Here is a 111,587-nt window from a genome sequence, read left to right on the forward strand (position 1 = left end):
GGCCACGCAGAGGATGCCGCGCTCGCGGCAGGTGCGGGCGATGGCGGCCAGGTCGGTCAGGCGCAGCAGCGGGTTGCTCGGGGTTTCCACCCAGACCATGCGCGTCTTGTCGGTGATTGCCGCCTCCAGCGCGCCGGGCTGGGACAGGTCGGCGAAGTGGAAATCGTGCCCGGCGCTGCGCCGCCGTACCCGCTCGAACAGGCGGAAAGTGCCGCCGTAGAGGTCGTTGCCGGAGACGATGTGCGAGCCGGCGTCGAGCAACTCCAGCACCGCCGAGATGGCCGCCAGACCCGAGGCGAAGGCGAACGCCTTGCTGCCCCCTTCCAGGTCCGCCACGCAGCGCTCCAGCGCCCAGCGCGTGGGGTTGTGCGAGCGGCCATAGTCGAGGCCCTTGTGCACGCCGGGGCTGTCCTGGCGGTAGGTGGAGTTGGCGTAGATCGGCGGCATGATCGCCCCGGTGGAAGGGTCCGGCTCCTGCCCGGCGTGGATCACGCGGGTGGCGAAACCGAGGCGGTCGTCGTGCTGGCTCATGCGAGGGTCCTCCGTAGATGGTTGAGCAGGTCGAATCGGGTGATCAGGCCGTGGAAACCCGAGGCGTCGGCGATGATCGCCACCAGCCCGCGCGCGAGCACGGCTTCGAGTTCCTTGAGGCTGGCGCCGGGCGCGAGGGTTTCCGGGGCGGTGCTCATGGCGCTGGCGACATCGCTGCGGAAATGCGCCGGGTCGTCATGCACACCCAGCAGGATGTCGGACTCGTCGATGACACCGACCAGCCGCAGGCCGTCGAGCACGGGGAGCTGTGAGATATCCGCCAGGCGCATGCGCTGGAAGGCGGTAAGCAGGGTGTCGCCCGGGCCGACGGCGACCACCCTGCCCTCCTCGAACCGCCGCGCGACGATGTCGCGCAGGTCGCCGTAGCGCTTGCGCTGCAACAGGCCCTGGTCGGTCATCCACTGGTCGTTGTAGACCTTCGACAGGTAACGCGTGCCGGTGTCGCAGACCAGGCTGACCACGCGCTTGGGTTCCTTCTGCTCGCGGCAGAAGCGCAGCGCGGCGGCCAGCAGGGTGCCGGTGGACGAACCGGCGGCAATACCCTCATTGCGCAGCAGCTCGCGGGCGGTGCTGAAGCTTTCCTCGTCGCTGATGGAGTAGGCGTGGCGCACGCTGGAGAGGTCGGCGATCGAGGGCACGAAGTCTTCGCCTATGCCTTCCACCGCCCAGGAACCGGGCGTGCCGATGGCCCCGGAGCGCGAGTACTCGGCCATGATCGAGCCCACCGGGTCGGCCAGGACCATTTCCAGTTCCGGCTGGACCTTCCGGAAGAAGCGCGTGAGGCCGGTCAGGGTGCCGGCGGAGCCGACGCCGACCACCACAGCGTCGAGGTCATGGCCGGTCTGTGCCCATATTTCAGGGCCGGTGCCGGTCTCGTGGGCCAGCGGGTTGGCGGGGTTGTTGAACTGGTCGGCGAAGAAGGCGTTCGGCAGGTCTTTCGCCAGGCGCGCGGCAACGTCCTGGTAGTACTCGGGGTGGCCCTTGCCGACGTCGGAGCGAGTGATGTGCACCTCGGCGCCCATGGCGCGCAGGTGCAGGACCTTCTCGGTGGACATCTTGTCCGGCACCACCAGCACTACCCGGTAGCCCTTGGCGCGGCCCACCAGTGCCAGGCCCAGGCCGGTGTTGCCGGCGGTGGCTTCGACTATCACGCCACCGGGCTTGAGCCGGCCATCGCGTTCGGCGGCCTCGATCATGGCGACGCCGATGCGGTCCTTGATGGAGCCGCCGGGATTCTGCGATTCGAGCTTGAGGAACAGGGTGCAGGGTCCGGTATCGAAGCGCGTGACGCGGACCATGGGGGTGTTGCCGATCAGATCGAGTACGGCGGGGCGGGATTCGTTGCTCATGGCAGCCACTCCTTCTGGGCGCCACGGGGATCGCCCGGCAGCGCCTGCTACTGTCCTCCTGACCTTAGGCGGAGGGCAAAGCTCGCGCCAGGCGGCGCGACGAAAGAGAGCGGCATTGGCTTTTCGTAGGAGCGAGGGGAACGCCCAGTCCTTGCTCGCGAACATCCCGAGCGCCGAGGCTGGGGCGGTTCGCGGGCAAGCTCGCTCCTACATAAAAGAAGGATCAGATGCGCTGCGGCCCGTTGCGCTCGGAAATCTGGCTGTTCAGCGTCCAGAAGTCGTACAGCACGCCGACCAGGAACAGGCCGCCGGTGAACAGGTAGATGATCCCGGTGATCCACTTGCCCATGTACATGCGGTGCACGCCGAACACGCCGAGGAAGGTCAGCAGGATCCAGGCGACGTTGTAGTCGATGCCGCCAGCGCGGTAGCGCTGGTCCGCCGCATCATCCATGGAGGGGATGAGGAACAGGTCGATGATCCAGCCGATGAAGAACAGGCCGAGAGTGAAGAACCAGATGGTGCCGGTAATCGGCCGGCCATAGTAGAAGCGGTGCGAGCCGGTGAAGCCGAAAATCCACAGCAGGTAGCCGATGACCTTGCTGTGAGTATCAGGGTTGGCGGACATGCCTTTCTCCCGTTGCGTTGCGTGACAGCCAGAATAAACGAAAAGCCCGCACTAGGCGGGCTCTTCAGGTCAGCGGAAGCGGCGATTGGGATCGTCGTCGCTCATCTCCAGGGTCAGGCCCTGAGTCATGGTGGTCAAGTGGTCGGCGTCGGTTTCCGAACCCAGCTTGATCATCAGGCGCAGGTCGTTCGCCGAGTCGGCATAGGCCAGCGCATCTTCGTAGGTGATCTCGCCCTGGGTGTAGAGCTGGTACAGCGCCTGGTCGAAGGTCTGCATGCCCTGCTCGGTGGAGCGCTTCATCAGCGGCTTGAGCTCGTGGACTTCGCCCTTGCGGATCAGGTCGGCGGCCAGCGGGGTGTTCAGCAGCACCTCGATCACCGCGCGGCGGCCCTTGCCGTCCGGGGTCGGTACCAGCTGCTGGGCGACGATGGCCTTGAGGTTGAGCGACAGGTCCATCCACACCTGGCCGTGACGGTCTGCGGGGAAGAAATGGATGATCCGCTCCAGCGCCTGGTTGGCATTGTTGGCGTGCAGGGTCGCCAGGCACAGGTGGCCGGTTTCGGCGAAGGCCACGGCGTGGTCCATGGTCTCGCGCGAGCGCACCTCGCCGATCATGATCACGTCCGGCGCCTGGCGCAGGGTGTTCTTCAGGGCGACTTCGAAGGTATCGGTATCCAGGCCCACTTCGCGCTGGGTGACGATGCAGCCCTGGTGCTGGTGGATGTACTCGATGGGATCTTCGATGGAGATGATGTGGCCGGTGGAGTTCTTGTTGCGGTAGCCGATCATGGCCGCCAGCGAGGTCGACTTGCCGGTACCGGTGGCGCCGACGAAGATCACCAGGCCGCGCTTGGTCATCGCCAGCTTCTTGAGGATTTCCGGCAGTTTCAGGTCATCGATGGTCGGGATGTTGGTCTCGATGCGACGCAGCACCATGCCACCAGGTTGCGCTGGTAGAAGGCGCTGACGCGGAAACGGCCGACGCCGCGGGCGCTGATGGCGAAGTTGCACTCGTGGTTCTCGGCGAAGTCGCGACGCTGCTGCTCGTTCATCACCGACAGCACGGTTTCGCGGGTCTGCTCCGGCGACAGCGCGGTCTTGGTCACCGGCAACACCTTGCCGTTGACCTTCATCGACGGTGGTACGCCCGCTGTGATGAACAGGTCGGAGGCTCCCTTTTCCACCATCAGGCGCAACAGCTTCTCGAATTCCATGATCTTTCTCGCCAGGTTCACGCTGACTACGACGGGGCTGTCGGATCACGAAGCGGGTGCGTGTGGCGCGCTCCGTGCGCCGGGCCGGGAACGGCCCGGTGGGATTAGAAGTTTTCCGGGATCTTGGCTTTTTCTTTCGCCGAATCGCGGGTGACCAGGCCCTTGGCGACCAGGCCTTTCAGGCACATGTCCAGGGTCTGCATGCCGAGCGCGCCGCCGGTCTGGATGGCGGAGTACATCTGCGCGACCTTGTCCTCACGGATCAGGTTACGGATCGCCGGGGTGCCGATCATGATCTCGTGGGCCGCGACACGGCCTCCGCCGATCTTCTTCAGCAGGGTCTGGGAGATCACCGCCTGCAGGGACTCGGAGAGCATGGAGCGGACCATGGACTTCTCCTCGGCGGGGAACACGTCGACGATACGGTCGATGGTCTTGGCCGCGGAGGTGGTGTGCAGCGTGCCGAAGACCAGGTGGCCGGTTTCCGCGGCGGTCAGCGCCAGGCGGATGGTCTCCAGGTCACGCATCTCGCCCACCAGGATGATGTCCGGGTCCTCACGCAGGGCCGAGCGCAGTGCCTCGTTGAAGCCCAGGGTGTCGCGGTGCACCTCACGCTGGTTGACCAGGCACTTCTTCGACTCGTGGACGAATTCGATCGGGTCTTCGACGGTGAGAATATGGCTGTACTTGGTGTTGTTCAGGTAGTCGAGCATCGCCGCCAGCGAGGTGGACTTGCCCGAACCGGTCGGGCCGGTGACCAGCACCAGGCCGCGCGGCACGTCTGAAACACGTTTGAACACTTCTCCCATTCCCAGGTCCTCCATCGTGAGTACCTTGGAGGGAATGGTCCGGAACACGGCGCCGGCGCCGCGGTTCTGGTTGAAGGCGTTGACCCGGAAGCGCGCCACGCCCGGCACTTCGAAGGAAAAGTCGGTTTCCAGGAACTCTTCGTAATCCTTGCGCTGCTTGTCGTTCATGATGTCGTAGATCAGCGCGTGAACCTGCTTGTGCTCGAGCGGCGGCAGGTTGATGCGGCGCACATCGCCGTCGACGCGGATCATCGGCGGCAGGCCGGCCGAGAGGTGCAGGTCCGAAGCGCCCTGCTTGGCGCTGAAGGCGAGCAGCTCGGTAATATCCATGGGACTCCCCAATCAAGAGCAAGCAGGTAGAATGCCGCAGAACTCGCAGCAGCCGGGCGGAAAAGCGACGGTAATGTCCACGATAGCAGAGAATATTGCAAAGGTTCGCGTACGAATCCGTGAGGCGGAACAAGCGAAAAATCGCACGCCTGGCTCGGTGCAGTTGCTCGCCGTGAGCAAGACCAAACCCGCCGCCGCCATCCGCGAAGCGTATGCCGAAGGCCTGGCCGATTTCGGCGAAAACTACCTGCAGGAAGCACTGCTCAAGCAGGTCGAGCTGGCCGACCTGCCGCTGACCTGGCACTTCATCGGCCCTATCCAGTCGAACAAGACCCGGCCCATCGCCGAGCACTTCAACTGGGTGCATTCGGTGGACCGCCTGAAGATCGCCCAGCGCCTTTCCGAACAGCGCCCGGCGAACCTGCCGCCGCTGAACGTGCTGCTGCAGGTGAATGTCAGCGGCGAAGACAGCAAATCCGGCTGTTCCCCCGAAGAACTGCCTGCCCTTGCCCAGGCAATTTCGCAACTGCCCCACTTGAAACTGCGCGGTCTGATGGCCATACCTGAGCCAACCGAAGACGTTGCCGCGCAGCACGCTGCATTTGCCCGCCTGCGCGAGCTGATGCACGCCCTGAACCTCGGCCTGGACACCCTGTCCATGGGCATGAGCCACGACCTCGAGGCCGCCATCGGCGAAGGCGCCACCTGGGTACGGATCGGTACCGCCCTGTTCGGCGCCCGCGACTACGGCGCCTCGCACTGAATAAAGGAAGAGACGTAATGAGCACCCGCATTGCCTTCATCGGCGCCGGCAACATGGCCGCCAGTCTCATCGGCGGCCTGCGCGCCAAGGGCGTCGAAGCCAGCCGCATCCGCGCCAGCGACCCGGGTGCTGAGCAGCGCGCGAAGATCGCTGCCGAGCACGGCATCGACGTGGTCGGCGACAACGCCAGCGCCGTGGCTGGCGCCGACGTGGTGGTCCTGGCGGTCAAGCCGCAGGTCATGAAGGACGTCTGCCTGGCGCTGGCGCCGTCCCTGTCCGATAGCGCACTGATCGTCTCCATCGCCGCCGGCATCCCCTGCGCCAGCCTCGAACGCTGGCTGGGCGCCGTGAACGGCCAGCCGCGCGCCATCGTCCGCTGCATGCCCAACACCCCGGCCCTGGTCGGCCTGGGCGCCAGCGGCCTGTACCCCAATTCGAGCGTCAGTGCCACCCAGCGCGAGCAGGCGCAGCAACTGCTGAGCGCCGTGGGCATCGCCCTGTGGCTGGACGAGGAGCGGCAGATCGACGCGGTCACCGCCGTCTCCGGCAGCGGCCCGGCCTACTTCTTCCTGCTGATGGAAGCCATGACCGCCGCCGGCGAGAAGCTCGGCCTGTCCCGCGAAGTCGCCGGCCAGCTGGCCCGCCAGACCGCCCTGGGCGCCGCGCAGATGGCCACCACCAGCGATGTCGATCCCGCCGAACTGCGCCGCCGCGTGACCTCGCCCAAGGGCACCACCGAAGCGGCCATCACCACTTTCCAGGCCAACGGTTTCGAGGCGCTGGTGGAGAAGGCGGTAGGCGCTGCCGACCACCGTTCCGCCGAGCTGGCCGAACAACTGGGTCAATGACGAGGAGCCCTCAATGACCGGAATTTCCACCGCTGCCATTTACGTCATCCAGACGCTGGGCAGCCTGTACCTGCTGATCGTCCTGCTGCGCTTCATCCTGCAACTGGTCCGCGCCGACTTCTACAACCCGCTCAGCCAGTTCATCGTGCGCGCCACCAAGCCGCTGCTGAACCCGCTGCGCCGCGTCATCCCCGGCTTCGGCGGTATCGACTTCGCCTCGCTGGTACTGGCCATCCTGGTCCAGCTGCTGCTGATGGTCATCACCCTGACCCTGATGGGCTATGGCGTCGGCGGCTACATCCTGCAGCTGCTGGTGTGGTCGATCATCGCGGTGACCTCGCTGTTCCTGAAGATCTTCTTCTTTGCCCTGATCATCAGCGTGATTCTCTCCTGGGTCGCCCCGGGCAGCTACAACCCCGGCGCCCAGCTGGTGAACCAGATCTGCGAACCGTTCCTGGCGCCCTTCCGCAAGCTCCTGCCGAACCTCGGCGGCCTGGATATCTCGCCGATCTTCGCCTTCATCGCGCTGAAGCTGATCGACATGCTGGTGATCGGCAACCTGGCCGCGATGACCGGGATGCCGCAGATCCTCAGCCCCTTCATGTAACTGACCAGGGAGCTCGCCCGCGCGGCGAGCTCCGACAGTCCGCAAGACGAATGAGCTTCTATTTCTGGGACGGCGAGGACCTGATCCTCGACTGCCACCTGCAACCCAAGGCGAGCCGCGACGAGTTCGCCGGGCTGCACGGCGAACGCCTGAAGATCCGCCTGACCGCGCCGCCGGTGGAAGGCAAGGCCAATGCCCATCTGCTGGCATTCCTCGGCAAGGCCTTCGGCGTGCCGAAAAGCGCGGTGAAGCTGGAAAGCGGCGAACTGAATCGCCAGAAGCGCGTGCGTATTCCCCGCCCGACGAAATTTCCGGCAGAACTCGGGATAGCCGCTCGGTAACCTTGGCCGACCTTACGTGTAGGAATGTGCTGTAGGCCAATTGCTATTCCTACACTCCGTCGCATAATCCACGCCATCCATTCCCCGCGCAGGACGCGCCAGCCCAAGGAACGCCCGGATGAGCATGGAACGTCTCAGTCAGCAGATCGATGCCTATGTCACCTGGAAGCGCGAGCTGGTCCGTGAGATCACCCGCTATCGCAGCTGGCTGGAGCGCGCCCGGCTGAATACCCCGGAAATCGAGAACCGCCTCGAACGCACCCTGCGCCTGCTGCGCGTCGACCACATCACCCTGGCCTTCGTCGGCGAGTACTCGCGCGGCAAGACCGAGCTGATCAACAGCCTGTTCTTCGCCGGATTCGGCCGCCGCATGCTGCCATCCCAGGCCGGCCGCACCACCATGTGCCCGACCGAGCTGTTCTTCGACCCGCGCTCGGAGCGTCCCTACATCCGCCTGCTGCCCATCGAGACCCGCGTCGCCGATGCCAGCGTGGCGCAGTTCAAGCGTATCCCGCGGCACTGGGTGAACATTCCGCTGGATACCTCGGACCCGGCGAACATGGCCGAGGCCTTCGCCCAGGTCGCCAAGACCAAGCCGCTGCCGGTGGAGCAGGCGATCCAGCTGGGCTTCCACCCGGACATGCTCGAAGCCACGGACAAGCCCGGCATCGTCCTGGTGCCGGCGTGGCGCCATGCGCTGGTCAACTTCGACCACCCGCTGCTGCGCCAGGGCCTGCGCATTCTCGACACGCCCGGCCTGAACGCCCTGGGCAGCGAGCCGGAACTGACCCTGTCGATGCTGCCCAGCGCACAATCGATCCTCTTCCTGCTGGCGGCTGATACCGGCGTGACCGCCTCCGACATGGCCATCTGGCGGGACCACGTGCGCCAGCTCGGCGAGGACGGCCACACCAGCCTCTACGCGGTGCTGAACAAGATCGACGTGCTCTGGGACGACCTGGCCGGCGAAGCCTTCGTGCAGAACGCCATCCACCATATCCAGGACACCACCGCGCGCCAGCTGGGCATCGCCCGCGAAGACGTGCTGCCGCTATCGGCCAAGCAGGCGCTGCTGGCCAAGGTGCGCGGCGACCGCGACCTGCTCGTGCGCAGCCAGATGGAATCCCTGGAGGAGCTGCTCTGCGAGCGCATCGTCGCGCAGAAGGAGCGCCTGCTGGAGGACGCCGTGGTCGGCCAGGTGCTGGCGCTGGTCAACAACAGCCAGCACAGCCTGCGCGTGCGCCTGGACAAGGTGAAGGAGCAGCAGGCGCTGCTCAACGACCAGCAACAGGACAGCGGCCAGCTGCTGTTCGAGCTGACTGCGCGGACCAAGGACGACCACAACCTGCACCACAAGCGCCTGCTCAGCCTGAAGACCAACCAGCGGCTGCTGCGCCACCAGGGCGAACAGCTGCGCGACGCGGTGCGTCCGGAAAGGCTCGAGCAGCATCTGAAGAAGGTCCACGAGAAGCTGCGCGGCAGCTGGACCACGGTCGGCATCCACCAGGCCATCCTCCAGTTCTTCCGCACCGTGGAGACCGACCTGGTCGGCCTGATGCACGAGGCGGAGACGGCCAACCGCATGGTCGCGGCCATCTACCAGCGGCATAACCAGGAAAACCCGCTCAACGCCCTGGATGCCCCGCAACTCCGCGTCCAGCGCTACCTGCGCGATCTCGCCAAGCTGCAGGAGAAAGCCGACCGCTTCCGCCTGCACCTCAAGACCCTGCTCACCGAGCAGCGCCTGCTGACCCGGCGCTTCTTCGCCACCGTCGCCCAGGAAGTCATCGGCCTGCACCAGCGCCTGCGCGAAGAGGCCGAGCAATGGGCCGCCGACGCCCTGATGCCGCTGATGCAGTACAGCCTGGAACACAAGCAGATGCTGGAAACCCACATGCTGCGCCTCAAGGCCCTGGCCCAGGAAACCCAGCAGGCGCGTCAGCGCTCGCTGCTGCTGGGGCGCTATACCGAGGAGTTGGAGCAGCAACTGGTCGAGGCCACCGACATTCTTCGCCAGCTGCGCCGCCCGGCTCCGCTGCAGCGCCAGGCCAAGGTCGTCACCCTGCCCACCTCCCAGCGCGCCTGAAACCCGCGCCACACCCGCGCGATGCCCGCTCCCGGCGCTTGCCGCAGGGTGCGGTGCTCTTTAGACTGGCCGTCCTTTTTATGCATGAGCTGGGTCGATGCCAACAGTCTTCCCCGAAGATTCCGTCGGTCTGGTCACCCCCCAGACACTGCAGTTCAATGAACCGCTGCCCCTGGCCTGCGGCAAGACGCTGCCCGAATACCAACTGGTGATCGAGACCTACGGCGAGCTGAACGCCACGGCGAGCAACGCCGTGCTGATCTGCCACGCGCTCTCCGGCCATCACCACGCCGCCGGCTACCACAGCGAGGACGAGCGCAAGCCAGGCTGGTGGGACAGCTGCATCGGCCCGGGCAAGCCCATCGACACCCGCAAGTTCTTCGTCGTCGCGCTGAACAATCTGGGCGGCTGCAACGGCTCCACCGGGCCAACCAGCCTCAACCCCGCCACCGGCAGGACCTACGGCGCGGACTTCCCGGTCGTCACCGTGGAAGACTGGGTGCACAGCCAGGCCCGACTGGCCGATCGCCTCGGCATCCAGAGCTGGGCCGCCATCGTCGGCGGAAGCCTGGGCGGCATGCAGGCGCTGCAGTGGACCATCAGCTATCCCGAGCGCGTGCGCCATTGCCTGTGCATCGCCAGTGCGCCGAAGCTGTCGGCGCAGAACATCGCCTTCAACGAAGTGGCGCGCCAGGCGATCCTCTCGGACCCGGAGTTCTTCGGCGGCCACTTCCAGGAACACGACGTGATACCCAAGCGCGGCCTGCGCCTGGCGCGGATGGTCGGCCACATCACCTACCTCTCCGATGACGCCATGGGCGCCAAGTTCGGCCGCGACATGAAGTCGGAGAAGCTCAACTACGACCTGCACAGCGTCGAGTTCCAGGTGGAAAGCTACCTGCGCTACCAGGGCGAGGAGTTCTCCACCCGCTTCGACGCCAATACCTACCTGCTGATGACCAAGGCGCTGGACTACTTCGACCCGGCCGCCGCCTACGGCGACGACCTGGCGCGTACCCTCGCCGGGGTGAAAGCGGACTTCTGCCTGATGTCCTTCACCACCGACTGGCGCTTCTCCCCGGCGCGTTCGCGGGAGATCGTCGACGCCCTGCTGGCGGCGAAGAAGAACGTCAGCTACCTGGAAATCGACGCCCCGCAAGGCCATGACGCCTTCCTGATGCCGATTCCGCGCTACCTGCAAGCTTTCAGCGGTTACATGCACCGCATCAGCGTATAAAAGGACACCCATGCGCGCCGACCTGGAAATCATCCAAGACTGGATCCCCGCCGGCAGCCGCGTGCTCGACCTGGGCTGCGGCGACGGCGAGCTGCTCGCCTGGCTGCGCGACCACAAGCAGGTGGGCGGCTACGGCCTGGAGATCGACCCCGACAAGATCGCCAAATGCATCGAACGCGGCGTCAACGTCATCGAACAGGACCTCGACAAGGGCCTGGGCAACTTTGCCAGCAACAGTTTCGACGTGGTCGTGATGACCCAGTCGCTGCAGGCCCTGCGCTACCCGGACAAGGTGCTGGCGGAGATGCTGCGCGTGGGCAGAACCTGCATCATCACCTTCCCCAACTTCGGCCACTGGCGCTGCCGCTGGTACCTCGCGCGCAATGGCCGCATGCCGGTGTCGGACTTCCTTCCGTACACTTGGTACAACACGCCGAACATCCACTTCTGCACCTTCCGCGATTTCGAGGCGCTCTGCCACGAGCAACACGCAAGGGTGCTGGACCGTCTGGCGGTGGACCACGAGCACCAGCATGGCTGGGCCTCGCGAATCTGGCCTAATCTGTTGGGTGAGATCGGCATCTACCGGATCAGCGGCGCTGGCGTGCAAGACCACCGCATCGCCGTCTGATCGCGGCTATCTGATAGAGCCCGGGAGAAACATCATGCGCCGCCTGCTTACCTTCCTCGCCTGCCTGGTCCTCGCCGTCCCCGCCCTCGCCGAACAGGTGAAGCGCCTGGGTGACCTGCAGGTGCACTACAGCGTGTTCAACTCCAGCTTCCTCCAGCCCAACGTCGCGCAAGCCGTGGGCGTGGTGCGCAGCAAGGCCCAGGGCGTGATCAACATCGTGCCGCTGGACGCCAGCGGCAAACCGGCCAACGCCACCGTCGCCGGCTCCGCCAAGAACCTGATGGGCCAGACCATTCCCCTGACCTTCAAGCGCGTGGTCGAGGAAGGCGCCGTGTACAACCTGGCACAGTTCCCCATCGAAGGCCGCGAGACCCTGACCTTCTCCATCCAGGTCCAGTCCGGAAGCGAAGCGCCGCAAAGCTTCGACTTCATGCAGGAAATCTTCCCCGACGAATGATCAAGCTCGAACAACTGGTGCTGGCCAGTCACAACGCCGGCAAGCTCAAGGAACTCCAGGCCATGCTCGGAGCCCACGTGAAGGTGCGTTCCATCGGCGAGTTCAGCGACGTGGAGCCGGAAGAGACCGGCCTGTCCTTCGTCGAGAACGCCATCCTCAAGGCCCGCAATGCCGCGCGCATCTCCGGCCTGCCGGCGCTGGCCGACGACTCCGGCCTGGCGGTGGACTTCCTCGGCGGAGCGCCGGGCATCTATTCCGCGCGCTACGCCGACGGCAAGGGTGACGCGGCGAACAACGCCAAGCTGCTCGATGCCATGAAGGACGTGCCGGACGAGGCGCGTGGCGCCCAGTTCGTCAGCGTGCTGGCCCTGGTCCGCCACGCTGACGACCCGCTGCCGATCCTCTGCGAGGGCCTCTGGCACGGTAGCATCCTGCGCGAAGCCCGCGGCGAGCACGGCTTCGGCTACGACCCGCTGTTCTGGGTGCCGGAAGCCAACTGCTCCAGCGCCGAACTGCCGCCCGAGCAGAAGAACCAGCTCAGCCACCGCGCCCGCGCCATGGCCTTGCTGAAGCAACGGCTGGGACTCTAGTTGGGGAGGCGCCTAATCTTCAGCGAGAAAAAACTTCGCGGAGTGACGCGCCGCTTGCGCGCCCTTAAAAAGTGGTCCGATAGCTTCCAAGGCCATTTCCCGGCAGACATACCGCCCTCCGAGCGTTATTGGAACTGGAAGATTCCAGTTGCATGCAGCCTTGTGCAGGGTCGCTATACAACGCCGGAAATTCAGGCTCAGTGTGCGCAAGCCCTGATCGACGCCTGCCAACATCTGATACACAGCAAGCCCGAGCTCGCAAAGGATTGGCGAGTCACTGCCGTCATTTGCATTCCGGACTTTTTCACCAGCGAAGTTTGCATCTACAAGGAGGAAGGTTATTTCCTCAGCCATACGCGAGAAAGCGACGGTCCAGATAGCACATGCCGCCACTTGACCTCCAGCCTCGCCGAAGAGTGGAAGCTTCAGTTGGTATCAGGAAGTTCCGAACTCGGCGTTTACATTGACTACGCAGATCCCGACCAGCCCGATGGACGCTTCATCTGCCAGCGCTGGTACTTTGGCGAAGTCATGCCACGATAGTCTCCCCCAAAGATTCAAGCCATTCACCGTGCCCAACGATTCAGTCTTTCAACTTCCCGTGCTGTCCGCGTACGTCCACATCCCCTGGTGCGTGCGCAAATGCCCCTATTGCGACTTCAACTCCCATGCCGCCGGGCCGGAGCTGCCGGAAGACGCCTACGTCGAGGCGCTGCTGGCTGACCTGGTCGCCGACCGCGGATACGTCCACGGCCGCAAGTTGACCTCGATCTTCTTCGGCGGCGGCACGCCCAGCCTGTTTTCCGCCAAGGCGCTGGGCCGCATCCTCGAAGGGCTGGAAAGGCAGGTCGGTTTCGAAAGCGATATCGAGATCACCCTGGAAGCCAACCCGGGCACCTTCGAGCAGGCCAAGTTCGCCGACTACCGCCAGCTGGGGATCAATCGGCTGTCCATCGGCATCCAGAGCTTCCAGGCCGAAAAGCTCAAGGCGCTGGGTCGCATCCATGACGGCGACGAAGCCGTGCGCGCGGCCGAGATGGCCCGCCGCGCCGGCTTCGACAACTTCAATCTGGACCTGATGCACGGCCTGCCGGAGCAGAGCGTCGCCGACGCGCTGAGCGACCTGCAGCAGGCCATTGCCCTCGCGCCGACGCACCTGTCCTGGTACCAGCTGACCATGGAGCCGAACACGGTGTTCTGGAGCCAGCCGCCGGAGCTGCCCGAGGACGACCAGCTGTGGGAAATCCAGGAGGCCGGCCAGGCGCTGCTCGCCCAGGCGGGCTACCTGCAGTACGAAACCTCCGCCTATGCCCGTGACGGCAAGCGCGCGCGGCACAACCTGAACTACTGGACCTTCGGCGATTTCCTCGGCATCGGCGCCGGCGCCCACGCCAAGCTGAGCACCCCGGCAGGGCGCATCCTGCGCACCTGGAAGACCCGCCTGCCGAAGGACTACCTGAATCCGGAGAAGCCCTTCCAGGCCGGCGAACGCGACCTGGAAGCGGATGACCTGCCCTTCGAGTTCATGATGAACGCCCTGCGCCTGACCGAAGGTGTACCGGCGGCAACCTTCGCCGAGCGCACTGGCCTGCCGCTGGCCGCCATCGAGGAAGCCTGCCGGCAGGCGCGCAAGGACGGCCTATTGCTGGACGATCCGAACCGGCTGGCCCCCACCGAACGTGGCCAGCTGTTCCTCAACGACCTGCTGCAGCGCTTCTTGCCCGAATGATGCCGATGACGAAGATGCGGGCGACCATCGTTCTGGTGATCTACAAGCAATCCCTGGCCGACTCCGAGAGCTTTCGCAGCCTGCAGGACAACCTGGCGTGGCTGGCCAACCAGGACGTCGAGCTGATCCTCCACGACAACAGCCCGGCCCCCCAGCCATGGCCGTCGTTGGGTGAGGGCCTTGCAGTTCGCTACCACCACGATGCCAGCAACCCGGGGCTTGCCACCGCCTATAACCTCGCGCTGCACTCGGCCTGCGAACGCGGCAGCGACTGGCTGCTGCTTCTGGATCAGGATACCCGCCTGGAGGCGAACTACTTTGCCGAGCTGACGCAAGCGACAACGGACCTGGATGCCTCCTGCGTCTGCCTGGTGCCACGGGTCAGCGATGGGCAGCGGCAGATCTCCCCCATGGACTGCAGCAAGGTCAGGGCCCAGGCGTACAACCGCTCCGGCAGCACCAGCGATCCGATCACGGCGATCAATTCCGGCGCCTGCTGGCGAGTTTCCTGGCTGGCCGCCTCTGGCGGATTCAATCCGGAGTTCCCCCTGGATTATCTGGATCACTGGGCTTTCCACCATGCGAGAAACCAGGGCCGGCAGCTCTACGTAATGGCCAGCGAAGTCCACCAGAACCTCTCGATCAGCGAGCGCAACCGGGTGTCCAGGTCGCGCTACGAGAGCATCTACGAGTCGGAGTACCGCTACTACAGCCGTTATCATACCGACCTTTTCCCCAGCTACCGGCGACACTTGCCGCTTCGCCTGATCAAGCAGTTGCTGCTGTTCCGCGACAAGGCGATTGCCCTGACGACCTTGAGGCTCATGCTGCGCAAGCCCGACTGACCCAAGGCGGCGCACTCAAGTACACTCCCCCGCGACACTCGATCCCAAGGAGCCCCAATGGACTTCGCGCTCGACCTGATTGCCAACGTCTCCCGCTGGTGCCGCGGCCACCTGTCCGACATCGCCCTGGCGATCATGGCCACCGTACTGGTGCTGTTCGGCCCGGCGATCAACGCCTGGGTACAGCAGCGCATCGGCAGCCTGAACTTCGTCTTCCGCACCCTGCTGTTCGTACTGATCTGCGCCGTGGGCTACGGCCTGGCGATGGTCTTCGTCACCCCGTGGCTGGCCAAGGGTCTGGGTTATTTCAACAACTACACCCTGGCGCCCGTGCTGCTGCTAGTGTTCTTCGTGATTGGCATGATCGCCGACCGCAGCTGACCTGCGGGCCTCCGGCGGTTGGCCACCACTGCCGGAGGACACATGAAGCCGATCAAGCATCTCTACCTGCACTTCTCCGATGGCCAGCGCCTGGCGCTGCGCTTCCCGCAACAGAGCGACGACCCCGCCGAAGTGGCGCGCGGCATCCGCAAGCAGATGGAGTCGCCGGTCATCAGCATCGAGGTGGACGGCGACCTGCTGATCATCCCGCGCACCAGCATCAAGTACCTGCAGATCAGCCCGGCGCCCATGCGCATGCCGGAGACCACGGTGCTGGGTGCCGAGCTGATCGAGTAACGCAGCAGCTTTTTGTAGGAGCGAGCTTGCTCGCGAACCACCCCAACGTCGGCGTTGTGGGAGAGCACCTTCGCGAGCAAGCTCGCTCCTACAGGTCCATTTGCGCAGATAGACAAAGGCCGCCTCGCGACGGCCTCTGCTGGACTCAGTTACCCTCGCGGCGCAAGGCCTGCGGGGTGAAGTCGCGCGGCCCGAGCGGGACCTTGAAGTCGTACATCGGCTCGTTGTTGTCCAGGCCGTCGACGAAATAGCGCTTGCCTTCGAAGTCGTACAGCGCCTCCAGGGTGCTGAGTACCATGGGCACGTCGTAGTAGTTGATCGGGTGCACTTCCTGGGCGCGGATCAGCTTGCCGTCGGCGTTGTAGATGTCCGAGGCGAGGATCTGCCAGCTGTCCTCATCCAGGTAGAAGCGGCGCTTGGCGAACGGATGGCCCATACCTTTGCGCAGGGTCGCCTCGACCACCCAGACGCGGTGCGGCTCGTAGCGCAGCAGCTCGGGGTTGAGGGTCTTGGTCTTGAGGATGTCGGCGTAGGGAATGCCCTTCTGGTGCACGGCATAGCTGTTGTATGGCACCAGCATCTCGCGCTTGCCCAGCAGTTGCCACTCGTAGTGATCCGGCGCGCCGTTGTAGACGTCCACGGTGTCGGCAGTAGCCAGGCCGTTGGTGTCCGGCTGCAAGGTATCGTAGGCCAGGCTCGGCAGGCGGCGCACGCGGCGCTCGCCGCTGTTGAAGCGCCAGGCCTTGCGGATCGACAGCACCTGGTCGATGGTCTCCTGCACCACCAGCGCGGAACCCGCCAGCTTGGCCGGGGCGACGATGTTGTACTTGTAGTAGAACAGCGTGTTGTTCAGGTCCTGCGGGGTCATGCCCTCGCGGCCGTAGTTGAAGTACACGTAGCGGTCGAGCTTGAGCAGGTTGTAGCTGCCGCTGGCGAGCACGGCGGCCTGATTGGTCACCATGTGAATCTGCTCGCCGCGGTAGCGCATGATGTGGTTCCAGATCGCTTCCAGGCCGGTCTTCGGCATCGGGAACGGCACACCGGCGGCGGCGCCCTGCACACCGTTGCCGTCGGCGATCAGCTCGGCGTTCTCGGCGTTGAAGCGGGTGGCGTCATAGATGCGCTGGGGCAAGGATGCGCTGCGGCGGCTGGGGAAGACCCGCAGGTAGTAGTCCGGGTTCTCCTGCAGCAGCGCCTGGGTGCCGGGCGTGAGCAGCGCCTGGTACTGCGCCAGGTTCTTGCTGTCGATCTTGTACTGCACGGCGTCGCCAGCGTACGGATCGAGGTGATGGCCGCCGGGCTGGTATCCCGCCGGGGCGGTGGTGATGCCGCCGGTCCAGGCGGGGATGGTGCCACTGGCGTTGCCGGCCATTTCCGCGCCCATCGGCGTCAGGTCGCGGCCCAGTCGAGCGGCCTCGGTGGCATCGACTTTCGCCTGCGCCGGCAGGGCCCACGCCCCTGCCATCAGCAGTACAGCAAGTTTCTTCAACACAGCAGACTCCTTTGCGACGGACTCCTGTCCGTCACTCTTATTTTCGTCCGCGGCGGATGCCGCTTTTTATTCAGGAGGTGAGGATGGCCTTTTTCGGCCTGCCGGGTGGTCCCGGTCTAGAAGGTGCTTTTCGCGTGAAAAAGGCCTGCTGGGCAGGCCTTTTCGGTGGATCAGTCGACGCGCTCGAACTTCAGGTCCCAGACGCCATGGCCGAGTCGCTCCCCGCGACGTTCGAACTTGGTGACCGGGCGCTCTTCCGGGCGCGGCACGTAGGTATTATCGGCCGAAAGGTTGCGATAGCCGGGTGCGGCATTCATCACTTCCAGCATGTGCTCGGCGTATTGTTCCCAGTCGGTGGCCATGTGCAGCACGCCGCCGACCTTCAGCTTCTGCCGCACCAGCTCAGCCCAGGCCGGCTGCACGATGCGACGCTTGTGGTGGCGCGACTTGTGCCACGGGTCCGGGAAGAACAGCAGCAGGCGATCGAGGCTGGCATCGGCAACGCAGTCGCGCAGCACCTCGATGGCGTCGCAGCTGTAGACGCGGATATTGGTCAGGTCCTGGGTCAGCATGCCGTTGAGCAGCGCACCGACGCCCGGCCGGTGCACTTCCACGCCGATGAAATCCTGTTCCGGCGCGGCCGCAGCCATCTCGAGGGTGGCATGGCCCATGCCGAAGCCGATCTCGAAGGTGCGCGGCGCCTGGCGCCCGAACACTTCATCGAAGTCCCGCGCACCGTCGGCCAGCTCCAGGCCGAACTTCGGCCAGCCCTGGTCGAGGCCACGCTGCTGGCCCTCGGTCATGCGACCGGCACGCATCACGAAGCTCTTGATGGCGCGCATCGGCCGGTTGTCGGCGTCGGGCTGGTTCTCGGGCTGATTTTCGGGAATGTCACTCATGACTCGGACCTTGCGGGTAAATGCACACGCGGGCCGGTTGCTTCTGGCAAACCGGCCCGCACGTCGGTGTCTATTAAATGCCTGCCAACGATCTCGCGAGCTAAAGCGGAACTAGGCGAAAAGTGGGGCGGGAGCGGAGTTTACACGCAGTAAATGAGCATCCCGAACCACTTTTCAACGACGTTCCGCCGACACGCAGCAGATCGTTAGTTGATCAGGCCCGTCATCGGCGACGACGCGCTCGCGTACAGCTTGCGCGGCATGCGGCCGGCCAGGTAGGCCAGGCGGCCGGCGACGATGGCGTGCTTCATGGCCTCGGCCATCATTACCGGGTTCTGCGCGTGGGCGATGGCGGTGTTCATCAGCACGGCCTCGCAGCCCAGCTCCATGGCGATGGTGGCATCCGACGCAGTACCCACGCCGGCATCCACCAGCACCGGAACGGTGGCTTCTTCGAGGATGATGCGCAGGTTGTACGGGTTGCAGATGCCCAGGCCCGAGCCGATCAGGCCGGCCAGCGGCATCACCGCGATGCAGCCGATCTCGGCCAGCTGGCGGGCGATGATCGGGTCGTCGCTGGTGTACACCATGACGTCGAAGCCGTCCTTGACCAGCACTTCGGCGGCCTTGAGGGTTTCGACGACGTTGGGGAAAAGGGTCTTCTGGTCGGCCAGAACTTCCAGCTTGACCAGGTTGTGGCCGTCCAGCAGCTCACGGGCCAGGCGGCAGGTGCGCACGGCCTCGACGGCGTCGTAGCAGCCGGCGGTGTTCGGCAGGATGGTGTAGCGATCCGGCGCAATCACGTCCAGCAGGTTGGGCTCACCCGGATTCTGGCCGATGTTGGTACGGCGCACCGCTACGGTGACGATCTCGGCGCCCGAGGCCTCGATGGCCACGCGGGTCTCTTCGAGGTCCTTGTACTTGCCGGTGCCGACCAGCAGGCGCGAATGGTAGGTACGGCCAGCCAGGGTGAAGGGCTTGTCGACCGGCAGGTTGGAGGAAGCTTGGCTCATCGGATCACTCCTCAGGAAATGTAAAAGCTTTGCGGGGCCTGAAAGATGTAGCGACGGGCTCTAGCCGCCGCCGATGGCATGCACCACTTCCACCTGGTCGCCTTCGCTCAGGGCGGTGGCGGCGTGCTGGCTGCGCGGCACGATGTCCTGGTTGAGCTCGACCGCGACACGCTTGCCGGTGAGGTCGAGACGCTCGAGCAGGTTGGCGACGGTCTGGCCGGCGGGCAGCTCGAAGGGTTCGCCATTCAACTGAATACGCATGGGCGGGACGGTCGTTGCTGGAGGGGGTCGCATTCTAGCCCGATCGCGGCGGATGACCAAGGTATCCGGGCGTCGCACTCGGGCTTTTCTGACATCCCGGTCAACCCAGCTGAAAGGCCGCCACCAGCAGCAGCGCCCAGCCGATGAGGAAGAACAGTCCGCCAATCGGCGTAATGATGCCCACGCTCAGGCCCGCCAGGGTCAACAGGTAGAGGCTCCCGGAGAACAGCAGGATGCCGACGGTGAATGCCCAGCCGGCAAGGCTGATGAGGGTGCCGCCGATGTGCGCGGTGAGCAGCGCCACGCCGAACAGCGCCAGGGCGTGCAGCATCTGGTAGTGCACGCCGGTCTGGAACACCGCCAGGTACTCGGGCGTAAGCTTGTTCTTCAGGCCGTGGGCGGCGAAGGCGCCAAGGGCGACCCCGGTGAAACCGAAGAACGCGGCGAGCATCAGGAAAGTGCGCAGCATGGGACAGCTCCAGACAGGTGAGTATCGCTATAATGGCCCGCTCATCCGCCCAGGCAAAGCCTCCGCATGCGCAACGCCCTCCGCCGCCTGTCAAAGATCGCGCTCTGGTTCGTCGCCATCAGCGTGGCGCTGGTCATCGTCCTGCGCTGGGTGCCGCCGCCGGGGACCATGGTGATGGTCGAGCGCAAGGTCGAGTCCTGGTTCAACGGCAAGCCCATCGACCTGCAGCGCAGCTGGCGCTCCTGGGACGAACTGCCCGACAGCCTCAAGCTCGCGGTGATCGCCGGCGAGGACCAGAAGTTCGCCGAGCACCACGGCTTCGACCTGCCGGCGATCCAGAAGGCGCTGGCGCACAACGAGCAGGGCGGCAAGGTCCGCGGCGGCAGCACCATCAGCCAGCAGGTGGCGAAGAACGTCTTCCTCTGGACCGGCCGCAGCTGGGTGCGCAAGGGCTTCGAGGCCTGGTTCACCCTGCTGATCGAGACCTTCTGGTCCAAGCAGCGGATTCTCGAGGTCTACCTCAACAGCGTGGAATGGGATGCCGGCGTGTTCGGCGCCCAGGCCGCCGCCCAGCACCACTTCGGCGTGGACGCCAAGCGCCTGTCGCAACAGCAGGCCAGCCTGCTGGCTGCCGTGCTGCCCAACCCGCGCAAGTGGAGCGCCGGCAAGCCCGGCCCCTACGTGCGCCAGCGCGCCTCGTGGATTCGCCAGCAGATGTGGCAGTTGGGCGGTAGCGAGTATCTCGGGCGCCTTTAAGGCGCCGTCTCCGACACCTTGAGGGTGTTGCGCGGGACCACGCGGATCCATTGCAGCGTGCCATCGCGATGCAGCAGCGTCATGCCCTTCTCCGGATAGACCCAGGCCTCGCCACCCTCCACCTGCAGGCGCAGGCGCGGGTCGCCCAGGCTCACCGCCAGGCGCCCGACTGCCAGGTCTTCCTGGGGCGCCAGCGCCAGTTCGGAGACCGGCTTGTTGCCCAGCTGACTCATCAGCTCGGCGCTCAGCGGCTGGTCCTTGCTGGTCGGCTGCATGCCGGTGGCCTTGGCCAGGCTGGCATGCTCGGCCTCGCTCAACGCCAGCTCCGCCTCGACATGCCAGGGCCCTTCGTCCGTCACCAGGCGGCCACGGTAATGCAGTTGCGGGCCGTCCTGGCTGGCAGTCAGCCACAGCTCGCCGGGCTGCAGGCCCTGCAGATCACTCAGGCTCAGGTGGTCTTCAGCCAGTGGCTCGAAGACTTTTTCCTTCCAGTCATTGAACCACTGCGGCGGCTTGGGCGGTGCCGACGTGCGGGCGACCCAGGTGCCCAGGCCGAAAGCCAGCAGGGCGATGACCAGGAAAAACATCCCGTGGACGGGACGCAGGCGCGGCATGGGACTCTCCAGACTCTGGACAGAGAATGACCGGACAGAAAAAAACCGCACCAGGGTGCGGTTCTCGGTCTCAACGGGAGCGCATCGAAGCCGGTCAGGCTTCGATGCGGCCCTTGAGTTTGTTCATCGCGTTCTTTTCCAACTGACGAATCCGCTCGGCGGACACGTTGTACTTGGCCGCCAGGTCGTGCAGCGTCGCCTTCTCCTCGGCCAGCCAGCGCTGGTAGAGAATGTCGCGACTGCGCTCGTCCAGGCCTTCCAGCGCCTCATGCAGGCTGGCGGTGGAGCTGTCGCTCCAGTCCGCTTCTTCCAGCTGGCGCGCCGGATCGTAGCGATGGTCTTCCAGATAATGCGCCGGGGACTGGTAGGCACTCTCGTCGTCGGCGTCCGCCGCCGGGTCGAAGGCCATGTCCTGCCCGGTGAGACGGCTTTCCATCTCGCGGACTTCGCGGGCCTCGACACCGAGGGTTTCCGCGACGCGGTGCACTTCGTCATTGCTCAGCCAGGCCAGTTTCTTCTTCTGGCTGCGCAGGTTGAAGAACAGCTTGCGCTGCGCCTTGGTGGTCGCGACTTTCACGATCCGCCAGTTGCGCAGGATGAACTCGTGGATTTCCGCCTTGATCCAGTGCACGGCGAACGACACCAGGCGCACACCCATTTCCGGGTTGAAGCGCTTCACGGCCTTCATCAGGCCGACGTTGCCTTCCTGGATCAGATCGGCCTGGGCCAGGCCGTACCCGGAATAACTCCGGGCGATGTGCACAACAAAGCGCAGGTGCGCCAGAACCATTTGCCGTGCCGCTTCCAGATCTTGCTGGTAGAAGAGGCGTTCGGCCAGTTCGCGCTCCTGCTCCGGCGTCAGCAGCGGAATGCTGTTCACCGAGTGCACGTAGGCTTCCAGGTTCGCACCGGGAGCCAGGGCATAGACAGGTTGCAGAGAAGTGGTCATGCGAATCCTCCGATTCACGAAACTCGCGCAGTGTAGCACTGCGAAATCTGACTGCAAGCGGGTGTAAAAGTTCCTTTACACCCGCTTAACCCCAGCAAAATCAGGGGTTTCAGCGCGGCGCCAGCTCGCGCAGGTGGCGCGCCACGGCCAGCCAGGCGCCGATCCAGCCCAGCAGCACCGCGCCCACGGTCAGCGACAGGCCATCGTCGACCGGAACGCCGGCCAGGCCGAAATCGCTGCCGTACAGCCCGGCCAGATTAACCACCGAGCTGTTCAGCCAGTCCAGCCCGAAGGCCAGCAGGGCCCAGGACAGGATGCCCGCGCCCAGGCCATACAGCGCGCCCATATAAAGGAAGGGGCGGCGCACATAGCCATCCGTCCCACCGACCAGCTTGATGACTTCGATTTCGTTACGGCGATTTTCGATGTGCAGGCGGATGGTGTTGCCGATCACCAGCAACAGCGTTAGCACCAGCAGGATGGTCAGGCCGAAGACGAAGCGATCACCCAGCTTGAGGATCGCCGACAGCCGCTCGACCCAGACCAGGTCCAACTGCGCCTGTTGTACACCGGGCAACTCCGACAACCGTTGACGCAAGGCATCCAGCTGGGCCTTGTCGATCTGCTTGGGCGTCACCGAGATGACCGCCGGCAGCGGGTTGTCCGGCAGCTCCTTGAGCGCCTCGCCAAGCCCGGACTGCTCCTGCAGCTCTTTCAGCGCATCGTCACGGCTGATCAGCTGTGCCTCGATCACATCGGGCATCTTCTCGATCTGCTCGCGTAGGTCCTGACCCTGGGCCTCGCTGGCCTTCAGGTCGAGGAACAGGGAGATCTGTGCGGCGCGCTGCCAGGAGCCGCCGAGGCGCTCGACGTTGTTGAGCAGCAGCGACAGGCCCATGGGCAGGCTCAGGGTAATGCCCATCACCAGGCAGGTGAAGAAGCTGCCGAAGGGGTGGCTGACCAGGCGGTGCAGGCTGTCCATCAGGCTGGCGCGGTGGTTTTCCGCGTAGGCCGAGAGGGAGGCGCTGTGGTCCTGGTGCTCGTTGTCGTCCGGGCGCTCGCGCGTGTTGCGCGTCGGGGTGCCTTCTTCGTCGCCGCGGGGCAGGTCATTGGCGCTCATCAGGCGTTCTCCTCACGGTCGGCGATGATGCGGCCGCGCTGCAGGGTGATCATCCGGTGGCGCATGCGCGCGATCAGCGCCAGGTCGTGGCTGGCGATCAGCACGGTGGTGCCCAGGCGGTTGATATCTTCGAACACGGACATGATTTCCGAGGCCAGGCGCGGGTCGAGGTTACCGGTCGGCTCATCCGCGAGCAGCAGCGCCGGGCGGTGCACCACGGCGCGGGCGATGCCGACGCGCTGCTGCTGGCCGGTGGAGAGGTCGGACGGACGGTCCTCGGCCTTCTCCTTCAGATTCACCCGGTCCAGCGCCGCTTCGACGCGGTAGGCGATCTCCGCCTTGGGCAGGCCAAGGATCTGCATCGGCAGGGCGACGTTCTCGAACACGCTGCGGTCGTCCAGCAGCTGATGGTTCTGGAACACCACGCCGATCTGCCGGCGCAGGAAGGGAATCTGCGCGGTGGAGATGCGCGAGACGTCCTGCCCGCCGAGCAGCAGCTTGCCCGAGGTGGGCCGTTCCATCGCCAGGATCAGGCGCAGCAGGGTGCTCTTGCCGGCGCCGGAGTGGCCGGTGACGAACATGATCTCGCCGCGCGGCACGCGGAACGAAATCTCGTGCAGGCCGACATGGCCGTTGGGGTAGCGCTTGCCAACCTGCTCGAAACGGATCATGCGATTTCCCGGGTCTCGAAGAGTGCACGGACGAAAGCATCGGCTTCGAAGGTTCGAAGATCGTCGATCCCTTCGCCGACACCGATGTAGCGGATCGGCAGCTCGAACTGCTTGGCCAGGGCGAAGATCACCCCGCCCTTGGCGGTGCCGTCCAGTTTGGTCAGGGCCAGGCCGGTCAGCTCAACGGCGTTGTTGAACTGCTTGGCCTGGTTGATGGCGTTCTGCCCGGTGCCGGCATCCAGCACCAGCAGGACTTCGTGGGGAGCCGTCTGGTCCAGCTTGCCGATCACGCGGCGCACCTTCTTCAGCTCTTCCATCAGGTTGTCCTTGGTGTGCAGGCGGCCGGCGGTGTCGGCGATCAGCACGTCCACGCCACGGGCCTTGGCGGCCTGCACGGCGTCGAAGATTACCGAGGCGGAGTCCGCGCCGGTGTGCTGGGCGATCACCGCGATGTTGTTGCGCTCGCCCCAGACCTGCAGTTGCTCGACAGCCGCGGCGCGGAAGGTGTCGCCGGCGGCGAGCATGACTTTCTTGCCATCCAGTTGCAGCTTCTTCGCCAGCTTGCCGATGGTGGTGGTCTTGCCGACGCCGTTCACGCCGACGACCAGGATCACGTAGGGCTGCTTGTCCGCCTTGATGGTCAGCGGCTGCTCGACCGGGCGCAGCAGGGTGGCCAGCTCTTCCTGCAGGGCCTTGTACAGCGCCTCGCTGTCGGCCAGTTCCTTGCGCGCGACGCGCTTGGTCAGGTTCTGCACGATGGCAGTGGTGGCCTCGACGCCGACGTCGGCGGTCAGCAGGCGGGTTTCGATTTCGTCCAGCAGGTCGTCGTCGATGGCCTTCTTGCCCAGGAACAGGCTGGCCATGCCCTCGCCGAGGCTGGCGCTGGTCTTCGACAGGCCCTGTTTGAGGCGGGCAAAGAAGCCAAGCTTGGAAGTTTCGGCAGTGGCAGGCCTGGCTTGCGGCTCGGGTTCGGGCTGCGGGGCAGGTTCGGGCTCCGGCTGGGCATCCACGAGGGGCGCTTCGGCGACCGGCTGCGGTTCGGCGGGAGTGGCGGGAGTGGCGGCGGGCGCAGGCTCGACCAGCTGCGGAGCCGGTTCTGGCTCGACCGGCTGCACGGCCGGCTGCGGCGCCTCGGCAATCACTGGCGGCTCGGCTGGCGGCGCAGGCTGGACCAGTGGCTCCACCGGAACGCTGGCCGGCACCACGTCGAGTACCGGCTCGGGGGTCGGCTCGACGCTCGGCGCAAGCGGCTCGGCCTGGGCGGCGGGCGCTTGTTCGGCGGCAGGAGCAGGCTCGGCGACAACCGGTTGTTCTACCGGCTGCTCGGTTTCGGCGGCAGGTTGCTCCGCGGCCTGCGGCTTCTTGCGCAGCCAGCCGAACAGACCCTTCTTCTCCCCGGCTGGCGGGGCCTTCTTGTCGTCGTTGGAACCAAACATGTAGGGATCGAATCTCTAGGGGACGCCACGAAAGGCAGGCAGCAAAAAGCCTCGAAACAGCTTTGCGAAGCCCTGAACGTGGCCGCCCGGAAAACGGATGGGTATCCTAGCATCTCCTCGCCCGCCGGGGTTAAGAGGCTGGCCGCCAGCCTGCATAGACCCCGCGGACAGCCCGAAAGGTTCAGTCCACGATGAAAACCCTTGCACGCCGCCACGCCGGCCTGCTGCTCGGTTCCCTGTTTCTGCCGCTGATGGCCGTTGCCGCCGAACCACAGCCCACCCACGAATACACCCTGGACAACGGCCTGAAGGTCGTCGTCCGCGAGGACCACCGCGCGCCCGTGGTGGTCTCCCAACTCTGGTACAAGGTCGGTTCCAGCTACGAGACACCCGGCCTCACCGGCCTCTCCCACGCCCTGGAGCACATGATGTTCAAGGGCAGCCGCAAGCTCGGCCCCGGCCAGGCCTCGCTGGTGCTGCGCGACCTCGGAGCGGAAGAGAACGCCTTCACCACCGACGACTACACCGCTTATTACCAGGTGCTGGCCCGCGACCGCCTGCCGGTAGCGCTGGAGCTGGAAGCCGACCGCATGGCGCACCTCGCCCTGCCGGCCGACCAGTTCAAGAGCGAGATCGAGGTGATCAAGGAAGAACGCCGCCTGCGCACCGAGGACAAGCCCAGCGCGCTGGCCTTCGAGCGCTTCAAGGCCGCCGCCTATCCCGCCAGCGGCTACCGCACGCCGACCATCGGCTGGATGGCCGACCTGCAGCGCATGACCATCGACGACCTGCGCCACTGGTACCAGGCCTGGTACGCGCCGAACAACGCCACCCTGGTGGTGGTCGGCGACGTGACCGGCGATGAAGTCAAAGCGCTCGCGCAGAAGTACTTCGGCGAGATTCCGAAACGCGACCTGCCCGCCGCGCGCAAGCCGCTGGAGCTGGCCGAGCCGGGCGAGCGCCGCCTGAAGCTGCATGTGCGCACCCAGCTGCCCAGCCTGATCATGGGCTTCAACGTGCCGACCCTGGGCAGCAGTGACGACTCCCGGCAGATCAACGCCCTGCGCCTGATCTCGGCGATCCTCGACGGCGGCTACAGCGCCCGCCTGGCTTCGCGACTGGAGCGCGGCGAGGAAATCGTCGCCGGCGCCTCGGCCTCCTACGACGCCTTCTCCCGCGGCGACGGTCTGTTCTTCCTTTCCGCGACGCCCAATGTGCAGACCGGCAAGACCCTCGACCAGGTCGAAGCCGCGCTGTGGAAGCAGCTGGAAGACCTCAAGCAGAACCCGCCGAGCAAGGAAGAACTGGAGCGCGTCCGCGCCCAGGTCATCGCCGGGCTGGTCTACGAGCGCGACTCCATCGCCGGGCAGGCCAGCACTATCGGCGAACTGGAAAGCGTCGGCCTCGGCTGGCAGCTGGCGGACAAGGACCTGGAAGCCATCCAGGCCGTCACCGCCGACGACATCCAGAAAGCCGCCCGCACCTACTTCACCCGCTCCCGCCTGACCCTTGCCCAGGTCCTGCCGGAAGTCGCCACCGACAAGGAGCCGCGCCATGAGTGAACGCAATGGCCTGCGCTACGGCCTGGTCGGGCTGATCGTCATCGCGCTGATCGCCGGACTGGTGCTATTCGTTTCCCGTCCCGCCGCCGAGCCCGAAGCGGCCGCGCCGGCGCCCGCCCCTGCACAACCGGCTGCCGCCGAAAACGCCGCGCCCACCGGCCTGCAATCGCTGGCCGAAGCCGCCGGCAAGGCGCCCAGCCACCGCAAGCTGAACATCCAGCAATGGCAGACCACCGAAGGCGCCCGCGTGCTCTTCGTCGAAGCCCATGAACTGCCGATGTTCGACCTGCGCCTGACCTTCGCCGCCGGCAGCAGCCAGGACGGCGACACCTACGGCCTGGCCATGCTGACCAACGCCATGCTCAACGAAGGCGTGCCCGGCAAGGACACCAGCGCGATAGCCGCCGGGTTCGACGACCTGGGCGCCAACTTCGGCAACGGCTCCTACCGCGACATGGCGGTGGCCAGCCTGCGCAGCCTGAGCGAGCCGGCCAAGCGCGACGCGGCGCTGGCACTGTTCGACCAGGTGATCGGCCAACCGACCTTCCCCGAAGACGCCCTGGCGCGCATCAAGAACCAGGTCATGGCCGGCTTCGAATACCAGAAGCAGAACCCCGGCAAGCTGGCGGGCCTGGAACTGTTCAAGCGGCTCTATGGCGATCATCCGTACGCCCATTCCAGCGACGGCAACGAAAAGTCGGTGCCCAAGATCAGCGTCGCCCAGCTGCGCGCCTTCCACCAGAAGGCCTACGCCGCCGGCAACGTGGTCATTGCGCTGGTCGGCGACCTGACCCGCGAGCAGGCCGAAGCCATCGCCGGCAGCGTCTCCAAGTCACTGCCCAAGGGTCCCGCCCTGCCCGCGCCGGGCGAGCCGCAGACGCCCAAGGCCGGCGTCACCCACATCGAGTTCCCCTCCAAGCAGACCCAGCTGATGCTGGCGCAGCTGGGCATCACCCGTAACGATCCGGACTACGCCGCGCTCTACCTGGGCAACCAGATCCTCGGTGGCGGCGGCTTCGGCACGCGACTGATGGACCAGGTGCGCGAGAAGCGCGGCCTGACCTACGGCGTGTACTCCGGCTTCACCGGCATGCAGTCGCGCGGGCCGTTCACCATCGGCCTGCAGACCCGCGCCGAAATGAGCGAAGGCACCCTCAAGCTGGTGCAGGACATCGTCCGCGACTACCTCGACAAGGGCCCGACGCAGAAGGAACTGGACGACGCCAAGCGCGAGCTGGCCGGCAGCTTCCCGCTGTCCACCGCGAGCAACGCCGACATCGTCGGCCAACTGGGCGCCATCGGCTTCTACAACCTGCCGCTGGACTACCTGGAAACCTTCCTCAGCCAGGTCCAGGGCCTGAGCGTGGAGCAGGTGAAGGAAGCGATGCGCCGCCACCTCGACCCGGACGCCTTCGTCATCGTCACCGCCGGCCCCACCGTGCCGCAGCAACCGCTGCCGCCGCCCACCGACAAACCCGCCGCGCAACCCGCCGGCGTACCGGAGCACTGATGAGCAAACGACCCGGCGGCGCCCCGCGCGCCGCACAGAAGCCCCACGGCGGCCAGGGCCAGCTGCGCATCATCGGCGGCGAATGGCGCAGCCGGCGCTTCGCCTTCCCCGACGGCCCGGGCCTGCGCCCGACGCCGGACCGGGTGCGCGAGACGCTGTTCAACTGGCTCGCCGCCTATGTCCCCGGCGCCCGTGTGCTCGACCCCTTCGCCGGCAGCGGTGCGCTGTTCCTCGAAGCGCTATCGCGCGGCGCCAGCGCAGGCCTTGCACTGGATACCAACGGCGACGCCGTGGCCGCGCTGCGCAGCACGCTCGACACGCTCAAGTGCGGCAACGGCCAACTGTTGATGACCGACTCGCTGCGCTACCTCGACGCCCCGGCTTCGCAAGCCTTCGACCTGGTCTTCCTCGACCCGCCCTTCCACCAGGACCTGCTGGAGAACGCCTGCCGCCTGCTGGAAGAGCGCGGCTGGCTAGCCAAGGACGCGTGGATCTATACCGAAAGCGAAGCTGTGCCTTCCAGCCTCGGCCTACCGGGTAACTGGCGACTGCATCGGGAAAAATCGGCGGGTTCGGTGCATTACGCGCTGTGGCAACGGGAGGACTGAACCAGTCAGATGGATTTGCCGATGTCGACGGAGCTGACGCGGGTCAGCTCCACGCCATCCACCACCATTTTCCACTGGCTGCCATCCCGATAAGGCGGCTTCGACACCTTGAAATAGGTATCGAGGAACCCGACACCCACGGTAAACCCATCGGCGTCATAGCTCTTGATCGGCGCCTCGATGGAGCGCGAGCCGCCACCCGAAAGGCGCTTGTAGGCAACACGCCCATCCGCCGTGATGAGCAAGCTCATTTGGGCCGAGCGCCAATCCCCGACGTACGACTTGTGATCCTGAGGCACCGGCTCGCCACAGGCCACCAGCCAAAACGCCAGGCTCAGCGCCGCGATTTTCTTCCACATGCCTCCCCTCCTTTTCATGGGTGCGCCGCGCCGAGGGAGTGCAAGACATCCATCGCGGGGCTGACTTGGCGTTACTATCGCAGCTTGTCCGCCCCCATTGCTCAATGATGACCATACTCTCCCCGTTCAAACCCGCCTGGTGGCTACCCGGCCCGCACCTGCAGACCCTGTATGGCTCGCTCCTGCGCCAGTTGCCCAGCCTCCAGCGCACCCGCGAGCGCCTGTGGCTGGAAGACGGCGACTTCATCGACCTCGACTGGCACGGCCCGCACGAGGCGGATGCGCCGCTGGTGCTGGCGCTGCATGGGCTGACCGGCTCGTCGTCCTCGCATTACATCCTCGGCCTGCAGCAGCAACTCGCCGCGCAGGGCTGGGCCAGCGTGGCGCTGAACTGGCGCGGCTGCTCGGGGGAATCGAACCTGTTGCCGCGTGGTTATCACTCCGGCGTCAGCGAGGATCTCGCCTCGGTAGTCGCCCATGTTCGTGCCAAGCGGCCGATGGCGCCGCTCTATGCGGTGGGTTACTCGCTGGGCGGCAATGTGCTGCTCAAGTACCTGGGCGAATCCTCGGATAGCTGCCCGCTGAAAGGCGCGGTCGCGGTGTCGGTGCCGTTCCGCCTCGACCAGTGTGCGGATCGCATCGGCATCGGCTTCTCCAAGGTCTACCAGGCGCACTTCATGCGCGAACTGGTGGCCTACGTGCAGACCAAGCGCCAGGCCTTCGCCGCCGGCGGCCACGCGGAAAACCTCGCTGCGCTCGAGCGCCTCGGCCCGCTGGACGGCATGCGCACCTTCTGGGACTTCGACGACCGGGTGACCGCGCCGCTGCACGGTTTCGCCGATGTACACGATTACTACCGGCGCGCCTCCAGCCGCTATTACCTGGGCGGCATCCGGGTGCCGACGCTGGTCATCCAGTCCAGCGACGACCCGTTCATCCATGCCGACAGCGTACCGCAGCCGGACGAGCTTTCCGCGTCGACGCAACTGGAGCTGCTGGCCCACGGCGGCCACGTCGGCTTCATCGGCGGCTCCCCCGCGCGCCCGGACTATTACCTGGAGCGCCGCATCCCGCAGTGGCTGCGCGAACGACGCGAAGCCTGACTGCGCTGGATCAGCCCAGCAGAACGGGAATGAGGCAGACTGAAATTGCACCAGGAAGGAAACGCCAGAAAGGAGCGCCGCCATGCACGACACGCCGCTGACGATCCTGCACAACCCGGCACTGAGCGACGCCCAGTGCGCCGGTATTGCCTCGCTGTACCGCGCCGTGGGCTGGGGCTCCCCCGGCAGCACCGCGGAACTGCGCGATCTCTATGAATTCTCCAGCTACTTCCTGCTGGCCCTGGACGGCGACCAGGTCCTCGGTCTGCTGCGTGCGGAAAGCGAGACGGCGCAGACCACCTGGCTGGCGGAGATCGCCGTGCTGCCAGGCTTCCAGTCGCGCGGGATAGGCCTGGCGCTGATGGCGCGCTTCCTCGCCGACCACCCGAACCGCACGCTCTACACGGACGCCACCGAGGGTGTGGAAGAGTTCTTCCTGCGCCATGGCATCGCCCTGCGCCGACCTCGGGTACCGGGGCCGCGCAAGATCGACGCCTGAACGAAGCTCAGTCTTCCAGCGGCACGTACAACCGGTCGAACACCGCCGCCACCGCCTCGCGGAACGCCGGCGAGATGTGGCCGCTTTCCAGCGCCAGCACCTGGTAGATGCCCCGACGCATCAGCGCTTCGCTGAGGTCGCTGGCCACCTCGCGGGTGGTGCACAGGTAGCGCACCCAGGAGGTGAGGATGATCCAGGCGTTCAGGGTCAGCGCTTCGAGCTGCGGTTCGTCCATCTGCAGGATGCCGGCGTCGACGAAGCCTCGGTAGATCGCCTTGGCGTTGTCCATGGCGCGGCGGGCAAAGGTGCGGTAGGCGGCGGCCAGTTCCGGGTCGGAGTCCAGCAGGTGCTCCAGGTCGCGGTGCAGGAAGCGGTAGTGCCACATCGCGGCGAGCAGCGCCTCGAGGTAGAAGGTCTTGTCCTCCACCGTCAGTGCGCGGCCCTCGGGCAGATGCAGGAACTGGTCGACGTGGCGTTCGTACTCGGCGAACAGCTGGGCGATGATCACCTGCTTGTTGCGGTAGTGGTAGTACAGGTTGCCCGGCGAGATGCCCAGGTGCGCGGCGATGTGGTTGGTGGTGACGCTGCGCTCGCCCTGGGCGTTGAACAGCTCGAGGCTGGCCTGGGCGATGCGGTCACGGGTATTGATGCGTGGTGCCATTCGCGAAACTCATCGAAGCGGATTGCAGGGTCGTTTTGCCCGGTGCGGTGGACGCCAAAGGTACACCGATTGCTACCGCGTAACACCCAAGGCGGCCCGCCCAACTTTTCGTTGGCTGGGTCTGATGGCGCGAAAACGGCATGCTGATTGACACTCTAGAGCAATTGCTCTAAAAAACCAGCAACAGTATAAAAACGCGAAGCATCCGAGATCCCTGTGTGAATCCCCGGAAAGCTTCCCCACCCGCTTCCGCCCAGGAGCCCGTCATGGTTGCCGATATCGCCTACCTGCAGCAGACCCAGCAGCAGATCAGCCAGCTGGAAACCCTTCTCGAACGCCAGCGCCAGGCCTATCGCGCGAACCCGATGCCGGACGCCGGCCAGCGCATCCAGTGGCTGAAGAGCCTCGCCAACCTGCTGGTGACCGAGCAGAAGGCGATCATCGACGCCATCAACGCCGACTTCAGCAACCGTTCCGCCGACGAAACCCTGCTCGCCGAAGTGCTGCCCAGCCTGCACGGCGTGCACTACGCCACCAAACGCGTGAGGAAGTGGATGAAGCCCTCGCGCCGCAGCGTGGGCATGCAGTTCATGCCGGCCTCGGCCAAGGTCATCTACCAGCCGCTGGGCGTAGTGGGCGTGATCGTGCCGTGGAACTACCCGCTGTTCCTCGCCATCGGCCCGCTGACCGGGGCGCTGGCCGCCGGCAACCGGGTGATGATCAAGATGAGCGAGTCCACCCCGGAATCCGCCTGCGTGCTGAAGGATCTGCTGGCCAAGGTCTTCCCCGAGGACCTGGTCGCCGTGGTGCAGGGCGAAGTGGATGTCGGCGTCGCCTTCTCCAAGCTGCCTTTCGACCACCTGCTGTTCACCGGTGCCACCAGCGTCGGCAAGCACGTGATGCGCGCCGCCGCCGAGAATCTCACCCCGGTGACCCTGGAACTGGGCGGCAAGTCGCCGGCCATCGTCTCGGCCAGCGTGCCGATGAAGGACGCCGCCGAGCGCATCGCCTTCGGCAAGACGCTCAACGCCGGGCAGACCTGCGTGGCACCGGACTACGTGCTGGTGCCGCAGAACCGCGTCGACGAGTTCGTCGAGAGCTACCGCCAGGTGGTCCAGGGCTTCTTCCCGACACTGGAAAACAACCCGGACTACACCGCGATCATCAACGAGCGCCAGCTGTCGCGCCTGAACGGCTACCTCGCCGACGCCCAGGCCCGCGGCGCCACCGTCATCCCGTTGTTCCCGCAGGCCCAGGGCCGCCGCCTGCCGCAGGCGCTGGTGCTGAACGTGACCGACGAGATGAAGATCATGCAGGAAGAGATCTTCGGCCCGCTGCTGCCGGTGATCCCCTACCAGACCCTCGACCAGGCGCTCAGCTACATCAACGAGCGCGATCGGCCGCTGGCCCTGTATTTCTTCGGCTATGACAAGCGCGAGCAGGACCACGTACTGGCGCAGACCCACTCCGGCGGCGTGTGCCTCAACGACACCCTGCTGCACGTCGCCCAGGACGACATGCCCTTCGGCGGCGTCGGCCCCTCCGGCATGGGCCACTACCACGGCCACGAAGGCTTCCTGACCTTCTCCAAGGCCAAGGGCGTATTCAGCAAGCCGCGCTTCAACGCTGCGCGGGTGATCTACCCACCCTACGGTAAATCGCTGCAGAAGCTGGTCTACAAGCTGTTCATTCGCTGACCGGCACCCTCCAAGACACAGGTGAAAAAACAAGAATGACAGACACCTCCCTGAGCGCGCCGGGACTCTCCCGGCGCGGCGTGCTCAAGATCGGCCTGCTGGGCGGGGCCTTCCTCGCCACGGCGGGCGTTACCGCCAGCCTCAGCGGCTGCTCCGCCAGCACTCCGGCCAATGGCTTTGCCGTGCTGCGCGATTCCGACCTGCCGTTCCTGCGCGCGCTGGTCCCGGTGATGCTGGCCGGCGCCGTGCCCGCCGAGCGCATGGCCGAGGCGGTCAAAGGCACCCTCCAGAGCCTGGACAACAACCTCAACCACCTCTCCCCGGAAATGCTCAAGCTCACCGTGCAGCTGTTCGACGTGCTCGCCCTGCCGATCACCCGCGGGCCGCTCACCGGCATCTGGGGCAGCTGGGACAACGCCAGCGCGCAGGATGTGCAGAACTTCCTGAACCACTGGCAGAACAGCTTCATCTCCCTGCTGAAGATGGGCCACAGCTCGCTGCTGCAACTGGTGATGATGGCCTGGTACAGCCGCCCGGAATCCTGGGGCCACTGCGGCTACCCCGGCCCGCCGAAAATCTGATTTCGCCAGAACAACAAGAATTCGCCTGAGAGATTTCCGATGCCCGTACCCGATCTGTTCGCCGAGGGCCTGGCCCGCGGCTGGAAAGTCCACAACGGCTCGCGCCTGGACAAGGACCTGACCCTGGAGGCCGACGTGGTGATCGTCGGCACCGGCGCCGGCGGCGGCACCACTGCCGAAACCCTCAGCGCCGCCGGCTACAAGGTGCTGCTGGTGGAAGAAGGCCCGCTCAAGACCAGCAGCGACTTCAAGATGCAGGAAGCCGACGCCTACCCGAACCTGTACCAGGAAGGCATCGGCCGGATGAGCAAGGACGGCGCCATCACCATCCTCCAGGGCCGCGCCGTGGGCGGCACCACCCTGGTCAACTGGACGTCCAGCTTCCGCACCCCCGAGCCGACCCTGGAACACTGGGCCAAGGAACACGGCGTGAAGGGCCACAGCGTCGCCGAAATGGCGCCCTGGTTCGAGAAGATGGAACAGCGCCTGGGCGTCGCGCCCTGGATCATGCCGCCCAACGCCAACAACGACGTGATCCGCAACGGCTGCGAGAAGCTCGGCCTGCACTGGAAGGTCATCCCGCGCAACGTCCGTGGCTGCTGGAACATCGGCTACTGCGGCATGGGCTGCCCGACCAACGCCAAGCAATCGATGCTGGTCACCACCATTCCGGCCACCCTGGAGAAAGGCGGCGAACTGCTGTTCCTCGCCCGCGCCGACCGCCTGCTGCTCGACGGCAACAAGGTCAGCGGCCTGGAATGCTCGGCCATGGACGAGCGCTGCGTCGCCCCCACCGGCCGCAAGATCACCATCAAGGCGCGTCACTACGTGCTCTCCGGCGGCGGCATCAATACCCCGGCGATCCTCCTGCGCTCCAAGGCGCCGGACCCGAACGGCCGCGTCGGCCAGCGCACCTTCCTGCACACGGTGAACTTCAGCGCCGCCCTGTTCGACGAAGTGATCAACCCGTTCTACGGCGCACCGCAGTCGATCTATTCCGACCACTTCCAATGGGACGACGGCGCCACCGGACGCATGTCCTACAAGCTGGAAGTACCGCCGCTGCAACCGGCGCTCAGCGCCACCCTGCTCGGCCGCTTCGGCGAAGACAATGCGCTGCGCATGGAGCAGTTGCCGCACACCAACGTGATCCTCGCGCTGATGCGCGACGGCTTCCATCCGGACAGCGCAGTGGGCTCCGTCAGCCTGCGCGGTGACGATACCCCGGTGCTCGACTACCAGATGACCGATTACACCTGGGACGGTATCCGCCGCGCCTTCCACACCATGGCCGACATCCAGTTTGCCGCTGGCGCCAAGGCCGTGCTGCCGCTGCACGCCGACGCCGGCTACGTTAAGACTGCCAAGGAAGCACACGAGCTGATCGACAGCCTGAGCCTGGAGCTGTACCGCACCCGCCTGGGCAGTGCCCACGTGATGGGCGGCTGCGCCATGGGCGAGGACCCGAAGCAGTCGGTGTGCGACAGCCTCGGCCGCCACCACCAGCTGGAGAACCTGTCGATCCACGATGGCTCGCTGTTCCCCACCAGCATCGGCGCCAACCCGCAGCTCTCGGTCTACGGCCTCACCGCGCAACTGGCCGACGCCCTGGCCAAGCGGCTGGGTTGACGCTCCCTGCGCAATTGCTCTTCGTAGGAGCGAGCTAGCTCGCCCCTACCTGGTTTGCCGCGCAAAAAACCGCGCACGGGCTCTGGCACGGGGCTTGTGCGTGACTCATGGGTCTCTCGCCGCCAATCTCAGGTAGTCCGTTCACAGAAGCACTACCAAGGTCGCTTGGCCCCACGGACATGCTGCGTTACCATCCGCCCGCTATTGCACCCGCCTGCCAACAAGAGCCGACCAGGACGCCGCGATGAATCGAGTGTTGTACCCGGGTACCTTCGACCCCATCACCAAAGGCCATGCCGATCTGGTCGAACGCGCCTCGCGACTGTTCGACCAGGTGATCATTGCCGTCGCCGCCAGCCCCAAGAAGAATCCCCTGTTCCCGCTGGAACAGCGCGTCGAGCTGGCCCGCCAGGTCACCTCGCACCTGCCCAATGTAGAAGTCGTCGGCTTCTCCACGCTGCTCGCGCATTTCGCCAAGGAGCAGAATGCGAACATCCTGCTGCGCGGCCTGCGCGCGGTGTCGGATTTCGAGTACGAGTTCCAGCTGGCCAACATGAACCGCCAGCTCGCACCTGACCTGGAAAGCATGTTCCTCACGCCGTCGGAGAAGTACTCCTTCATCTCCTCCACCCTGGTGCGCGAGATCGCGGCCCTGGGCGGCGACATCACCAAATTCGTCCATCCCGCGGTGGCCAGCGCCCTGGCCGAGCGCTTCAAGCGCTGATCCGCACGCCGCCAAGGATGGCGGTTTCCGTCAGTTGACTCCCTGACTGCGTGCACTGCGCGCGCCGATACGGCACAATTTCATCCTTGTTGCTACCGATCGCCATGGCAGCCGCCCTGGTTGGAGTTGTATCGATGTCCCTGAAAATCACTGACGATTGCATCAACTGCGACGTCTGCGAACCCGAGTGCCCCAATGCCGCGATCTCCCAGGGCGAGGAGATCTACGTCATCGACCCGAACCTGTGCACCGAATGCGTCGGCCACTATGACGAGCCGCAGTGCCAGCAGGTCTGCCCGGTCGACTGCATTCCCCTCGACGAAACCCATGTCGAGAGCAAGGAAGAGCTGATGGAGAAGTACAAGAAGCTCACCGGCAAGGCCTGACTTCGCGCGATTCGACACTTTTTCATTGAGTTCTCACAAACCTGCGGCGCCGTGGATTGTCTATCCTCCACCTTCGCCCCATTTGGTTTTCCAGCCGGCAATGCCGGCGGTTCGTGAGATGCCATGTCCTCGTTGAACTCCCGCTCCCGCGCCTCCCTGCTCGGCTTCTGCAGCCTGCTGCTGCTCAGCTTCGCGCTGCACGCCGCGGAACACCCGGCCCAGGCCAGCGTCGCCACGGCGCATCCGTCCGCCACTGTCGCGGGCCTTGAAACACTCGCCGACGGCGGCAACGCCTTCGACGCCGCCGTGGCCATCGCCGCCGCGCTGGCGGTGGCCGAACCCTACGGCTCAGGCCTGGGCGGCGGCGGTTTCTTCCTGCTGCGCAAGGCCGGCAGCCCGCCGACCTACCATTTCATCGACGCCCGCGAGCGCGCGCCACTGGCCGCTCACGCGCGGATGTACGAGCGCAACGGCAAGGTCGATCCGCAGCTGTCGCTCAACGGCCCTCTGGCCGCCGGCATCCCCGGCCTGCCCGCCGCCCTGGCGGACATCACCAGCCGCTACGGCCGCAAGACCCTGGCGAACAACCTGGTGCCGGCGATCCGCCTGGCCACCGATGGCGTGTCCATCGACCGTGTCTACATCGACCGCGCCTCCTGGCGTCTCGACGCGATGCGCCAGGACCGTGAGACCGCACGCATCTTCCTCGACCAGGGCAACCTGCCCGAGGAATACAGCCTGATGCGCCAGCCGCAACTGGCCAACACCCTGGAGAAACTCGCGCGCTATGGTCGCATCGGCTTCTACGAAGGCGAGACCGCGCAGAAGCTGGTGGAAGGCGTGCGCGCCGCCGGTGGCGTGTGGAGCCTGGAGGACCTCGCCAGCTACCGCACCGTCGAGCGCCAGGCGCTGCGCTACCCGCTGGCCGACGGCAAGGAACTGATCAGCGCCCCGCCGCCCTCCGCCGGTGGCGTCGCCCTCGCGCAGAGCCTGGGCATGCTGCAGCAGCTGCCCTGGCAGAAGGCCGAACCCGTGCAGCGCGTCCACTACGTCGTCGAAGCCCTGCGCCGCGCCTACCGCGACCGTGGCCTGCTGGGCGACCCGGACCGCGTCGCCAACCCGGTCAACCAACTGCTCGCACCGGATTACCTGAAGCGCCTGGCCGCCGGCATCGATCCGCAACGCGCCACGCCCAGCTCTTCGCTGCCACCCGCGCCCGCCTGGCGCGAGGGCGATCACACCACCCACTTCGTGGTAATGGACGCCGACGGCAACGCCGTTGCTGCCACGCTGTCGGTCAACCTGCCCTTCGGCGCAGCCTTCACCGTGCCCGGCACCGGCGTGCTGCTCAATGACGAGATGGACGACTTCGCCACCGACGTCAGCGGCGCCAACGCCTACCAGCTGGCCGGCAGCCAGGCCAACGCGGTGGCCGCCGGCAAGCGCCCGCTGTCGAGCATGAGCCCGAGCTTCATCGAAAGCCCCACCGAGCTGGCCGCCTTCGGCACGCCCGGCGGCAGCCGGATTCCCAGCATGGTGTTGCTGGCGATGCTCGATTACCTGGACGGCAAGCCGGTGCAGCGCTGGGTCTCTTCGCCGCGCTACCACCACCAGTTCCTACCGGACGTGATCGAGCACGAACCACGCGCCTTCAGCGCTGCCGAAGCGGCCGACCTGCAGCGCCGTGGCTACACGCTCAAGGATGTGGGTCGCGCCTATGGCAACCAGCAGGTCCTGCTGTGGAACAAGAAGTCCGGCGAGGTGCAGTCCGCCAGCGATCCGCGCGGCATCGGCCTGGCCACCGAACTGGCGGCACCGCTGCGCTGACCAGGGATTCCTCAGGGCAGGATGAGGCCGGGCGCTTCGTCCTCGCCCGGCTCGAACAGGCCATGCTCGGTGCCCAGTTGCAGCACATTGCGCAGGCTCTGGATGATGCGGCTGACGTAGCCCAGATCGTTCATCAGCGAGCTCATCTGCAGGCCATCCAGCTCGTGCCGGCGCACCGCAGCGAACAGACGCTGGCGGAAGGCACCGTCGAATTCGGCGGCGCTTTCGTCGAGCAGCTGCAGGCGTGCCGCCAGCGCCTCTTGCGGTAGATCGCCGCCAATCAGCGAACCCAGCGCACGTACTTCCCGCAGCATCGCGATCAGATGCCGGCGCAGCTCGACATAGGTATCGCGCAGCACCGAAGGCTCGCCCTGCAGAGCCTGCCCCAGGTTCTTCTGCAGATGCTTGGCGTCCTTCACGGCATCCACCAGCTGTAGCGCCACCACCTGGCAGGACAGCCAGAAGCGCTGGTGTTCCTCGTCCAGAGGAACTTCGAGGCGCCCCATGAAGCTCAGCAGATCGCCATAAACTCCCTTGATATGGCGCTGGTAGAGCACTTCCGCGCCCAGCGCATGGCGGTCGGGCGCCGCGCGCAGCTCGTTCTCGTCGATGCGCGGCTGGCTGAGCATGTCCACCGGCAGGTAGAGCGCGTGGCAGATCACCTCGATACTCAACCGGCCGAGATGTCGGAGTTCCTGGAGTACCGCGCTGGCAGCGGCATCGGCGGAATCCAGCGCGCGCTCGTTGAGGTAGCGCGCATGGGTGCGCTCGATGCTCGGCATGGCCGGCGCCATGTCGGTGATCAGCACGGCCGGCTCCTCCACTTCCGGCAACCAGCGCACCAGGGCATTGGCCAACGCGCCCTGCAACGGCCAGAACAACGCCACGCCCATGCCGTTGAACAGCGTATGGAACAGCGCCAGCTGGATCATCGGGTTGTCCGCCAGGCCCAGCGGCGTCACCAGCCAGTGCACCAGCCAGGTCAAGGGCGACAACAGCAGGAAGGCCAGCACCCCGGTCACGACATTGAACAGTACATGGGCCAGCGCCAGCCGCTGCCCGCTGCGGTTGCCGCCCAGGGAGCCGACGAAGGCCGTGGTGACGCTGCTGCCGACATTCGAGCCGATGGCGATGGCCAGGCTCTGGCCCAGCTCCAGTTGCCCGCCGGCCAGGGCTGCCAGGGTCAGCATCAGCGTGGCGTGGCTGGATTGCAGGACCACGGTGATGAGCAGGCCGAAGGTCACGAACAGCAGTGCGCCGAGCATGCCTTCGGCACGCAGCTCGCTCATGTCCATGGCATCGCCGAAGCTCTGGAAGCCTTCCTTGATCTGGTCGATGCCCAGGAAGATGAAGGCGATCCCCAGCAGGATGCGCCCGGCGGCCTTGCTCTTGGCGCCGTTGAAACCCAGCAGGATGCCGAACACCAGCAATGGCAGCGCCAGCGGACTCAGGCTGAGATTCTGCCCGGCCAGTGCCAGCAGCCAGATACCGCTGGTGGCCCCCAGGTTGGCGCCGAACAGGATCGCGATTCCCCCCGCCAGCTGGATCAGCCCGGTGCTGATGAAGGCGATGGTGAGCAGCGAAACCAGCGTCGAGGATTGCAGCAGGAAGGTGCCGAAGAGGCCGAACAGCAGGCTCTTGCCACGCGTCGCGGTGCTCTTTTCCAGCCAGCGCTCGAGTTGGCTGCCGGCAAGATCGCGCAGCCCTTCTTCCAGGCACTGCATGCCGAACAGGAACAGCGCCAGGCCCGCTCCCAACTGCAGCAGGCCGGCACTGGACCAGAAGGTGTAGCCCAGGACTATAGCGACCAGCAGCAGAAGCAGCGGACGCAGGTGCTTCTTCAGGCCGCTCAGGTTCATGGTCTACCCACAGGACTCACCCGGCAAGCCGGGCCGGCGAGGCGGCCAAGCCGCCCCGGAACGGGACGACGGATCAGTCTTTCTTGTAGCCGCTGGTGGTGCAGCCCAGGCAGCGCACGAAGGCGGCCTTGCCCGGATCGACGACCAGCGCCTGGCCAGCTTCCTTGATATTGCCGCCGGCCGCGCTGAATGGCAGGGTCACCACGAAAGCAGCGGTGCCCACCACGGTGGCGGCGATCAGCAGCGGACGAGCGAAAATCAGGTCGCCCATCATCGCGTAGGCCGGCGGGGCCTCTACGGTGTAGGTCGGGTCGCCACTGACGTTGCTCACCGCGTCCTGAGCAACGGCCGGCAGCACCGAGAATGCGCAGGTCAGTGCCATTGCAGTGGCGGTGGTGCGGAACAGGTTCATGGAAGGAAGTCCTTTTTTGTTTAGTTGGGCAGGCAGACTGCCATAACTATAACAGCGCTCCATGACTTGTCGCGTGACAGCCTTCAATCGCCGAAGAATGCGTATTCCGGCTTTTTCGGTACGAATGGCCGGTAAAAGGCCTGCATCCGCCGAAGGTCCCCTGACTCGTCGCCGGTGGGCCAGAAAGGTTCGCCGATCACGATGCGCCGGCCGGGATAATCCAGCGCCGCCAGGACGATGGGGACACCCGCGCCACGGGCGATGTGGTAGAAGCCCATTTTCCAGCGCTCGACCTTACGACGCGTACCCTCCGGGGAGAGGATCAGCATCATCTCGCGGTTGTCGCGGAAGGCCTGGATTGCCTGGTCCACCGTGTTCAGCTTGAGATGGCGCTGGATCGGGATGCCGCCCCAGCGGCGCATCAGTGCGCCGAAGGGCGCGCGGAAGAGGGTGTGCTTGCCGAACCAACGGGCGTTCAGCCGCAGCACGAACTTGACCGCGAGAAACAACACGAAATCCCAGTTGGAGGTGTGGTGCGCGCCGATCACCACGAACTTGTCGAGTGGCGGCAGCGCGCCTTCGATACGCCAGCCGGCCACGCGCAGCATGCTGTGGCCGAGTGCCTCGGCGAATGGGTTGCGGGGCAGATAGTTACCGGACATGAATCACCTGTAGCCCCTTCGTCGGGGGCCATTGTTGTTATGGCAGAAGGTGGAGTGGCAGATCGGGGCGGCAGCTTAACGGCGGCCCCGCGGCCTCAGCGTTGGCAGCGCGGACAGTAGACGCTGGCGCGCTGGCCGAGGCGCACGTCGCGCAGGGTCGAGCCGCAGACCTTGCAGGGTTCGCCACCGCGCCCGTAGGCGAAGAGTTCCTGCTGGAAGTAGCCGGGCTGGCCGTCGCCGCCGACGAAATCGCGCAGCGTGGTACCGCCGCGCTCGATGGCAATGGCAAGGATTCGCTTGATCTCCTGGGCAAGCTTCACGTAGCGCGCCCGCGAGATGGTCCCCGCCTCGCGGCGCGGGTCGATGCCGGCGGCGAACAGCGCCTCGGTGGCGTAGATGTTGCCCACCCCGACCACCACAGCGTTGTCCATGATGAAGGGCTTCACCGCCATGCTGCGGTTGCGCGACAGCTGGAACAGTCGCTCACCTTCGAAGGCGTCGGTCAGCGGCTCCGGGCCCAGGTGACGCAGCAGTTCATGTTCCAGCGGCGTCAGACTCCAGAGCAGCGCACCGAAGCGGCGCGGGTCGGTGTAGCGCAGCGCCATGCCTGATTCCAGCTCGATATCCACATGCTCGTGGCGCGCTGCCGGCGTGCCGCACTCCACCAGGCGCAGGCTGCCGGACATGCCCAGGTGGCTGATCAGCGTGCCCACTTCGGCATTGAGCAAGAGGTACTTGGCACGCCGCTCCACCTGCACGATGCGCTGCCCGGACAGACGTACGTCGAGGTCCTCGGGAATCGGCCAGCGCAAACGACGCTCACGGACGACCACGCGGCTGACGCGCTGGCCTTCGAGATGGGGCGCTATGCCCCGGCGGGTGGTTTCGACTTCAGGTAATTCGGGCATGGATCACTACTGCGTAGGAGCTTTTCTGTAGGTTCAGTCCAGCGCGCGGGCCAGCTGGATCAGATCGTCGCGCCATTCGGCCGCCTTGGGCAGCGCCAGGAAGGACTCGTTGAGAAAACCTTCCCGCGCCCCGTAGGTAAAAGGCTCGCCCTTGGTATCCAGCACCTCGCCGCCGGCGCCTTCCAGCACACCCTGGGCGGCTGCCGTGTCCCACTGGCTGGTTGGCGCCAGGCGCGGGTAGCAGTCCGCCGAGCCTTCGGCGAGCAGGCAGAACTTCAGCGAACTGCCGATGTTGGCCAGGTTCAGGTCGCCAAAGCGCTGCGCGAGGCCGGACAGCAGGCTTTCTTGCTGCGGGCTGGAATGGCGTTTGCTGGCCACCACGGTAAAGACATCTTCCGGGCTGCTGCGTACCTCGATGGCCTCGGGCTCGCCGCCACGCTCTTCGCGCCAGGCGCCAAGGCCGGTACCACCGTAGTAGCAGCGGCCGCTGGCGGGGATACCGACTACGCCGAAGATCACGCGCCCGTGCTCGATGAGCGCGACGTTGACGGTGAATTCGTCACTGCCGGAAATGAACTCCTTGGTGCCGTCCAGCGGGTCCACCAGCCACCAGCGGCTCCACTGGGCCCGTTGCTCCAGGGGAATGTCGCAATCCTCCTCGGACAACACCGGCACATCCGGCGCCAGCGCGCGCAGGCCGTCGGCCAGCAGGCGGTGGGCGGCCAGGTCGGCGGCGGTCACCGGCGATTCGTCGGACTTGCTCTGGACATCCAGGTCGCCCTGCCAGAACGGCAGGATCACATCGCCCGCCTTGTGCACCAGGTCGATCACGGCAGGCAGGAAGGCATTCATCACGGCTGGAACTCCCCTCGTTGGGTCAGCAGGTCGCGCACCAGGTAGAGCGCGGCCAGGGCACGCCCTTCACTGAACTGGGCATTCTGCGCGAGGCTGGAGAGCTCGCGCAGGCTGATCCTGTCCACGCCCATAGGCTCGGGTTCGTCGCCGGGCAGCGATTCTTCGTAGAGGTCACGGGCGAGCACCACCTGGATGCGCTGACTCATGTAGCCGGGCGACAGGGACAGCTCGGTGATGTATTCCAGCTGACGGGCGCCGTAACCGGCTTCTTCCTTCAGCTCGCGGTTGGCGGCGTCGAGGATGTCCTCACCCGGCTCCACCAGGCCCTTGGGCAACGAAAGCTGGTATTCGTCGACCCCGGCGCAATACTCCTCCACCAGCACGGCGTGCTCGCCGTCGAGCATGGCGATCACCATCACAGCACCGTAGCCCTGCCCCTTACCAACCAGGCGCTCGTAGGTCCGTTCGACGCCATTGGAGAAGCGCAACTGCAGCTCCTCGACGGCGAAAAGCCGGCTTCTGGCAACGATCTCTCGAGCGAGGACCGTGGGTTTCTGACGCATGGGGCGACTCCTGGGGGTGGCCGGGTCGGCTATGATAACCCGCCTTTTCCGATTCTCCGTGTCAGATATCGCGCCGATTCCGTCCATCGGCGGCGCAATTGCGACACCCTTCTGCGAAAGCCCAGCATGCCACGCCTGCCCTGGAACCGGATCGATACCGTCCTGCTCGACATGGACGGCACCCTGCTCGATCTGCATTTCGACAACCACTTCTGGCTCGAACACCTGCCGCAACGGTACGCCGAGCACCACGGCATCAGCCGCGCCCAGGCCGATGCCGAACTGCTGCCGCTGTTCCGTGACAACGCCGGGCTGCTCAACTGGTATTGCCTGGACTTCTGGAGCCGCGAGCTCAAGCTGTCGATCATGGACCTCAAGCGCGAGGTCGCCCACCTGATCGCACTGCGTCCGGACGCCGATTTCTTCCTTGCGCAACTGCGCGAGCACGGCAGGCGCGCGGTGCTGATCACCAATGCGCACCGCGATTCGCTGTCGCTGAAGATGCAACGAGTGGAGCTGGCGCCCTGGCTCGATCGGTTGATCAGCTCCCATGACTACGGCTTCCCCAAGGAAGACCAGCAGTTCTGGCAGGCACTGCGTGCGGACGTCGACTTCGACCCGGCGCGCAGCCTTTTCATCGACGACAGCCTGCCGATCCTGCGCGCGGCGCGGACCTTCGGCATCGGCCATCTGCTTGCGGTACGCCAGCCCGACAGCCGCCAGGGGCCGAAGGACACCGAGGAATTCGCTGCCCAGGAAGACTACCGGGCACTGCTCGAAGGCTTGTGAGGGGCGCAGAAACAACGAGCCCGGCACTGGGCCGGGCTCGGGGACATCACTCCGGAATCCGCAGCACCTGGCCGGGATAGATCTTGTCCGGATGACTGAGCATCGGCTTGTTCGCCTCGAAAATCTTGTTGTAGAGGTTGGCGTTGCCGTACTCCGCCTTGGCGATGGCGCTGAGCGTATCGCCCTTCTTCACGGTGACGAAACGCGCCTCGGCAGCCGGCGTAGCGACGGTGATGTGGTCTTCCACACCCGACACGCCCGCGACGTTGCCCAGCGCCAGCAGGATCTTCTCCTTCTCTTCCTGGCTGGCCACTTCACCGGTGGCGATCACCTTGTCGCCCTCGACGCTGACCTGGATGTTCGGGTTGCCCAGGCCCACCTTGGCGATGTGGTCCTTGAGCGATTCGGCGGCCTGCGCCTCCTGGCCCACGATGCTTTCCCACAGCTTCTCGCCGGCTTCCTTCACGAACGCAAAAATGCCCATTTCCAACCTCCCTACGGTTACAGTGACAGGCGGCCGGCATTGGGCAGACCGCGCGCCCCTGGAGTCTAGTCGCCGACTTCCGCAGTGCCTGACGGAATACTCCTAATCCCGCCTTAACCCGACAGAACGCCCCGGAGCCTTCCCGCCGATGGACATCAAGCAGCTGAAATTCCTCTGCGCGCTGGACGAGACACGGCACTTCGGCCAGGCGGCGGCACGCTGCCACGTCACTCAGCCAACGCTGTCGATGCGGGTACGCAGCCTGGAGGAGGAACTGGGCCTTGAACTGGTGCGCCGTGGGCAGCGCTTCGAGGGTTTCACCGAGGCCGGCGAGCGCGTACTCGCCTGGGCCCGGAGCCTGCTGGCTGCGCATGACGGGCTCTACGCAGAAGCGGCGGCCTGCCGCGGCCAACTGGTCGGCACCCTGCGCCTGGGCGTGGTGCCGCTGGCAGGCTTCGACCCCATGCAGCTGATCGAGCTGTTCGCCCAGCGCCACCCGGAACTGCGCTTCCAGCTGTTCGCCCTGAGTTCGGAGAACATCCTCGAAGGCCTCGGCCGCAACCAGCTGGACCTTGGCCTGTCGTACCTCGACCGCCTCGACCGCGAACATTTCGAAAGCCTCGAACTGGCCGCTACCCGCATGGGCCTGCTGCACGACCGCCGGCACTTCCAGATCGACGGTCCGAGCCTGAGCTGGGACGCACTGGCGGAGCTGCCGCTGGGCCTGCTCTCGTCCGGCATGCACTTCCGCCAGTCCATCGACCACGGCTTCCGCAGCCGCGGCCTGGCGCCTCGGGCACGCCTGGAAACCGACGCCGTGCATCAGTTGGTGCAAGCCGTCGAGCGCGGGCTGTGCTGCGCGATCATGCCGCTGGGCAGCGGGCTGGACGCCCAGGGTGAGCACTTCGTGCTGACCCCGATCGACGACGCGCGCACCCTGTCGCCACTCGGGCTGATCCTGCGCCGCAGCGAACCACGCTCCGCGCTGGCCGAAGCCTGCTTCCGCGAAGCAGCGGCCTTGCTGGGCAGCGACTCGCCCGACCGATAAACCGCATCTATCACAACATCGACAGCAGCCATTAGACGCTGCCCCGGCATCGGCATAGGCTGGTTGTATTACTAGAACCACAGGGCTCAGCCCATGCCTTGCCTGATCACCCGCCCGGCCAGCGCCGCGGTCCGGGATGCCGCCGTGCCTGCCGACGGCTACAGCTACGTCGAACTCACCCCGCAAGGAGCCGGCGGCCGCGCCGCATTGGCCGGGGAAACCGCCCTGGCCATCGCCTACAACGGCCTCAGCCAGGCCGTGATGATGGTCTCGCCGAACGACCTGGAAGACTTCGTCCACGGTTTCAGCCTCGGTGCCGGCCTCATCGAGTCCATCGACGACATCTATGACGTGAGCCTGACGGCACATGGCGAGGCCATTACCGCCGAGGTGCAGGTCAGCAATCGCGCCTTCTGGGCCCTCAAGGACCAGCGCCGGCAACTGGCCGGCAACACCGGCTGCGGCCTGTGCGGCGTCGAGGCCCTGGACCAGGCGCTGCCCGGCCTGCCGGTATTGCCGCGCGCTCCCCTGCCACCCGCCGTCCATTTCGACAACCTGCGCGAGCGGGTCAATGCCGTGCAGGAGATCGGCAGGCGCAGCGGCGCTCTGCATGCGGCGCTGTTCGTCGATGCCGCCGGCGAGATTCGCCTGTGCCGCGAGGATATCGGCCGCCACAACGCCCTCGACAAACTGGTCGGCGCGCTCAAGCGCCAGCGCCTGGAGCTGGCCGGCGGCTTCGCCGTGGTGACCAGCCGCTGCAGCCTGGAACTTATCCACAAGGCCGTGCGCGCCGGGCTCCCCACCCTGGTCAGCCTGTCCGCTCCCACCTCGCTCACCGTGCAGTGGGCCCGCGAGCACAACCTGAACCTGATCCACCTGCCCCATCGCAGCCCGCCCCGGGTCTACAGCCCGGCGCCACCAGCCGCCTGAACGAAAGAGATTCCATGAGCCTGCAGCAAGAAAACCCCCGCTACCAACCCTACAAGGGCGCCGCCGCCGGCTGGGGCGCGCTGATCAGCGTCACGCGCTTCTGGCTGGACAGCAAACAGCCGTTCAAGAACCTGCGCGCCCTGCTCAAGACCAACCAGAACGGTGGCTTCGACTGCCCTGGCTGCGCCTGGGGCGACTCCCCCGAAGACGGGCGGGTGAAGTTCTGCGAGAACGGCGCCAAGGCAGTGAACTGGGAGGCCACCAAGCGCCGCGTGGACCCAGCCTTCTTCGCCCGTCACAGCGTTACTTCGCTGCGCGAGCAGAGCGACTACTGGCTCGAATACCAGGGCCGCCTGACCGAGCCGATGCGCTACGACCCCACCACCGACCGCTACCAGCCAATCGCCTGGGACGACGCCTTCGCCCTGATCGCCCGGCACCTGAATGCGCTGGAAAGCCCCGACCAGGCCGAGTTCTACACCTCCGGTCGGGCCAGCAACGAGGCGGCCTTCCTCTACCAGCTGTTCGTCCGCGCCTTCGGCACCAACAACTTCCCCGACTGCTCGAACATGTGCCACGAGGCCAGCGGCGTAGCCCTGGGCCAGAGCGTCGGCATCGGCAAGGGCACCGTGACCTTCGATGACTTCGAGCACGCCGATGCGATCTTCGTCTTCGGCCAGAACCCCGGCACCAACCACCCGCGCATGCTCGAACCGCTGCGCGAGGCGGTGAAGCGCGGCGCCCAGGTGGTCGCCTTCAACCCGCTCAAGGAGCGCGGCCTGGAGCGCTTCCAGCACCCGCAGCACGCGCTGGAAATGCTCACCAATGGCTCCGAGCCGCTGAACACGGCCTTCTTCCGCCCGGCACTGGGTGGCGACATGGCCGCCGTGCGCGGCATCGCCAAGTTCCTCCTGCAATGGGAACGCGAAGCCCAGGCCAAGGGCCAGCCGGCAGTGTTCGACCACGCCTTCATCGCCGAGCATACCCAGGGCGTCGATGCCTACCTGGCCGTGGTGGACGACACCAGTTGGGAGCACATCGTCCAGCAGTCGGGGCTGAGCCTCGAGGAAATCGAGCAGGCGGCGATCATGTACCGCCGTGCCGAGCGTGTGATCGTCTGCTGGGCCATGGGCATCACCCAGCACCATCACTCGGTGCCCACCATCCAGGAACTGGTCAGCCTGCAACTGCTGCGTGGCAACGTCGGCCGTCCCGGCGCCGGCCTGTGCCCGGTACGCGGCCACAGTAATGTGCAGGGCGACCGCAGCATGGGCATCAACGACCGACCGCCTGCCGCTCTGCTCGATGCCATCGAACGGCGCTTCCAGTTCAAGGTGCCGCGTGCGAACGGCCACAACACCGTCGAGGCTATCAACGCCATGCTCGACGGGCGGGCCAGGGTCTTCATCGGCCTGGGCGGCAACTTCGCCCAGGCGACCCCGGACAGCCCGCGCACTCATCAATCCTTGCGCAATTGCGCGCTGACCGTGCAGATCAGCACCAAGCTCAACCGCAGCCACCTCACCGTGGGCGGCGACGCGCTGATCCTGCCGTGCCTGGGGCGCACCGACATCGACCGTCAGGCTGAAGGCCCGCAGGCAGTGACCGTGGAAGACTCCTTCAGCATGATCCACGCATCCTTCGGGCAGCTGGAGCCGTCGTCAAAACAGATGCGCTCGGAGCCGGCGATCATCGCCGGCATCGCCAAGGCCACCCTGGGCAACCACCCGGTGGACTGGGACGCGATGATCGCCAACTACGACCGCATCCGCGACCTGATCGCCGACACCATCCCCGGCTTCAGCGACTTCAATCGCCGTGTGGCCAACCCCGGCGGCTTCCACCTGGGCAACTCGGCGGGCTCGCGGCGCTGGAACACCGCCAGCGGCAAGGCCAACTTCCACCACCACCCGCTGCCAGCGGACCTGGTCCACGCGAAGATCCGCGAGACCGGCCAGGAGCCCCACCTGATCCTGCAGACGCTGCGCTCCCACGACCAGTACAACACCACGATCTATGGCCTGGACGACCGCTACCGCGGCGTGCGCGGCCATCGCGAGGTAGTGTTCGCCAACGAGGCAGACATCCGCCGCCTGGGCTTCGAGCCGGGCGAGAAAGTGGACATGGTGTCACTCTGGTCCGATGGCGTGGACCGCCGCGTCAGCGGCTTCACCCTGCTGGCCTACGACATTCCCGCCGGCCAGGCGGCGGCGTACTACCCGGAGACCAACCCGCTGGTGCCGCTGGACAGCCACGGGGTCGGCAGCCACACGCCAACCTCCAAGTTCGTCGCCATCCGCTTCGAGAAAGCGCGACCGAGCCAGCGCATCGCGTGATGCCCTTCACGGCGCTCCCACCGGGGCGCCATCCAACCGCCGTTCGCGAACAAGCCAGCTCCTACAGAAAAGCCGCTGCTCTTTAGTAGGAGCGAGCTTGCTCGCGAAGCTTTTCTCGGACGCACCCTTGCCTCGTCTTGCGAAAAATCCGCTAGACGCGCATCAAGTAGGAAAAGGCCGAAGGGTAAACTCGGAGGGAAAAGGACGCTTTCCGTGAAAAGCCATCATTTCAATGGCATTCTGTGATAAAAACACATCAAAAGCGAAACCCTGGAATAACGCTCAGACCGCCCAAAATCGAAAAAGTTCTGACCTAAAATCAAATACTTGCATTATTTGATGAAAGTCGTGTTACTCGTCGGAACCCCCTTGCCAGAGCCTTCGCCCAAACCGAGGATCACCCCCAACATCCCCACAGAGAGATCCTCTCTATGAAGTACTCCTCGATGCTCCTGTTGTCTCTTGCGCTGGTTGGTGGCACCGCCTTCGCGGACGGCGACACCCGTGCCGGCGTCGGTGGCGCCCTGGGCGGGGTATTGGGCACTGCGGTCGGCCAGGCGGTCGGCGGCAGCACCGGCGCCGCCATTGGTGGTGGCCTTGGCGGTGCAGCAGGCGGCGCCATGGGCGCACGCCATGGCAACAAAACAGAAGCCGCCATCGGCGGTGGCCTGGGCGCCGCGGGCGGCCAGGTGCTGGGCAACAAGATGGGCGGCACCACGGGCGGCCTGATCGGCGCGGCCCTGGGTGGTGGCGCCGGTGGCGCACTGGGTAACCACTACGCCGACAGCAACCGCGACGATGACGACGACTACGATGGTCGCCGCGGCTACCGCCATGCGCGCTATGACGATCGTCGCTACGACCGCCACTGGCACGATAACGGTCGTCACCGCGGCTGGTACAAGCACAAACACAAGCACCATCGCGACTGGGATTGATCCGCGGCATAGCTAACCGCGATCAGTCCACGGAAACGACGACTGACAGCCGGGCCTCATTGCCCGGCTGTTTTCTATGCGGGACAATTTCCCCATTCCTTTTCTACTTTCAGGTTCGCAACATGCGTAAGACTCTTTCTGTTCTGGCACTGGCCCTGCTGGCCAGCCACGCCGTCGCCGACGACACCAAATCCGCCATTGGCGGCGGTGTCGGGGGCGCACTGGGCAACGTGGTGGGCGGCGCCCTGGGTGGCTCCACCGGCGCGGCCATCGGTGCTGGCGTAGGCGGTGCAGCTGGCGGCGCGATGGGTGCCAAGAACGGCAACAAGACCGAGGCAGCCATTGGCGGCGGCCTGGGTGCGGCAGGCGGCTCGGTCATCGGCAACAAGGTCGGTGGCTCCACCGGTGGCGCCATTGGCGCGGGCCTGGGCGGCGCGGCGGGCGGCGCGCTGGGCAACCACTTGGCCGACGACAACGATGACCACCACAGCAGTGGTCACAAGAGCGACCGCCACAAGGGCAAAGGCCACTACAAGCACAAACACAAGCATCACGACGACTGACCGATGCCCGTGTGAAAAAGCCCGCCGATTGGCGGGCTTTTTTGTTCATGACCGACCGATTAGGCGCAGGCGGGCAAGCAGGACAACAGCGCACTCAGCTCAGTTGGCGGTCGGCGCTCAACGCGACGGTATTCACCGCCATCGTCGGTGCGCTGCAGCCATCCGCCATCGACCAGGGCGCGCCGAAGCAGCAGGTGGTCACCCAGGCGTTCCTGAGCACGCAGGCGGCCGTTGATGTCCTTTTCACTCCACGTTTGCCGCGCCGGCAAGCGCGACCACAGCACCCAGAGGCAGGCCTCACGGTGGCTGTGTTTCTTCGGCCAGCGTTGCAGGCAGCCGGCCTCATCGAAGTAGCGCCGCCACTGCTCGACGCGGCGAAAATCCACCACGGCTTCGGGCTCTATTTCGCGGGCCAAGCGCGCCTCAGCCTGGTGGCTGGCGCGCAGCGCCTGGTAGTTGCGGAAGCCAACCGCGCGGGCCAGCAGGTTGAGCATCTCCACATGACCGGGACGTTCGGGCGATTCGTCCAATTGTCGCGTCAGGAATTTCGCCAGCACCGAAATATCGGGGGCGTGGTAGGGCAAGCGTTGCCTGGACACAGTGCAATCCTCGTTGCGTGCCAAGACCTCGTGCAGGAGGTGATCGGGGGTCGCCGGCTTCCGATGCGGCACTGGGAAAGTGTGTCGGATCGTCAAAGGTGCGGGGAACCGCGTGGCAGGTTTAGCGCTCTCCATACGGAGGCGGCGACGCCTGGGTGAACTGCCGACCGGCGGCCAGCATAGGCCGGGCGCGCCACCCGGGACAAGCCCCATGTCATCCGGCCAGCCTCGTATAGGCTTGTCGGGAAGGGATCACTGGCCACAAGGAGTCATTCGTGAAAGCGCTTGCTGCCGCCGGTCTGCTGCTGTCGCTTGGCGCCGTGCAGACCGCGCACGCCGGGGACTGGCAGGTCTGCCAGATGGAAGTGGAGATCATCGGGGCGCTCAAACTGCCCGTACGGGGCCTGGAAGGCCGCGTGGAGTCGGTCAAGCCACGGGCCGCCGGCGCGGATTGCCCGAATCGGGGCGCGCTGATCGCCTTCGAGCCGGAAAGCGCCGACTGGCAAAGCATGATCCCGCGTAAGCACTGGCCAGCGCCAGGACAGCGGGTGTGGATGCGCTACCAGTACCTGGACGGCATCTGCAAGGGCGACGGCAACAGCCGGCCGTGCCGGATCGAGCATTATCCGATGGGGTGGTAGGTAATCGTCGCAGGAGCGAGCTTGCTTGCGAACGGAATTGCTGGCATCGCCGATGCGCGACGTGTTCGCGAGCAGGCTCGCTCCCGCAAAGAGCCCGTCAAACGCGTACCAGCGCCTCCATCGCCTCCCGCAACGCAGGAGGAATCGATACCGGCCGGCTGCTCGCGCGGTCAACGAACACATGCACGAACTTGCCCGCCGCACAGGCCAGTTCATCGCCCTCGCGGAAGATCGCCAGTTCGTACTGCACCGAGCTGTTGCCCAGCTTGCCGACCCGCAGGCCGACCTCGATGCGCTCGGGGAAGGCCACCGGCGCGAAATAATCACAGCTGGAGCTGACCACGAAGCCCACCACCTCGCCGCCGTGGATATCCAGGCCACCGCGCTCGATCAGGTAGGTGTTCACCGCTGTGTCGAAGAAGCCGTAGTAGGTCACGTTGTTCACGTGGCCGTAGATATCGTTGTCGTGCCAGCGGGTGGTGATCGGCTGGAAGTGCGCGTAGTCGGTGCGGCTGGGGTGCTGTTCGCTCATCGGGTTCTCAGAAGGCGGCTCGGTAGATGGCCAGCGCGTCGCTCTCGCTGACTTCGCGGGGATTATTCACCAGCAGGCGCTGCTGCAACATCGCATCGGCGGCCAGGCGCGGCAGGCTGGCCTCCGGTACGCCGGCATCGCGCAGGCGCGACGGCAGGCCGCTGCGCGGGCTGAGGTCGGCCAGCTCGGCGATGAACTGCTCGGTGCGGTCGGCATCGCTGCGCAGGCGCTCGCCCAGCAGCAGTGGCGCGAGCTCGGCGTAGAGCGGCGCGGCATTGGGCGCATTGAAGCGGATCACCTCGGGCAGCACCAGCGCATTGCTCAGGCCGTGGGGAATGTGGAAGTGCCCGCCCAGCGGATAGGCCAGCGCGTGCACGGCGGCCACCGGGGCGTTGGCGAAGGCCTGGCCGGCCAGGCAGGCGCCCAGCAGCATGGCCTGGCGCGCCTCGCGGTTGCCGCCGTTGTGCACGGCTTCGTCGAGGTTCAACGCCAGCAGGCGCAGCGCTTCGCGGGCGAGCAGGTCGGACAGCGGGTTCTTCTTCAGCTTGCTGGTGTAGGCCTCGATGGCGTGCACCATGGCGTCGATGCCGGTGGCGGCGGTGACCGCCGGCGGCAGGCCGAGGGTGAGGTCGGCGTCGAGCACGGCCAGGTCCGGCAGCAGGTGCGGGCTGACCACACCCATCTTGGTGGTCTCGCCGGTGGTGACGATGGCGATGGGTGTCACTTCCGAACCGGTACCCGCGGTGGTCGGCACCTGGATCAGCGGCAGGCGTGGGCCGCGAGCGTTGCCAACGCCGAAGATGTCCTTCAGCCCCTGGGATGCCGACGGATGCGCCAGCAGCGCCACCAGCTTGGCGACGTCCATCGAGCTGCCGCCGCCATAGCCGACCACCAGTTGCGCAGCCATCTTGCGAGCCTGCTCGGCGGCTGCCAGCACGACGCTTTCCGGCGGGTCGGCCACCACCTGATCGAAGACGTCCACCGCCACGCCAGCCTTGGCGAAGCCGGGCAGCACGCCGTCGAGCATGTTCAGGCGGGTGATGCCGGGATCGGTGACGATAAGCACGCGCTGGGCGCCGCGCTCGCGGCAGAGTTCACCCAGGCGGGCGGCGGAGCCACTCTCGCAGAGGATCTGCGCGGTGGTGGCGAAGCTGAAAGGCTGCATGACGGTCCCCGGTCTTGTCGTTGTAGTGCGGAAAATCCGTAGGCCACCGCTCAGTGGCCAGCCCGGGGAGCATAGCAACGCAACACACCCCCTGAAACCCTGTACCGCCAGGCGAAACGCTCATTCACCAGATGAATGGGAAGCCACGGCGCGCAGGGAACATGGGAGTAAATTCATCCGCGATCGATTTCCGGCGGCTCCGAGCAGGCCGGTAGCACATCGCGGACGGAGCCCGCTCCCACGGGATCAGCCTCGCAGAAACGAAAAAGGCCGGCATTGCGCCGGCCTCTTCTTCATCGAGGGCAGGTCAGACAGCGACCGGCGCCTTGATGTGCGGGTGGGCTTCGTAGCCGACCAGTTCGAAGTCCTCGAAGCGGAAGTCGAACAGGTCCTTCACCTCGGGGTTGATCTTCATGGTGGGCAGCGGCAGCGGCTGGCGGGTCAACTGCAGGTCGGTCTGCTCCAGGTGGTTGGCGTACAGGTGGCAGTCGCCGCCAGTCCAGATGAACTCGCCCGGCTGCAGGCCCGCGACCTGCGCGACCATCAGGGTCAGCAGCGCGTAGCTGGCGATGTTGAAGGGCACGCCGAGGAAGATGTCGGCCGAGCGCTGGTACAGCTGGCAGCTGAGCTTGCCGTCGGCGACATAGAACTGGAACAGCGCGTGGCACGGCGGCAGGGCCATTTCGTCGATCAGCGCGGGGTTCCACGCGGAGACGATCAGCCGGCGCGAGTCCGGGTTCTTCTTCAGCATCTCCATCAGGTTGGCGATCTGGTCGATATGGCGGCCGTCCGGCGCCGGCCAGGAGCGCCACTGGTAGCCGTAGACCGGGCCGAGGTCGCCGTTCTCGTCGGCCCATTCGTCCCAGATCGAGACGCCGTTTTCCTTCAGGTAGGCGATGTTGGTCGAACCTTTGAGGAACCACAGCAGTTCATGGACGATCGATTTGAGGTGGCACTTCTTGGTGGTCACCAGCGGGAAGCCTTCGGCGAGGTCGAAGCGCATCTGGTGGCCGAACACACTGTAGGTGCCGGTGCCGGTGCGGTCGCTCTTGAAGGTGCCGTGTTCGCGCACGTGGCGCATGAGGTCGAGGTACTGTTTCATCGCGAAGGTATCACCCAAAAGCCGGTCGGTGCGGCTCTGCGGCGCGGCTCCGGGGTGGGCCGCCGGCAGAACGATTCGCCCGGCAGAATCTGAACAAGCGGCAATACTAAGGGCCTGGGCCCGGTCTCGCCACCCTGGCCGACCAACACCCGATTCAAGCGGCGCCAGACCGCGCTCCCCAACCGTTCGTCTGTTGCAAGAGAGGTCGACATGTCCGAGGCACAGCCGCCCGCCTTTCCTTTTTCGCGCCGTCGCCTGCTGGCAGTGGCGTGCGCCAGTGCCGCTCTGGGCGGTGTACTGCTCAGCCCGGCCGCACGCACCTGGGCCGCGCTGACGCCCCAGGCAGCGACGGAGCTGGACGAGTTCATGACCCTGTCCCAGCGCCTGACCGGCCGCAGCAACCTCGACCCGCGCATCGGCGAACGCCTGTTCGGCGTCCTGGCCCAGCGCGACACGGCGCTGCGGCAGAGTCTCGCGGAACTGCTGGATCGCCTGGGCGACGCGCCGGCCACCTGGACCGAGCGCCAGCAGTGGCTGGCCCGGCAGATTCTCGGCGGCTGGTACCTGGGCCAGATCGGCGATGACACCAGCGCCACAGTGGTCACCTACGAACAGGCGCTGATGTTCCGCGCCGTGGACGACGTGCTGGTGATCCGCAGCTATTGCCCGAACAAGCCCGGCTTCTGGGCGGCACAACCGACCGAGCGGGGGGCCTGAGGATGGCCGATACGCAACGCGCCGATTTCGTGGTGGTCGGCTCCGGCGTCGCCGGCGCGCTGGTCGCCCATCAGCTGGCGCTGGCCGGCAAGGATGTGCTGATCCTCGAAGCCGGCCCGCGCATGGGGCGCTGGGAGATCGTCGAGCGCTTCCGCAACCAGGCGGACAAGTCCGACAACCAGGCGCCCTACCCGTCCAGCCCGTACGCGCCGCATCCGCAGTTCAAGCCGGACAACCATTACCTGATCCAGAAAGGCGAACACCCCTACGACGTGCAGTACATTCGCGCCGTGGGCGGGACCACCTGGCACTGGGCGGCGTCGGCCTGGCGCTTCCTGCCCAATGATTTCAAGCTGCTCAGCCTCTACGGCGTGGGCCGCGACTGGCCCATCGAGTACGCCGAACTGGAGCCCTGGTACCAGCGCGCCGAAGAGGAACTGGGCGTCTGGGGACCGGGTGACGAAGAGCTCGATTCGCCGCGCAGCCAGCCCTACCCGATGCCGCCGTTGCCGTTGTCGTGGAACGAGCAGCGCATCAAGACCCTGCTCAACGCCAACGGCTACCGCGTGGTCACCGAGCCGGTGGCGCGCAACAGCCGGCCCTACGATGGCCGGCCGACCTGCTGCGGCAACAACAACTGCATGCCCATCTGCCCCATCGGCGCCATGTACAACGGCATCGTCCACGTCGAGAAGGCCGAGGCCGCCGGCGCCCGGCTGATCGAGAACGCCGTGGTGTTCAAGCTGGAAAAGGGCGACGGCGGCAAGATAGTCGCGGCGCTGTACAAGGACCCGCAAGGCAACGAGGTGCGCGTCGAGGGCGACACCTTCATCCTCGCTGCCAATGGCATCGAGACGCCCAAGCTGATGCTGATGTCCGACGTCGGCAACAGCTCCGACATGGTCGGCCGCAACCTGATGGACCATCCCGGCACCGCCGTGCAGTTCTATGCCGATGAGAAACTCTGGCCGGGCCGCGGGCCGCAGGAAATGACCTCCATGGTGGGCTTCCGCGACGGCGCGTTCCGCAGCGAGTACGCGTCGAAGAAGATCCACCTGTCCAACCTCTCGCGCACCGACCAAGTGGCCGCCGAACTGATCCGCCACGGGCCGCTGCTGCTGGGCCACGACCTGGAAGCGAAGATCCGCGACCACGCCGCGCGCTTCGTGCGCTTCGACAGCTTCCACGAAATCCTCCCGCACCCGGAGAACCGCATCGTCCCCAGCGCCACCGAGCGCGACGCCACCGGCATCCCCAAGCCCGAATTCACCTATGCCATGGACGACTACGTGCGCAAGAGCGCGGTGCACACCCGCGAGGTCTATGCCCACGCAGCCAAGCTGCTGGGTGGCGAGGAGGTGAAGTTCGACGACAGCTTCGCCAACAACAACCACATCACCGGCACCGTGCTGATGGGTGACGACCCGAAGGATTCGGTGGTGGATGCCCAGTGCCGCTGCCACGACCATCCCAACCTGTTCATCGCCAGCAGTGGCGTGATGCCCACCGTCGGCTCGGTGAACTGCACCCTGACCATCGCCGCCCTGGCCCTGCGCCTGGCCGAACAGCTGAAGCGGGAGGCCAAGGCATGAAGCGTCTGATCCTGCTTGCCCTGCTCGCCGCTCCCCTGGCCTCGCACGCCGCCAAGGCCCTCGATCCCGCCCCGCAGAAGCTGCTGCAGCGCGGCGAATACCTGGCCCGCGCCGGCGACTGCGCCGCCTGCCACACCGCGCCGGGCGGCAAGCCCTTCGCCGGCGGCCTGCCACTGGCCACGCCGCTGGGCGCGGTGTATTCCACCAATATCACCCCCGACCCGAAGACCGGCATCGGCAGCTACAGCTACGACGACTTCGCCCGCGCCCTGCGCGACGGCGTGGCCAAGGGCGGCACCCGCCTCTACCCGGCAATGCCCTACACCGCCTACGCGAAGATCACCGACGAGGATATGAAGGCGCTCTACGCCTGGTTCCTCGAAGGCGGCGTGCAGGCCGTCGCGCAGCCCAACCAGGATTCCGATATCGCCTGGCCGCTGAACATGCGCTGGCCGCTGGCGATCTGGAACCTGCTGTTTCACCAGGATTCGGTCTACCAGCCCAACCCGAAGCAGAGCCCGGCCTGGAACCGCGGCGGCTACCTGGTCCAGGGCCTGGCGCATTGCGGCACCTGCCACACGCCGCGCGGCATGGCCTTCCAGGAGAAGGCCGTGGACGAACGCACTACCGGCTTCCTCTCCGGCGCCGCGCTGGGTGGCTGGTATGCCTTCAACATCACCCCCGACACCCACAGCGGCATCGGCGGCTGGAGCGACGCGGAGATCGCCCAGTACCTGAAGACCGGCCGCGTGCCGGGCAAGGCGCAGGCGGCCGGGCCCATGGCCGAGGCGGTGCAGCACAGTTTCCAGTACATGACCGACGCCGACCTGCTGGCCATCGCCAGCTACCTGCGCAGCGTGCCGGAGGTCAGCGATGGCGAACGCAAGGCACGCTTTGCCTGGGGCGAGCCGGCGGACGATGTGGTCACCTTGCGCGGCCAGGACTTCGCCGCACAAAAGCATGACGATGGTGCGCGCCTGTACCTGGGCAATTGCGCCAGCTGCCACTCCTGGAGCGGCGAAGGGGTGAAGGACGGCTACTACCCGATGCTGCTGAAGAACAGCGCCGTGGGCGCCCTGCAGCCGGACAACCTGGTGCAGGTGGTACTGGGCGGCGTGCACCGCAAGGTAGGCGACGAGGAGATGTTCATGCCGGGCTTCGCCGGCACGCTCAATGACGAACAGATCGCCACGCTGGTGAACTATCTCACGGCACAGTTCGGCAATCCGGAGGTAAAGGTCGACAGCGCGCGGGTCGCCGAAATCCGCCAGCCTTGAGCGGAGCTGGCGCCCTGCGCAGAAGGGATCACGGGCCGGCCTGATTAGCGTTGACAGGCCGGCAGCCCCTCGTCGAAGCTGCGCCGATTCGTGGAGTTGTCCTGCAGAACAATGGAAGTCGAATGCCCAAGCCGAAGAAGCCTGCTCCACGCCCGGAGATCCTGCCGCGCAAACCCTATCGCGGATGGCTGCTGGCCGCCTGTGCCGGCCTGCTGCTGGTTGCCACCCTCGGTCTGTGGTGGTGGGTGCAGAACAGCAACCCGGCGCTGCCGGTGTCTGCCAGTGCGCCCGCCAAAGCCCCGGCATCGACTCCCGCGCCATTGGCAGTTACACCGGCACCCACCACGACAATGGTCGACGAACTGCAATGCCAGGGCTGCCACCAGGCACAGTTCAAGAGCTGGCAGGGTTCCCACCACCAGCAGGCGATGAAGCCAGCTGCCGAGGGCAATGTGCTGGGGGACTTCGCCAACGTCACCTTCAAGGGCGAGACCGAGACCACTCGCTTTTTCCGCAAGGAGGGCGAGTACTGGGTCAATACTCCCGGCGCCGACGGCAAGCCGGCGGACTTCAAGGTGGCCTACACCTTCGGCTTCGAACCGCTGCAGCAGTATCTCCTCGAGTATCCGGGCGGTCGCCTGCAAGCCCTCGGCGTGGCCTGGGATAGCCGCAAGCACCAGTGGTTCCAGCTAATGCCCGGCCAGGGTATCGACCACAAGGACGAGCTGCACTGGACCCGCCCGGCGCAGAACGCCAACTTCATGTGCATCGAATGCCATACCACCGGTTTCAAGCGCAATTACACCGCCACCACCGACAGCTTCGCCAGCCACTGGAACAGCCTCGGCGTCGGCTGCCAGGCCTGCCATGGCCCGGCATCCCGGCACCTTGAATGGGCGCGCAAGCCCGACCGCAGCGCGGACAAGGGGTTCGAAGTGCCGCTGCAGAACGCCAGCCAGGCGACCATCGTCGAGACCTGCGCACGCTGCCACGCGCGCCGCGCACCGCTGGCCGACGGCTTCCAGAACAAGCATCGTTTCATGGACGACTACCTGCCCAGCACGCTGACCCGCGAGCTGTACGAGATCGACGGCAAGATCAAGGACGAAGTCTTCGAATGGGGTTCCTTCACCCAGAGCAAGATGTTCGCCAAAGGGGTCCAGTGCACCGATTGCCACAACCCCCACAGCGGCGAGCTGAAGGCACCGGGCAATGGCGTCTGCCTGCAATGCCACAACACGGCGGGCAAGCCGGTGCGCCCGCAGATCGACGGCAAGGGCCTGCAGGCGAAGAACTACGACTCGCCCGAGCACACACATCACCAACCCGGTACACCGGGCGCGCAATGCACCGCCTGCCACATGCCGGGGCGTTACTACATGGTCAATGACTACCGCCACGACCATGGTTTCACCCTGCCGGACCCCGCCCATGCCCGTCGCATCAGCGCGCCGGATGCCTGCCAGGCCTGCCACCGCGACATGCCCGGCAAGCAGCTCGGCGCGAAGTTCCGCGAGTGGTTCTCCAGCGAGCTGCCGGCCAAACCCAATGCCTCCAGCAACCCAGCGCCGCGCTATGACGACACCCTGTGGAAGGCGCGCAACGGCAAGCCCGGCGCCTCCCGCGCGCTGCACCTGCTGCTGGCGACGACCGACCTGCCGGCGATCCGCCGGGCGACCCTGCTTGCCGAACTGCCCAGCTACCCCAGCCAGCGTTCGCTGGAGCTGGTGGCCCTGGGCCTGAAGGACGCCGACCCGCTGGTACGCAACGCCGCCATCGAGGCTCTGCCGGCCCTCGCGGGCGCCCCACAGCAGGCCATGCTGCTGGCGCCGTTGCTCAATGACCCGATCCGCGCCGTACGCATCGCCGCGGCCTGGCAACTGGCCCAGCTCCCGCCACCGGTTCGCGCCAGCATCGGAGCGGCCCTGGGCAAGGGTCTCGAAGAGTACGAACAGGTCCAGCACGCCCTCGCCGAGCGTGCCGAGGCCAATCTCAACCTCGCCATGCTCTACCAGCAGACCGATCGGGGCGATCAGGTGGAGCCGGCGCTGCGCGCCGCCATTCAGCGCAACCCCGACTTCCTGCCCGCGCGGGTCACGCTGATCCAGTGGCTGGAGGGCAATGGCCGGGCAGCCGAAGCCAGGCAAGCGCTGGATGAAGGCTTGCGCCTGTTCCCCGCTTCCGGCCTGCTGCACCACGTCAATGGCCTCGGCCTGGTGCGCCAGGGGCAACGTACGCAGGCGCTCAAGGAACTGCGCGAAGCGGTGCGCCTGAGCCCGGACGACGACCAGTTCCGCTTCGTCCTGGCCATCGCCCTGCATGACACCGGCGACAGCGACGGCGCCTGCCACGAGCTGGAACAACTGCTGCAGCGCCACCCTGCCAACCGGACGGCGCGCCTGGCGCTGATCGACTACCTGCGCGAAACCGGGCAATTCCAGAAGGTGCAGCAGTTCACTGCGGAACTGGAGCAGCAGAATCCGGACGATCCGGCGCTAAAACGAGAGTGAAAATTCCGACGACAGGCCGGAACCGCTGAAACTTCCAAGGCTCTGATTGGCGCGCAATCATCCAAGGAGACACCATGCGTCGCCGTTTCGCCCCTGTCGTCGTAGCCCTTACCCTTCTCCCCCTCGCCTCGGCCATGGCCGAGGACCGCAGCTTCTGGCGCGGCGTCCTCACCTCCGGCGCCACCACCGCCTCGAGCTACCTGACCAGCCGTGACGATCACAAGCTGATCGGCCCGGCCCAGGACGACGCCGCCAGCTTCATCGCCACCGATGGCGCCATCCGCGGCCCCTACCTGGAGGCCACGCTGCAGCAGATGCGCAGTGCCGACCCGGCCCTGGCGCAAGCCAGCGACGCGGAGCTCGCCTCGGCAATCCTGGCCGTCCAGCGCTGACCCACGCGAGGCGCGCGGGCAACCGCTCGCGCACCTCGCGCGGATAATCTTGGAACTCCCACCAGCCGCTGCGCCTCTCACCTGTACACGGACCTTCCGGAGGTGGAACCGATGCGTACCGCGAAACTGGCCACTGCCTTTGCCCTGCTCGCCCTGCCCGTTGCCTCGGCCATGGCCGACGGCGACTTCTGGCGCGACGTCATCTCATCCGGCGCCACAACCGCGTCGACCTACCTGACCTTCAAGCACGACAAGCTGATCGTCGCCGCCCAGGACGATGCGAGCGCGTTCGTCGCCAGTGACGGTGCGATCCGCGGCCCGTACCTGGAGGCGGCCCTCACCCGCCTGCGCAGCGACGACGCCGCGCTGCAGGATCGCAGCGACATGGAACTGGCCAACGCCATCCTCGTCCGCCGAGATGACGCACCCGCCCAGTGATACCCACCGGCGCGGCCCGTGGCGCTCGCCGCGGGCCAAGCCGGCGGGGCGCGGCTGTGTTCTACTGACACTCCAATTCCGACACGGAGTGTCCCATGAACGATCCCATCCAGCCGCTGAAGATCACCCTGATCCTGCTGATCGTCAGTGAAGGCTTCTGGCTGCTCAGCCGCCTGCTCAGCGTGGTCGGCCTGGAGATCTATACGCTGCTGCCGTCCGCCGTCTACAACCTGATCGGCATGCTCAGCAATGTGCTGATGATCGTGCTGTTTGCGCTGCTGATCCGCCTGATCGGCCGGTTGCAGCTGAAGCCCTGAGGCCCTCCTGCCGGACCAGCTCGGTCCCACGCCCTAACGAACCCGTACGAAAAACAAAAAAGCCGCCCGAAGGCGGCTTTTTCAATTCAACGCACCGCTCATTCGCGGTAATCGTCCACCGGCACGCAGGCGCAGAACAGGTTGCGGTCGCCGTAGACGTTGTCCACGCGGTTCACTGCCGGCCAGTACTTGAAGGCACGGGTGTGCTCGGTGGGGGTCACCGCTTCGGCGATCTGATAGGGGCGATCCCACAGCCCGGTCACATCCGCCAGGGTGTGCGGCGCGCCCTTGAGCGGGTTGGCTTCGGCCGGCCATTCGCCGGTCTCGACCTTGGCGATCTCTGCGCGGATCGACAGCATTGCCTCGATGAAGCGGTCCAGCTCGTGCTTGGACTCGCTCTCGGTAGGCTCGATCATCAGCGTGCCCGGCACCGGGAAGGACATGGTCGGGGCGTGGAAGCCGTAGTCCATCAGGCGCTTGGCCACGTCCTCCTCGCTGATCCCGGTCTGCGCCTTGAGCGGACGCAGGTCGAGGATGCACTCGTGGGCAACGCGCTCGTTGCGGCCACGGTAGAGCACCGGGAAGGCGCCATCGAGCTGCTGGGCCAGGTAGTTGGCGTTGAGGATCGCCACCTCGGTGGCGTCGGCCAGTTGCGGGCCCATCATGGCGATGTACATCCAGCTGATCGGCAGGATGCTGGCGCTGCCCCAGGGCGCGGCGCTGACCGCGCCGTTGAGCGGGTTCGGGCCTTCGATGCGGATCACCGGGTGGTTGGCGACAAAGGGCGCGAGGTGCTTCTTCACGCCGATCGGGCCCATGCCCGGGCCGCCACCACCGTGGGGAATGCAGAAGGTCTTGTGCAGGTTCATGTGCGACACGTCGGCACCGATGTCCGCCGGACGCGCCAGGCCGACCTGGGCGTTGAGGTTGGCGCCGTCCATGTAGACCTGGCCGCCGTGGCCGTGGATGACCTCGCAGATTTCGCGGATGCCTTCCTCGTACACCCCGTGGGTGGACGGGTAGGTGATCATCAGGCAGGACAGCTGCTCGCCGGCTTCGGCCGCCTTGCGCTTGAGGTCCTCCATGTCGACGTTGCCGCCCTTGTCGCACTCGACGATAACCACGCGCATGCTCGCCATGATCGCCGAGGCCGGGTTGGTGCCGTGGGCCGAAGACGGGATCAAGCAGATATTGCGGTGCGCATCGCCACGGCTTTCGTGGTACTTGCGGATCGCCAGCAGGCCGGCGTACTCGCCCTGGGCGCCGGAGTTGGGCTGCATGCAGATGGCGTCGAAGCCGGTAATCGCGCAGAGCCAGCTTTCCAGCTCCTCGATCATCAGGCGGTAGCCCTCGGCTTGCTCGCGTGGCACGAAGGGGTGCAGCGTGGCGAATTCCGGCCAGGTGATCGGGATCATCTCGCTGGTGGCGTTGAGCTTCATGGTGCAGGAGCCCAGCGGGATCATCGCCTGGTTCAGCGCCAGGTCCTTGCCCTCGAGCTGGCGCAGGTAGCGCAGCATCTCGGTTTCGCTGTGGTGGCGGTTGAAGACGGGGTGGGTCAGGTAGTCGCTGCTGCGTTGCAGCGCGGCGGGAATGCCGTCAGCGACCTGGCCGGCGTCGAGCTGCGCCACATCCAGGCCATGGCCGGCGCCCAGGAAGATATCGAACAGGCTGGCGAGGGTCTCGGCGCTGGTGGTTTCGTCCAGGCTCACGCCCAGGCGGTCCTCGCCGACGATGCGCAGGTTCACGCGGGCGGCGCGGGCGCGCTCGACGATGGCCTGCTGCTGCGCGCCGACATCGAAGGTCAGGGTATCGAAGAAGTGCTGATTGACCGGCTTCAGGCCCTTGGCAGCGAGGCCGGCGGCCAGCACGGAAGTCAGGCGGTGCACGCGCTGGGCGATGCGCTTGAGGCCCTGCGGGCCGTGGTACACGGCGTAGAGGCTGGCGATGTTGGCCAACAGCACCTGCGAGGTGCAGACGTTGGAGTTGGCCTTCTCGCGGCGGATGTGCTGTTCGCGGGTCTGCAACGCCATGCGCAGCGCGGTGTTGCCACGGGCGTCCTTGGACACGCCGATGATCCGGCCCGGCATGGCGCGCTTGTACTCGTCGCGGCAGGCGAAGAAGGCTGCGTGCGGGCCGCCGTAGCCCATCGGCACGCCGAAGCGCTGGGCGCTGCCCAGGACCACGTCGGCACCCAGCTCGCCCGGCGGGGTGAGCAGCAGCAGCGCGAGCAGGTCGCTGGCGACGCAGGCGATCGCCTGCTGGGCGTGCAGCGCGTCGATCAGCGGGCGCAGGTCACGCACCTCGCCACGGGTATCCGGGTACTGCAGCAGCGCGCCGAACACCGGGTACTGACCGAGGTTGTCCACCTCGTCGACCACCACGTCGAAGCCGAAGGCTTCGGCGCGGGTCTGCACCACGGAGATGGTCTGCGGGTGGCAGTGGCTGTCGACGAAGAACAGGTTGCTCTTCGCCTTGGCCACGCGCTTGGCCAGCGCCATGGCCTCGGCGGCGGCGGTGGCTTCGTCCAGCAGCGAGGCGCTGGCGAGATCGAGGCCGGTGAGGTCGATGGTCATCTGCTGGAAGTTCAGCAGGGATTCGAGACGGCCCTGGGCGATCTCCGGCTGGTACGGGGTGTAGGCGGTGTACCAGCCCGGGTTCTCCAGCACGTTGCGCAGGATCACGGTCGGCGTCAGGGTGCCGTAGTAGCCGGTGCCGATCAGGCTGGTCCACAGCTCGTTCTTCAGCGCGTAGCCCTTCAGCTTGGCCAGTGCGCCCTGCTCGTCGAGGGCGGTCGGCAGGTCCAGCGGCCGGTTCAGGCGGATGGCCGGCGGGACCGTCTGCACGATCAGGTCGTCGCGATTTTTCAGTCCCAGGGTGTCGAGCATGGCTTGCTGCTCGGCGGCATCGGGGCCCAGGTGGCGGGCGAGGAAGGCATCAGGCTGGTGCAGCTGGGAAAGCGAAGGGGTGTTCGACATGGCCACGGTCTCGAAAGGGCGTTCCCTGAAAAGAACAGGCCCCGACGAATCGAGGCCTGTGTGTACAGCAGTGTCTTACGCGTCGGCGTCGCTGGCAGCGCGGTAGCCGGCGGCGTCGAGCAGCTTGTCCAGCTCGGCCGGGTTGCTCGGCTTGAGCTTGAAGAACCAGGAACCGTACGGATCGTTGTTCACTTCTTCGGGGGTGTCGGCCAGCACGTCGTTGACGGCGATGACTTCACCGCTTACCGGGGCGTAGATGTCCGAGGCGGCCTTCACCGACTCGACCACACCGGCTTCCTGGCCGGCGGCGAGGGTCTTGCCCACTTCCGGCAGTTCGACGAAGACCACGTCGCCCAGGGCTTCCTGGGCGTGGTCGGAGATGCCCACGGTGACGGTACCGTCGGCTTCCAGGCGCGCCCACTCGTGGCTGGCGGCGTAACGCAGGTCGGCGGGGATATTGCTCATCTTGTTGTTCCTCGAGGACTGGGCGACGGGCGGCAATGCCGCCCTATGCAATTTAGATCAGGGCTTTGCCATGACGCACGAAATTCGGCTGAACGACGCGAACCGGGTACCACTTACCACGGATCTCCACCTCGGCGCGATCGCCGGTGGCCGCCGGCACACGGGCCAGGGCGATGGATTTGCCGAGCGTCGGGGAGAAGCTGCCGCTGGTGATCTCGCCTTCGCCGACGCCGGCGACGCGGACCACCTGGTGGGCGCGCAGCACGCCGCGCTCTTCCAGCACCAGGCCAACCAGCTTGGGCGCATCGCCGGCGGCTTTCTGCGCTTCCAGGGCCTTGCGGCCGATGAAGTCGCGGCCTTCGGGTTCCCAGGCGATGGTCCAGCCCATGTTGGCGGCCAGAGGGGTGACGTCTTCGTCCATGTCCTGGCCGTAGAGGTTCATCCCGGCTTCCAGGCGCAAGGTATCGCGCGCGCCCAGGCCCGCCGGGGAAATACCGGCACCGACCAGGTCATTCAGGAAGCCCGGCGCTTCAAGGGCCGGCAGCATGATTTCCAGGCCGTCCTCGCCGGTGTAGCCGGTGCGGGCGATGAACCAGTCACCGTCGGCCTTGCCCTGGAAGGGCTTGAGCTCGCGGATCAGCGCGGCGCGGGCGGGAGTGACCAGCTCGGCAGTCTTCTCGCGGGCGTTGGGGCCCTGGACGGCCAGCATCGCGAGATCGGGACGTTCGGTCAGGGTGACGTCGAAGCCCTCGATATGCGCCTGCATCCAGGCCATGTCCTTGTCGCGGGTCGAGGCGTTGACCACCACGCGGTAGCCGTACACGCCGAGGTAGACGATCAGGTCGTCGACCACGCCGCCACGCTCGTTGAGCATGCCGCTGTACAGCGCCTTGCCCGGAACCTGCAGTCGTTCGACATCGTTGGCCAGGAGTCGCTGCAGGTATTCCTTGGCCTGCGGACCGGTGACGTCGACCACGGTCATGTGGGAAACGTCGAACACGCCGCAATCGCGACGTACCTGGTGGTGCTCTTCGACTTGCGAACCGTAGTGCAACGGCATGTCCCAACCGCCGAAATCGACGATCTTGGCGCCGAGGGCGACGTGCAAATCATAGAGCGGCGTGCGCTGTCCCATGGGTGTTCTCCTTCCGGGCGAGGCGGGTGCGGAGCGCGAGTACGGCCCGCACGAAACGCGCGCATTGTAGTCGCATGACCGGACTCTGGACAGCTTGTCCGACGGCCGATTCTCAGGGCCGCACAGAACCGGTCGGTCGCGCCGAGCGACGGATCAGCCCGATCACCGGGAACAGTCCCACCAGCACCAGCGTCAGCGCCGGCAGCGCGGCGCGCGCCCACTCGCCTTCGCTGGTCATCTCGAAGACGCGCACGGCCAGGGTGTCCCAGCCGAACGGACGCATCAGCAGGGTCGCGGGCATTTCCTTGAGCACGTCGACGAACACCAGCAGCGCGGCGCTCAAGGCTCCCGGCACCAGTAGCGGCAGATAGACGCGGAAGAACAACCCCGTTCCGCCGACGCCCAGGCTGCGGGAAGCTTCCGGTAGCGAAGGTCGAATTCTCGCCAGCGCACCTTCCAACGGGTTGTAAGCCACGGCCATGAAACGGATCAGGTAGGCGACCAGCAGCGCCCCGAGGCTGCCCAACAGCAAGGGCTTGCCGGCGCCGCCCAGGGCGCTGGACAGCGGAATTACCGCATGGTTATCCAGCCAGCTGAACGCCAGCATGATCGCCACCGCCAGCACCGAGCCGGGCAGCGCATAGCCCAGATTGGAGATGCCGATTGCCGAGCGCACCGCGGGCGTTGGCGACAGCCGCCGGGCGAAGGCCAGCAACAGCGCGACGGCCACCGTGATCAGCGCAGCGAAACCACCCAGGTACAGGCTGTGGAGGATCAACCCCCAGTAGCGCTCGTCGAGGTCGAAACGCCCTTTCTGCCAGACCCACACCACCAGTTGCAGCACCGGGATGACGAAGGCGCAGGCGAATACCAGCAGGCACCAGGCGCTGGCGGCGAGGGCCTTCCAGCCACGCAGCCGATACAGCGCCGCACCACGCGGGCGCTCGTTGGGCACACCGCTGCGGCCGCGGCTGTAGCGCTCGCCCAGCAGCACCAGCATGACGAACAGCAACAGCAGGCTGGCCAGCTGGGTGGCGCTGGAGAGGCTGTAGAAGCCGTACCAGGTCTTGTAGACGGCGGTGGTGAAGGTGTCGAAGTTGAACACCGACACGGTACCGAAATCCGCCAGGGTTTCCATGATCGCCAGCGCCAGCCCGGCGCCGATGGCCGGCCGCGCCATGGGCAGGGCGACGCGCCAGAAGGCGGCCAGGGGCGACAGGCCAAGCACCCGCGCCGCCTCCGTCAGGCCGCGCCCCTGGGCGAGGAAGGCGGTGCGCGCGAGCAGATAGACGTAGGGGTAGAAGACCAACACCAGCACGGTGATCACGCCGCCGGTGGAGCGCACGCGCGGCAGCCGCAGGCCGCTGCCGAACCACTCGCGCAGCAGCGTCTGCACGGGGCCGGAGAAATCCAGCAGGCCGACGAAGACGAACGCCAGCACATAGGCCGGCACCGCGAAGGGCAGCATCAGCGCCCAGTCCAGCCAGCGCCGGCCGGGGAATTCGCAGAGACTGGTGAGCCAGGCAAGGCTGACGCCGAGCACGGTCACGCCCCCCCCTACGCCGGCCACCAGCACCAGGGTATTGCCCAGCAGGCGCGTCATCTGGGTTTCCCACAGGTGCGACCAGATTTCGCGGTCGATTTCCGCCCAGCTCAGCAGCAGGACGCTGATGGGCAGCAAAACCAGGGTGGCGACGGCAAAGGTGATGGAGGTCCAGCGGTGGGTGCGCATGCGTTGCGTTATTCCAGGAGATCAGCCGGTGTTCGCAGGAAATGTCACCGAAGAACTGACGGCAACTTCCCTCATTGGTATCGAATTCGCCTGATCCTCATGCGACAGGGATAAAGCTCAAGCTAGTGCGGTCGAATCCGCCACTTTGCCATTCCAACCTGCCAAGGAAAAAGCCCATGTCCTCCCCTCGCTCTCTCTGCGGACTGCTGCTTCTGACACTGTGCGGCGCCGTTCAGGCCGACGAGCCCACTCCCATGGAGGCCTGCCTGCAAATGGCAATGACGCTCCTGGCCGAGAATCCGCAAGTACAGGAGCGCTGGCAGCAGACCTGGGTGGAGCCCTCGTCGATCCGCGAAGAGGCCTACGACGGCGAGGTGGACGGGCAGCACGCCAGCAAGCGCCTGACCGCCCAACTGCGCCGCGGCGACCAGTCGGACGGCCAGTTCATCTGCCTGCTGGCGGAGAACGGCAAGGCGCTTTCAGTGGATCACAAGGGCGACGCCGACAGCCAGTAAGGCGCCAGCGCTTCCATCAGTTCCAGCCGGCGCGGTCCATCAGCTTGATCGCTTCGGCCTGGCGCTTGCCGGCGATCTCCACCGGAATGCTGTCGGCCTTGAACTCACCCCAGGCGGCCACTTCCTGCGACGGTGCAACCTTCGGGTTGGCCGGGAACTCCTGGTTGATGCCGGCGAACAGCGACTGGGCTTCCGCGCCGGTCATCCATTCCACCAGCTTCTTGGCTTCTTCCGGGTGCGGCGCGTACTTGGTCAGGCCGATGCCCGACAGGTTGACGTGCACGCCCCGGTCGCCCTGGTTCGGCCAGAACAGCTTCACCGGCAGCTGCGGGTTGTCCTTGTGCATGCGCCCGTAGTAGTAGGTGTTGACGATGCCGACGTCGCACTGGCCAGCGGCGATGGCCTGCAGCAGCGCGTTATCGTCGGAGAACACATCGGTAGCCAGGTTGTTCACCCAGCCCTTGAGGATTTCCTCAGTCTTCTCGGCGCCATGGGTCTCGATCAGGGTGGCGGTCAGCGACTGGTTGTAGACCTTCTTCGCGGTCCGCAGGCACAGGCGGCCTTCCCATTTAGCATCAGCCAGTTCTTCATAGGTCGACAGTTCCTCGGGCTTCACCCGCTGGGTCGAATAGGCGATGGTCCGTGCGCGCAGCGACAGGCCGGTCCAGCTGTCGGTGCCGGAGCGGTACTGCGGCGGGATGTTCGCGTCCAGGGTCGGCGAATCGAAGGGCTGCAGGATGCCCATCTTCTCGGCCTGCCAGAGGTTGCCGGCATCCACGGTGAGCAGCAGGTCGGCCGGGGTGTTGGCGCCTTCGGCCTTGATCCGCGCCATCAGTGGCGCTTCCTTGTCGGTGATGAACTTGATCTTCACCCCGGTCTTTTCGGTATAGGCGTCGAACACCGGTTTGATCAGCTCGTCGATGCGCGAGGAATAGACCACCACTTCGTCGGCGGCCTGGGCGGTGCTACCGAGGGCAGCCAGCAGGAGGGTGGCGATAAGACCTTTGCGCGCGAGCATGAGCGTGTCCTTTGCGGAGAAGAAATCCCGCAAATGATAAGGAACCTCATTTGCTACTGAGGGGCGCGTTTGTGTCGGCGTGTTTCGGGAGGGTGTGGTTTGGGGTCGCGGGGCGATCGGGGCGCAAGGCAAGAGCCCCTCACCCCAGCCCTCTCCCAAAGGGAGAGGGAGCCGTTCGGCGTATCTGAATATCACGGAGTCAGCCGGCGATCTCTGAACGATCAGCGCACGCCGATCAGTCCCCTCTCCCTCCGGGAGAGGGTTAGGGTGAGGGGACCGAAGGCTACCCTCTACACTCGCGCCAGATTGGGCAGATCCCCGGAAAGCCCCAGCGCCTGGCGCACGAACATGCCCTTGGCCTCATGGTGCTTGTCCACCAGCCGCAACCCGGCGTTGCGCAGCCAGCGCACCGCCAGCGGGTCGGCCTGGAACAGGCGCTGGAAGCCTTCCATCGCCGCCATCATGGCCAGGTTGTGCGGCATGCGACGACGTTCGAAGCGGCTCAGCACGCGTTCCTCGGCGATGCTCTCGCCACGGGCGTGGGCATGCTCGATCACCTCGGCGAGCACCGCGGCATCCAGGAAGCCCAGGTTCACGCCCTGCCCGGCCAGTGGGTGGATGGTGTGCGCGGCATCGCCGATCAGCGCCAGCCCCGGCTCCACATAGCGTTTCGCGTGGCGCTGGCGCAGCGGGATGCACAGCCGGCGATCGGCGTGTTCGATGGCGCCCAGGCGGTGCTCGAAGGCGAGCCCGAGCGCCTTGCAGAAGCCGTCGTCGTCCAGCGCCATGAGCTTCTCGGCTTGCTCGGGGGTAGTCGACCAGACGATCGAACACCAGTGCGCGTCGCCCTCCTTCGCCAGCGGCAGGAAGGCCAGCGGGCCGTCGTCGGTGAAGCGCTGCCAGGCGGTGGCCTCGTGCGGCTTCTCGCAACGTACGCTGGTAACGATGGCATGATGCAGGTAATCCCACTCGCGGGTGGCGCAGCCGGCCAGGCGGCGCACGGCGGAATTCGCGCCGTCGGCGGCGACCACCAGCGGCGTGCGGATCTCGCGGCCATCGGCGAGGGTCAGCAGCCAGTCGTCGCCGGAATGGCGCAGTTGCTCCAGGCGCGCGTTAGGCAGCAAGCCGAGTGCGGACTCGTGCAGGCGCTCCAGCAGGGCGTCCTGCACCACGCGGTTCTCGACGATATGGCCAAGCATCTCGGCATGCACGCTGGCGGCGCTGAAGTGGATCTGCCCGGTGCCGGAGCCGTCCCACACCTGCATCTCGCGGTAAGGTTCGGCGCGGCGCGCGGCGATGCCGTCCCAGGCGTGCAGGCGCTGGAGAATCCGCCGGCTGGCCTCGGACAGCGCACTGACGCGCGGCTCGAAGGGCGCTTCGCGGTCGAACGGTTTGACGCTCAGCGGCGAGCCGTCCAGCAGCAGGATATCCAGCCCGCTGCCTTCCAGGGCCAGGGCCAGCGCACTGCCGACCATTCCCGCCCCGACGATTACCAGATCCGCGTGCATGTGCGTTCCTTCTTCAGCGGCCCGCGCAGCAAGGGCACGGGCATCGAAATTCAAGCGGCCTGCCGCGCGCGCGGCTTGAGCCGGACGTAGAGGGTCTTCTGCACCCGCGCCACCAGGGTGCCTTCGCCGTCACGCACTTCAGCATGCAGGCGCGGCAGGTACTTCTCACCCCCAGCGGTCTGCGCGCGGATTTCGTCGAGCAGGTGCTGGTCGATACGGAACTCGGCGTACACCGGCCCCTTGCCGGGGCTGACGAATTCGATGTTGGCAGCCTTGTCCCAGACGATGTACTCGCGCCCCAGGTTCTCCATCAGCATCAGCATGAAGAAGGGGTCAGTCATGCTGTACAGGCTGCCGCCGAACTGGGTTCCAACGTAATTGCGGTTGAACAGGTTCAGGCCCATCTTCACCCGCACCTCGCGAAAGTCCGCGCTGATATGGCGCACGCGCACGCCAGCGCCGAGATAGGGCGGGTAGAGATTCAGGCCGAAACGCAGCAGACGGGCGCGGCGGGCGCTTTTGCGGGAATCCATCGAATCAGACCGGCCGGGCGCCCAGGCCCATGGCCTGGCGGGCGAACCAGCGTTTGGCCGGCGGCAGCAGGTCAAGGCCGAGCAGGCCGATGTTGCGGCCGGTGGCCAGCAACGGCTGGTCGTTGGAGAACAGGCGGGTGACGCGGTCGGAGAAGCCGACGGTCATCTGCTGGTCGAGACGCTGGCCGTCCAGGTAACGCTGCAGTACGGAGAAATCGCCCGGCGCAGCGTCTTCCTGCAGCAGGCGGTCGCCCAGTGCCTTGGCATCGCGCAGCGACAGGTTGAAACCCTGCCCGGCAATGGGATGCAGACTGTGGGCTGCGTTGCCCAGCACCACGAGGTGCGGGCGAATCTGTTCGTCGGCCTCGGTCAGGCTCAGCGGGTAGCCATGGCGCACGCCAACCTGGCGCAGGGTGCCCAGGCGGTAGCCGAAGGCCTCCTGCAACTCGGCGAGGAAGGCCGCATCGGGCAGCTCGCGCAGGCGCTCGGCGTCACGGCCATTGCGGGTCCAGACCAGCGCGCAACGGTTTTCCGGCAGCGGCAGCGGCAGCAGGGCCAGCGGGCCGTTTTCGGTGAAGCGTTCGAAGGCTTGGCCGCGATGGGCCTCGGACGGGCTGACGTTGGCGATCAGCGCGGTCTGCCCATAGGACGAGGAACGCACGTTGATGCCCAGTTGCTCGCGCAGGCCGGAACGGCCGCCATCGGCCAGCACGGCGAGGTCGCAATCCAGCTGCGAGTCGTCGTCCAAGGTCAGGCGGTAGCCATCGCCCAGGGCGTCCATCCGGCGTACTTCGGCCGGGCAGCGCCAGCTCACCACTTCCGGGTCCAGCGCATGCCACAGGCATTGGCCGAGCCAGGCGTTCTCGACCACGTAGCCCAGCGCCGGAACGCCCTCTTCCACCGCGGTCAGGCGCGCGGCGCCGAAGCGGCCGCGGTCGGACACATGGATCTGGGTGATGGGCTCGGCACGCTGAGCGATCTGCTGCCAGAGCCCCAGGCGCTCGTAGATCTGCCGGCTGCCGAAGGACAGCGCCGAGGAGCGCGCGTCATAGCTCGGCTGGTAGGCGTCGCCAGGGGCGAAGGGCTCGACCAGCACGATCTGCCAGCCGCGCGCGCGGGCGCCGGCCTGGAGAATCAGCGCAAGGCTCGCGCCGACGAGTCCGCCACCGATGATGGCCAGTTGCATACGTTGCATGTCAGGCGGCCTGGGCCTTGGCTTCGGCCATCAGCGCTTCGATCTCGGCAACGGTTTTCGGCACGCCGTTGGTCAGCACTTCGCAGCCAGTCTTGGTCACCACCACGTCATCCTCGATGCGCACGCCGATGCCGCGCCACTTCTTCGGCACGTCGGTGTTGTCCGGGGCGATGTAGATACCCGGTTCGACGGTCATCGCCATGCCCGGTTCGAGCACGCGCCATTCGCCGCCGACGCGGTATTCGCCGACGTCGTGCACGTCCATGCCCAGCCAGTGGCCGGCACGGTGCATGTAGAAGGCCTTGTAGGCTTCGCGCTCGATCAGTTCGTCGACGTCGCCCTTGAGCAGGCCCAGTTCCACCAGTCCGGCGGTGATGACCCGCACGGTGGCCTCGTGGGCTTCGTTCCAGTGGCGGCCGGGGGCGATGTAGTCGAACGCGGCCATGTTCGCGTCCAGCACCAGTTGGTAGATGGCCTTCTGCTCGGGACTGAACACGCCGCTGGCGGGGAAGGTGCGGGTGATGTCGCTGGCGTAGCAGTCGATCTCGCACCCGGCGTCGATCAGGATCAGGTCGCCATCCTTGATCTGTGCGTCGTTCTCCCGGTAATGCAGGATGCAGGCGTTGCGGCCGGCGGCGACGATGGAGCCGTAGGCCGGCATCTTCGCGCCGCCCAGGCGGAAGGCGTATTCCAGCTCGGCTTCCAGGTGGTACTCGTAAAGTCCCGGACGGCAGGCCTGCATGGCGCGGATATGGGCGCCGGCGGAGACTTCCGCGGCGTAGCGCATCACCTTCACCTCACCGGCGCTCTTGTACAGGCGCTGGTCGTGCAGCAGATGGTCGAGGGCGACGAACTCGTTCGGCGGCTGCGCACCCTGGCGCGCCTTGGAGCGGATCACGTTGATCCAGTCCATCAGACGACGGTCGAACTCCTGGTTGGCGCCCAGCGCGTAATACACGCGGTCGCGGCCTTCGATCAGGCCCGGCAGGATGTCGTCGATATCGCCGATGGGGAAGGCATCGTCGGCGCCGAAGGTGCCGATGGCACCGTCCTGGCCGGCGCGCAGGCCATCCCAGAGTTCACGCTCCGGATCGCGCTCGCGGCAGAACAGCACGTACTCGCCGTGCTCGCGACCGGGAATCAGCGCCAGCACCGCTTCCGGCTCGGGGAAGCCGGTGAGGTACTGGAAGTCGCTGTCCTGGCGGTAGACGTGCTCGACGTCGCGGTTGCGGATGTACATCGGCGCCGCCGGGAGAATGGCGATGCTGTTGGGTTCCATCTGCGCCATCAGCGCCTTGCGACGACGGGCGTATTCCGACTTGGCGATACGGATCATGCGCGACCTCAATGCAGGGAGGGTTTCTCGGCCGGTGCCGGCACCTTGCCGAATTCGGAGAACAGCAGCAGCGGGGCCACGCGCAGGTATTCCTGCACTTCCATGTAGTCGGCCTCGCCATCTTCGGATTCTTCCAGCTGGCCGCCGACCTGGGCGATGGCGGCGATGTCCTGCAGCACTTCGTCGGCTTCGTCCGACAGGCTGGGGGCACGCAGCGCCAGGCCGAAGCCGGCGAGGAAGCCCTGGCACCACTGGCCCAGGGCCACGGCGCGCTCGGCCAGCGGCGCGTCGTCGTTGGGCAGCATCAGCACCACGGCCATCTCGCCCTGGCTGAAGTCCTGCTGGACCATGCCCAGCAGGCCGCCGAGGGCCGCGCTCAGGCGTTCGCCCGGCTCGCCGCCGAGCAGGTCGCTGGCGGCCTGCAGCCATTCTGCCTGGTCGAAGCCACTGCCGGCGCAGACGCGACCGAGCAGGTGGCCGTGCAGTTCGGCAGGGGAAATGGGCAGGGCAGCCTCGGCAAGCAGGGCGGCGAAAGCGGTGTAGGCGGAGCTGGAAGTGGACATGATCGAACCCGGGTGACGGCTAGGCGCCATCAGGCGCCGCGCATAGAATAGGGTCCGTTATCCTAGCACCGGCGCACACCGCAAGACCATGTGACGACTCGTCGGGCCGCCGTGCGTTGACCCACCCCCACGGCAGTCCTATATAGTTCTCGATTACTTAAGCAACTCCCAAGCGAGAGCCCATGGAAGACGCCGACCTGCACGCGCTGATCGCCAAGTTCGACCTGCTGCTCCAGCGCCTGGAACAGCTCAAGGCCGAGAACCGGCTGCTGCGGGCGAACGAGAAAAGCTGGCGGGAAGAACGCGCCCATCTGATCGAGAAGAACGATTTGGCTCGGCAGAAGGTCGAAGCGATGATTTTGCGTCTTAAAGCCCTGGAGCAGGACTCATGAGCCAGTCGAATACCCTGAACGTCCAAATCCTCGACAAGGAGTACTGCATCGCCTGCCCTCCGGACGAGCGCGTCAACCTGGAAAGCGCCGCGCGCTATCTGGACAGCAAGATGCGCGAGATCCGCTCCAGCGGCAAGGTGATCGGTGCCGACCGCGTCGCGGTGATGGCCGCGCTGAACATCACCCACGACCTGCTGCACAAGCAGGAGCGCGTCGAGCAGGACAGCGGTTCCACCCGCGAGCGCGTGCGTGAACTGCTCGAACGCGTGGACCGTGCACTGACGACCGAACCCCTTACCACCGATAAAGAGCAGGGTGAAGTCTGACCCCGGAAATTTCCTTGGGGTATAATCCGTCTCGCTCCCTGGTGTGTTGGCCAGTCGGTGATGTCCCTGAGCCGATAATTGCAACAACGGGGGTTGCCAGTTGGGCTGGTGTGCATGTCCGCACGACGGAAAGCCTTAAAGCCTACTGCAACCACCACCTTGAACTCTCGGGTTCAAGGGCTAACCCGACAGCGGCATGTCCGGGGAGCTTTACCCTTCCATGATCCATTCTGATGGTCTTTCCCGCCCTGCCCTGCGCCGCCAGCTGCGCCAGGCCAGACGCGCACTCACGCCCCTTCAGCAACGCCTCGCCGCCCAGGCCCTGTACCGCCAGCTTGCGCAACATCCGCTGTTTCGCCGGGCCAAGCACATTGCGTTGTATCTGCCGGCTGACGGCGAGATCGACCCGCGTCCCCTGATGAAGGCTGCGCAGCAGCGTGGCAAGGCGACCTACCTGCCAGTGCTCTCGGACTGGCCACGCACGCACATGACCTTCCAGCAGGTCGGCATTGGTGAGCGCTGGGTACGCAATCGCTTCGACATCGCCGAACCGCAGGCCGACCGTCGGCGCCAACGCCCGGCCTGGGCGCTGGACCTGCTGTTGCTGCCACTGGTGGGCTTCGATCCGCAAGGCGGCCGGCTGGGCATGGGCAAGGGGTTCTACGACCGGACCCTGGCCTACCTGGGAATGCGCAAAAATTGGCAGAAACCGACGCTTTTGGGCCTGGCGCATGAATGCCAGAAGGTCGATAAGCTGGAGCTGGCGAGCTGGGATGTGCCGCTGATGGGCATTGTGACGGATGGCGGCTGGTATGGCCGTCTCGCTACGGCATCGCGGTCCTTGCGATAGCCGTCTCGATAGCGCCCCGGCGAATCAGGGCTGCTGGGTGACCTGCACCGGGGCGTTGCCCTGGCGTTGTTCCCACAGGCTCTGGGTGTAACCGGTCGTGACGACACCCAGACCGAAAAGTATTACCAACACCCACAAAAGATCAGGCTTGCGCTTCATCGATTGCCTCCCCCTTCCAGGCAATTGTTCATGACGGCCGGCGGTGGTTTTTGGTCCGTCCGGCAGGCCAAGCTAAAAACGGCGGCATTTTCCGACAATGCAGGGCGTCTCGCAATTCTGGCGCCAACCGGTCGTCGGAGGATCGGCCACCCCCGAAACTCCCGGCACTTTCAGGCAATGTTCATGCCGATATTCCTACATATTCTTCCTACATTTTGTTTCCGGCGAGCCGGCAGCTTGTCGCAGGGAAACACCTATCTTTAATAAAAAGCGATCACGACCCGCCACGCACAAGGAGACCCTCGCGGATGGCACGCGCTTACTGGCTGATGAAATCCGAGCCCGACGAACTTTCGATCCACGACCTCCAGCGCCTGAAGTCCGCGCGCTGGGACGGCGTGCGCAACTACCAGGCACGCAACTTCATGCGCAGCATGCAGCCGGGCGATCTGTTCCTCTTCTACCACTCCAGTTGCCCGGAGCCGGGCATTGCCGGCATTGCTGAGATTCAAGGCGAGGCCTACCCGGACCCGACCGCACTGGACCCGAAAAGCCACTACCACGACCCCAAGGCCAGCGAGCAGAAGAATCCGTGGACAGCTCGCGACGTAGGCTTTGTCGAGGCCTTCGCGTCGGTCTTGCCACTGGGCACCCTGAAAGCCCAGGCGGGACTGGAAGAAATGCCCCTGGTGCAGAAGGGCAGCCGCCTGTCGGTGATGCCGGTCACCGCCGAACAGTGGGCGATCGTCGTCGGCCTGGCGCGCAAGTAGAGGCATTGTGCTATTAGGTTACTGAAGCCCCCGGAATTCGCCGTATGCGCCGCCTTCAGTCCTCTCTCGCTACCTATCTCGGGCTTGGCGGTCTGCTCTGCGTGCTCCTGCTCGCCAGCGCCTGGCTGGGCAAGGAGTTGGCAAGCAGCGAACGCCAACGCGTGCAGGAGCGCCTGGTCTACCAGGGGCGCAGCCTGGCGCACCAGCTGGAAGCCAACCTTCACGAGCAGGTCCAAGGCCTGGACCTGCTTGCCCAACTGTGGACCCACCACGGCCGCATGCCCCGTGCCGAATGGGAGTTGGATGCACGCTTCTACGTGCGCAGCTTCCCGGGCTACCAGTCGATCCAGTGGTCAGGGCCGGACCTGCGCATCCGCTGGCTGGAACCCTTGCAAGGCAACGAGGCGGCGCTGGGCTTCCACCTCACCGACCGTCACCCCAACTACGACACCGCCATCGCTGCCCGCAACAGCGGCAAGCCGCGCCTGAGCGACAGTGTGGAGCTGCTCCAGGGCGGCCGCGGCTTCGTACTGTATACGCCGGTATTCATCCGTGGCGCGGACAATGAGCTGCAATTCGACGGGTTCATGCAGGGTGTATTTCGCGTCGGCAACCTCATGGACAACCTGCTGCAACAACTCGACAACCAGCTTTTTTCCGTCCGTCTGCTGGAGCATGGCCGCCCGCTCTACGTGCGCGAGCAGCCCGACAGCGATGCCGAGCAGACCCTGCGCGTACCGCTGCGCCTGCTCAACAACCGCAGCTTCGAACTGGAACTCAGCCCGACGGCGCAACTGGTCAGGTCACTGTCCTCGCCGTTGCCGCTGGTGGTTTTTGGCGGCGGCGTCGCGATCAGCCTCCTGCTGGTGGCAGCGCTGTTCCTCGCTCGAGAGAACGCCCGCCGCGCCACCGCCCTGAGCGCCAGCAACCAACTGCTCAACCAGGAGGCGGAACAGCGCCAGTCCGTCGAGGCCACCCTGCACGAGAGCCGCGAACGCCTGCAGCTGGCGCTGGACCTCACCGACTCCAGTCGCGACGCGCTATTCATCTTCGATCTGCAGCACCGCGAGCTGCTGCACATGAACCGCGCTACCTACAATGCTCTGGGCTACAGCGCCGATGAGTTCCGCCACCTGCTGCGCGATGACCCCGAACGGCTGATCCCCGGTTTCCACGCCTGGATCCAGCTGGTACAGCAGGCACACCGACTGAATCTGTCGATGATCTTCCAGCGCGAGATGCAGCGCCGCGACGGCAGCCTGCAGCCGGCGGAGATCAATACCCAGCTGATCCACCAGGGCGACCGCGACTACCTGATCGCCGTGGCCCGCGATAACAGCGAGCGCCTGCAGCTCGAGGCACAGTTGCAGAAGCTGTCACAGCAGGACGGGCTGACCGGGTTGTACAACCGCCGCTACTTCGACCGTCAGTTGCAGAGCGAATGGCGCCGCCTGCGCCGGGCCGATGCGCCGCTGGCGGTGCTGATGCTCGACGTTGACCACTTCAAGCGCTTCAACGACTGCCTCGGCCACCTGGCCGGCGACGACGCATTGCGGCGCCTCGCCAGTTGCCTGCAGGAATGTTTGCAGCGCGAGGGCGACGTGGCCTGCCGTTACGGCGGCGAGGAGTTCGTCATCATTCTTACCGACACCGGCCTGGAAGGCGCCAGCCACGTCGCTGCGCGCATTCATCGGCGGGTCGCCGAGATGGGCATCGCACACCCCGCCGCAGAGCTGGGGCGACTGACGATGAGTATCGGCCTGGCCATCGCCACGCCGGGGCAGGACACCGAGCCGGACCAATTGATCGCGCAGGCCGACCAGGCGTTGTATGCGGCCAAGCACAAGGGGCGGAATCAGACGTGCGTTTGGCCGCTGGAAGAGCCCCTCGCCCTGCCCCTCTCGCTCAGGGAGAGGGGACCGTTCGGCGCAGGATGACCCCTTTGCATCAGCCGTAGCGTACGGCTGCCTCTCCCTGAGGGAGACCAGCCGCTACAGAGAAAGCCGGCTCTGTGACTCCGTCAGGCCATCTGCCCGATGGTCCGGCGGAAGCGCCACAAGGCGCCCGCGAAGAACGCCGCGCCGATACCGACGATGGCCAGCAGCTGTGGCCAGACGATGGACAGGTCGGCCCCACGATAAAGAATCGCCTGGGCCAGACTGACGAAGTGCGTGGTCGGCGCCGCCAGCATGATGGTCTGCACCAGCTCCGGCATGCTCTCGCGTGGCGTGGTGCCGCCGGAGAGGATCTGCAACGGCATCAGGGTGAGGATCACCAGCAGCCCCAGCTGCGGCATCGAGCGAGCCACGGTGCCAAGGAAGATGCCCATGGACGTGGTGGCGAACAGGTGCAACGCCGCGCCCAGCAGGAACAGTCCCACCGAACCGCTGATCGGCACGTCCAGCCAGCCGCGCACCACCAGTTGCAGCGAAATGGCCGCCGCCACCAGCACCACGGTACCCATGGACCAGACCTTGGCCATCATGATCTCGAAGGCGGTCAGCGGCATCACCAGCAGGTGCTCGACGGTGCCGTGCTCGCGCTCGCGGATCAGCGCGGCGCCGGTGAGGATGATCGACAGCATGGTGATCTGGTTGATCACCTCCATCACCGCGCCGAACCAGGCCTGGGTCAGGTTCGGGTTGAACTCCATGCGCACCGCCAGCTCCGCCGGCATCGCCGCCTCGGCGCGGTAGCGGCTGACGAATTCGCGCACCTCGGTACCGACGATGTTCTGGATGTAGCCGGCGCCCGAGAAGGCCTGGCCGGTCTGCGTCGCATCGACGTTGACCTGGATCGCCGGCTGCCGCCCGGCCAGCACGTCGCGCTGGAAGTCCGGCGGGATGTCCAGGGTGAAGGTGTACAGGCCGACGTCCATGCCCCGGTCCATCTCCGCGTGGCCGATCATCTCCGGCGTGCGGAAATACGGCGGCTGGAAGGCGTTGACGATGCGCGAGGAGAGCTGCGACTGGTCCTCGTCGACGATGGCGATGGGCGCATGGTGCAAGGTTTCCGGTACGCCGGTCGCGGAGCTGTAGACGCCCAGGGTGAAGGCCCAGGCGATCAGGATCAGCATCGCGTAGTCGCGGCCCAGGCTGCGGAATTCCTTGATACCGAGATTGAAGATGTTCGACAGCTTCTTCATGGCTCAGTCCTCCTGCTTCTTCAGGCAGGCCACGCTGAGTAGCGTCAGCACCACGATCATCGCTGCCAGCGGCAGGTAGTAGACCCACAGATCGGGGAAGCCCAGTGCCTTGGAGAAGGCCCCCCGGCTGATGATGAGGAAGTGCGAGGTCGGGTAGAGCTGGCCAACGAAGGCCGCCGCGCCTTCCAGCGACGACACCGGGTGGATCAGCCCGGAGAACTGGATCGCCGGGATCATGGTGGCGATGGCCGTACCGAATACCGCGGCGATCTGACTCTTCATGAAGGTCGAGAGCAGCAGCCCCAGCCCCGTGCTGGTCACCACGTAGAGGAACGCGCCGACCAGCAGTGCGAGGAAGCTGCCCTTGAGCGGCACCTGGAACAGCAGCACGGCCATCGCCAGCATCAGCACGAAGTTGATCATGCCCATGCCGATGTAGGGCAGCTGCTTGCCCAGCAGGAACTCCAGGCGCGTGACCGGCGTGACATAGAGGTTGGTGATCGAGCCCAGCTCCTTCTCGCGCACCACGCCCAGGGCGGTGAGCATCGCCGGGATCATGATCAGCAGCAGCGGGATCACCGCCGGCACCATGGCTTTCAGGCTCTCCACGTCCGGGTTGTAGCGGTAGCGCACCTCGGTGCTGGCCGCCGCACCGGTAGAAGCAGCGTTGCCTTTTTGCCTGTCGGCGAGGTAACTGGCATGCAGCCCCTGCACGTAGCCGAGCACAGTGTTGGCGCGGGTCGGCATGGCGCCGTCGATCCACACGCCGATGGCCGGGTCGGCGCCACGCTTGAGGTCGCGGCCGAAGTTCGGCGGGATCTCCACCGCCAGGCTGATGTCGCCGCTGCGCAAGCGCCGCTCCAGGTCGTCCGGGTCCTGGATCGCCTGCTTCTCGATGAAGTAGCGCGAGCCGGCGATGTTCAGCGCGTAGGCCTGGCTGGTGGTGGTCTGGTCGCGGTCGAGCACGGCGTAGGTCAGGTCCTCGACGTCCATGTTGATGCCATAGCCGATGATGAACATCAGCAGCGCCGTGCCGACCAGCGCCAGGGTCAGGCGGATCGGGTCGCGGCGCAGCTCCATGGCCTCGCGCCGCGCATAGCTGAACAGGCGCAGCCAGCTGAACCGATCGCTACCCTTGTAGCGCGTGGATTCAGTGGTCGGCTCTGAAGCAGGTGCCGTTTCCGGCACTGGCGCGCTGCCGGCGGCTTCTTCCAGATAAGCGATGAAGGTAGCCTCCAACGTGGGCAGGCCGCGCTTGTCGATCAATCCCTGCGGGGTGTCGCTGTCGAGCACCTTGCCGGCGTGCATCAGCGAGATGCGGTCGCAGCGCTCGGCCTCGTTCATGAAGTGGGTGGAAATGAAGATGGTCACGCCATCGTTGCGCGACAGCTCCACCATCAGCTCCCAGAAGCCGTCGCGGGCCACCGGGTCGACACCCGAGGTGGGCTCGTCGAGGATCAGGATTTCCGGCTTGTGGATCACCGCCACGGCCAGCGACAGGCGCTGGCGGATGCCCAGCGGCAGGCTGTCGGGCAGTTCGTTGCGGACCTTGCCGAGGTCGAAGCGCTGGAGCATTTCCTCGACGCGCGGACCGATCTCGTCGGCCGGAAGGTGGAAGAGTTTCGCGTGCAGTTCGAGGTTCTGCAGCACCGTCAGCTCGGCGTACAGCGAGAACGCCTGGGACATGTAGCCCACACGGCGGCGAGTCTCCATATCGTTGGCGTTGACCGGCTGGCCGAACAGCGCGCAGGTGCCTTCGCTGGCCGGCAACAGGCCGGTAAGCATCTTCATGGTGGTGGACTTGCCACAGCCGTTGGAACCGAGGAAGCCGAAGATTTCCCCGCGCTCGATGCGGAAGCTCACATGGTCCACCGCGACGAAATCGCCGAAGCGACAGGTCAGCCCCTCGGCTTCGATGGCGATCTGCGCTGCACCGTCATTCTGCGGACGCGGGGGAATCACCAGCTTGTGGTGGCCGGCTCGCTTGCTCTCGGGCAGCAGCGCAATGAACGCCTCCTCGAGGTTCTGCGTCGATGTCTGCTCGCGCAATTCGGCGGGCGTCCCGGTGGCGAGCACCTTGCCCTCGTCCATCGCCACCAGCCAGTCGAAGCGCTCGGCCTCCTCCATGTAAGCGGTGGCCACCAGCACGCTCATGCCTTCGCGACCGGCGCGGATACGGCCGATCAATTCCCAGAACTGGTTGCGCGACAGCGGGTCGACGCCGGTGGTGGGTTCGTCGAGGATCAGCAGGTCGGGGTCATGGATCAGCGCGCAGCACAGCCCGAGCTTCTGCTTCATGCCACCGGACAGCTTGCCCGCCGGCCGCTCGGCGAAAGGCGCCAGCCCGGTGCTCTGCAACAGATCGGCGATGCGCCGCTCGCGCTCGGCCTTGTCGTGGCCGAACAGGCGACCGAAGAAATCGACGTTTTCGAACACCGAGAGCGTCGGGTAGAGGTTCTTGCCCAGGCCTTGCGGCATGTAGGCGATGCGCGGGCACACGGCGCGGCGATGGCGCACATCGCGCATGTCGCCGCCGAGCACCTGGATCTCGCCGTCCTGCATCTTCCGCGCGCCGGCCAGCAGCGCCAGCAGGCTGGACTTGCCGACGCCATCCGGGCCGATCAGGCCGACCATGCGGTTGGCCGGGATTGCCAGGCTGACGTCGTCCACCGCGCGGGTCTCGCCGTAGCGCAGCGAGACGCCGGTGAGATGCGCCACGCAGCCGGCGCCGCTCATTGCGGGACCTTGATCTGCAGGTCAGCCGGCCATTCCACCTGCGGGTCGAGGCGCAGATAGGCCATGCCCGGCACGCCGGTCTTCACGTAGGTGATGTACTTCTCCAGCAGGCCCGGATCGAGGCGCGCCTTGACGCGGAACATCAGCTTCTCGCGCTCGTTGGCAGTCTCCACGGTCTTGGGCGTGAACTGCGCGACGCTGGCGACGTAGGACACCTTGGCTGGGATCACGTACTCCGGCACCGCATCGATCACCAGGTGCACTTCCTGTCCCAGCTCGACCTTGCCGGCCTGGCCGGACGGCAGGAAGAAGGTCATGTAGACATCGGCCAGGTCGACCATGTTGAGCAGCTTGCCGCCGGCCGGCAGGACCTCGCCCGGCTGCGCCACGCGGTACTGCACGCGGCCGTTGCGCGGGGCCTTGAGGTCGCTGTCGTCGATGTCGGCCTGCAGGCGCACGGTGCTAGCAGTGGCGGCCTCGATGGCCGACTGCGCCTCGATTACCTGGGAGCTGGCAGCAGCGATGCTGGCCTGAGCCGAGATGACCTGGGAGCGCGAAGCGGCCAGCGCCGCCTGGGAGCTCTGCAGGGCAGCGCGGTCATCGTCGAGTTGCTGTTGCGGCAGGGCGTTGCGCTTGACCAGCTGCTCGGTGCGGGTGAAGCGCTTCTGCGCAGCGGTGAGCTCGGCCTGGCGCTGGGCGACCATGGCTTCGGCGGTGGCCTTCTCGCTGTGCCGCTGGGCCACCAGGGACTCGGCGGTGAGCTTGGCGTTCTGCGCCCGCCGCACCTCGGCCTCGGCCTGTGCCAGCTGGGCCTTGAGCACCTGGGTATCCATGCGCGCGACGACCTGGCCGGTCTTCACGAAGTCGCCTTCGTCCACGAGGATTTCCGCCACCCGCCCGGCGAGCTTGGTCGCGACGTCCACCTCGGTGGCCTCGATGCGTCCGTTGCCGCTGGCAAAACCTTGGCCCAGCCCGGTCGGCTTGAACGTCTGCCAGGCCAGCGCGGCGAGCACGGCCGCCACCAGCACCGCGAGACCGCGGGTGCGCCAGCTTTTTGCGTTTCCTGTCATCCGATTTCCCCTTGTCCAGGCGCTCGAATTCGAGCGAATCATGAGGGGATGTTCGGCGACCGGCGGCAAATGGGGTTTGATTCAGGTCAGGCACGCAGAGGAAATTTCCTATGCGCCTTGCACGGCGGGACTTTCAGACCGGCATTGCGGCGAGTGGCCGCAGCCGGAAAACGGAAGCGCCTGCGGTGCGCAGATGAGTTGCGCTCATGCAGACGCCCCTGGAAGCGCTCAGGGCTGGACGATCAGATTGTTGAACAGCAGGTCGTCGACCAGTGGCTTGCCCTCTTCCTGCTGCAGCACGGTCTGCACCTGTTTCAACGCTTCCTGACGCAGTTTTTCCTTGCCGTCGACGCTGCCGAGGGATTCATCCGTTTGCTGGGCAAACAGCATCACCAGTTGGTTGCGGATCAGCGGCTCGTGGTGCTCGACCTTCTCCGACGCTTCCTTGCCGATGACCTTCAGGGCGATGTCGGCCTTGAAGTACTTCAGCCGCGGACCGCTGCCGTAGTTACCCACCAGGGCCGGCGTCAGGTCGACGAAGACCGGCTTGTTGGCGTCTTCCGGCTTGGCCTCTTCGGACTCGGAGGCGATGACGAAGGGGCTGAAGGAAAGGACCAGCAACAGGGCGAGGAAAGCTCTCAAGGCGATGTCTCCGGATTCGATGGGCAAAGGATAGCCACAGTCGCGCCGCCGCCCAAGCTATATCGGGGCATAAGCCCAGACCATGGTGATTTGCCCCCTGCCACTGCACTCCTACACTGCCCCACTCGGAAACAAGAACCCGCCAACGGAGTACTTCGAATGAAAGCCGTGCTGTGCAAAGCCTTCGGCCCCGCCGAAACCCTGGTGCTGGAAGACATCGCCAGCCCCGAGCCGAAGAAGAACGAAGTCCTGCTGCAGGTGCATGCCGCCGGGGTTAACTTCCCCGATACGCTGATCATCGAGGGCAAATACCAGTTCAAACCGCCCTTCCCGTTCTCCCCGGGTGGCGAGGCTGCCGGCGTAGTCGGCGCAGTCGGCGAGAAAGTCACCCATGTGAAGCCCGGCGACCGCGTGATGGCGCTGACCGGCTGGGGCAGCTTCGCCGAGGAAGTCGCGGTGCCCGGCTACAGCGTGATGCCGATTCCCGACGGCATGGACTTCGCCAGCGCCGCTGCCTTCGGCATGACCTACGGCACCTCCATGCACGCACTCAAGCAACGCGCCAACCTGCAGCCGGGCGAGACCCTGCTGGTGCTCGGCGCCTCCGGTGGCGTGGGCCTGGCTGCCGTGGAAATCGGCAAGGCGATGGGCGCCAAGGTAATCGCCGCCGCCAGCAGCGAAGCCAAGCTGGAAGTGGCCAAGGCCGCCGGTGCCGACGTGCTGATCAACTACAGCGAAGGCAGCCTGAAGGACAAGCTCAAGGAAATCACCGGCGGCCAGGGCGTGGACGTGATCTACGACCCGGTCGGCGGCGACCTGTTCGAGGAAGCCTTCCGCTCCATCGCCTGGAACGGCCGCATGCTGGTGGTCGGCTTCGCCAGCGGCACCATTCCGTCGCTGCCGGCCAACCTTACCCTGCTCAAAGGCGCGTCCCTGGTCGGCGTGTTCTGGGGCTCCTTCGCCCAGCGCCAGCCGCAGGACAACGCGGCGAACTTCCAGCAGCTGTTCGCCTGGTTCGCCGAAGGCAGGATCAAGCCGCTGGTGTCGCAGACCTACCCGCTGGACAAGGCTGCCGATGCCATCAATCACCTGGGCCAGCGCAAGGCCGTGGGCAAGGTGGTGGTGACCGTTCGCTGATCGCTGCCCGCGACATGAAAAAGCCCCGCATCAGCGGGGCTTTTTCACGTCGGAGCAAAACCTGTAGGAGCGTGCCATGCGCGCGATCGCGGGCGCAGCCCGCTCCTACAGGGAGACTCCGGGTTCAGGAATACAGCGCCTTGAACTGCTCGCGCAGTACGTTCTTCTGCACCTTGCCCATCACATTGCGCGGCAGCGCATCGACCACCATCACCCGCTTGGGCTGCTTGAAGCGCGCCAGCTTGCCATCCAGCGCGGCGAGTACCTGGGCCTCGCTCGGCGCCTGGCCCTGGGTGGCCACCAGTACGGCGGTGACGCCCTCGCCGAAGTCCGGGTGCGGCACGCCGATCACCGCCGACTCGACCACGCCCGGCAGGGTGTCGAGGATTTCCTCCAGCTCCTTGGGATAAACGTTGAAGCCGCCGCTGATGATCATGTCCTTGTTGCGGCCGACGATCTGCACATAGCCCTTGTCGTCGATGAAACCGATATCGCCGGTCATGAAGTAGCCGTCTGCGCGCAGCTCCTCGGCGGTCTTCTCCGGCATGCGCCAGTAGCCCTGGAACACGTTCGGCCCACGCACCTCGATCATCCCCGGCTCACCCTGGGGCAGCGGGGCCGGCTCGGACTGCGAAGGATCGGTGATGCGCAGCTCGACGCCCGGCAGCGGGAAGCCGACGGTGCCGGCGATGCGCTCGCCATCCAGCGGGTTGGAGGTGTTCATGCCCGTCTCGGTCATGCCGTAGCGCTCGAGGATCGCCATGCCGGTGCGCTCGGAGAACGCCTTGTGGGTCTCGGCGGTGAGCGGCGCGGAGCCGGAAATGAACAGGCGCATGTGCGCCACCGCCTCGCGGGTCAGGCCGGGCTGGTCGAGCAGGCGGGTGTAGAAAGTCGGAACACCCATCAGCAGGTTCACCTGGGGCAGCAGGCGGAGCATCTGCGCGGCGTCGAACTTGCTGAGGAAGAGCATCGAACCGCCCGCCATCAGCAGGCTGTTGCAGGCCACAAAGAGGCCGTGGATATGGAAGATCGGCAGGGCATGGAGCAGCCAGTCCTCGCCGGTAATCTGCCAGGCATCCACCAGTGCGCGGGCGTTGGAGACGAGGTTGCCGTGGCTGATCATCGCCCCCTTGGAACGCCCGGTGGTGCCGGAGGTATAGAGGATCGCGGCGAGGTCGCTGGAGGCGCGCGGCACGTCGACGAAGCGCCCCGGCTTGCCATGCACGGCGTCCATCAGCGAGCCGTCGACCTGGTCGCCCAGGGTCGCCACACGAGCCACACCGCTGGCTTCGGCCAGTTCGCGGGCCTGGGCTTCAAAGGCCGGCGCGCAGACGAACAGCGAAGGCTCAGCGTCGTCGAGGAAGTAGCGCAGCTCGTCGCCGGTGTAGCCGCTGTTGAGCGGCAGGTAGACCGCGCCGACGCGCAGTACGGCGAGGTAGAGCATCACCGTCTCGGGGCTCTTGTCGACCTGCACGGCCACGCGGTCGCCCGGCTGCACGCCGAGTTCCACCAGCGCATGGGCGAACTGCGAAGTGCTGCGCAGCATGTCGGCATAGCTGTAGCCGCCACCCAATGGGGTGCGGATGAAGGGCTTGGACAGGTCGCTGGGCAGGTGTTTGCCGACTTCGGCGAAAAGACTCTGGTTCATGGTGAGGTCCTAGCGTTTTGTTTTCGCCGACAGCGTCGCGAGCTTGCGCACCTCGGGTGAGGCCGCGACCGCGCCCTGGTTGGCGTAGGCTTCGTGGTTCTTTTCGATCTGGCGCAGTTCGTAGCGGTAATTGACCATCAGCCCGGCTGCCTGGCGCAGGCCGCTGGCGGAGAGGTCGCCACGCCAGTTCAGGCGCTCCAGGCGGGCACCGTTGCCGAGGTGGAAGCGCGCCACCGGGTCCAGCGGCAGCCCGGCGCCGTTCTTGGCGTGCAGGAAATATTCGGCGGCCAGCGCCAGCAGCGGCTGCTCGGTGCGCGGCGGTGGCGGCGCGTCGGGCTTGAGCGCCTTGAGCAGGTCGGCGGCGGCCGCGCCCAGTTGCGGGTCGTCGCCCAGGCCGTCGAGCCAGCGACGGAAACCGGGTACCGGCGACAGGGTGACGTACTGGCGCAGGCCGGGAATCTCCCTTGCCAGCTCTTCCACCACCTGCTTGATCAGGAAGTTGCCGAAGGAAATGCCGCGCAGGCCGTCCTGGCAGTTGCTGATGGAATAGAACACCGCCGTATCGGGTTCCTCTGCCGGCTGAACGTCTGTCGCCGGCTCGAGAATGTCTGCAATCGCGCCCGGCATCGCGCGGGTCAGCGCCACCTCGACGAAGATCAGCGGTTCTTCCGCCAGCGCCGGGTGGAAGAAGGCGAAGCAGCGGCGGTCGGCCGGCTGCAGGCGGCTGCGCAGGTCGTCCCAGTCCTTGATGGCGTGGACGGCCTCGTACTTGATGATCTTTTCCAGGATCGACGCCGGGGTCGACCAGTCGATGCGCCGCAGCACCAGGAAGCCGCGGTTGAACCAGGACGCCAGCAGGTGTTGCAGGTCGTGGTCCACGGCCGCCAACTCGGGTTTACCCTTGAGTTCCCCCAGCAACCGGCGGCGCATGGCGATCAGCTCGGCGGTGCCGCCCGGCGCCTGGTTGAGGCGGCGGAACAGTTCCTGGCGCGGTGGTTCGCTGGCCTCGAACAGCTGGGTGGTGTTGGCCGACGAAGGATCGTCGAGATAGCGCTGGCAGGCTTCGGCCAGCGCGTCATGAGGCGGCGCGAAGTCCATGAGCAGCGTGTCGAAGAAAGCCTTCTGCTGCTCCTCCGGACAGTCGCGGTAGGCGCACAGCACCTGCCGCGCCAGCGCCACGCCGGAAGCCTCGCCATGGCCGGAGATCAGTTTGCGGCAGGCCTGCGCCAGCGCCTGGGCATTGCCCGGCGCCGGCTCGCGCGACTCCAGCAATTGCCGGCCGCGCTCGCTGATGCTCTGCAGCAGTTCCTGGAAGAAGCTGATGTTCATGCGTCCCCCTCGCTTGTGGATAAATCAGTCGCCTTTCAGCATCGGCGGCGGGCAGCGCTGGTACCAGCGCGAAGCCTGCTCGTAGGCGTGGGCCAGTTGCAGCACGGCCATATCGGCCTGGTGCTTGCCGATGATCTGGATGCCCATGGGCAAGCCCAGTTCATTGAAGCCTACCGACACGTTGGCCACCGGGCATCCGGACAGGGTGGCCGGAATCACCACCTCCATCCAGCGGTGGTAGGTGTCCATGGCCTTGCCGGCGACTTCCTTCGGCCAGTCCCAGCTCTTGTCGAACGGGAACAGTTGCGCGCTGGGCAGCAGCAGGTAGTCGTAGCGCTCGAACAGCTGGCTGATGGCGCGGTACCAGTCGCTGCGCGCGGCGGAGGCGCGGAACACGTCCATGGCGGACAGCTTCAGGCCGTTCTCCACTTCCCAGATGGCCTCGGGCTTGAGCAGTTCGCGCTTGGCAGGATCGGTATAGGCCGCGCCGAGGGAGCCGGCGACCATCCAGTGACGCAGGGTGCGCCAGGTGTCCCAAAGACGCTCGGCGGAGAAGCCCATGGCAGTGTCTTCGATGTGGCAGCCAATGGCTTCGAAGTCGGCGAAGGATTTGCGACACAGCTCCAGCACACCCCGCTCCATCGGCAGGTGGCCGCCCAGGTCGCCCAGCCAGCCCAGGCGCGCACCCTTGAAGTCGCGCTCCAGCCTGCCGGCGAACTGCTCGCCACTCTCGGCGATGGACAGCGGGGCACGGGCATCGCCGCCGGCCTGCACCGAAAGCAGCAGCGCCACGTCACGCACGCTGCGGCCCATCGGGCCTTCGTAGCCGAGCTGGTCGATGAACAGGTCGGCGCTGTCGTCGAAGGGCACGCGGCCCTGGGACGGACGGAAGCCGACGATGTTGTTGAACGCCGCCGGGTTGCGCAGCGAACCCATCATGTCGCTGCCATCGGCCACCGGGACCATCTGTAGCGCCAGCGCGGCCGCCGCGCCACCGCTGCTGCCGCCGGCGGTGCGGTCGGGCGCGTAGGCGCAGCCGGTCGCGCCGAAGATCGGGTTGTAGCTGTGCGAGCCGAGGCCGAATTCCGGGGTGTTGGTCTTGCCAATCAGCACGGCGCCGGCCGCGCGGATGCGCTCGACCATGATGCCATCGCGCTCGGGCACGTAGTCGCGGAACAGCGGCGAGCCTAGGGTGGTGCGGATGCCCTGGGTCAGCGAGAGGTCCTTCACCGCATGGGGCAGGCCGTGCATCCAGCCACGGTATTCGCCGCGGGCCAGCTCGGCGTCGCGCTGGTCGGCTTCGGCGAGCAGCTGCTCTTCGGGCTGCAGGCTGACGATGGCGTTGACCGCCGGGTTGTAGCGCTCGATCTGCGCCAGGTGTGCCTGCATAACTTCGCGGCAGGACACCTGGCGCAGGCGGATGCGCTGGGCCAGTTCATGGGCCTGGAGCTGGACGAGTTCGTTGTTGTGCTTGTACTGGCTCATGGAGCGCGGCCTTCTTTCATCGGGAGCTTCCGGCAGATGGGAAGCCTATGTCGGGTTCAGCAACCCCGCCGGCAGGCGAGGCTTGTTGCGTTCTTCAGGCCGAGCGATGCCGCTGCGCCGAGCTGGCGCACGCGTGCATCGCTGTGCCGTATTCCCGTCTGGCGGGATCAGCGCATCAGGTTGGTCCAGATGCGGTCGGCCAGGCGGATCGCGCCTTCGCCGCAGGTCTTGCTGAACACCACCTTGGTGCCCTCGGGGATGTGCAGTTCCGGCGCATCCTTGAGGCTGGCATCGAGGAAGGGTTCCACGCCCTTGATCGGGCTCTGGTGCTTGAGGAAGTTCTGGGTCATCGCCGAGTTTTCCGGCTGGCTGAGGAAAGCGATGAATTTCTTCGCGTTCTCCGGGTGCTTGGCGCCGGCCGGGATCACCAGGTTGTCCACCCAGGCCATCACGCCCTCTTTCGGGTAGAGGTACTTCAGGCTGGATTTCATCTCACGCGCACGCATCGACGAGCCGCCCCAGAACATCGACATGTCGACTTCGCCCGAGGCCAGGTTCTCGCGGATCGAGCCGGCCTTGGAGCTGTAGGTCTTCACGAAGGGCTTCTGGGTCTTCAGCAGGGTCAGCACCTGCTGCATCTGCTTGGGGTCCTCGCTGCACAGCGGGATGCCCAGGTAGAGGCTGGCGGTATCGATGACTTCGCTGGCCGAGTCGAACATGTTGATCTTGCCCTGCAGCTCCTTCGGCGGGGTGAACAGCACCGAGTAGCTGTCGGCTGGGCCGCTGTATTTCGCGCTGTCCAGCACCACGCTGGTGGTGCCCCAGATGAAGGGCACGGCGTAGGCGCCTTCCGGGTCCCAGGCGGGCTTCTTCAGGTTGTCCTCGACGTTGGCGTAGTACGGCTGGCCGGCCGGGTCGAAGCGCTCCAGCAGTTTCTCCTGGATCAGGATCGGTACGAAGGCGTGGGAGGGAATCGCCACGTCGTAGCCGGCGCCGCCCTGTTTGAGCTTGGCCAGCAGGGTTTCGTTGGAGTCGTAGGAATCCACGGTCACCTTGATGCCGGTTTCCTTCTCGAACTTCTCCAGGATCTGCGGGGTAAAATAGCCACTCCAGCTCACCACGTTCAGTTGCTCGGCGGCTTGTGCGTGGACGGCCATGGCCAGCGTCAGCGTGGCCCCTACAGCAGCGATCAGTTTGCTCATCTTCTACTCCGGTATGTGGGCGGAGAGTCCGTTCAAGGGCTGGTCGAGCGCTGCCCAGACGAGGCGGGAACAGGTGAGAAAGCGCAGTTTACGGCTGTAAATGAGCATTTCGAGGCTGTTTCCAACGACGCATGGGCAAGCTCGGACAGGCATTGGGCGGGCTCTCAGGCTTTCTTCTTGCCAAGCAGGAAGGACAGGGTTACGAACAGCACGGAAACGCCGAGGATCAGGGTCGACACCGCGTTCACATCGGGCGTCACGCCCATGCGCAGCAGGCCGAAGATGAAGATCGGCAAGGTGGTGGTGCCGGCCTGGGAGACCATCATCGAGATCACGAAGTTATCCAGCGAGACGATGAAGGCCAGCATCACCCCGGAGAAGATCCCCGGCATCAGCAGCGGCAGGGTCACCTTGCGGAAGGTCCGCCAGGGCCCGGCGTAGAGGTCGGCGGCGGCCTGTTCCAGGGACAGGTCCATGTCGTTCAGGCGAGCACGGATCGGCAGGTAGGCGAACGGGATGCAGAACACCGTGTGGGCGATGATCAGGTTGCCGTAGCCCAGCGACAGGCCGAGGGTGGAGAACAGCGCCAGGGTGGCGACGCCGACCACGATCTCGGGCAGCACCAGCGGCAGCATGATCGCTCCCATGGACAGGCGCAGGCCCTTGAACTTGGCCCCGCGCGAGGTGCCCAGCGCAGCCAGCGTGGCGATCGCCGTGGCGATCACGCTGGCGCACACGGCGATCAGCAGGCTGTTGCCGGCGGCCTGGCGCAGCGCCTGGTTGGCGAACGCGGCGCGGTACCAGTCGAGGCTGAAGCCGGTCCACACGGTGGCGGACTGGTTGGCGTTGAACGACAGCACCACCAGCACCACGATGGGCGCGTAGAGGTAGAGATAGAACAGGAAACTCAGGACGCCGAAGCCACGGAAGTCCTGTACGCCCAGACGGCGCTTGGTCAGCAGCGAGAGCATCATTCACCTCCCCGAGCGATACGCAGGCGCTCGGCGCGCATCGCGTAGAACATCAGCACCAGCATCACCGCGGCCATCAGCACCAGCGACAGCGCCGCGCCGAAGGGCCAGTTCCGCGAGTCGCTGAACTGCCGGAAGATCAGGTTGCCGAGCATCATCTTGGTGCCGCCGCCGAGCAGCTCAGGGGCGATCATTGCGCCCAGGCAGGGCACGAAGGTGAGGATGGCGCCGGCCAGGATGCCCGGACGGGCAATCGGCAGGACCACCTTGCGCAGGGTGCGGATGCGCCCGGCGTAAAGGTCCTGGGCCGCTTCGAGCAGGCGCATGTCCATCTTCTCGAGGGTGGCGTAGATCGGCAGCACGACGAAGGGCGCGTAGGTGTAGACCAGGCCCAGCAGCACGGCGCCGTCGGTGTAGAGCAGGTTCAGCGGCTGGTTGATCACCCCCAGGCTCATCAGCGTGCCGTTGACCACGCCGGTGCCGCGCAGCAGCAGGATCCAGGCGTAGGTGCGGATCAGCAGGTTGGCCCAGAACGGCACAGTGATCAGGAAGATCAGCAGGCCGCGACGGTGCGCCGGCTGCATGGCCAGCCACACCGCCACCGGGAAGCCGACCAGCAGGGTGATCACCGTGGTCGCCGCGGCGATACCGATGGAACGCAGGGCGATCACCATGTACGAGTCGGCGAAGGCCAGGCTGTCGTCGAGCTGGCGCTCGAACAGCAGCGAGACGTAGGCGTCGACGCTGAAGTGCGGGTTCACCCCACCGTAGGGGTTGGCCTGCATCAGCGAGTAACCGACGACGATGAAGATCGGCACGATCAGGAACAGGCCGATGGACACCAGCGCGGGCGACACGCCAAGGAAGCTGCGCAGCGCCTGGCGCCGCTCCAGCGCATTGCCGCAGGTTGCGGATAACCGGTTCATGCTCACCTCCGCTCAGTCCACCAGGACGCTGGCGCTGCCTTTTTCGAACAGCAGGCCGGCACGCTGCCCAGCCACCAGGCGCTGACGCTGGCCGGCGCTGTTGGGCGCACGGACGGTCAGCTTGCTGCCGTCCTTGAGCTCGACCTGGTACTGCAGGTCGGTGCCCAGGTAGATCTGCTGGACGACGGTGCAGGGCGCGGCGGACGACGTGTCCTCGGCCACCAGTTGCAGGCGCTCGGGGCGGATCGACAGGGTGACCTCGGCGCCGACCTTCAGGCCCTCGCGGGAGCCGGCCTCGATCAACTGCTCACCGCCGATGCGGTAGTAAGCGCGGTCGCCGTCGAAGTTCTCGACGCGGGCCGGGAGGAAGTTGGTCTCGCCGATGAAATCGGCGACGAAGCGGTTGCGCGGATGCTCGTAGATGTCGTCCGGGCGGCCGACCTGCTGCACTTCGCCCTCGGAGAGCACGGCGATGCGGTCGGACATGGTCAGCGCTTCTTCCTGGTCGTGGGTGACGAAGATGAAGGTGATGCCAGTCTTGGCCTGGATCGCCTTGAGCTCTTCACGCATGGCCTGGCGCAGCTTGAGGTCGAGGGCGGAAAGCGGCTCGTCGAGCAGCAGCACCTTGGGATGCGGTGCCAAAGCGCGGGCCAGGGCGACGCGTTGCTGCTGGCCGCCGGAAAGCTGGGTCGGCTTGCGCTGGGCGAAGCGTTCCATCTGCACCAGGGCGAGCATCTCGCGGACACGCTCGGCGACCTGCACCTTGCTCATGCGCTGGCCCATCGGGTGGGATTCCAGGCCGAAGGCGAGGTTCTCGGCGATGGTCATGTGCGGGAACAGTGCGTAGTGCTGGAAGACGGTGTTGACCGGGCGCTCGAACGGCGGGCGGTCGGCGATGTTCTCGCCGTACAGCTGGATTTCCCCGGCGGTGGGGAATTCGAAGCCGGCGATCATCCGCAGCAGGGTGGTCTTGCCGCAGCCCGAAGGGCCGAGCAGGGTGAAGAATTCGTTGTCGCGGATGTCCAGGTCGACGCATTTGAGCGCGACGGGACCGCTGGCCGGATCGCCGTAGACCTTGCGCACGGAGCGGATCGAAACCGCCGCCGTCTGCAGGCTGTGCAGGGCATTCATGGGGAAACCTCCGCATCCTTCCCGTCCGCCGCACGCTGGCGTTCGGGGGATCTTGTAGTTGTTCTGGCAGGGCTGGAGTAAACGCTGGATGCAGCGCTGGCCGTGGGTTCGGCTCGATATTGTGGTGATGCTGCTGGAGCGGATATTCGAAGAAAGGTGGTTGAGCGAAAAGCTCAATTTTCTTACATTCGATATTAAATAATTTAACAGCTGAAATTTAACAGCTCAGCCCGCCTTCGAGGTCCAGCCATGTCCATCCAGCGTCTTCCGCCGCTCAATGCCGTCCGCGCCTTCGAGGCCGCCGCACGCCTGGGCAGCTACGTCGCCGCCTCGAAAGACCTGCATGTGACGCAGCCGGCCATCGGCCGACACGTCAAGCTGCTGGAGGATTGGCTGGGCGTGCAGTTGTTCGAGCGCACCCCGCGCGGAGTCAGCCTGACGTCCGCCGGGCAACGCTACTACGCAAAGATATCCACAGCCCTGCAGCAGATCGCCGATGCCGGCCATGAACTGGCCCCCGGCGGCACCGCGCGCTGGCTGAAGATCCTTGTGGTGCCGGCCTTCGCCAAGCGCTGGCTGATGCCTCGCCTGGAGACCCTGCGGCAGCAGCGCCCCGGTCTGAAGGTGGCGGTGGAGCCGAACCCGACTTTCAGCGAAGTGGACGGTAAAAGCGCTGATCTGGGGATTGTCTACGGGCTTCCCGGCGTCTATCCGCAGTGCCACAGCACGCTGGTGCGGCCGGCGGTGTTCCCGGTGTGTTCGCCTGCCTATCTCGAGGAACACGGCCCGCTGAGCAGCGTGCACGAGCTGGCGCAGCACAAGCTGATCCATGTCGACGACGGCGAATGGTGGAACCTCTGGTTGTCCACCATCGGCCTCGACCTGCGGGTGAACTCCGACGTGCTCTACGTCAGCAACGACCACGCGCTGTCCATGGCCGAGGCCGGCCACGGTATCGCCCTGGCCAACCTGGTGCTGGTAAAGCACCAGTTGGCCGCCGGCACGCTGGTGCGGCCGCTGCCCGAGGAAGTGCCGCTGGAAAGCTACCAGTTGCTGTTGCCCACCGGCGCGGTAAGCGCCGACGTCGCCTGGTTCGAGGACTGGATTCGTGCGGCGCTGCAGGAAGAGTTCTCGCCACCCGCGGCCCACATGACTGATTCGACTGAATAGTCGGACGCACAACTCGCCACGAAAATACAGGGGAGTATTCCACCGGGGCCGCGGGGCTGAGTCGGCTGCATGGCTAGGCGGAGCGCCGAAGACAGTGCGACTTAGTACGGCGAGGCGCTCCAACGGCGCCAGGCGGTCGAATCAGCCCCGCGGGGCGTAGGCGAAGACGTCGGCGCGCATTTGATGCGGGTCCATGCCCGCCGCCACCAGCACATCCAACGTGCCATAGACCATCGCCGGCGAGCCGCTGGCGTAGACGCGCAGGCCGGCCAGCTCGGCGAAGTCCTCGCACACCGCTTCGTGCAACAGGCCGCAGCGCCCCTGCCAACCACAAAGGTCGCTGACGATCTTGTGCAGGTGCAGGTTGGGCACGCTTTCCCACTGCTCCCAGTGCGGCAGCTCGTAGAAGTCTTCCGGGCGGCGCACGCCCCAGTACAGGTGCACCGGATGGGCAAAGCCGGCGGCGCGGCAGAACTCGATCAGGCTGTGCATCTGCGCCATGCCGGTGCCGGCGGCGATCAGCACCAGCGGGCCGTCCGGCAGGTCGGCGAGGTGCGCGTCGCCGAAGGGCATCTGCACGCGGGCGAAGCGGTCGCGCTGCAACTGGGTCAGCAGGTCGATGGCGCTGTTCTCGCGGGCCAGGATGTGCAGTTCCAGGTCACGCCCTTCCTGCGGCGCGGAGGCCAGCGAGAAAGCCGCCGGGTCGCTGCCGTCGCGCTCGATCAGCAGGTACTGCCCAGCGTGGTAGCGCGGCGGCTTGCCGGCCGGGGCGCGCAGGCGCACACGCCAAACATCACCGCCCACTGGCTCGCAGAGCGTCACCTGGCAGGAGAGTTTGCGCACCGGCAGCTCGCCAGGCGCCAGCACGCCATCCCAGTGCAGCACGCAATCTTCCAGCGGTTCGGCCAGGCAGGTGAAGAGTTCGCCGTGGTCGCGCACCTCGCCATCCTGGCATACACGGCCTTCCACCAGCAGCGCCGCGCAGATATGGCAGTTGCCGTTGCGGCAGCTCTGCGGGCAGTCGTAGCCCTGGCGCCGCGCACCGTCGAGGATACGTTCCCCGGGGTTCAGCTCGAGCTGAGCACCGGAGGGTTGCAAGGTCACTTTCAAGCGCTGTTCTCGTTCTTCTAGGCGGACGGCCTCTGGCGCATGGCCGCCCTTGGTGTTCGACGGCCCGTCAGTCGATGCCCAGGCTCGCCCAGATTTCGTCGACGCGGCGGGTCACCGCCGGGTCCTTCTCGATCACCCGACCCCACTCGCGACTGGTCTCGCCCGGCCACTTGTGGGTGGCGTCCAGGCCCATCTTCGAGCCGAGCCCCGAGATCGGCGAAGCGAAGTCCAGGTAGTCGATCGGCGTGTTGTCGATCATCACCGTGTCGCGCTTGGGATCCATGCGCGTGGTGATGGCCCAGATCACGTCGTTCCAGTCGCGGGCGTTGATGTCGTCGTCGGTGACGATAACGAACTTGGTGTACATGAACTGTCGCAGGAACGACCAGACACCCAGCATCACGCGCTTGGCGTGGCCGGGGTATTGCTTCTTCATGGTCACCACCGCCATGCGGTAGGAGCAGCCTTCGGGCGGCAGGTAGAAGTCGGTGATCTCGGGGAACTGCTTCTGCAGGATCGGCACGAAGACTTCGTTCAGCGCCACACCGAGGATCGCCGGCTCGTCCGGCGGGCGGCCGGTGTAGGTGCTGTGGTAGATCGGTTTCTGCCGGCGGGTGATGCGCTCGACGGTGAATACCGGGAAGCGGTCCACCTCGTTGTAGTAGCCGGTGTGGTCGCCGTACGGGCCTTCATCGGCCATCTCGCCGGGATGGATCACCCCTTCGAGGACGATCTCGGCGCTGGCCGGCACCTGCAGGTCGTTGCCGATGCACTTGACCAGCTCGGTCTTGTGCCCACGCAACAGGCCGGCGAAAGCATATTCGGAGAGGTTATCCGGCACCGGCGTCACGGCGCCGAGGATGGTCGCCGGGTCCGCCCCCAGGGCCACGGCCACCGGATAGGGCTGGCCGGGGTGCTTCTGGCACCACTCGCGAAAATCCAGCGCACCGCCACGGTGGCTGAGCCAGCGCATGATGACCTTGTTGCGGCCAATCACCTGCTGGCGGTAGATGCCCAGGTTCTGCCGCTCCTTGTTCGGCCCGCGGGTGACGGTCAGGCCCCAGGTGATCAGCGGCGCCACGTCGCCGGGCCAGCACGTTTGCACCGGCAGTTTCGACAGGTCGACGTCGTCGCCCTCTTCGATCACTTCCTGGCACGGCGCGTCCTTGAGGACCTTGGGCGCCATGTTGATGACCTTCTTGAAGATCGGCAGCTTGGACCAGGCGTCCTTCAGCCCCTTGGGCGGCTCGGGCTCCTTGAGGAAGGCCAGCAGCTTGCCGATCTCGCGCAGTTCGGAGACGTCCTCGGCGCCCATCCCTAAGGCGACGCGCTCGGGCGTGCCGAACAGGTTGCCGAGTACGGGGATGTCATAGCCGGTGGGCTTTTCGAACAGCAGGGCCGGGCCCTTGGCGCGCAGGGTGCGGTCGCACACCTCGGTCATTTCCAGCACCGGGGATACCGGCGCCTGGATGCGCTTGAGCTGTCCGCGCTGCTCCAGGGCAGCGATGAACTCGCGCAGGTCGCGATACTGCATGAGGGTCTCGATGGCGGCAGGATGATGCGACAGTCTACCGCCTATCAGCGCCTTGCAGAAACACGAAGGCCGGGTTTCCCCGGCCTTGCGTGGTTCGAGAGGCGCTTACTTGCTGCGCTTCATCGAATCGAAGAACTCGTCGTTGGTCTTCGTCTGGCGCAGCTTGTCCAGCAGGAATTCCACGGCGGCGATCTCGTCCATCGGGTGGAGGATCTTGCGCAGGATCCACATGCGCTGCAGCTCTTCCTCACCGGTGAGCAGCTCTTCGCGACGGGTGCCGGAGCGATTGATGTTGATTGCCGGGAACACGCGCTTTTCCGAGATGCGACGGTCGAGGATGAGTTCCGAGTTACCGGTCCCCTTGAATTCCTCGTAGATCACTTCGTCCATCTTCGAGCCGGTTTCGATCAGCGCGGTGGCGAGGATGGTCAGCGAACCGCCTTCCTCGATGTTGCGCGCGGCGCCGAAGAAGCGCTTGGGCTTTTCCAGGGCGTGGGCGTCGACACCACCGGTGAGCACCTTGCCGGAGCTGGGGATCACGGTGTTGTAGGCGCGGGCCAGACGGGTGATGGAGTCCAGCAGGATGATCACGTCCTTCTTGTGCTCGACCAGGCGCTTGGCCTTCTCGATCACCATCTCGGCGACCTGAACGTGGCGGGTCGGCGGTTCGTCGAAGGTGGAGGCAACCACTTCGCCGCGCACGGTGCGCTGCATCTCGGTCACTTCTTCCGGGCGCTCGTCGATCAGCAGGACGATCAGGTGGCACTCGGGGTTGTTGCGGGTGATGTTCGAGGCGATGTTCTGCAGCATGATGGTCTTGCCCGCTTTCGGCGGGGCGACGATCAGGCCGCGCTGGCCCTTGCCGATCGGCGAGCAGAGGTCGATCACACGGCCGGTGAGATCCTCGGTGGAGCCGTTGCCGGCTTCCATGGTCAGGCGCTTGGTCGGGAACAGCGGCGTCAGGTTCTCGAAGAGAATCTTGTTCTTCGCGTTCTCCGGACGATCGAAGTTGATCGAGTCGACTTTCAGCAGGGCGAAGTAACGCTCGCCTTCCTTCGGCGGACGAATCTTGCCGATGATGGTGTCGCCCGTGCGCAGGTTGAAGCGACGGATCTGGCTGGGCGAGACGTAGATGTCGTCCGGGCCGGCCAGGTACGAGGAATCGGCGGAGCGCAGGAAGCCGAAGCCATCCTGGAGAATCTCCAGCACGCCGTCACCGGAGATTTCCTCGCCGCTTTTCGCGTGCTTCTTCAGCAGCGCGAAGATGATGTCCTGCTTGCGCGAACGAGCCATGTTTTCCAGGCCCATGGCATCGGACATTTCCAGCAATTCGGCAATCGGCTTTTGCTTGAGTTCGGTCAGATTCATAGAAGGGACGTAAATACGCTGAAAGGGGAAAAGGGAACAAGCGTGATGCTTGAAGAGCCGCGCCGTAGATGACGGACAGGATCGCTTGGAATTCGAATAGGAAGTGCGTCGGCGACGGCTTGCAGGGGACAACGAAAAACTCGTTGTGGCCCGAATTTAACACCCGAGTTTCAGAGCGTCTAGGGGCAAAAAGAAAAAAGCCCTGCTCGATGGCAGGGCTTTTCACACATTCTCGACCTTAGATGTTGCTGTCGAGGAAGGCCGCCAGCTGCGACTTGGACAGCGCGCCGACCTTGGTGGCTTCAACGTTGCCACCCTTGAACAGCATCAGGGTCGGGATGCCACGCACGCCATACTTCGGCGGGGTGTCCTGGTTCTCGTCGATGTTCAGCTTGCAGACTTTCAGCTTGCCCTGATAGTCCTTGGCGATCTCGTCGAGTACCGGAGCAATCATCTTGCACGGGCCGCACCATTCGGCCCAGTAGTCGACCAGCACGGGACCGTCGGACTTCAGTACGTCCTGCTCGAAGCTGGCATCGGTAACATTGACGATATGTTCGCTCATGTATTCTCTCCGTCAATCGGATGCGAAAAAGTGTCCGCCATCATATCCCGCCTCGGCCCGCACCGAAAGGCGCAGCCGATTGAGTGTATCTATCGCTGTCGCGGCGACTTCTGATCGGTGACAACCCCTTCATTGGCACTCCCCGCCTAAAATGGCAGGATGTCTTCCGTATTTACCCGGACCTCACCCCATGCCCCATACCCCTGCCAAGACCTTCCCGATGATCGCGGCCATTGACCTTGGCTCGAACAGTTTCCACATGGTCCTGGCGAAGGCCGATCACGGCGAGATCCGCATTCTTGAGCGCCTAGGCGAGAAGGTCCAGTTGGCCGCCGGCATAGGCGATGACCGCCTGCTCACCGCCGACTCCATGCAGCGCGGCTACGACTGCCTGAAGCAGTTCGCGCAGTTCATCAACGGCATGCCGCCAGGCTCGGTGCGCGTCGTGGGCACCAACGCCCTGCGCGAAGCGCGCAACCGCGCCGAGTTCATCCGCGTTGCTGATCAGATCCTCGGCCACCCGGTGGAAGTCATCTCCGGCCGCGAAGAGGCACGCCTCATCTACCTGGGCGTCTCGCACACGTTGCAGGACAACCCCGGCAAGCGCCTGGTGGTCGATATCGGTGGCGGCAGCACCGAATTCATCATTGGCCAGCAGTTCGAATCGCAATTGCGCGAAAGCCTGCAGATGGGCTGCGTGAGCTTCACCCAGCGCTATTTCAAGGACGGAAAGATCACCCCGGCGCGCTATGCCCAGGCCTACACTTCGGCGCGCCTGGAGCTGATGAGCATCGAGAACAGCCTACGCCGCCTGGGATGGGACGAGGCGGTCGGCGCCTCCGGCACCATCCGCGCCATCTGCCTGGCGATCCAGGCCGGCGGCCACGGCAACGGCGAGATCAACCCCGAAGGCCTGGCCTGGCTCAAGCGCAAGATGTTCAAGCTGGGCGAGGTCGAGAAGCTCGACATCGACGGCATCAAGCCGGACCGCCGACCGATCTTCCCGGCCGGCATGGCGATCCTCGAGGCGCTGTTCGACGCCCTCGAGCTGACGCGCATGACCCATTCCGAAGGCGCCCTGCGCGAGGGCGTGCTCTATGACCTGCTGGGCCGCCACCACCACGAGGACGTCCGCGAACGCACCATCGGCGCCCTCATGGAACGCTACCACGTCGATCCGGAACAGGCCGCTCGCGTCGAAGCCAAGGCGCTGGAATCGCTGGACCAGGTGGCCAAGGCCTGGAACCTGAACGACGAAGGCCACCGCGAGCTGCTGATGTGGGCCGCGCGCGTGCATGAGCTGGGCCTGGACATCGCCCACTACCACTACCACAAGCACGGCGCCTACCTGCTGGAGCACTCGGACCTAGCCGGCTTCTCGCGCTTGGACCAGCTGACCCTGGCGCTGCTGGTGCGCGGCCACCGCCGCAACATCCCGGTGGACAAGTTCAACGAGCTGGGCGACGAGGGCGACAAGCTGATCCGCCTGTGCATCGTGCTGCGCTTCGCCATCCTCTTCCACCACATTCGTGGCACCCAGGAAATGCCGGCGGTGGCCCTGAAGGCGTCCGGCAAGTCGCTGGACATCCGCTTCCCGGACGGCTGGCTGGCGGCCAACCCGCTGACCCAGGCGGACTTCGAGCAGGAAGCCGAATGGCTCAAGCGCGTGGGTTATTCACTCAGCGTGAGCTGAGTGCCCCGCCACAGGCAAAGGCCCCGGCGCGCAAACGCCGGGGCCTTTTCATTTCCAGCGTCACCCTGACCTTCAGGAGCGAGCTTGCTCCTACGAAAAGCCCAAGAAAAAGCCCTGCCGAAGCAGGGCTTTCGATATCACTGGAGGGATCAGCGAACGCTGATCACCGGCGTGCACAGGCGCTCCAGCAGCGTCGCCTGGGCGTTGCGGGCGTTCTGGTTACCGCTGGGGCTCTGCCGCACGTAGCTGCCGTCGGACTGCAGCACCCAGGCCTGGGTGTTGTCGCTCAGGTAGGATTCCAGCTCCTTCTTCACCCGCAGCACGAGTTTTTTGCCTTCCACCGGGAAGCAGGTCTCCACGCGCATGTCGAGGTTACGCTCCATCCAGTCGGCGCTGGAGAGATAGAGCTTCTCCTCGCCGCCGTTGAGGAAGTAGTAGATCCGGCTGTGCTCCAGGAAGCGGCCGATGATCGAGCGCACCTGGATGTTGTGCGACACCCCCGGCACGCCCGGACGCAGACAGCACATGCCGCGCACTACCAGGTCGATCTTCACGCCGGCCTGGCTGGCCTTGTACAGCGCACGGATGACCTTGGCGTCGGTCAGCGAGTTGACCTTGGCCATGATGTGCGCCGGCTTGCCCTCGGCAGCCTGGGCGGCCTCGCGGTTGATCATCTCCAGCAGGTTCTTCTTCAGGGTGAAGGGCGCGTGCAGGAGCTTCTTCATGCGCAGGGTCTTGCCCATGCCGATCAGCTGGTTGAACAGCTTGTGCAGGTCCTCGCAGAGCGCCACGTCGGCGGTCAGCAGGCTGTAGTCGGTGTACAGGCGGGCGTTGCCGGCGTGGTAGTTGCCGGTGCCCAGGTGCGCGTAGCGGCGCAGCTCGCCGTCCTCGCGACGCAGGATCAGCATCATCTTGGCGTGGGTCTTGAAACCGACCACACCGTAGATCACTACCGCACCGGCCTGCTGCAGCCGGCTGGCCAGTTGCAGGTTGGACTCCTCATCGAAGCGCGCCCGCAACTCGATCACCACGGTCACCTCCTTGCCGTTGCGCGCGGCTTCCACCAGCGCGTCGACGATCTCGGAGTTGGCACCGGAGCGGTACAGCGTCTGCTTGATCGCCAGCACGCTGGGGTCCTTGGCAGCCTGGCGCAGCAGGTCGACCACCGGGGTGAAGGACTCGAACGGGTGCATCAGCAGCACGTCGAGCTTGCCCAGGACGTTGAACAGGTTTTCCTTCTTCTGCAGCAGCTTGGGGATAGTCGGGGTGAACGGCGGCGACTGCAGCTCCGGGTGGCTGGCCAGGCCGGTGACGCTGAACAGGCGCGTCAGGTTGACCGGCCCGCTGACGCGGTACAGCTCGGTCTCGGACAGGCCGAACTGCTTGAGCAGGTAATTGGACAGGGGCACCGGGCAGGTATCCACCACCTCCAGGCGCACGGCGTCGCCGTAGCGGCGCGAGAACAGCTCGCCGCGCAGCGCGCGGGCCAGGTCCTCGACATCCTCGGCGTCCACCGAGAGGTCGGCGTTACGGGTCAGGCGGAACTGGTAGCAGCCCTTCACCTTCATGCCGTGGAACAGGTCGTCGGCGTGGGCGTGGATCATCGACGACAGGAACACGTAGTTGTCACCCGGCCCTGCGACCTCTTCCGGCAGGCGGATGATCCGCGGCAGCGAGCGCGGCGCAGGAATGATTGCCAGGCCCGAGTCGCGACCGAAGGCGTCCAGACCTTCGAGCTCGACCATGAAGTTCAGGCTCTTGTTCACCAGCAGCGGGAACGGGTGGGTCGGGTCGAGGCCGATCGGGGTGACGATGGGCGCTATCTCGTCACGGAAGAAGCGACGGACCCAGGCCTTGATCTTCGGCGTCCAGTAGCGGCGGCGGATGAAGCGGATGTCGTGCTTGGCCAGTTCCGGCAACAGGATGTCGTTGAGGATGCTGTACTGGCGGGCAACCTGCTCGTGCACCTGTTCGCTGATGCGCGCCAGCGCCTGGTGCGGCAGCAGGCCGTCGGCGCCGGCTTGTTCGCGGGCGAAGGTGATCTGCTTCTTCAGGCCGGCGACGCGGATCTCGAAGAATTCGTCGAGGTTGCTGGAGAAGATCAGCAGGAACTTCAGGCGTTCCAGCAGCGGGTAGGACTCATCCAGCGCCTGTTCCAGCACGCGGATGTTGAACTGCAGCTGCGAGAGCTCGCGATGAATGTAGAGGGCACTGTCGTCCACGTTGATCGCCGGCACCGCCGGTTCGACGGGCGATGCCGGCGTCTCCACCGCCTCCGTTACGACGACTTCGGTGACTTCAGCAGTGGTGTCAGCTTCGATAACTTCGGTTTCGCTAATGCCTTCGGTATTCATCGCTCGTCTCATCGACGGGGTCAGCCCCCGCTTTTCATTTTCAATTGTTGTGCCGCGCGCTTGGCGAAGTAGGTCAGGATGCCATCTGCGCCCGCGCGTTTGAAGGCCAGCAGCGATTCGAGGATCACCGCCTCGCTGAGCCAGCCGTTGTTGATCGCGGCCATGTGCATCGCGTATTCGCCACTGACCTGATAGACAAAGGTCGGCGCGCGGAATTCGTCCTTGGCGCGGCGAACGATGTCGAGATAGGGCATGCCCGGCTTGACCATGATCATGTCGGCGCCTTCGGCGAGGTCAGCGTAGATCTCGTGCAGCGCTTCGTCGCTGTTGGCCGGGTCCATCTGGTAGGTGGCCTTGTTGCCCTTGCCCAGGTTGGCGGCGGAGCCGACGGCATCGCGGAACGGGCCGTAGTAGGCGCTGGCGTACTTGGCCGAGTAGGCCATGATGCGGGTGTTGATGTGGCCGGTGGACTCCAGGGCCTCGCGGATGGCGCCGATGCGGCCGTCCATCATGTCCGACGGAGCCACGACCTGGGCGCCGGCCTCGGCGTGGGAAAGCGCCTGCTTGACCAGCACATCAACGGAAATGTCGTTCAGGACGTAGCCGTCTTCGTCAAGGATGCCGTCCTGGCCGTGGCTGGTGAACGGGTCCAGCGCCACGTCGGTGATGATGCCCAGCTCGGGGAAGCGCTCGCGCAGGGCGCGCGTGGCGCGCTGGGCGATGCCATCGGGGTTGAAGGCCTCGGCGCCGTCGAGGGATTTCTTCTCCAGCGGGGTCACCGGGAACAACGCCAGGGCCGGGATGCCCAGCTCTACCAGCTCTTCGGCTTCCTTGAGCAGCAGGTCGATGGACATGCGCTCCACACCCGGCATCGAAGGTACCGCTTCCCGTTGGTTCTTGCCGTCGAGGACGAACACCGGAAGGATCAGGTCGTTGGTGGTCAGGACGTTTTCGCGCACCAGACGGCGGGAAAAATCGTCACGACGATTGCGACGCAGACGAGTGAAGGGGAAGGCACGATCGGCGGGAATGAAGCTCACGGCGTACTCCAGGGCCTGATGCAGCAGGCACAGTCTGACAGTTATAGCCCTGAATTATGACCGATTGGTAACAACCGGTAACAGTGACCCTTGGTCGCGGCATCCTGCCGCAGCGGCATGCCGCCGCTCTGCACCGGCACAGACTTGTTCCAAGTCAGTTGTGCGGACCGGGATACCTTCCCTGCGGGCGACAACCGGGTTAGGCTTCGCGTTCATTTCGCTGCGTTGCCTCGATAATGCTCCAACAATTCCTGCAGGATTTCGGCTACTTCGCGCTGTTTCTCGGCACGTTCTTCGAGGGTGAGACCATTCTGGTCCTGGCCGGCTTCCTGGCATTCCGCGGCTACATGCAGCTGGAGTACGTCATCGCGGTGGCGTTCTTCGGCAGTTACGCGGGCGACCAGCTCTGGTATTTCCTCGGTCGTCGCCACGGTCGCAAGCTGCTGGCGCGCAAACCAAGCTGGCAGAAGATGGGCGACAAGGCGCTGGAGCACGTGCGCAAGCATCCCGACCTGTGGGTGCTGAGCTTCCGCTTCGTCTACGGTCTGCGCACCGTGATGCCGGTGGCCATCGGCCTGTCCGGTTACCCGCCGGCGCGCTACCTGCTGCTCAACGGCATCGGCGCCATCGTCTGGGCCACCGTGCTGGGCAGCGCTGCCTTCTACTTCGGCAGCGTGCTCGAAGGCGTGTTGGGCAACATCAAGAAGTACGAACTGATGGTTCTCGGCGGCCTGGTAGTGATCGGCCTGCTGTTCTGGCTGCGCCGCCGCTTCAAGGCTTCCAAGGCGGACTGATCAGGCCGCCTGCGGCAGGCGCTCGGCGCGCCGCAGGCCGAGCAGCCCGATCAGGCTGAGCAGCGAGTAGACCGCCAGCGCCCAGGGCGCCCACTGCGGCAACCCGATGCCTCCCCACAGTACCAGCGCCGCCACTGCCGGTACGTTCAGCGCCAATCGCAGCAGATCCAGGCGCAGCGCCCAGGCGCGGTTCTCCAGCCAGCATCCGATGGCGTAGAGACCGAAAGCCATCCAGGCCCAGCCAATCACCAGCGGCAGCACTTGCCAGCCCTCCCCGACGCCCAGCAACCAGGTGCCGATTACCACGTAGATGGCGAACTGCAGACCGGCGTACCACTGCCGGCCGCGCGTCAGCGGCACCTCGAACTTGCGGAAGGCCGCCAGGTCAGGCTTGGCCATGGGATAGCGCTGGGCGACGTCCGCGGGGCGCCAGCCGGTGCGCATGAACCAGATGCGCAGCTTGTCCCACAGGCTGCCGGCACGGCGCGCATCGTTCCACAGGTGCGCATAGACCTGCAGGTTGGCCCACAGCGGGTTCCAGCTGGCCAGGGGGACGGTCACGCCGAACACCACCGGCTCTTCGTCCAGCTCTTCCTGGAAGGTGCCGAACAGGCGGTCCCAGAGAATGAACACGCCCCCGTAGTTGCGATCCATATAGACAGGGTTCTGCGCGTGGTGCACGCGATGGTTGGAGGGAGTGATGAATATCCATTCGAACCAGCCCAGCTTGGGAATGTGCCGGGTATGAACCCAGAACTGATAGAGCAGGTTCAGTGCGCCGACAGTGAGGAACACCAGCGGCGGCACCCCGGCGATGGCCATTGGCAGGTAGAAGATCCAGCCGAAGATGAAGCCGGTGCTGGTCTGCCGCAGCGCGGTGGAGAGGTTGTAATCCTCGCTCTGGTGGTGCACCGAATGCGCGGCCCAGAGCACATTGCGCTCATGGCCGAGGCGGTGGTTCCAGTAGTAGCAGAAGTCGTAGAAGACGAAGGCGAACGCCCAGACCCACAGGCTCTTAGCCGACAGCTCGAACAGCGCGAGGTGCTGCCAGGCGATGGTGTAGGTCACCAACGCCAGCCCCTTGGTCAGCAGGCCGCTGGTGGTCGACAGGACCCCCGCGCTGAGGCTGTTCAGCGCGTCGCTCAGGCGATAGGTGCGCAGGCCGCGCCAGCGGTCGGCGAGCAGTTCGATCGCAATCAGCAGGAAAAAGAAGGGCACGGCGAAGAGGATGTAGTTCATGGCACGACCGAATCGTTATGCTTATGAGGAAGGATCCTAGTCCCTTGCCCGCCGCCGGCCACGGCCGTCGGCGACAGTCCGGGCGGCATATCGCGACAGCCCCGACCCCCTCGAACAGGAGCAGTCCATGAAGAAAGTTGCCGTTATCCTTTCCGGTTGTGGCGTCTACGACGGCGCGGAAATCCATGAAAGCGTGATCACCCTGCTGCGCCTCTCCCAGCGCGGCGCCAAGGTGCAGTGCTTCGCCCCGAACATCGCCCAGCACCATGTGCTGAACCACCTCACCGGAGAGGAAATGGCCGAGAGCCGCAATGTGCTGGTGGAGTCCGCACGGATCGCCCGCGGCGAGGTGAAGGATGTGCGTGAAGCCAAGGTCGAGGACTTCGACGCGCTGATCGTGCCCGGCGGCTTCGGCGCGGCGAAGAACCTCAGCGACTTCGCCTTCAAGGGCGACCAGTGCGAAGTGCAGCCGGACGTGCTGGCCCTGGCCAAGGCCTTCGCCGCGGCGAAGAAGCCGGTCGGCCTGCTCTGCATCGCCCCGGCCCTGGCCGCGCGTATCTATGGCGAAGGCGTGGAATGTACCATCGGTACCGACGAGGGTACGGCCCAGGCACTGACCAGCATGGGTGCCAAGCACATCGACTGCGCCGTGGAAGACATAGTCGAGGACAAGGACCACAAGCTGGTCACCACTCCTGCCTACATGCTCGCGCAATCCATCGCCGAAGCCGCCAGCGGCATCAACAAGGCGGTCGATCGGGTGCTGGAGCTGGCGTGAACCTGTAGACATAGAGTTTCCTACGCCCTGCCCATCCTCGGTGAAAACGAAAACGCCCGGCAGTGCCGGGCGTTTTCGTGTCAGGCCTTGCGGCTCTGCTCCTCGCGCATCAGCCGCGTCAGCAGCCGATCCAGGCTGTTGGCGAAGGCCTGGCGATCCTTGTCGCCGTAGGGTGCTTGCCCTCCTCCGACCTGCCCCTGCTCGCGCAGGTCGGTGAACAGGTTGCGCACCGCCAGGCGCTCGCCCATGTTCTTCTCGTCGAATTCGCGGCCGCGCGGGTCCAGCGCATCGACGCCCTTCTTCACCAGCCGGTCAGCCAGCGGCACGTCGCTGCAGATCACCAGGTCGCCCGGCTCGGCCTGTTCCACCAGGTAATCGTCGGCGGCGTCCATCCCGCTGGGCACGACAATCAGGCTGACGCAGGCGAATGGCGGCTTGGCCACGGGCTGGCCGGCGACCATCACCACATCCAGCTTGCGCTTCAAGGCGAACTTCGCCACCAGCTCCTTGGCCGCGCGCGGGCAGGCGTCGGCATCGATCCAGATACGCATCGGGGGAAAACCTTCCTTCGAAAAGCACGACGGCCAGTATCGCACTGGCCGTCGTGTATCGCTTGGCTATTGCCTCAGGACGACGCGGCGACCGCAGCGGCCTTGCGCCGTTCGGAGAAGTAGCTGCGTCCGTAGAGCACGGCCACCGCCAGCAGCGCCACCGCCTGGGCCGACAGCGAGTAGGCGTCGGCCTTGATGCCGAGCCAGTCGAAGTCGAAGAAGGGCACCGGGCGGGTGCCGATCACGCCGGCTTCCTGCAGGGCGACCACGCCGTGGCCGGCGAAGACCACCGACAGGGCGCAGAGCAGCGCGGCGTTGACGGTGAAGAACAGCTTCAGCGGCAGCTTCGCCGAGCCACGCAGGATCACGAAGGCAATGGCGATCAGGATCACCACCGCGGTGCCCGCACCGGCGATCACCGCGTTGTGGCCGGCAGGACCTGCCTGCAGCCAGAGCGTCTCGTAGAACAGGATGACTTCGAACAGTTCGCGGTAGACCGAGAAGAAGGCCAGCACGGCGAAGCCGAAGCGGCCCCCGCCACCCACCAGGCTGCTGCGGATGTAGTCCTGCCAGGCGGCGGCGTGGCGGCGGTCGTGCATCCACACGCCGAGCCAGAGGACCATCACGCAGGCGAACAGCGAGGTAAAGCCCTCCATCAGCTCGCGCTGGGCGCCGCCGATGTCGATGACGTAGGCCGCCACCGCCCAGGTGGCGAAGCCGGCGACGAAGGCCAGGCCCCAGCCGATGTGCACGCCACGCACAGCCTTCTCCTGCCCGGTATTGCGCAGGAAGGCGAGGATGGCCGCCAGCACAAGGATCGCCTCCACGCCTTCGCGCAGAAGGATCAGCAGGGCGGAGATGAAGCTGATGGAGAAGCTCAGCGAGTCGCCGCTCAGGGCCTTGGCGGCGTCCGCCAGCTTGGCCTTGGCCAGTTCCAGCTGCTGGGCAACTGCGGTTTCCGGCAAGCCGTCACGCAGGGCCTGACGGTAGGCCATCAGCTGCTTCTCGGTCGCCTTGCGCAAATCGGCATCGACGTTGTCCAGCGAGGACTCCACCAACTCGAAGCCCTCCAGGTACGCGGCGACGGACAGGTCGTAAGCCTGGTCGTGATCGCCGGAGCGGTACACAGCGAAGCTCTTGTCCAGGGTCGCGGTGGTGTAGTCGATCTGCTGCGCCGGGCCACGATGCTCCAGCGGCGGGTGCGCACGCAGGGCACGGAAGCTCTCGGCCGCAGCTTCGCCGTCATGTTCGGCGACATCGGCAGGCGTCTGGGTCGACAGGGTTGCCAGCGGGTAGGCGTGGGCCGGGTCGGGCTTGGCCTGACCGGCACTGAGGCTGGCCACATAGGAGGCAAGGTCCCAGCGCTGACGCTCGTCGAGCTGGTCGGCGAAGGCCGGCATGTCGGTGCCGGCAACGCCCAGGCCAATGACATTGCGCAGATCGTAAAGGCTGAGCTGGTCAAGGCGCGCGCGGTCGGTCAGGTTGGCCGGCGGCGGCTCCAGGCCGATGCCTGCAGGTCCGTCACCCTTGCCGGCGTCACCGTGGCAGATCGAGCACTGCTGAGCGTAGACCTCGGCGCCACGGGCCGGATCCGGGGTGATCGCGGGAGTCTGCACCACCTGGTAGATATCGGCGACACGCACCTCCAGGTGGCGAGCCTGCTGGGCCACCTGCCTGCCCGGCTGGCGCTGCTCGATGGCCTGCTTGAGGCTGGCGGCGTCTTTTTCCAGGTCCGCACGCTCGGGGCGCGCCGGCAGGGTCAGGATCAGCGAGTGGAGATTGCCGACGAACTCGAGCTGCTCCTTGTATTCGCTGTCGTTGATCACCTTGCCGTCGGTCACGGTGGCGGGGTAGTCAGCGGCGAGGTAGCTGAGCAGGTGAAGGGCTTGAGCAGGGTCGACAACCGTGTCGGCTTGAGCTCCAAGGCTGAAGATGCCGGCCAGCGGCAATAGCCAGACGAAAAGTTTGGAGGGGCGCATACGGGAAGTTAAATGAGAATGAAAGAGATTAAATTGTCACCTCAGGTTTCCGTCTATGCAAGGACAATGTCTCGCACAGTTACATCCACAGTGGCCCCACGGCCACTTCGGGACGCCGTCGAAATCCGCGCAAACGCCCTCAGACCGGGGCGCGGCGGACCGTGGCGAGCAGCGCGGCGGCGCCCACGAACAGAGTCGCGAAAGTTCGATTCATGATCTTCTGCTGACGCTGCGAACGCAGGGCGCGCAACACACGGGCGGCCAGGCCGGTGTAGCCGGCCATGACAATCAGGTCGACGGTGATCATGGTCGCCCCCATGATCACGTACTGGATCGCCATCGGCTGGTGCGGGTCGACGAACTGCGGCA

At 65.8% G+C, this 111,587-nt stretch carries 109 protein-coding genes, 1 other RNA gene and 2 pseudogenes (2 of these 112 only partly in view); 52 read left to right on the forward strand and 60 right to left on the reverse strand.

Going from position 1 to position 111,587, the window contains the following annotated elements; all coding sequences use genetic code 11:
• From PNI01S_RS12505 to pilT, 5 genes and pseudogenes are all read right to left on the reverse strand, one after another.
• Positions 1-531 carry the 5' portion of a trans-sulfuration enzyme family protein gene (locus PNI01S_RS12505; protein WP_084358360.1) on the reverse strand. Its footprint begins 639 nt before the window's first position, so the window shows 531 of its 1,170 coding nt (coding positions 1-531); the start codon lies at positions 529-531; its stop codon lies beyond the left edge, outside the window.
• Entirely contained in the window at positions 528-1,901 is a 1,374-nt protein-coding gene (locus tag PNI01S_RS12510) for a pyridoxal-phosphate dependent enzyme (protein WP_084358361.1), read from the reverse strand. Before PNI01S_RS12510 ends, PNI01S_RS12505 begins: the two co-directional genes overlap by 4 nt.
• A 223-nt stretch (positions 1,902-2,124) precedes the next feature.
• Positions 2,125-2,529 (reverse strand): NINE protein, encoded by a 405-nt coding sequence (locus PNI01S_RS12515; RefSeq protein ID WP_024766756.1) that lies wholly within the window; start codon positions 2,527-2,529, stop codon positions 2,125-2,127.
• 69 nt (positions 2,530-2,598) lie between these two features.
• Positions 2,599-3,743: pseudogene (gene pilU / locus PNI01S_RS12520) on the reverse strand (type IV pilus ATPase PilU).
• A gap of 104 nt (positions 3,744-3,847) precedes the next feature.
• Positions 3,848-4,882, reverse strand: a complete 1,035-nt coding sequence (gene pilT, locus PNI01S_RS12525; protein ID WP_024766758.1) for a type IV pilus twitching motility protein PilT — start codon at positions 4,880-4,882, stop codon at positions 3,848-3,850.
• A gap of 73 nt (positions 4,883-4,955) precedes the next feature.
• Between pilT and PNI01S_RS12530 the strand changes: the two genes are divergently transcribed.
• From PNI01S_RS12530 to PNI01S_RS12595, 14 genes are all read left to right on the forward strand, one after another.
• Positions 4,956-5,645: a YggS family pyridoxal phosphate-dependent enzyme gene (locus PNI01S_RS12530; RefSeq protein WP_024766759.1), complete on the forward strand. Its 690-nt coding sequence runs from the start codon at positions 4,956-4,958 to the stop codon at positions 5,643-5,645.
• A 17-nt stretch (positions 5,646-5,662) separates the two neighbouring features.
• On the forward strand, positions 5,663-6,493 hold the full coding sequence (gene proC / locus PNI01S_RS12535) for a pyrroline-5-carboxylate reductase (protein ID WP_024766760.1): 831 nt from the start codon (positions 5,663-5,665) through the stop codon (positions 6,491-6,493).
• Positions 6,494-6,506: 13 nt separating this feature from the next.
• The gene (locus PNI01S_RS12540) at positions 6,507-7,100 is read left to right on the forward strand and encodes a YggT family protein (RefSeq protein ID WP_024766761.1); all 594 of its coding nucleotides are present in this window, start codon (positions 6,507-6,509) and stop codon (positions 7,098-7,100) included.
• 50 nt (positions 7,101-7,150) lie between these two features.
• Positions 7,151-7,441, forward strand: coding sequence for a DUF167 domain-containing protein (locus PNI01S_RS12545; RefSeq protein ID WP_024766762.1), 291 nt, complete (start codon positions 7,151-7,153; stop codon positions 7,439-7,441).
• A gap of 118 nt (positions 7,442-7,559) precedes the next feature.
• On the forward strand, positions 7,560-9,527 hold the full coding sequence (locus tag PNI01S_RS12550) for a dynamin family protein (RefSeq protein ID WP_084358362.1): 1,968 nt from the start codon (positions 7,560-7,562) through the stop codon (positions 9,525-9,527).
• A 97-nt stretch (positions 9,528-9,624) separates the two neighbouring features.
• Entirely contained in the window at positions 9,625-10,764 is a 1,140-nt protein-coding gene (gene metX, locus PNI01S_RS12555; protein ID WP_038803496.1) for a homoserine O-succinyltransferase MetX, read from the forward strand.
• A gap of 10 nt (positions 10,765-10,774) precedes the next feature.
• Entirely contained in the window at positions 10,775-11,395 is a 621-nt protein-coding gene (metW, locus tag PNI01S_RS12560; RefSeq protein WP_024766763.1) for a methionine biosynthesis protein MetW, read from the forward strand.
• A gap of 34 nt (positions 11,396-11,429) precedes the next feature.
• On the forward strand, positions 11,430-11,852 hold the full coding sequence (locus PNI01S_RS12565; protein WP_024766764.1) for a DUF4426 domain-containing protein: 423 nt from the start codon (positions 11,430-11,432) through the stop codon (positions 11,850-11,852).
• Positions 11,849-12,442, forward strand: coding sequence for an RdgB/HAM1 family non-canonical purine NTP pyrophosphatase (gene rdgB / locus PNI01S_RS12570; RefSeq protein ID WP_037013514.1), 594 nt, complete (start codon positions 11,849-11,851; stop codon positions 12,440-12,442). Before PNI01S_RS12565 ends, rdgB begins: the two co-directional genes overlap by 4 nt.
• Positions 12,443-12,496: 54 nt before the next feature.
• Positions 12,497-12,985 (forward strand): DUF3916 domain-containing protein, encoded by a 489-nt coding sequence (locus tag PNI01S_RS12575; protein ID WP_226045839.1) that lies wholly within the window; start codon positions 12,497-12,499, stop codon positions 12,983-12,985.
• Positions 12,986-13,013: 28 nt separating this feature from the next.
• Positions 13,014-14,171 carry a radical SAM family heme chaperone HemW gene (gene hemW / locus PNI01S_RS12580; protein WP_084358363.1) on the forward strand — a complete coding sequence of 386 codons (1,158 nt, stop codon included), beginning with the start codon at positions 13,014-13,016 and terminating at the stop codon, positions 14,169-14,171.
• A gap of 5 nt (positions 14,172-14,176) precedes the next feature.
• A complete protein-coding gene (locus PNI01S_RS12585; RefSeq protein WP_159457346.1) occupies positions 14,177-15,016 on the forward strand; it encodes a glycosyltransferase family protein in 840 nt (279 codons plus the stop codon).
• A gap of 57 nt (positions 15,017-15,073) precedes the next feature.
• A complete protein-coding gene (locus tag PNI01S_RS12590; protein WP_017520106.1) occupies positions 15,074-15,397 on the forward strand; it encodes a DUF3392 domain-containing protein in 324 nt (107 codons plus the stop codon).
• 42 nt (positions 15,398-15,439) lie between these two features.
• A complete protein-coding gene (locus PNI01S_RS12595; RefSeq protein ID WP_017520105.1) occupies positions 15,440-15,694 on the forward strand; it encodes a hypothetical protein in 255 nt (84 codons plus the stop codon).
• A 145-nt stretch (positions 15,695-15,839) separates the two neighbouring features.
• On the opposite strand, the gene PNI01S_RS12600 is transcribed toward PNI01S_RS12595, so the two are convergent.
• From PNI01S_RS12600 to PNI01S_RS12620, 5 genes are all read right to left on the reverse strand, one after another.
• The gene (locus PNI01S_RS12600; protein ID WP_024766767.1) at positions 15,840-17,186 is read right to left on the reverse strand and encodes a DUF1329 domain-containing protein; all 1,347 of its coding nucleotides are present in this window, start codon (positions 17,184-17,186) and stop codon (positions 15,840-15,842) included.
• A gap of 170 nt (positions 17,187-17,356) precedes the next feature.
• Positions 17,357-18,028, reverse strand: a complete 672-nt coding sequence (gene trmB / locus PNI01S_RS12605; RefSeq protein WP_217284487.1) for a tRNA (guanosine(46)-N7)-methyltransferase TrmB — start codon at positions 18,026-18,028, stop codon at positions 17,357-17,359.
• Between the two features lie 263 nt (positions 18,029-18,291).
• Entirely contained in the window at positions 18,292-19,098 is an 807-nt protein-coding gene (locus PNI01S_RS12610) for a thiazole synthase (RefSeq protein WP_084358365.1), read from the reverse strand.
• 60 nt (positions 19,099-19,158) lie between these two features.
• Positions 19,159-19,359: a sulfur carrier protein ThiS gene (gene thiS / locus PNI01S_RS12615; protein WP_024766770.1), complete on the reverse strand. Its 201-nt coding sequence runs from the start codon at positions 19,357-19,359 to the stop codon at positions 19,159-19,161.
• A 100-nt stretch (positions 19,360-19,459) separates the two neighbouring features.
• Complete coding sequence (locus PNI01S_RS12620; RefSeq protein WP_024766771.1) at positions 19,460-19,828, reverse strand: DUF423 domain-containing protein; 369 nt, start codon at positions 19,826-19,828, stop codon at positions 19,460-19,462.
• Positions 19,829-19,860: 32 nt separating this feature from the next.
• On the opposite strand from PNI01S_RS12620, the pseudogene mtgA reads away from it, so the two are divergent.
• Positions 19,861-20,584 (forward strand): annotated as a pseudogene (mtgA, locus tag PNI01S_RS12625) (monofunctional biosynthetic peptidoglycan transglycosylase).
• Here mtgA and PNI01S_RS12630 read toward each other — a convergent pair.
• The 5 genes from PNI01S_RS12630 to ftsY form a co-directional block, all read right to left on the reverse strand.
• Positions 20,581-21,198: a hypothetical protein gene (locus tag PNI01S_RS12630; protein WP_024766772.1), complete on the reverse strand. Its 618-nt coding sequence runs from the start codon at positions 21,196-21,198 to the stop codon at positions 20,581-20,583. The pseudogene mtgA and the gene PNI01S_RS12630 sit on opposite strands and share 4 nt — an antisense overlap.
• Positions 21,199-21,292: 94 nt before the next feature.
• Positions 21,293-22,147 carry an RNA polymerase sigma factor RpoH gene (rpoH, locus tag PNI01S_RS12635; protein ID WP_024766773.1) on the reverse strand — a complete coding sequence of 285 codons (855 nt, stop codon included), beginning with the start codon at positions 22,145-22,147 and terminating at the stop codon, positions 21,293-21,295.
• Positions 22,148-22,256: 109 nt separating this feature from the next.
• Positions 22,257-23,267, reverse strand: a complete 1,011-nt coding sequence (gene ftsX, locus PNI01S_RS12640) for a permease-like cell division protein FtsX (protein ID WP_024766774.1) — start codon at positions 23,265-23,267, stop codon at positions 22,257-22,259.
• Entirely contained in the window at positions 23,267-23,938 is a 672-nt protein-coding gene (gene ftsE / locus PNI01S_RS12645) for a cell division ATP-binding protein FtsE (protein ID WP_024766775.1), read from the reverse strand. Before ftsE ends, ftsX begins: the two co-directional genes overlap by 1 nt.
• A complete protein-coding gene (gene ftsY / locus PNI01S_RS12650) occupies positions 23,935-25,374 on the reverse strand; it encodes a signal recognition particle-docking protein FtsY (protein ID WP_084358366.1) in 1,440 nt (479 codons plus the stop codon). Before ftsY ends, ftsE begins: the two co-directional genes overlap by 4 nt.
• A gap of 191 nt (positions 25,375-25,565) precedes the next feature.
• On the opposite strand from ftsY, the gene PNI01S_RS12655 reads away from it, so the two are divergent.
• The 3 genes from PNI01S_RS12655 to rsmD are packed head-to-tail and all read left to right on the forward strand — an operon-like array spanning position 25,566 to position 29,054.
• On the forward strand, positions 25,566-26,936 hold the full coding sequence (locus PNI01S_RS12655; RefSeq protein WP_084358367.1) for a M16 family metallopeptidase: 1,371 nt from the start codon (positions 25,566-25,568) through the stop codon (positions 26,934-26,936).
• Positions 26,929-28,446, forward strand: a complete 1,518-nt coding sequence (locus PNI01S_RS12660) for a M16 family metallopeptidase (RefSeq protein WP_084358368.1) — start codon at positions 26,929-26,931, stop codon at positions 28,444-28,446. Before PNI01S_RS12655 ends, PNI01S_RS12660 begins: the two co-directional genes overlap by 8 nt.
• Positions 28,446-29,054: a 16S rRNA (guanine(966)-N(2))-methyltransferase RsmD gene (rsmD, locus tag PNI01S_RS12665; protein WP_084358369.1), complete on the forward strand. Its 609-nt coding sequence runs from the start codon at positions 28,446-28,448 to the stop codon at positions 29,052-29,054. Before PNI01S_RS12660 ends, rsmD begins: the two co-directional genes overlap by 1 nt.
• A 5-nt stretch (positions 29,055-29,059) precedes the next feature.
• On the opposite strand, the gene PNI01S_RS12670 is transcribed toward rsmD, so the two are convergent.
• Complete coding sequence (locus tag PNI01S_RS12670; protein ID WP_084358370.1) at positions 29,060-29,413, reverse strand: hypothetical protein; 354 nt, start codon at positions 29,411-29,413, stop codon at positions 29,060-29,062.
• 107 nt (positions 29,414-29,520) lie between these two features.
• Between PNI01S_RS12670 and PNI01S_RS12675 the strand changes: the two genes are divergently transcribed.
• Both PNI01S_RS12675 and PNI01S_RS12680 read left to right on the forward strand, forming a co-directional pair.
• Positions 29,521-30,516, forward strand: coding sequence for a hydrolase (locus PNI01S_RS12675; protein WP_169889069.1), 996 nt, complete (start codon positions 29,521-29,523; stop codon positions 30,514-30,516).
• A gap of 82 nt (positions 30,517-30,598) precedes the next feature.
• A complete protein-coding gene (locus tag PNI01S_RS12680) occupies positions 30,599-31,015 on the forward strand; it encodes a GNAT family N-acetyltransferase (protein WP_037008099.1) in 417 nt (138 codons plus the stop codon).
• Between the two features lie 7 nt (positions 31,016-31,022).
• Here the strand turns inward: PNI01S_RS12680 and PNI01S_RS12685 are convergent, their stop codons facing one another.
• Entirely contained in the window at positions 31,023-31,676 is a 654-nt protein-coding gene (locus PNI01S_RS12685) for a TetR/AcrR family transcriptional regulator (RefSeq protein WP_024767431.1), read from the reverse strand.
• A 266-nt stretch (positions 31,677-31,942) separates the two neighbouring features.
• Here PNI01S_RS12685 and PNI01S_RS12690 point away from each other — a divergent pair, with 266 nt between their 5' ends.
• From PNI01S_RS12690 to PNI01S_RS12715, 6 genes are all read left to right on the forward strand, one after another.
• The gene (locus PNI01S_RS12690) at positions 31,943-33,373 is read left to right on the forward strand and encodes a coniferyl aldehyde dehydrogenase (protein ID WP_084358371.1); all 1,431 of its coding nucleotides are present in this window, start codon (positions 31,943-31,945) and stop codon (positions 33,371-33,373) included.
• Positions 33,374-33,408: 35 nt separating this feature from the next.
• Positions 33,409-33,954 carry a twin-arginine translocation pathway signal protein gene (locus tag PNI01S_RS12695; RefSeq protein WP_084358372.1) on the forward strand — a complete coding sequence of 182 codons (546 nt, stop codon included), beginning with the start codon at positions 33,409-33,411 and terminating at the stop codon, positions 33,952-33,954.
• A gap of 39 nt (positions 33,955-33,993) precedes the next feature.
• Positions 33,994-35,583 (forward strand): GMC family oxidoreductase, encoded by a 1,590-nt coding sequence (locus PNI01S_RS12700; RefSeq protein ID WP_024767000.1) that lies wholly within the window; start codon positions 33,994-33,996, stop codon positions 35,581-35,583.
• A gap of 244 nt (positions 35,584-35,827) precedes the next feature.
• Positions 35,828-36,307: a pantetheine-phosphate adenylyltransferase gene (gene coaD, locus PNI01S_RS12705; protein ID WP_024767001.1), complete on the forward strand. Its 480-nt coding sequence runs from the start codon at positions 35,828-35,830 to the stop codon at positions 36,305-36,307.
• Between the two features lie 134 nt (positions 36,308-36,441).
• Positions 36,442-36,693: a YfhL family 4Fe-4S dicluster ferredoxin gene (locus PNI01S_RS12710; RefSeq protein ID WP_024767002.1), complete on the forward strand. Its 252-nt coding sequence runs from the start codon at positions 36,442-36,444 to the stop codon at positions 36,691-36,693.
• Between the two features lie 123 nt (positions 36,694-36,816).
• Positions 36,817-38,520, forward strand: a complete 1,704-nt coding sequence (locus PNI01S_RS12715) for a gamma-glutamyltransferase family protein (RefSeq protein WP_038803492.1) — start codon at positions 36,817-36,819, stop codon at positions 38,518-38,520.
• A gap of 11 nt (positions 38,521-38,531) precedes the next feature.
• On the opposite strand, the gene PNI01S_RS12720 is transcribed toward PNI01S_RS12715, so the two are convergent.
• The 6 genes from PNI01S_RS12720 to nudE all read right to left on the reverse strand — a co-directional run bounded on the left by PNI01S_RS12720 (position 38,532) and on the right by nudE (position 43,779).
• On the reverse strand, positions 38,532-40,379 hold the full coding sequence (locus PNI01S_RS12720; RefSeq protein WP_037007758.1) for a Na/Pi cotransporter family protein: 1,848 nt from the start codon (positions 40,377-40,379) through the stop codon (positions 38,532-38,534).
• A 73-nt stretch (positions 40,380-40,452) separates the two neighbouring features.
• The gene (locus PNI01S_RS12725; RefSeq protein WP_024767004.1) at positions 40,453-40,791 is read right to left on the reverse strand and encodes a hypothetical protein; all 339 of its coding nucleotides are present in this window, start codon (positions 40,789-40,791) and stop codon (positions 40,453-40,455) included.
• Positions 40,792-40,874: 83 nt separating this feature from the next.
• The gene (locus PNI01S_RS12730; RefSeq protein WP_024767005.1) at positions 40,875-41,453 is read right to left on the reverse strand and encodes a lysophospholipid acyltransferase family protein; all 579 of its coding nucleotides are present in this window, start codon (positions 41,451-41,453) and stop codon (positions 40,875-40,877) included.
• A gap of 95 nt (positions 41,454-41,548) precedes the next feature.
• Positions 41,549-42,361, reverse strand: a complete 813-nt coding sequence (gene mutM, locus PNI01S_RS12735) for a bifunctional DNA-formamidopyrimidine glycosylase/DNA-(apurinic or apyrimidinic site) lyase (RefSeq protein ID WP_024767006.1) — start codon at positions 42,359-42,361, stop codon at positions 41,549-41,551.
• A gap of 33 nt (positions 42,362-42,394) precedes the next feature.
• Complete coding sequence (gene cysQ, locus PNI01S_RS12740) at positions 42,395-43,213, reverse strand: 3'(2'),5'-bisphosphate nucleotidase CysQ (protein WP_089285793.1); 819 nt, start codon at positions 43,211-43,213, stop codon at positions 42,395-42,397.
• The gene (gene nudE / locus PNI01S_RS12745; RefSeq protein ID WP_037015903.1) at positions 43,213-43,779 is read right to left on the reverse strand and encodes an ADP compounds hydrolase NudE; all 567 of its coding nucleotides are present in this window, start codon (positions 43,777-43,779) and stop codon (positions 43,213-43,215) included. The genes cysQ and nudE overlap by 1 nt, the downstream gene beginning before the upstream one ends.
• A gap of 126 nt (positions 43,780-43,905) precedes the next feature.
• Here nudE and yrfG point away from each other — a divergent pair, with 126 nt between their 5' ends.
• The gene (gene yrfG / locus PNI01S_RS12750; RefSeq protein ID WP_024767009.1) at positions 43,906-44,568 is read left to right on the forward strand and encodes a GMP/IMP nucleotidase; all 663 of its coding nucleotides are present in this window, start codon (positions 43,906-43,908) and stop codon (positions 44,566-44,568) included.
• A gap of 46 nt (positions 44,569-44,614) precedes the next feature.
• On the opposite strand, the gene lysM is transcribed toward yrfG, so the two are convergent.
• Positions 44,615-45,052 (reverse strand): peptidoglycan-binding protein LysM, encoded by a 438-nt coding sequence (lysM, locus tag PNI01S_RS12755; RefSeq protein WP_037018714.1) that lies wholly within the window; start codon positions 45,050-45,052, stop codon positions 44,615-44,617.
• A gap of 148 nt (positions 45,053-45,200) precedes the next feature.
• Here lysM and PNI01S_RS12760 point away from each other — a divergent pair, with 148 nt between their 5' ends.
• From PNI01S_RS12760 to PNI01S_RS12780, 5 genes are all read left to right on the forward strand, one after another.
• Entirely contained in the window at positions 45,201-46,100 is a 900-nt protein-coding gene (locus tag PNI01S_RS12760; RefSeq protein ID WP_024767011.1) for a LysR family transcriptional regulator, read from the forward strand.
• A gap of 93 nt (positions 46,101-46,193) precedes the next feature.
• A complete protein-coding gene (gene fdhD, locus PNI01S_RS12765; protein ID WP_084358373.1) occupies positions 46,194-47,030 on the forward strand; it encodes a formate dehydrogenase accessory sulfurtransferase FdhD in 837 nt (278 codons plus the stop codon).
• 14 nt (positions 47,031-47,044) lie between these two features.
• Positions 47,045-49,366, forward strand: coding sequence for an FdhF/YdeP family oxidoreductase (locus PNI01S_RS12770; protein WP_084358374.1), 2,322 nt, complete (start codon positions 47,045-47,047; stop codon positions 49,364-49,366).
• Between the two features lie 431 nt (positions 49,367-49,797).
• On the forward strand, positions 49,798-50,304 hold the full coding sequence (locus PNI01S_RS12775) for a hypothetical protein (protein WP_038803491.1): 507 nt from the start codon (positions 49,798-49,800) through the stop codon (positions 50,302-50,304).
• A 122-nt stretch (positions 50,305-50,426) separates the two neighbouring features.
• On the forward strand, positions 50,427-50,867 hold the full coding sequence (locus tag PNI01S_RS12780; protein ID WP_065086225.1) for a YMGG-like glycine zipper-containing protein: 441 nt from the start codon (positions 50,427-50,429) through the stop codon (positions 50,865-50,867).
• Between the two features lie 59 nt (positions 50,868-50,926).
• On the opposite strand, the gene PNI01S_RS12785 is transcribed toward PNI01S_RS12780, so the two are convergent.
• On the reverse strand, positions 50,927-51,466 hold the full coding sequence (locus PNI01S_RS12785) for a DUF2087 domain-containing protein (protein WP_084358375.1): 540 nt from the start codon (positions 51,464-51,466) through the stop codon (positions 50,927-50,929).
• Positions 51,467-51,741: 275 nt separating this feature from the next.
• Between PNI01S_RS12785 and PNI01S_RS12790 the strand changes: the two genes are divergently transcribed.
• Positions 51,742-52,107 carry a hypothetical protein gene (locus PNI01S_RS12790; protein WP_024767394.1) on the forward strand — a complete coding sequence of 122 codons (366 nt, stop codon included), beginning with the start codon at positions 51,742-51,744 and terminating at the stop codon, positions 52,105-52,107.
• Between the two features lie 97 nt (positions 52,108-52,204).
• On the opposite strand, the gene PNI01S_RS12795 is transcribed toward PNI01S_RS12790, so the two are convergent.
• The 3 genes from PNI01S_RS12795 to PNI01S_RS12805 form a co-directional block, all read right to left on the reverse strand.
• Positions 52,205-52,639: an acyl-CoA thioesterase gene (locus PNI01S_RS12795; protein WP_024767393.1), complete on the reverse strand. Its 435-nt coding sequence runs from the start codon at positions 52,637-52,639 to the stop codon at positions 52,205-52,207.
• Between the two features lie 7 nt (positions 52,640-52,646).
• Positions 52,647-53,804: an iron-containing alcohol dehydrogenase gene (locus tag PNI01S_RS12800; protein ID WP_024767392.1), complete on the reverse strand. Its 1,158-nt coding sequence runs from the start codon at positions 53,802-53,804 to the stop codon at positions 52,647-52,649.
• 307 nt (positions 53,805-54,111) lie between these two features.
• Positions 54,112-54,906, reverse strand: a complete 795-nt coding sequence (locus PNI01S_RS12805; RefSeq protein WP_024767391.1) for a thymidylate synthase — start codon at positions 54,904-54,906, stop codon at positions 54,112-54,114.
• 210 nt (positions 54,907-55,116) lie between these two features.
• Here PNI01S_RS12805 and PNI01S_RS12810 point away from each other — a divergent pair, with 210 nt between their 5' ends.
• From PNI01S_RS12810 to PNI01S_RS12840, 7 genes are all read left to right on the forward strand, one after another.
• Positions 55,117-55,623 carry a sugar dehydrogenase complex small subunit gene (locus tag PNI01S_RS12810; RefSeq protein WP_024767390.1) on the forward strand — a complete coding sequence of 169 codons (507 nt, stop codon included), beginning with the start codon at positions 55,117-55,119 and terminating at the stop codon, positions 55,621-55,623.
• 2 nt (positions 55,624-55,625) lie between these two features.
• Positions 55,626-57,215: a GMC family oxidoreductase gene (locus tag PNI01S_RS12815; RefSeq protein ID WP_084358376.1), complete on the forward strand. Its 1,590-nt coding sequence runs from the start codon at positions 55,626-55,628 to the stop codon at positions 57,213-57,215.
• On the forward strand, positions 57,212-58,492 hold the full coding sequence (locus PNI01S_RS12820) for a cytochrome c (RefSeq protein ID WP_084358377.1): 1,281 nt from the start codon (positions 57,212-57,214) through the stop codon (positions 58,490-58,492). The genes PNI01S_RS12815 and PNI01S_RS12820 overlap by 4 nt, the downstream gene beginning before the upstream one ends.
• A 122-nt stretch (positions 58,493-58,614) precedes the next feature.
• The gene (locus PNI01S_RS12825; protein WP_084358378.1) at positions 58,615-61,002 is read left to right on the forward strand and encodes a tetratricopeptide repeat protein; all 2,388 of its coding nucleotides are present in this window, start codon (positions 58,615-58,617) and stop codon (positions 61,000-61,002) included.
• Positions 61,003-61,076: 74 nt separating this feature from the next.
• Entirely contained in the window at positions 61,077-61,394 is a 318-nt protein-coding gene (locus PNI01S_RS12830) for a DUF2388 domain-containing protein (protein WP_084358379.1), read from the forward strand.
• Between the two features lie 111 nt (positions 61,395-61,505).
• The gene (locus PNI01S_RS12835; RefSeq protein ID WP_024765733.1) at positions 61,506-61,832 is read left to right on the forward strand and encodes a DUF2388 domain-containing protein; all 327 of its coding nucleotides are present in this window, start codon (positions 61,506-61,508) and stop codon (positions 61,830-61,832) included.
• Between the two features lie 95 nt (positions 61,833-61,927).
• Positions 61,928-62,149, forward strand: a complete 222-nt coding sequence (locus PNI01S_RS12840) for a hypothetical protein (protein ID WP_084358380.1) — start codon at positions 61,928-61,930, stop codon at positions 62,147-62,149.
• Positions 62,150-62,247: 98 nt separating this feature from the next.
• On the opposite strand, the gene gcvP is transcribed toward PNI01S_RS12840, so the two are convergent.
• The 4 genes from gcvP to PNI01S_RS12860 all read right to left on the reverse strand — a co-directional run bounded on the left by gcvP (position 62,248) and on the right by PNI01S_RS12860 (position 68,456).
• Complete coding sequence (gene gcvP / locus PNI01S_RS12845) at positions 62,248-65,124, reverse strand: aminomethyl-transferring glycine dehydrogenase (RefSeq protein WP_084358381.1); 2,877 nt, start codon at positions 65,122-65,124, stop codon at positions 62,248-62,250.
• A 75-nt stretch (positions 65,125-65,199) separates the two neighbouring features.
• Positions 65,200-65,589, reverse strand: coding sequence for a glycine cleavage system protein GcvH (gene gcvH / locus PNI01S_RS12850; protein ID WP_024765736.1), 390 nt, complete (start codon positions 65,587-65,589; stop codon positions 65,200-65,202).
• 52 nt (positions 65,590-65,641) lie between these two features.
• The gene (gene gcvT, locus PNI01S_RS12855; RefSeq protein ID WP_084358382.1) at positions 65,642-66,724 is read right to left on the reverse strand and encodes a glycine cleavage system aminomethyltransferase GcvT; all 1,083 of its coding nucleotides are present in this window, start codon (positions 66,722-66,724) and stop codon (positions 65,642-65,644) included.
• 112 nt (positions 66,725-66,836) lie between these two features.
• Positions 66,837-68,456, reverse strand: a complete 1,620-nt coding sequence (locus tag PNI01S_RS12860) for an ABC transporter permease (RefSeq protein WP_038803488.1) — start codon at positions 68,454-68,456, stop codon at positions 66,837-66,839.
• 176 nt (positions 68,457-68,632) lie between these two features.
• On the opposite strand from PNI01S_RS12860, the gene PNI01S_RS12865 reads away from it, so the two are divergent.
• Positions 68,633-68,971 carry a hypothetical protein gene (locus PNI01S_RS12865; protein ID WP_024765738.1) on the forward strand — a complete coding sequence of 113 codons (339 nt, stop codon included), beginning with the start codon at positions 68,633-68,635 and terminating at the stop codon, positions 68,969-68,971.
• A gap of 16 nt (positions 68,972-68,987) precedes the next feature.
• Here the strand turns inward: PNI01S_RS12865 and PNI01S_RS12870 are convergent, their stop codons facing one another.
• From PNI01S_RS12870 to PNI01S_RS12895, 6 genes are all read right to left on the reverse strand, one after another.
• Entirely contained in the window at positions 68,988-69,989 is a 1,002-nt protein-coding gene (locus tag PNI01S_RS12870; RefSeq protein WP_024765739.1) for an extracellular solute-binding protein, read from the reverse strand.
• Between the two features lie 290 nt (positions 69,990-70,279).
• Entirely contained in the window at positions 70,280-71,497 is a 1,218-nt protein-coding gene (locus tag PNI01S_RS12875) for a 2-octaprenyl-3-methyl-6-methoxy-1,4-benzoquinol hydroxylase (RefSeq protein ID WP_024765740.1), read from the reverse strand.
• 50 nt (positions 71,498-71,547) lie between these two features.
• Positions 71,548-72,030: a DUF4442 domain-containing protein gene (locus PNI01S_RS12880; RefSeq protein ID WP_024765741.1), complete on the reverse strand. Its 483-nt coding sequence runs from the start codon at positions 72,028-72,030 to the stop codon at positions 71,548-71,550.
• A 4-nt stretch (positions 72,031-72,034) separates the two neighbouring features.
• Positions 72,035-73,225, reverse strand: coding sequence for a 2-octaprenyl-6-methoxyphenyl hydroxylase (gene ubiH, locus PNI01S_RS12885; protein ID WP_084358383.1), 1,191 nt, complete (start codon positions 73,223-73,225; stop codon positions 72,035-72,037).
• A gap of 1 nt (position 73,226) precedes the next feature.
• A complete protein-coding gene (gene pepP, locus PNI01S_RS12890; RefSeq protein ID WP_024765742.1) occupies positions 73,227-74,561 on the reverse strand; it encodes a Xaa-Pro aminopeptidase in 1,335 nt (444 codons plus the stop codon).
• A gap of 8 nt (positions 74,562-74,569) precedes the next feature.
• The gene (locus PNI01S_RS12895; RefSeq protein ID WP_024765743.1) at positions 74,570-75,124 is read right to left on the reverse strand and encodes a UPF0149 family protein; all 555 of its coding nucleotides are present in this window, start codon (positions 75,122-75,124) and stop codon (positions 74,570-74,572) included.
• Between the two features lie 182 nt (positions 75,125-75,306).
• Here PNI01S_RS12895 and PNI01S_RS12900 point away from each other — a divergent pair, with 182 nt between their 5' ends.
• From PNI01S_RS12900 to PNI01S_RS12915, 4 genes are all read left to right on the forward strand, one after another.
• Entirely contained in the window at positions 75,307-75,516 is a 210-nt protein-coding gene (locus PNI01S_RS12900) for a TIGR02449 family protein (RefSeq protein WP_017521390.1), read from the forward strand.
• Complete coding sequence (locus PNI01S_RS12905; protein WP_024765744.1) at positions 75,513-75,842, forward strand: cell division protein ZapA; 330 nt, start codon at positions 75,513-75,515, stop codon at positions 75,840-75,842. Before PNI01S_RS12900 ends, PNI01S_RS12905 begins: the two co-directional genes overlap by 4 nt.
• Before the next feature lie 32 nt (positions 75,843-75,874).
• A non-coding RNA gene (ssrS, locus tag PNI01S_RS12910) (6S RNA) lies at positions 75,875-76,053 on the forward strand.
• Positions 76,054-76,062: 9 nt separating this feature from the next.
• Complete coding sequence (locus PNI01S_RS12915; RefSeq protein ID WP_024765745.1) at positions 76,063-76,692, forward strand: 5-formyltetrahydrofolate cyclo-ligase; 630 nt, start codon at positions 76,063-76,065, stop codon at positions 76,690-76,692.
• Positions 76,693-76,716: 24 nt separating this feature from the next.
• On the opposite strand, the gene PNI01S_RS28640 is transcribed toward PNI01S_RS12915, so the two are convergent.
• Positions 76,717-76,851: a hypothetical protein gene (locus PNI01S_RS28640; protein WP_128082560.1), complete on the reverse strand. Its 135-nt coding sequence runs from the start codon at positions 76,849-76,851 to the stop codon at positions 76,717-76,719.
• 308 nt (positions 76,852-77,159) lie between these two features.
• Between PNI01S_RS28640 and PNI01S_RS12920 the strand changes: the two genes are divergently transcribed.
• Together PNI01S_RS12920 and PNI01S_RS12925 are read left to right on the forward strand one after the other, a co-directional pair.
• The gene (locus PNI01S_RS12920) at positions 77,160-77,621 is read left to right on the forward strand and encodes an EVE domain-containing protein (protein ID WP_024765746.1); all 462 of its coding nucleotides are present in this window, start codon (positions 77,160-77,162) and stop codon (positions 77,619-77,621) included.
• Positions 77,622-77,665: 44 nt separating this feature from the next.
• A complete protein-coding gene (locus tag PNI01S_RS12925) occupies positions 77,666-79,558 on the forward strand; it encodes a sensor domain-containing diguanylate cyclase (RefSeq protein ID WP_024765747.1) in 1,893 nt (630 codons plus the stop codon).
• A gap of 83 nt (positions 79,559-79,641) precedes the next feature.
• Here the strand turns inward: PNI01S_RS12925 and PNI01S_RS12930 are convergent, their stop codons facing one another.
• The 4 genes from PNI01S_RS12930 to PNI01S_RS12945 form a co-directional block, all read right to left on the reverse strand.
• On the reverse strand, positions 79,642-80,766 hold the full coding sequence (locus PNI01S_RS12930) for an ABC transporter permease (protein ID WP_024765748.1): 1,125 nt from the start codon (positions 80,764-80,766) through the stop codon (positions 79,642-79,644).
• A gap of 3 nt (positions 80,767-80,769) precedes the next feature.
• A complete protein-coding gene (gene rbbA / locus PNI01S_RS12935) occupies positions 80,770-83,502 on the reverse strand; it encodes a ribosome-associated ATPase/putative transporter RbbA (RefSeq protein ID WP_024765749.1) in 2,733 nt (910 codons plus the stop codon).
• Positions 83,499-84,572, reverse strand: a complete 1,074-nt coding sequence (locus PNI01S_RS12940; protein WP_024765750.1) for an HlyD family secretion protein — start codon at positions 84,570-84,572, stop codon at positions 83,499-83,501. The genes rbbA and PNI01S_RS12940 overlap by 4 nt, the downstream gene beginning before the upstream one ends.
• A 228-nt stretch (positions 84,573-84,800) precedes the next feature.
• On the reverse strand, positions 84,801-85,214 hold the full coding sequence (locus PNI01S_RS12945) for a flagellar basal body-associated protein FliL (protein ID WP_037013440.1): 414 nt from the start codon (positions 85,212-85,214) through the stop codon (positions 84,801-84,803).
• Positions 85,215-85,373: 159 nt separating this feature from the next.
• On the opposite strand from PNI01S_RS12945, the gene PNI01S_RS12950 reads away from it, so the two are divergent.
• Positions 85,374-86,351, forward strand: a complete 978-nt coding sequence (locus tag PNI01S_RS12950; protein ID WP_065086212.1) for an NADPH:quinone oxidoreductase family protein — start codon at positions 85,374-85,376, stop codon at positions 86,349-86,351.
• A 124-nt stretch (positions 86,352-86,475) separates the two neighbouring features.
• Here PNI01S_RS12950 and PNI01S_RS12955 read toward each other — a convergent pair whose 3' ends face one another.
• The 7 genes from PNI01S_RS12955 to PNI01S_RS12985 all read right to left on the reverse strand — a co-directional run bounded on the left by PNI01S_RS12955 (position 86,476) and on the right by PNI01S_RS12985 (position 95,043).
• Positions 86,476-87,999, reverse strand: coding sequence for a malonate--CoA ligase (locus PNI01S_RS12955; RefSeq protein WP_084358384.1), 1,524 nt, complete (start codon positions 87,997-87,999; stop codon positions 86,476-86,478).
• A gap of 9 nt (positions 88,000-88,008) precedes the next feature.
• Positions 88,009-89,328, reverse strand: coding sequence for a malonyl-CoA decarboxylase (locus PNI01S_RS12960; RefSeq protein ID WP_065086210.1), 1,320 nt, complete (start codon positions 89,326-89,328; stop codon positions 88,009-88,011).
• Between the two features lie 24 nt (positions 89,329-89,352).
• Complete coding sequence (locus PNI01S_RS12965; RefSeq protein ID WP_065086209.1) at positions 89,353-90,813, reverse strand: amidase; 1,461 nt, start codon at positions 90,811-90,813, stop codon at positions 89,353-89,355.
• Positions 90,814-90,980: 167 nt separating this feature from the next.
• Entirely contained in the window at positions 90,981-92,015 is a 1,035-nt protein-coding gene (locus PNI01S_RS12970; protein WP_024765756.1) for an ABC transporter substrate-binding protein, read from the reverse strand.
• 164 nt (positions 92,016-92,179) lie between these two features.
• Entirely contained in the window at positions 92,180-92,986 is an 807-nt protein-coding gene (locus tag PNI01S_RS12975) for an ABC transporter permease (RefSeq protein WP_024765757.1), read from the reverse strand.
• Entirely contained in the window at positions 92,986-93,912 is a 927-nt protein-coding gene (locus PNI01S_RS12980; RefSeq protein WP_024765758.1) for an ABC transporter permease, read from the reverse strand. The genes PNI01S_RS12975 and PNI01S_RS12980 overlap by 1 nt, the downstream gene beginning before the upstream one ends.
• Before the next feature lie 12 nt (positions 93,913-93,924).
• Positions 93,925-95,043 carry an ABC transporter ATP-binding protein gene (locus PNI01S_RS12985; protein ID WP_084358385.1) on the reverse strand — a complete coding sequence of 373 codons (1,119 nt, stop codon included), beginning with the start codon at positions 95,041-95,043 and terminating at the stop codon, positions 93,925-93,927.
• Positions 95,044-95,292: 249 nt separating this feature from the next.
• Here PNI01S_RS12985 and PNI01S_RS12990 point away from each other — a divergent pair, with 249 nt between their 5' ends.
• Positions 95,293-96,213, forward strand: a complete 921-nt coding sequence (locus tag PNI01S_RS12990) for a LysR substrate-binding domain-containing protein (RefSeq protein WP_084358386.1) — start codon at positions 95,293-95,295, stop codon at positions 96,211-96,213.
• A gap of 141 nt (positions 96,214-96,354) precedes the next feature.
• On the opposite strand, the gene PNI01S_RS12995 is transcribed toward PNI01S_RS12990, so the two are convergent.
• From PNI01S_RS12995 to trxA, 4 genes are all read right to left on the reverse strand, one after another.
• Positions 96,355-97,323 (reverse strand): CDP-6-deoxy-delta-3,4-glucoseen reductase, encoded by a 969-nt coding sequence (locus tag PNI01S_RS12995; RefSeq protein WP_084358387.1) that lies wholly within the window; start codon positions 97,321-97,323, stop codon positions 96,355-96,357.
• A gap of 67 nt (positions 97,324-97,390) precedes the next feature.
• Positions 97,391-98,857 (reverse strand): 4-hydroxy-3-polyprenylbenzoate decarboxylase, encoded by a 1,467-nt coding sequence (gene ubiD / locus PNI01S_RS13000; RefSeq protein ID WP_024765762.1) that lies wholly within the window; start codon positions 98,855-98,857, stop codon positions 97,391-97,393.
• 105 nt (positions 98,858-98,962) lie between these two features.
• Positions 98,963-100,225 (reverse strand): transcription termination factor Rho, encoded by a 1,263-nt coding sequence (gene rho, locus PNI01S_RS13005; RefSeq protein ID WP_015475046.1) that lies wholly within the window; start codon positions 100,223-100,225, stop codon positions 98,963-98,965.
• Between the two features lie 238 nt (positions 100,226-100,463).
• Positions 100,464-100,790 carry a thioredoxin TrxA gene (gene trxA / locus PNI01S_RS13010; RefSeq protein ID WP_015475045.1) on the reverse strand — a complete coding sequence of 109 codons (327 nt, stop codon included), beginning with the start codon at positions 100,788-100,790 and terminating at the stop codon, positions 100,464-100,466.
• A gap of 190 nt (positions 100,791-100,980) precedes the next feature.
• Here trxA and ppx point away from each other — a divergent pair, with 190 nt between their 5' ends.
• Positions 100,981-102,483: an exopolyphosphatase gene (gene ppx / locus PNI01S_RS13015; RefSeq protein ID WP_024765763.1), complete on the forward strand. Its 1,503-nt coding sequence runs from the start codon at positions 100,981-100,983 to the stop codon at positions 102,481-102,483.
• Positions 102,484-102,632: 149 nt separating this feature from the next.
• On the opposite strand, the gene ppk1 is transcribed toward ppx, so the two are convergent.
• Together ppk1 and hemB are read right to left on the reverse strand one after the other, a co-directional pair.
• Complete coding sequence (ppk1, locus tag PNI01S_RS13020) at positions 102,633-104,837, reverse strand: polyphosphate kinase 1 (RefSeq protein ID WP_065086206.1); 2,205 nt, start codon at positions 104,835-104,837, stop codon at positions 102,633-102,635.
• A gap of 20 nt (positions 104,838-104,857) precedes the next feature.
• Positions 104,858-105,877 carry a porphobilinogen synthase gene (gene hemB / locus PNI01S_RS13025; protein ID WP_065086205.1) on the reverse strand — a complete coding sequence of 340 codons (1,020 nt, stop codon included), beginning with the start codon at positions 105,875-105,877 and terminating at the stop codon, positions 104,858-104,860.
• Positions 105,878-106,110: 233 nt separating this feature from the next.
• On the opposite strand from hemB, the gene PNI01S_RS13030 reads away from it, so the two are divergent.
• Positions 106,111-106,671 (forward strand): DedA family protein, encoded by a 561-nt coding sequence (locus PNI01S_RS13030; RefSeq protein ID WP_024765764.1) that lies wholly within the window; start codon positions 106,111-106,113, stop codon positions 106,669-106,671.
• Here the strand turns inward: PNI01S_RS13030 and PNI01S_RS13035 are convergent, their stop codons facing one another.
• Positions 106,672-107,910: a sterol desaturase family protein gene (locus PNI01S_RS13035; protein ID WP_084358388.1), complete on the reverse strand. Its 1,239-nt coding sequence runs from the start codon at positions 107,908-107,910 to the stop codon at positions 106,672-106,674. It lies immediately after the preceding gene.
• Positions 107,911-108,037: 127 nt separating this feature from the next.
• Here PNI01S_RS13035 and elbB point away from each other — a divergent pair, with 127 nt between their 5' ends.
• The gene (gene elbB, locus PNI01S_RS13040) at positions 108,038-108,688 is read left to right on the forward strand and encodes an isoprenoid biosynthesis glyoxalase ElbB (RefSeq protein ID WP_024765765.1); all 651 of its coding nucleotides are present in this window, start codon (positions 108,038-108,040) and stop codon (positions 108,686-108,688) included.
• An 80-nt stretch (positions 108,689-108,768) separates the two neighbouring features.
• On the opposite strand, the gene PNI01S_RS13045 is transcribed toward elbB, so the two are convergent.
• The 3 genes from PNI01S_RS13045 to PNI01S_RS13055 form a co-directional block, all read right to left on the reverse strand.
• Positions 108,769-109,239: a YaiI/YqxD family protein gene (locus PNI01S_RS13045; RefSeq protein ID WP_037013429.1), complete on the reverse strand. Its 471-nt coding sequence runs from the start codon at positions 109,237-109,239 to the stop codon at positions 108,769-108,771.
• A 74-nt stretch (positions 109,240-109,313) separates the two neighbouring features.
• Positions 109,314-111,218, reverse strand: coding sequence for a cytochrome c/FTR1 family iron permease (locus PNI01S_RS13050; protein WP_024765766.1), 1,905 nt, complete (start codon positions 111,216-111,218; stop codon positions 109,314-109,316).
• A 139-nt stretch (positions 111,219-111,357) separates the two neighbouring features.
• A protein-coding gene (locus PNI01S_RS13055; protein WP_024765767.1) for a LysE family transporter crosses the window boundary here: on the reverse strand, positions 111,358-111,587 show its 3' portion. The gene runs 400 nt beyond the window's last position; only the last 230 of its 630 coding nucleotides appear in the window; its start codon lies off the right edge, out of view — the gene reads right to left on this strand; it ends in the stop codon at positions 111,358-111,360.

The sequence above is a fragment of the Pseudomonas nitroreducens NBRC 12694 genome, assembly GCF_002091755.1.
GTDB lineage: Bacteria > Pseudomonadota > Gammaproteobacteria > Pseudomonadales > Pseudomonadaceae > Pseudomonas > Pseudomonas nitroreducens.

Coding starts and splice junctions, on each gene's coding strand:
- proC (WP_024766760.1), top strand. CDS start 5,663: ATGAGCACCCGCATTGCCTTCATCGGCGCCGGCAACATGGCCGCCAGT.
- PNI01S_RS12970 (WP_024765756.1), bottom strand. CDS start 92,015: ATGAGCAAACTGATCGCTGCTGTAGGGGCCACGCTGACGCTGGCCATG.
- PNI01S_RS12965 (WP_065086209.1), bottom strand. CDS start 90,813: ATGAGCCAGTACAAGCACAACAACGAACTCGTCCAGCTCCAGGCCCAT.
- PNI01S_RS12550 (WP_084358362.1), top strand. CDS start 7,560: ATGAGCATGGAACGTCTCAGTCAGCAGATCGATGCCTATGTCACCTGG.
- PNI01S_RS12795 (WP_024767393.1), bottom strand. CDS start 52,639: ATGAGCGAACAGCACCCCAGCCGCACCGACTACGCGCACTTCCAGCCG.
- gcvH (WP_024765736.1), bottom strand. CDS start 65,589: ATGAGCAATATCCCCGCCGACCTGCGTTACGCCGCCAGCCACGAGTGG.
- rbbA (WP_024765749.1), bottom strand. CDS start 83,502: ATGAGCGGCGCCGGCTGCGTGGCGCATCTCACCGGCGTCTCGCTGCGC.
- PNI01S_RS12595 (WP_017520105.1), top strand. CDS start 15,440: ATGAAGCCGATCAAGCATCTCTACCTGCACTTCTCCGATGGCCAGCGC.
- gcvP (WP_084358381.1), bottom strand. CDS start 65,124: ATGTCGAACACCCCTTCGCTTTCCCAGCTGCACCAGCCTGATGCCTTC.
- rsmD (WP_084358369.1), top strand. CDS start 28,446: ATGAGCAAACGACCCGGCGGCGCCCCGCGCGCCGCACAGAAGCCCCAC.
- PNI01S_RS12585 (WP_159457346.1), top strand. CDS start 14,177: ATGACGAAGATGCGGGCGACCATCGTTCTGGTGATCTACAAGCAATCC.
- PNI01S_RS12780 (WP_065086225.1), top strand. CDS start 50,427: ATGCGTAAGACTCTTTCTGTTCTGGCACTGGCCCTGCTGGCCAGCCAC.
- PNI01S_RS12610 (WP_084358365.1), bottom strand. CDS start 19,098: ATGAGCCAAGCTTCCTCCAACCTGCCGGTCGACAAGCCCTTCACCCTG.
- coaD (WP_024767001.1), top strand. CDS start 35,828: ATGAATCGAGTGTTGTACCCGGGTACCTTCGACCCCATCACCAAAGGC.
- PNI01S_RS12990 (WP_084358386.1), top strand. CDS start 95,293: ATGTCCATCCAGCGTCTTCCGCCGCTCAATGCCGTCCGCGCCTTCGAG.
- pepP (WP_024765742.1), bottom strand. CDS start 74,561: ATGATCCGTATCGCCAAGTCGGAATACGCCCGTCGTCGCAAGGCGCTG.
- PNI01S_RS12680 (WP_037008099.1), top strand. CDS start 30,599: ATGCACGACACGCCGCTGACGATCCTGCACAACCCGGCACTGAGCGAC.
- trxA (WP_015475045.1), bottom strand. CDS start 100,790: ATGAGCGAACATATCGTCAATGTTACCGATGCCAGCTTCGAGCAGGAC.
- PNI01S_RS12725 (WP_024767004.1), bottom strand. CDS start 40,791: ATGAACCTGTTCCGCACCACCGCCACTGCAATGGCACTGACCTGCGCA.
- ftsX (WP_024766774.1), bottom strand. CDS start 23,267: ATGAGCGCCAATGACCTGCCCCGCGGCGACGAAGAAGGCACCCCGACG.
- PNI01S_RS12815 (WP_084358376.1), top strand. CDS start 55,626: ATGGCCGATACGCAACGCGCCGATTTCGTGGTGGTCGGCTCCGGCGTC.
- ubiD (WP_024765762.1), bottom strand. CDS start 98,857: ATGCAGTATCGCGACCTGCGCGAGTTCATCGCTGCCCTGGAGCAGCGC.
- PNI01S_RS13035 (WP_084358388.1), bottom strand. CDS start 107,910: ATGAACTACATCCTCTTCGCCGTGCCCTTCTTTTTCCTGCTGATTGCG.
- PNI01S_RS12565 (WP_024766764.1), top strand. CDS start 11,430: ATGCGCCGCCTGCTTACCTTCCTCGCCTGCCTGGTCCTCGCCGTCCCC.
- yrfG (WP_024767009.1), top strand. CDS start 43,906: ATGCCACGCCTGCCCTGGAACCGGATCGATACCGTCCTGCTCGACATG.
- rdgB (WP_037013514.1), top strand. CDS start 11,849: ATGATCAAGCTCGAACAACTGGTGCTGGCCAGTCACAACGCCGGCAAG.
- PNI01S_RS12840 (WP_084358380.1), top strand. CDS start 61,928: ATGAACGATCCCATCCAGCCGCTGAAGATCACCCTGATCCTGCTGATC.
- PNI01S_RS12920 (WP_024765746.1), top strand. CDS start 77,160: ATGGCACGCGCTTACTGGCTGATGAAATCCGAGCCCGACGAACTTTCG.
- PNI01S_RS12930 (WP_024765748.1), bottom strand. CDS start 80,766: ATGAAGAAGCTGTCGAACATCTTCAATCTCGGTATCAAGGAATTCCGC.
- PNI01S_RS12955 (WP_084358384.1), bottom strand. CDS start 87,999: ATGAACCAGAGTCTTTTCGCCGAAGTCGGCAAACACCTGCCCAGCGAC.
- PNI01S_RS12630 (WP_024766772.1), bottom strand. CDS start 21,198: ATGCCGCGCCTGCGTCCCGTCCACGGGATGTTTTTCCTGGTCATCGCC.
- PNI01S_RS12980 (WP_024765758.1), bottom strand. CDS start 93,912: ATGAACCGGTTATCCGCAACCTGCGGCAATGCGCTGGAGCGGCGCCAG.
- PNI01S_RS12715 (WP_038803492.1), top strand. CDS start 36,817: ATGTCCTCGTTGAACTCCCGCTCCCGCGCCTCCCTGCTCGGCTTCTGC.
- PNI01S_RS12905 (WP_024765744.1), top strand. CDS start 75,513: ATGAGCCAGTCGAATACCCTGAACGTCCAAATCCTCGACAAGGAGTAC.
- ftsY (WP_084358366.1), bottom strand. CDS start 25,374: ATGTTTGGTTCCAACGACGACAAGAAGGCCCCGCCAGCCGGGGAGAAG.
- PNI01S_RS12960 (WP_065086210.1), bottom strand. CDS start 89,328: ATGAACATCAGCTTCTTCCAGGAACTGCTGCAGAGCATCAGCGAGCGC.
- lysM (WP_037018714.1), bottom strand. CDS start 45,052: ATGGGCATTTTTGCGTTCGTGAAGGAAGCCGGCGAGAAGCTGTGGGAA.
- rpoH (WP_024766773.1), bottom strand. CDS start 22,147: ATGACCACTTCTCTGCAACCTGTCTATGCCCTGGCTCCCGGTGCGAAC.
- fdhD (WP_084358373.1), top strand. CDS start 46,194: ATGCCTTGCCTGATCACCCGCCCGGCCAGCGCCGCGGTCCGGGATGCC.
- PNI01S_RS12540 (WP_024766761.1), top strand. CDS start 6,507: ATGACCGGAATTTCCACCGCTGCCATTTACGTCATCCAGACGCTGGGC.
- PNI01S_RS12835 (WP_024765733.1), top strand. CDS start 61,506: ATGCGTACCGCGAAACTGGCCACTGCCTTTGCCCTGCTCGCCCTGCCC.
- ppx (WP_024765763.1), top strand. CDS start 100,981: ATGCCCCATACCCCTGCCAAGACCTTCCCGATGATCGCGGCCATTGAC.
- cysQ (WP_089285793.1), bottom strand. CDS start 43,213: ATGAATGCCTTCCTGCCTGCCGTGATCGACCTGGTGCACAAGGCGGGC.
- PNI01S_RS12710 (WP_024767002.1), top strand. CDS start 36,442: ATGTCCCTGAAAATCACTGACGATTGCATCAACTGCGACGTCTGCGAA.
- PNI01S_RS12915 (WP_024765745.1), top strand. CDS start 76,063: ATGATCCATTCTGATGGTCTTTCCCGCCCTGCCCTGCGCCGCCAGCTG.
- PNI01S_RS13050 (WP_024765766.1), bottom strand. CDS start 111,218: ATGCGCCCCTCCAAACTTTTCGTCTGGCTATTGCCGCTGGCCGGCATC.
- trmB (WP_217284487.1), bottom strand. CDS start 18,028: ATGCGCGCCATCAAGAGCTTCGTGATGCGTGCCGGTCGCATGACCGAG.
- PNI01S_RS12670 (WP_084358370.1), bottom strand. CDS start 29,413: ATGTGGAAGAAAATCGCGGCGCTGAGCCTGGCGTTTTGGCTGGTGGCC.
- PNI01S_RS12895 (WP_024765743.1), bottom strand. CDS start 75,124: ATGTCCACTTCCAGCTCCGCCTACACCGCTTTCGCCGCCCTGCTTGCC.
- PNI01S_RS12805 (WP_024767391.1), bottom strand. CDS start 54,906: ATGAAACAGTACCTCGACCTCATGCGCCACGTGCGCGAACACGGCACC.
- PNI01S_RS12660 (WP_084358368.1), top strand. CDS start 26,929: ATGAGTGAACGCAATGGCCTGCGCTACGGCCTGGTCGGGCTGATCGTC.
- gcvT (WP_084358382.1), bottom strand. CDS start 66,724: ATGGGACAGCGCACGCCGCTCTATGATTTGCACGTCGCCCTCGGCGCC.
- PNI01S_RS12985 (WP_084358385.1), bottom strand. CDS start 95,043: ATGAATGCCCTGCACAGCCTGCAGACGGCGGCGGTTTCGATCCGCTCC.
- PNI01S_RS28640 (WP_128082560.1), bottom strand. CDS start 76,851: ATGAAGCGCAAGCCTGATCTTTTGTGGGTGTTGGTAATACTTTTCGGT.
- PNI01S_RS12860 (WP_038803488.1), bottom strand. CDS start 68,456: ATGCGCACCCACCGCTGGACCTCCATCACCTTTGCCGTCGCCACCCTG.
- PNI01S_RS12865 (WP_024765738.1), top strand. CDS start 68,633: ATGTCCTCCCCTCGCTCTCTCTGCGGACTGCTGCTTCTGACACTGTGC.
- PNI01S_RS12760 (WP_024767011.1), top strand. CDS start 45,201: ATGGACATCAAGCAGCTGAAATTCCTCTGCGCGCTGGACGAGACACGG.
- mutM (WP_024767006.1), bottom strand. CDS start 42,361: ATGCCCGAATTACCTGAAGTCGAAACCACCCGCCGGGGCATAGCGCCC.
- PNI01S_RS12620 (WP_024766771.1), bottom strand. CDS start 19,828: ATGCTGCGCACTTTCCTGATGCTCGCCGCGTTCTTCGGTTTCACCGGG.
- metX (WP_038803496.1), top strand. CDS start 9,625: ATGCCAACAGTCTTCCCCGAAGATTCCGTCGGTCTGGTCACCCCCCAG.
- rho (WP_015475046.1), bottom strand. CDS start 100,225: ATGAATCTGACCGAACTCAAGCAAAAGCCGATTGCCGAATTGCTGGAA.
- thiS (WP_024766770.1), bottom strand. CDS start 19,359: ATGCGTATTCAGTTGAATGGCGAACCCTTCGAGCTGCCCGCCGGCCAG.
- PNI01S_RS12940 (WP_024765750.1), bottom strand. CDS start 84,572: ATGACAGGAAACGCAAAAAGCTGGCGCACCCGCGGTCTCGCGGTGCTG.
- PNI01S_RS12950 (WP_065086212.1), top strand. CDS start 85,374: ATGAAAGCCGTGCTGTGCAAAGCCTTCGGCCCCGCCGAAACCCTGGTG.
- PNI01S_RS12775 (WP_038803491.1), top strand. CDS start 49,798: ATGAAGTACTCCTCGATGCTCCTGTTGTCTCTTGCGCTGGTTGGTGGC.
- ftsE (WP_024766775.1), bottom strand. CDS start 23,938: ATGATCCGTTTCGAGCAGGTTGGCAAGCGCTACCCCAACGGCCATGTC.
- elbB (WP_024765765.1), top strand. CDS start 108,038: ATGAAGAAAGTTGCCGTTATCCTTTCCGGTTGTGGCGTCTACGACGGC.
- PNI01S_RS12655 (WP_084358367.1), top strand. CDS start 25,566: ATGAAAACCCTTGCACGCCGCCACGCCGGCCTGCTGCTCGGTTCCCTG.
- PNI01S_RS12810 (WP_024767390.1), top strand. CDS start 55,117: ATGTCCGAGGCACAGCCGCCCGCCTTTCCTTTTTCGCGCCGTCGCCTG.
- PNI01S_RS12730 (WP_024767005.1), bottom strand. CDS start 41,453: ATGTCCGGTAACTATCTGCCCCGCAACCCATTCGCCGAGGCACTCGGC.
- nudE (WP_037015903.1), bottom strand. CDS start 43,779: ATGCGTCAGAAACCCACGGTCCTCGCTCGAGAGATCGTTGCCAGAAGC.
- PNI01S_RS12770 (WP_084358374.1), top strand. CDS start 47,045: ATGAGCCTGCAGCAAGAAAACCCCCGCTACCAACCCTACAAGGGCGCC.
- PNI01S_RS12685 (WP_024767431.1), bottom strand. CDS start 31,676: ATGGCACCACGCATCAATACCCGTGACCGCATCGCCCAGGCCAGCCTC.
- PNI01S_RS12515 (WP_024766756.1), bottom strand. CDS start 2,529: ATGTCCGCCAACCCTGATACTCACAGCAAGGTCATCGGCTACCTGCTG.
- PNI01S_RS12720 (WP_037007758.1), bottom strand. CDS start 40,379: ATGAACCTGAGCGGCCTGAAGAAGCACCTGCGTCCGCTGCTTCTGCTG.
- PNI01S_RS12700 (WP_024767000.1), top strand. CDS start 33,994: ATGCCCGTACCCGATCTGTTCGCCGAGGGCCTGGCCCGCGGCTGGAAA.
- PNI01S_RS12800 (WP_024767392.1), bottom strand. CDS start 53,804: ATGCAGCCTTTCAGCTTCGCCACCACCGCGCAGATCCTCTGCGAGAGT.
- metW (WP_024766763.1), top strand. CDS start 10,775: ATGCGCGCCGACCTGGAAATCATCCAAGACTGGATCCCCGCCGGCAGC.
- PNI01S_RS12675 (WP_169889069.1), top strand. CDS start 29,521: ATGACCATACTCTCCCCGTTCAAACCCGCCTGGTGGCTACCCGGCCCG.
- PNI01S_RS12545 (WP_024766762.1), top strand. CDS start 7,151: ATGAGCTTCTATTTCTGGGACGGCGAGGACCTGATCCTCGACTGCCAC.
- ubiH (WP_084358383.1), bottom strand. CDS start 73,225: ATGCAACGTATGCAACTGGCCATCATCGGTGGCGGACTCGTCGGCGCG.
- PNI01S_RS12880 (WP_024765741.1), bottom strand. CDS start 72,030: ATGGATTCCCGCAAAAGCGCCCGCCGCGCCCGTCTGCTGCGTTTCGGC.
- PNI01S_RS13045 (WP_037013429.1), bottom strand. CDS start 109,239: ATGCGTATCTGGATCGATGCCGACGCCTGCCCGCGCGCGGCCAAGGAG.
- PNI01S_RS12690 (WP_084358371.1), top strand. CDS start 31,943: ATGGTTGCCGATATCGCCTACCTGCAGCAGACCCAGCAGCAGATCAGC.
- PNI01S_RS12900 (WP_017521390.1), top strand. CDS start 75,307: ATGGAAGACGCCGACCTGCACGCGCTGATCGCCAAGTTCGACCTGCTG.
- PNI01S_RS12820 (WP_084358377.1), top strand. CDS start 57,212: ATGAAGCGTCTGATCCTGCTTGCCCTGCTCGCCGCTCCCCTGGCCTCG.
- PNI01S_RS12530 (WP_024766759.1), top strand. CDS start 4,956: ATGTCCACGATAGCAGAGAATATTGCAAAGGTTCGCGTACGAATCCGT.
- PNI01S_RS12875 (WP_024765740.1), bottom strand. CDS start 71,497: ATGCACGCGGATCTGGTAATCGTCGGGGCGGGAATGGTCGGCAGTGCG.
- PNI01S_RS12825 (WP_084358378.1), top strand. CDS start 58,615: ATGCCCAAGCCGAAGAAGCCTGCTCCACGCCCGGAGATCCTGCCGCGC.
- PNI01S_RS12870 (WP_024765739.1), bottom strand. CDS start 69,989: ATGCTCGCGCGCAAAGGTCTTATCGCCACCCTCCTGCTGGCTGCCCTC.
- pilT (WP_024766758.1), bottom strand. CDS start 4,882: ATGGATATTACCGAGCTGCTCGCCTTCAGCGCCAAGCAGGGCGCTTCG.
- PNI01S_RS12975 (WP_024765757.1), bottom strand. CDS start 92,986: ATGCTCTCGCTGCTGACCAAGCGCCGTCTGGGCGTACAGGACTTCCGT.
- PNI01S_RS12510 (WP_084358361.1), bottom strand. CDS start 1,901: ATGAGCAACGAATCCCGCCCCGCCGTACTCGATCTGATCGGCAACACC.
- PNI01S_RS12925 (WP_024765747.1), top strand. CDS start 77,666: ATGCGCCGCCTTCAGTCCTCTCTCGCTACCTATCTCGGGCTTGGCGGT.
- PNI01S_RS12590 (WP_017520106.1), top strand. CDS start 15,074: ATGGACTTCGCGCTCGACCTGATTGCCAACGTCTCCCGCTGGTGCCGC.
- PNI01S_RS12830 (WP_084358379.1), top strand. CDS start 61,077: ATGCGTCGCCGTTTCGCCCCTGTCGTCGTAGCCCTTACCCTTCTCCCC.
- ppk1 (WP_065086206.1), bottom strand. CDS start 104,837: ATGAATACCGAAGGCATTAGCGAAACCGAAGTTATCGAAGCTGACACC.
- PNI01S_RS12695 (WP_084358372.1), top strand. CDS start 33,409: ATGACAGACACCTCCCTGAGCGCGCCGGGACTCTCCCGGCGCGGCGTG.